The 112908-nt window shown below is 62.8% G+C and carries 107 protein-coding genes and 1 tRNA gene (1 of these 108 only partly in view); 65 read left to right on the top strand and 43 right to left on the bottom strand.

The window, feature by feature from the left end:
* The 13 genes from MSKU9_RS05485 to MSKU9_RS05425 all read left to right on the top strand — a co-directional run.
* Nucleotides 1-1766: the 3' portion of a peptidylprolyl isomerase gene (locus tag MSKU9_RS05485; RefSeq protein ID WP_141260328.1), read on the top strand. Its footprint begins 226 nt before the window's first position; 1766 of the gene's 1992 nt are visible here — the last part of the coding sequence; its start codon lies beyond the left edge, outside the window; the stop codon is at nt 1764-1766.
* Nucleotides 1767-1810: 44 nt separating this feature from the next.
* Nucleotides 1811-3331, top strand: coding sequence for an anthranilate synthase component I (trpE, locus tag MSKU9_RS05480; RefSeq protein ID WP_193557644.1), 1521 nt, complete (start codon nt 1811-1813; stop codon nt 3329-3331).
* 101 nt (nt 3332-3432) lie between these two features.
* Nucleotides 3433-4029 (top strand): anthranilate synthase component II, encoded by a 597-nt coding sequence (locus MSKU9_RS05475; RefSeq protein ID WP_141260326.1) that lies wholly within the window; start codon nt 3433-3435, stop codon nt 4027-4029.
* Nucleotides 4030-4035: 6 nt separating this feature from the next.
* Nucleotides 4036-5415, top strand: coding sequence for an anthranilate phosphoribosyltransferase (gene trpD / locus MSKU9_RS05470; protein ID WP_141260325.1), 1380 nt, complete (start codon nt 4036-4038; stop codon nt 5413-5415).
* Between the two features lie 3 nt (nt 5416-5418).
* The gene (trpC, locus tag MSKU9_RS05465; RefSeq protein ID WP_193557642.1) at nt 5419-6300 is read left to right on the top strand and encodes an indole-3-glycerol phosphate synthase TrpC; all 882 of its coding nucleotides are present in this window, start codon (nt 5419-5421) and stop codon (nt 6298-6300) included.
* Complete coding sequence (moaC, locus tag MSKU9_RS05460; protein WP_141260324.1) at nt 6297-6788, top strand: cyclic pyranopterin monophosphate synthase MoaC; 492 nt, start codon at nt 6297-6299, stop codon at nt 6786-6788. Before trpC ends, moaC begins: the two co-directional genes overlap by 4 nt.
* 133 nt (nt 6789-6921) lie before the next feature.
* The gene (gene pdhA, locus MSKU9_RS05455) at nt 6922-7881 is read left to right on the top strand and encodes a pyruvate dehydrogenase (acetyl-transferring) E1 component subunit alpha (protein ID WP_227000871.1); all 960 of its coding nucleotides are present in this window, start codon (nt 6922-6924) and stop codon (nt 7879-7881) included.
* A gap of 7 nt (nt 7882-7888) precedes the next feature.
* The gene (locus MSKU9_RS05450; protein ID WP_141260322.1) at nt 7889-9250 is read left to right on the top strand and encodes a pyruvate dehydrogenase complex E1 component subunit beta; all 1362 of its coding nucleotides are present in this window, start codon (nt 7889-7891) and stop codon (nt 9248-9250) included.
* A 15-nt stretch (nt 9251-9265) separates the two neighbouring features.
* A complete protein-coding gene (locus MSKU9_RS05445; RefSeq protein WP_141260321.1) occupies nt 9266-10528 on the top strand; it encodes a pyruvate dehydrogenase complex dihydrolipoamide acetyltransferase in 1263 nt (420 codons plus the stop codon).
* Nucleotides 10529-10540: 12 nt separating this feature from the next.
* Nucleotides 10541-11950, top strand: a complete 1410-nt coding sequence (gene lpdA, locus MSKU9_RS05440; protein ID WP_141260320.1) for a dihydrolipoyl dehydrogenase — start codon at nt 10541-10543, stop codon at nt 11948-11950.
* Nucleotides 11951-12185: 235 nt separating this feature from the next.
* Nucleotides 12186-13178, top strand: coding sequence for a lipoyl synthase (lipA, locus tag MSKU9_RS05435; RefSeq protein WP_141260319.1), 993 nt, complete (start codon nt 12186-12188; stop codon nt 13176-13178).
* Nucleotides 13178-13666: a type II toxin-antitoxin system RatA family toxin gene (locus MSKU9_RS05430; RefSeq protein ID WP_141260318.1), complete on the top strand. Its 489-nt coding sequence runs from the start codon at nt 13178-13180 to the stop codon at nt 13664-13666. The genes lipA and MSKU9_RS05430 overlap by 1 nt, the downstream gene beginning before the upstream one ends.
* A gap of 39 nt (nt 13667-13705) precedes the next feature.
* On the top strand, nt 13706-13996 hold the full coding sequence (locus MSKU9_RS05425) for a hypothetical protein (RefSeq protein ID WP_193557641.1): 291 nt from the start codon (nt 13706-13708) through the stop codon (nt 13994-13996).
* Nucleotides 13997-14132: 136 nt separating this feature from the next.
* On the opposite strand, the gene MSKU9_RS05420 is transcribed toward MSKU9_RS05425, so the two are convergent.
* Genes MSKU9_RS05420 through MSKU9_RS05405 form a run of 4 tightly spaced genes read right to left on the bottom strand, consistent with a single transcriptional unit; the run spans nt 14133 to nt 17719 of the window.
* Nucleotides 14133-14636 (bottom strand): CinA family protein, encoded by a 504-nt coding sequence (locus MSKU9_RS05420; RefSeq protein ID WP_141260317.1) that lies wholly within the window; start codon nt 14634-14636, stop codon nt 14133-14135.
* Between the two features lie 31 nt (nt 14637-14667).
* A complete protein-coding gene (locus MSKU9_RS05415) occupies nt 14668-15132 on the bottom strand; it encodes a phosphatidylglycerophosphatase A family protein (protein WP_141260316.1) in 465 nt (154 codons plus the stop codon).
* Nucleotides 15132-17114, bottom strand: a complete 1983-nt coding sequence (locus MSKU9_RS18835) for a lytic transglycosylase domain-containing protein (RefSeq protein WP_141260315.1) — start codon at nt 17112-17114, stop codon at nt 15132-15134. Before MSKU9_RS18835 ends, MSKU9_RS05415 begins: the two co-directional genes overlap by 1 nt.
* On the bottom strand, nt 17114-17719 hold the full coding sequence (locus MSKU9_RS05405) for a YjbE family putative metal transport protein (RefSeq protein ID WP_141260314.1): 606 nt from the start codon (nt 17717-17719) through the stop codon (nt 17114-17116). Before MSKU9_RS05405 ends, MSKU9_RS18835 begins: the two co-directional genes overlap by 1 nt.
* 226 nt (nt 17720-17945) lie before the next feature.
* Between MSKU9_RS05405 and purB the strand changes: the two genes are divergently transcribed.
* The 10 genes from purB (at nt 17946) to MSKU9_RS05355 (ending at nt 25609) form a co-directional block, all read left to right on the top strand.
* Entirely contained in the window at nt 17946-19298 is a 1353-nt protein-coding gene (gene purB / locus MSKU9_RS05400) for an adenylosuccinate lyase (RefSeq protein ID WP_141260313.1), read from the top strand.
* A 42-nt stretch (nt 19299-19340) separates the two neighbouring features.
* On the top strand, nt 19341-20084 hold the full coding sequence (locus tag MSKU9_RS05395) for an NRDE family protein (protein ID WP_141260312.1): 744 nt from the start codon (nt 19341-19343) through the stop codon (nt 20082-20084).
* A 131-nt stretch (nt 20085-20215) separates the two neighbouring features.
* Complete coding sequence (purC, locus tag MSKU9_RS05390) at nt 20216-20980, top strand: phosphoribosylaminoimidazolesuccinocarboxamide synthase (protein ID WP_061274201.1); 765 nt, start codon at nt 20216-20218, stop codon at nt 20978-20980.
* The gene (purS, locus tag MSKU9_RS05385) at nt 20977-21219 is read left to right on the top strand and encodes a phosphoribosylformylglycinamidine synthase subunit PurS (protein WP_141260311.1); all 243 of its coding nucleotides are present in this window, start codon (nt 20977-20979) and stop codon (nt 21217-21219) included. The genes purC and purS overlap by 4 nt, the downstream gene beginning before the upstream one ends.
* A complete protein-coding gene (locus MSKU9_RS05380; protein ID WP_141260310.1) occupies nt 21216-21599 on the top strand; it encodes a Rap1a/Tai family immunity protein in 384 nt (127 codons plus the stop codon). Before purS ends, MSKU9_RS05380 begins: the two co-directional genes overlap by 4 nt.
* A complete protein-coding gene (gene purQ, locus MSKU9_RS05375; RefSeq protein WP_141260309.1) occupies nt 21596-22300 on the top strand; it encodes a phosphoribosylformylglycinamidine synthase subunit PurQ in 705 nt (234 codons plus the stop codon). The genes MSKU9_RS05380 and purQ overlap by 4 nt, the downstream gene beginning before the upstream one ends.
* The gene (gene purL / locus MSKU9_RS05370; protein ID WP_141260308.1) at nt 22297-24507 is read left to right on the top strand and encodes a phosphoribosylformylglycinamidine synthase subunit PurL; all 2211 of its coding nucleotides are present in this window, start codon (nt 22297-22299) and stop codon (nt 24505-24507) included. Before purQ ends, purL begins: the two co-directional genes overlap by 4 nt.
* 19 nt (nt 24508-24526) lie before the next feature.
* Nucleotides 24527-24760: a BolA family protein gene (locus MSKU9_RS05365; RefSeq protein WP_141260307.1), complete on the top strand. Its 234-nt coding sequence runs from the start codon at nt 24527-24529 to the stop codon at nt 24758-24760.
* Nucleotides 24761-24797: 37 nt separating this feature from the next.
* Nucleotides 24798-25133 (top strand): Grx4 family monothiol glutaredoxin, encoded by a 336-nt coding sequence (gene grxD / locus MSKU9_RS05360; protein WP_141260306.1) that lies wholly within the window; start codon nt 24798-24800, stop codon nt 25131-25133.
* Between the two features lie 143 nt (nt 25134-25276).
* Entirely contained in the window at nt 25277-25609 is a 333-nt protein-coding gene (locus MSKU9_RS05355) for a hypothetical protein (protein WP_193557640.1), read from the top strand.
* A 15-nt stretch (nt 25610-25624) separates the two neighbouring features.
* On the opposite strand, the gene MSKU9_RS05350 is transcribed toward MSKU9_RS05355, so the two are convergent.
* Nucleotides 25625-26023, bottom strand: coding sequence for a YraN family protein (locus MSKU9_RS05350; RefSeq protein ID WP_227002383.1), 399 nt, complete (start codon nt 26021-26023; stop codon nt 25625-25627).
* Nucleotides 26024-26143: 120 nt separating this feature from the next.
* Here MSKU9_RS05350 and cls point away from each other — a divergent pair, with 120 nt between their 5' ends.
* From cls to MSKU9_RS05335, 3 genes are all read left to right on the top strand, one after another.
* A complete protein-coding gene (gene cls, locus MSKU9_RS05345; RefSeq protein WP_141260305.1) occupies nt 26144-27562 on the top strand; it encodes a cardiolipin synthase in 1419 nt (472 codons plus the stop codon).
* Nucleotides 27563-27757: 195 nt separating this feature from the next.
* Nucleotides 27758-28462, top strand: a complete 705-nt coding sequence (locus tag MSKU9_RS05340; RefSeq protein WP_141260304.1) for a ferric reductase-like transmembrane domain-containing protein — start codon at nt 27758-27760, stop codon at nt 28460-28462.
* Nucleotides 28450-28851, top strand: coding sequence for a cytochrome c3 family protein (locus MSKU9_RS05335; RefSeq protein WP_227002382.1), 402 nt, complete (start codon nt 28450-28452; stop codon nt 28849-28851). Before MSKU9_RS05340 ends, MSKU9_RS05335 begins: the two co-directional genes overlap by 13 nt.
* 15 nt (nt 28852-28866) lie before the next feature.
* On the opposite strand, the gene MSKU9_RS05330 is transcribed toward MSKU9_RS05335, so the two are convergent.
* Together MSKU9_RS05330 and MSKU9_RS05325 are read right to left on the bottom strand one after the other, a co-directional pair.
* The gene (locus MSKU9_RS05330; protein ID WP_141260303.1) at nt 28867-29565 is read right to left on the bottom strand and encodes an endonuclease/exonuclease/phosphatase family protein; all 699 of its coding nucleotides are present in this window, start codon (nt 29563-29565) and stop codon (nt 28867-28869) included.
* Complete coding sequence (locus MSKU9_RS05325) at nt 29562-30638, bottom strand: AI-2E family transporter (RefSeq protein ID WP_141260302.1); 1077 nt, start codon at nt 30636-30638, stop codon at nt 29562-29564. The genes MSKU9_RS05330 and MSKU9_RS05325 overlap by 4 nt, the downstream gene beginning before the upstream one ends.
* A gap of 118 nt (nt 30639-30756) precedes the next feature.
* On the opposite strand from MSKU9_RS05325, the gene MSKU9_RS05320 reads away from it, so the two are divergent.
* The 4 genes from MSKU9_RS05320 to MSKU9_RS05305 all read left to right on the top strand — a co-directional run bounded on the left by MSKU9_RS05320 (nt 30757) and on the right by MSKU9_RS05305 (nt 34450).
* The gene (locus MSKU9_RS05320; RefSeq protein WP_141260301.1) at nt 30757-31605 is read left to right on the top strand and encodes a sulfurtransferase; all 849 of its coding nucleotides are present in this window, start codon (nt 30757-30759) and stop codon (nt 31603-31605) included.
* 11 nt (nt 31606-31616) lie between these two features.
* Nucleotides 31617-32876 (top strand): cystathionine beta-lyase, encoded by a 1260-nt coding sequence (gene metC, locus MSKU9_RS05315; protein ID WP_141260300.1) that lies wholly within the window; start codon nt 31617-31619, stop codon nt 32874-32876.
* Nucleotides 32877-33015: 139 nt separating this feature from the next.
* Nucleotides 33016-34050, top strand: coding sequence for an alcohol dehydrogenase AdhP (gene adhP, locus MSKU9_RS05310; RefSeq protein ID WP_141260299.1), 1035 nt, complete (start codon nt 33016-33018; stop codon nt 34048-34050).
* A gap of 103 nt (nt 34051-34153) precedes the next feature.
* Nucleotides 34154-34450 (top strand): hypothetical protein, encoded by a 297-nt coding sequence (locus MSKU9_RS05305; protein WP_141260349.1) that lies wholly within the window; start codon nt 34154-34156, stop codon nt 34448-34450.
* 235 nt (nt 34451-34685) lie between these two features.
* On the opposite strand, the gene MSKU9_RS05300 is transcribed toward MSKU9_RS05305, so the two are convergent.
* Nucleotides 34686-34874: a hypothetical protein gene (locus MSKU9_RS05300; RefSeq protein ID WP_141260298.1), complete on the bottom strand. Its 189-nt coding sequence runs from the start codon at nt 34872-34874 to the stop codon at nt 34686-34688.
* Nucleotides 34875-35059: 185 nt separating this feature from the next.
* Between MSKU9_RS05300 and MSKU9_RS05295 the strand changes: the two genes are divergently transcribed.
* Nucleotides 35060-35356, top strand: a complete 297-nt coding sequence (locus MSKU9_RS05295; protein ID WP_141260297.1) for a hypothetical protein — start codon at nt 35060-35062, stop codon at nt 35354-35356.
* 136 nt (nt 35357-35492) lie between these two features.
* Here the strand turns inward: MSKU9_RS05295 and MSKU9_RS05290 are convergent, their stop codons facing one another.
* A complete protein-coding gene (locus tag MSKU9_RS05290; protein WP_141260296.1) occupies nt 35493-36821 on the bottom strand; it encodes a DUF6056 family protein in 1329 nt (442 codons plus the stop codon).
* Between the two features lie 205 nt (nt 36822-37026).
* On the opposite strand from MSKU9_RS05290, the gene MSKU9_RS05280 reads away from it, so the two are divergent.
* The gene (locus MSKU9_RS05280) at nt 37027-38481 is read left to right on the top strand and encodes a sugar porter family MFS transporter (RefSeq protein WP_141260295.1); all 1455 of its coding nucleotides are present in this window, start codon (nt 37027-37029) and stop codon (nt 38479-38481) included.
* A 510-nt stretch (nt 38482-38991) separates the two neighbouring features.
* On the opposite strand, the gene trhA is transcribed toward MSKU9_RS05280, so the two are convergent.
* Nucleotides 38992-39663: a PAQR family membrane homeostasis protein TrhA gene (trhA, locus tag MSKU9_RS05275; protein ID WP_141260294.1), complete on the bottom strand. Its 672-nt coding sequence runs from the start codon at nt 39661-39663 to the stop codon at nt 38992-38994.
* Nucleotides 39664-40135: 472 nt separating this feature from the next.
* On the bottom strand, nt 40136-40387 hold the full coding sequence (locus MSKU9_RS05270) for a hypothetical protein (RefSeq protein ID WP_141260293.1): 252 nt from the start codon (nt 40385-40387) through the stop codon (nt 40136-40138).
* A gap of 163 nt (nt 40388-40550) precedes the next feature.
* Here MSKU9_RS05270 and MSKU9_RS05265 point away from each other — a divergent pair, with 163 nt between their 5' ends.
* Nucleotides 40551-41822 (top strand): DUF2075 domain-containing protein, encoded by a 1272-nt coding sequence (locus MSKU9_RS05265; protein ID WP_141260292.1) that lies wholly within the window; start codon nt 40551-40553, stop codon nt 41820-41822.
* A gap of 42 nt (nt 41823-41864) precedes the next feature.
* Nucleotides 41865-42068, top strand: a complete 204-nt coding sequence (locus MSKU9_RS05260) for a hypothetical protein (protein WP_141260291.1) — start codon at nt 41865-41867, stop codon at nt 42066-42068.
* A gap of 9 nt (nt 42069-42077) precedes the next feature.
* On the opposite strand, the gene MSKU9_RS05255 is transcribed toward MSKU9_RS05260, so the two are convergent.
* Both MSKU9_RS05255 and MSKU9_RS05250 read right to left on the bottom strand, forming a co-directional pair.
* Nucleotides 42078-42317 carry a hypothetical protein gene (locus tag MSKU9_RS05255; protein ID WP_025438756.1) on the bottom strand — a complete coding sequence of 80 codons (240 nt, stop codon included), beginning with the start codon at nt 42315-42317 and terminating at the stop codon, nt 42078-42080.
* Nucleotides 42318-42436: 119 nt separating this feature from the next.
* Complete coding sequence (locus MSKU9_RS05250; protein WP_193557639.1) at nt 42437-42625, bottom strand: CsbD family protein; 189 nt, start codon at nt 42623-42625, stop codon at nt 42437-42439.
* Nucleotides 42626-42909: 284 nt separating this feature from the next.
* Here MSKU9_RS05250 and MSKU9_RS05245 point away from each other — a divergent pair, with 284 nt between their 5' ends.
* Nucleotides 42910-44313 carry a M20/M25/M40 family metallo-hydrolase gene (locus MSKU9_RS05245; RefSeq protein ID WP_141260289.1) on the top strand — a complete coding sequence of 468 codons (1404 nt, stop codon included), beginning with the start codon at nt 42910-42912 and terminating at the stop codon, nt 44311-44313.
* 171 nt (nt 44314-44484) lie between these two features.
* Nucleotides 44485-45393 carry a sulfurtransferase gene (locus MSKU9_RS05240; protein ID WP_141260288.1) on the top strand — a complete coding sequence of 303 codons (909 nt, stop codon included), beginning with the start codon at nt 44485-44487 and terminating at the stop codon, nt 45391-45393.
* 143 nt (nt 45394-45536) lie between these two features.
* Here MSKU9_RS05240 and MSKU9_RS05235 read toward each other — a convergent pair whose 3' ends face one another.
* Entirely contained in the window at nt 45537-46460 is a 924-nt protein-coding gene (locus MSKU9_RS05235) for a DMT family transporter (protein WP_227000832.1), read from the bottom strand.
* 280 nt (nt 46461-46740) lie between these two features.
* Here MSKU9_RS05235 and MSKU9_RS05230 point away from each other — a divergent pair, with 280 nt between their 5' ends.
* Nucleotides 46741-47532 (top strand): class I SAM-dependent methyltransferase, encoded by a 792-nt coding sequence (locus MSKU9_RS05230; RefSeq protein WP_227002381.1) that lies wholly within the window; start codon nt 46741-46743, stop codon nt 47530-47532.
* A 487-nt stretch (nt 47533-48019) separates the two neighbouring features.
* Here the strand turns inward: MSKU9_RS05230 and MSKU9_RS05225 are convergent.
* A tRNA-Met gene (locus MSKU9_RS05225) sits at nt 48020-48094 on the bottom strand.
* A 178-nt stretch (nt 48095-48272) separates the two neighbouring features.
* On the opposite strand from MSKU9_RS05225, the gene MSKU9_RS05220 reads away from it, so the two are divergent.
* Entirely contained in the window at nt 48273-49502 is a 1230-nt protein-coding gene (locus MSKU9_RS05220; protein ID WP_141260287.1) for a mechanosensitive ion channel family protein, read from the top strand.
* Between the two features lie 113 nt (nt 49503-49615).
* Here the strand turns inward: MSKU9_RS05220 and MSKU9_RS05215 are convergent, their stop codons facing one another.
* Nucleotides 49616-50458: an undecaprenyl-diphosphate phosphatase gene (locus MSKU9_RS05215; RefSeq protein ID WP_141260286.1), complete on the bottom strand. Its 843-nt coding sequence runs from the start codon at nt 50456-50458 to the stop codon at nt 49616-49618.
* Between the two features lie 123 nt (nt 50459-50581).
* Here MSKU9_RS05215 and MSKU9_RS05210 point away from each other — a divergent pair, with 123 nt between their 5' ends.
* A complete protein-coding gene (locus tag MSKU9_RS05210; protein ID WP_141260285.1) occupies nt 50582-51040 on the top strand; it encodes an MlaD family protein in 459 nt (152 codons plus the stop codon).
* 18 nt (nt 51041-51058) lie between these two features.
* Here the strand turns inward: MSKU9_RS05210 and MSKU9_RS05205 are convergent, their stop codons facing one another.
* Together MSKU9_RS05205 and MSKU9_RS05200 are read right to left on the bottom strand one after the other, a co-directional pair.
* The gene (locus MSKU9_RS05205; RefSeq protein ID WP_141260284.1) at nt 51059-52153 is read right to left on the bottom strand and encodes an ATP-grasp domain-containing protein; all 1095 of its coding nucleotides are present in this window, start codon (nt 52151-52153) and stop codon (nt 51059-51061) included.
* Nucleotides 52150-52725, bottom strand: a complete 576-nt coding sequence (locus tag MSKU9_RS05200) for a DedA family protein (RefSeq protein WP_141260283.1) — start codon at nt 52723-52725, stop codon at nt 52150-52152. The genes MSKU9_RS05205 and MSKU9_RS05200 overlap by 4 nt, the downstream gene beginning before the upstream one ends.
* Nucleotides 52726-53014: 289 nt before the next feature.
* On the opposite strand from MSKU9_RS05200, the gene MSKU9_RS05195 reads away from it, so the two are divergent.
* From MSKU9_RS05195 to MSKU9_RS05150, 10 genes are all read left to right on the top strand, one after another.
* Nucleotides 53015-54034, top strand: a complete 1020-nt coding sequence (locus tag MSKU9_RS05195) for a lytic murein transglycosylase (RefSeq protein WP_193557638.1) — start codon at nt 53015-53017, stop codon at nt 54032-54034.
* Nucleotides 54031-55308, top strand: a complete 1278-nt coding sequence (locus tag MSKU9_RS05190) for a D-alanyl-D-alanine carboxypeptidase family protein (RefSeq protein ID WP_141260282.1) — start codon at nt 54031-54033, stop codon at nt 55306-55308. The genes MSKU9_RS05195 and MSKU9_RS05190 overlap by 4 nt, the downstream gene beginning before the upstream one ends.
* Before the next feature lie 3 nt (nt 55309-55311).
* Nucleotides 55312-55956, top strand: a complete 645-nt coding sequence (gene tmk / locus MSKU9_RS05185; RefSeq protein ID WP_141260281.1) for a dTMP kinase — start codon at nt 55312-55314, stop codon at nt 55954-55956.
* Nucleotides 55949-56911 (top strand): DNA polymerase III subunit delta', encoded by a 963-nt coding sequence (locus tag MSKU9_RS05180; RefSeq protein ID WP_141260280.1) that lies wholly within the window; start codon nt 55949-55951, stop codon nt 56909-56911. Before tmk ends, MSKU9_RS05180 begins: the two co-directional genes overlap by 8 nt.
* Nucleotides 56908-58446, top strand: a complete 1539-nt coding sequence (gene metG, locus MSKU9_RS05175) for a methionine--tRNA ligase (RefSeq protein ID WP_141260279.1) — start codon at nt 56908-56910, stop codon at nt 58444-58446. The genes MSKU9_RS05180 and metG overlap by 4 nt, the downstream gene beginning before the upstream one ends.
* A complete protein-coding gene (locus MSKU9_RS05170; protein WP_141260278.1) occupies nt 58443-59240 on the top strand; it encodes a TatD family hydrolase in 798 nt (265 codons plus the stop codon). Before metG ends, MSKU9_RS05170 begins: the two co-directional genes overlap by 4 nt.
* Before the next feature lie 3 nt (nt 59241-59243).
* Complete coding sequence (locus MSKU9_RS05165; protein ID WP_141260277.1) at nt 59244-60032, top strand: MBL fold metallo-hydrolase; 789 nt, start codon at nt 59244-59246, stop codon at nt 60030-60032.
* 244 nt (nt 60033-60276) lie between these two features.
* Entirely contained in the window at nt 60277-61779 is a 1503-nt protein-coding gene (gene guaB, locus MSKU9_RS05160; protein ID WP_141260276.1) for an IMP dehydrogenase, read from the top strand.
* Between the two features lie 37 nt (nt 61780-61816).
* Nucleotides 61817-63112, top strand: coding sequence for an RsmB/NOP family class I SAM-dependent RNA methyltransferase (locus MSKU9_RS05155; protein ID WP_141260275.1), 1296 nt, complete (start codon nt 61817-61819; stop codon nt 63110-63112).
* A 272-nt stretch (nt 63113-63384) separates the two neighbouring features.
* Nucleotides 63385-65238 carry a cation:proton antiporter gene (locus MSKU9_RS05150; protein ID WP_193557637.1) on the top strand — a complete coding sequence of 618 codons (1854 nt, stop codon included), beginning with the start codon at nt 63385-63387 and terminating at the stop codon, nt 65236-65238.
* Here the strand turns inward: MSKU9_RS05150 and MSKU9_RS05145 are convergent.
* Nucleotides 65225-65680, bottom strand: a complete 456-nt coding sequence (locus MSKU9_RS05145; RefSeq protein ID WP_141260346.1) for a L,D-transpeptidase family protein — start codon at nt 65678-65680, stop codon at nt 65225-65227. The genes MSKU9_RS05150 and MSKU9_RS05145 overlap by 14 nt on opposite strands.
* Before the next feature lie 221 nt (nt 65681-65901).
* On the opposite strand from MSKU9_RS05145, the gene MSKU9_RS05140 reads away from it, so the two are divergent.
* Nucleotides 65902-66621, top strand: coding sequence for a response regulator transcription factor (locus MSKU9_RS05140; protein ID WP_026018684.1), 720 nt, complete (start codon nt 65902-65904; stop codon nt 66619-66621).
* 79 nt (nt 66622-66700) lie between these two features.
* On the opposite strand, the gene MSKU9_RS05135 is transcribed toward MSKU9_RS05140, so the two are convergent.
* Nucleotides 66701-67495, bottom strand: coding sequence for an exodeoxyribonuclease III (locus MSKU9_RS05135; RefSeq protein WP_193557636.1), 795 nt, complete (start codon nt 67493-67495; stop codon nt 66701-66703).
* Nucleotides 67496-67874: 379 nt separating this feature from the next.
* On the opposite strand from MSKU9_RS05135, the gene uvrC reads away from it, so the two are divergent.
* The 7 genes from uvrC to MSKU9_RS05100 all read left to right on the top strand — a co-directional run bounded on the left by uvrC (nt 67875) and on the right by MSKU9_RS05100 (nt 75215).
* On the top strand, nt 67875-69773 hold the full coding sequence (uvrC, locus tag MSKU9_RS05130) for an excinuclease ABC subunit UvrC (protein ID WP_162853801.1): 1899 nt from the start codon (nt 67875-67877) through the stop codon (nt 69771-69773).
* Nucleotides 69774-69865: 92 nt separating this feature from the next.
* The gene (pgsA, locus tag MSKU9_RS05125; protein ID WP_141260268.1) at nt 69866-70465 is read left to right on the top strand and encodes a CDP-diacylglycerol--glycerol-3-phosphate 3-phosphatidyltransferase; all 600 of its coding nucleotides are present in this window, start codon (nt 69866-69868) and stop codon (nt 70463-70465) included.
* Nucleotides 70466-70557: 92 nt separating this feature from the next.
* Complete coding sequence (locus MSKU9_RS05120) at nt 70558-71055, top strand: hypothetical protein (protein WP_227002380.1); 498 nt, start codon at nt 70558-70560, stop codon at nt 71053-71055.
* A gap of 48 nt (nt 71056-71103) precedes the next feature.
* Nucleotides 71104-71358 carry a molybdopterin converting factor subunit 1 gene (gene moaD, locus MSKU9_RS05115; RefSeq protein WP_141260344.1) on the top strand — a complete coding sequence of 85 codons (255 nt, stop codon included), beginning with the start codon at nt 71104-71106 and terminating at the stop codon, nt 71356-71358.
* A 7-nt stretch (nt 71359-71365) separates the two neighbouring features.
* Nucleotides 71366-71830: a molybdenum cofactor biosynthesis protein MoaE gene (locus MSKU9_RS05110; protein WP_141260266.1), complete on the top strand. Its 465-nt coding sequence runs from the start codon at nt 71366-71368 to the stop codon at nt 71828-71830.
* 316 nt (nt 71831-72146) lie between these two features.
* Entirely contained in the window at nt 72147-73994 is a 1848-nt protein-coding gene (locus tag MSKU9_RS05105) for a ribonucleoside-diphosphate reductase subunit alpha (RefSeq protein ID WP_370685911.1), read from the top strand.
* 210 nt (nt 73995-74204) lie between these two features.
* The gene (locus tag MSKU9_RS05100) at nt 74205-75215 is read left to right on the top strand and encodes a ribonucleotide-diphosphate reductase subunit beta (RefSeq protein WP_193557635.1); all 1011 of its coding nucleotides are present in this window, start codon (nt 74205-74207) and stop codon (nt 75213-75215) included.
* A 283-nt stretch (nt 75216-75498) separates the two neighbouring features.
* On the opposite strand, the gene MSKU9_RS05095 is transcribed toward MSKU9_RS05100, so the two are convergent.
* Nucleotides 75499-76260: a tRNA1(Val) (adenine(37)-N6)-methyltransferase gene (locus MSKU9_RS05095; protein WP_141260343.1), complete on the bottom strand. Its 762-nt coding sequence runs from the start codon at nt 76258-76260 to the stop codon at nt 75499-75501.
* Nucleotides 76261-76459: 199 nt separating this feature from the next.
* On the opposite strand from MSKU9_RS05095, the gene MSKU9_RS05090 reads away from it, so the two are divergent.
* The gene (locus MSKU9_RS05090) at nt 76460-77464 is read left to right on the top strand and encodes a polyprenyl synthetase family protein (protein ID WP_141260260.1); all 1005 of its coding nucleotides are present in this window, start codon (nt 76460-76462) and stop codon (nt 77462-77464) included.
* Nucleotides 77465-77608: 144 nt separating this feature from the next.
* Here the strand turns inward: MSKU9_RS05090 and MSKU9_RS05085 are convergent, their stop codons facing one another.
* Nucleotides 77609-78436: a glutamate racemase gene (locus tag MSKU9_RS05085; RefSeq protein ID WP_141260259.1), complete on the bottom strand. Its 828-nt coding sequence runs from the start codon at nt 78434-78436 to the stop codon at nt 77609-77611.
* 14 nt (nt 78437-78450) lie between these two features.
* Nucleotides 78451-79212, bottom strand: a complete 762-nt coding sequence (locus MSKU9_RS05080) for an orotate phosphoribosyltransferase (RefSeq protein WP_141260257.1) — start codon at nt 79210-79212, stop codon at nt 78451-78453.
* A gap of 227 nt (nt 79213-79439) precedes the next feature.
* Between MSKU9_RS05080 and MSKU9_RS05075 the strand changes: the two genes are divergently transcribed.
* Nucleotides 79440-79694, top strand: a complete 255-nt coding sequence (locus tag MSKU9_RS05075; RefSeq protein ID WP_010508037.1) for a hypothetical protein — start codon at nt 79440-79442, stop codon at nt 79692-79694.
* Between the two features lie 170 nt (nt 79695-79864).
* On the opposite strand, the gene gltA is transcribed toward MSKU9_RS05075, so the two are convergent.
* The 4 genes from gltA to MSKU9_RS05055 form a co-directional block, all read right to left on the bottom strand.
* Nucleotides 79865-81163 carry a citrate synthase gene (gltA, locus tag MSKU9_RS05070; protein ID WP_141260255.1) on the bottom strand — a complete coding sequence of 433 codons (1299 nt, stop codon included), beginning with the start codon at nt 81161-81163 and terminating at the stop codon, nt 79865-79867.
* Nucleotides 81164-81382: 219 nt separating this feature from the next.
* Nucleotides 81383-81934, bottom strand: a complete 552-nt coding sequence (locus tag MSKU9_RS05065; protein WP_141260254.1) for a SixA phosphatase family protein — start codon at nt 81932-81934, stop codon at nt 81383-81385.
* Between the two features lie 6 nt (nt 81935-81940).
* Nucleotides 81941-82258: a chorismate mutase gene (locus tag MSKU9_RS05060; RefSeq protein WP_141260252.1), complete on the bottom strand. Its 318-nt coding sequence runs from the start codon at nt 82256-82258 to the stop codon at nt 81941-81943.
* Nucleotides 82259-82297: 39 nt separating this feature from the next.
* Nucleotides 82298-83005, bottom strand: a complete 708-nt coding sequence (locus MSKU9_RS05055) for a metallophosphoesterase (protein WP_193557643.1) — start codon at nt 83003-83005, stop codon at nt 82298-82300.
* A gap of 601 nt (nt 83006-83606) precedes the next feature.
* Here MSKU9_RS05055 and MSKU9_RS05050 point away from each other — a divergent pair.
* The gene (locus tag MSKU9_RS05050) at nt 83607-85124 is read left to right on the top strand and encodes an acetyl-CoA hydrolase/transferase family protein (RefSeq protein ID WP_141260249.1); all 1518 of its coding nucleotides are present in this window, start codon (nt 83607-83609) and stop codon (nt 85122-85124) included.
* Nucleotides 85125-85356: 232 nt separating this feature from the next.
* Here MSKU9_RS05050 and MSKU9_RS05045 read toward each other — a convergent pair whose 3' ends face one another.
* The 7 genes from MSKU9_RS05045 to MSKU9_RS18745 all read right to left on the bottom strand — a co-directional run bounded on the left by MSKU9_RS05045 (nt 85357) and on the right by MSKU9_RS18745 (nt 94832).
* Complete coding sequence (locus MSKU9_RS05045) at nt 85357-89895, bottom strand: AAA family ATPase (RefSeq protein ID WP_141260247.1); 4539 nt, start codon at nt 89893-89895, stop codon at nt 85357-85359.
* 16 nt (nt 89896-89911) lie between these two features.
* Nucleotides 89912-90535 (bottom strand): thioredoxin domain-containing protein, encoded by a 624-nt coding sequence (locus tag MSKU9_RS05040; RefSeq protein WP_141260342.1) that lies wholly within the window; start codon nt 90533-90535, stop codon nt 89912-89914.
* Between the two features lie 134 nt (nt 90536-90669).
* Nucleotides 90670-91584: a hemolysin family protein gene (locus tag MSKU9_RS05035; protein WP_141260245.1), complete on the bottom strand. Its 915-nt coding sequence runs from the start codon at nt 91582-91584 to the stop codon at nt 90670-90672.
* Nucleotides 91581-92162 carry an rRNA maturation RNase YbeY gene (ybeY, locus tag MSKU9_RS05030; RefSeq protein ID WP_227000814.1) on the bottom strand — a complete coding sequence of 194 codons (582 nt, stop codon included), beginning with the start codon at nt 92160-92162 and terminating at the stop codon, nt 91581-91583. The genes MSKU9_RS05035 and ybeY overlap by 4 nt, the downstream gene beginning before the upstream one ends.
* Nucleotides 92146-93201, bottom strand: coding sequence for a PhoH family protein (locus MSKU9_RS05025; protein ID WP_141260340.1), 1056 nt, complete (start codon nt 93199-93201; stop codon nt 92146-92148). Before MSKU9_RS05025 ends, ybeY begins: the two co-directional genes overlap by 17 nt.
* Before the next feature lie 92 nt (nt 93202-93293).
* Nucleotides 93294-94694 carry a tRNA (N6-isopentenyl adenosine(37)-C2)-methylthiotransferase MiaB gene (miaB, locus tag MSKU9_RS05020; RefSeq protein ID WP_227000869.1) on the bottom strand — a complete coding sequence of 467 codons (1401 nt, stop codon included), beginning with the start codon at nt 94692-94694 and terminating at the stop codon, nt 93294-93296.
* A gap of 12 nt (nt 94695-94706) precedes the next feature.
* Nucleotides 94707-94832: a hypothetical protein gene (locus MSKU9_RS18745; RefSeq protein ID WP_264371838.1), complete on the bottom strand. Its 126-nt coding sequence runs from the start codon at nt 94830-94832 to the stop codon at nt 94707-94709.
* A 287-nt stretch (nt 94833-95119) separates the two neighbouring features.
* On the opposite strand from MSKU9_RS18745, the gene MSKU9_RS05015 reads away from it, so the two are divergent.
* Genes MSKU9_RS05015 through MSKU9_RS05005 form a run of 3 tightly spaced genes read left to right on the top strand, consistent with a single transcriptional unit; the run spans nt 95120 to nt 102522 of the window.
* A complete protein-coding gene (locus MSKU9_RS05015) occupies nt 95120-97078 on the top strand; it encodes an autotransporter assembly complex protein TamA (RefSeq protein WP_141260339.1) in 1959 nt (652 codons plus the stop codon).
* Nucleotides 97078-101280, top strand: a complete 4203-nt coding sequence (locus MSKU9_RS05010; RefSeq protein ID WP_141260242.1) for a translocation/assembly module TamB domain-containing protein — start codon at nt 97078-97080, stop codon at nt 101278-101280. The genes MSKU9_RS05015 and MSKU9_RS05010 overlap by 1 nt, the downstream gene beginning before the upstream one ends.
* A 48-nt stretch (nt 101281-101328) precedes the next feature.
* On the top strand, nt 101329-102522 hold the full coding sequence (locus MSKU9_RS05005) for an MFS transporter (protein ID WP_227002379.1): 1194 nt from the start codon (nt 101329-101331) through the stop codon (nt 102520-102522).
* A 156-nt stretch (nt 102523-102678) separates the two neighbouring features.
* Here the strand turns inward: MSKU9_RS05005 and MSKU9_RS05000 are convergent, their stop codons facing one another.
* Together MSKU9_RS05000 and MSKU9_RS04995 are read right to left on the bottom strand one after the other, a co-directional pair.
* Nucleotides 102679-103275 (bottom strand): CarD family transcriptional regulator, encoded by a 597-nt coding sequence (locus tag MSKU9_RS05000; RefSeq protein WP_026018640.1) that lies wholly within the window; start codon nt 103273-103275, stop codon nt 102679-102681.
* An 83-nt stretch (nt 103276-103358) separates the two neighbouring features.
* Nucleotides 103359-104234: a bestrophin family protein gene (locus tag MSKU9_RS04995; protein ID WP_162851923.1), complete on the bottom strand. Its 876-nt coding sequence runs from the start codon at nt 104232-104234 to the stop codon at nt 103359-103361.
* Nucleotides 104235-104478: 244 nt separating this feature from the next.
* On the opposite strand from MSKU9_RS04995, the gene MSKU9_RS04990 reads away from it, so the two are divergent.
* Both MSKU9_RS04990 and fghA read left to right on the top strand, forming a co-directional pair.
* On the top strand, nt 104479-105594 hold the full coding sequence (locus MSKU9_RS04990) for an S-(hydroxymethyl)glutathione dehydrogenase/class III alcohol dehydrogenase (RefSeq protein ID WP_141260238.1): 1116 nt from the start codon (nt 104479-104481) through the stop codon (nt 105592-105594).
* A gap of 3 nt (nt 105595-105597) precedes the next feature.
* A complete protein-coding gene (fghA, locus tag MSKU9_RS04985; protein WP_141260236.1) occupies nt 105598-106452 on the top strand; it encodes an S-formylglutathione hydrolase in 855 nt (284 codons plus the stop codon).
* A gap of 262 nt (nt 106453-106714) precedes the next feature.
* Here the strand turns inward: fghA and MSKU9_RS04980 are convergent, their stop codons facing one another.
* The 7 genes from MSKU9_RS04980 to MSKU9_RS04950 form a co-directional block, all read right to left on the bottom strand.
* Nucleotides 106715-107134 carry a secondary thiamine-phosphate synthase enzyme YjbQ gene (locus MSKU9_RS04980; RefSeq protein ID WP_141260235.1) on the bottom strand — a complete coding sequence of 140 codons (420 nt, stop codon included), beginning with the start codon at nt 107132-107134 and terminating at the stop codon, nt 106715-106717.
* A 17-nt stretch (nt 107135-107151) separates the two neighbouring features.
* Nucleotides 107152-108147: a tryptophan--tRNA ligase gene (gene trpS, locus MSKU9_RS04975; protein ID WP_141260233.1), complete on the bottom strand. Its 996-nt coding sequence runs from the start codon at nt 108145-108147 to the stop codon at nt 107152-107154.
* A 48-nt stretch (nt 108148-108195) separates the two neighbouring features.
* Nucleotides 108196-108684 carry a c-type cytochrome gene (locus MSKU9_RS04970; protein WP_141260231.1) on the bottom strand — a complete coding sequence of 163 codons (489 nt, stop codon included), beginning with the start codon at nt 108682-108684 and terminating at the stop codon, nt 108196-108198.
* Between the two features lie 79 nt (nt 108685-108763).
* Nucleotides 108764-109258: an FKBP-type peptidyl-prolyl cis-trans isomerase gene (locus MSKU9_RS04965; RefSeq protein WP_141260230.1), complete on the bottom strand. Its 495-nt coding sequence runs from the start codon at nt 109256-109258 to the stop codon at nt 108764-108766.
* A 48-nt stretch (nt 109259-109306) separates the two neighbouring features.
* A complete protein-coding gene (locus tag MSKU9_RS04960) occupies nt 109307-110536 on the bottom strand; it encodes an argininosuccinate synthase (protein WP_007400432.1) in 1230 nt (409 codons plus the stop codon).
* Between the two features lie 110 nt (nt 110537-110646).
* Complete coding sequence (gene rlmN / locus MSKU9_RS04955) at nt 110647-111891, bottom strand: 23S rRNA (adenine(2503)-C(2))-methyltransferase RlmN (protein ID WP_141260228.1); 1245 nt, start codon at nt 111889-111891, stop codon at nt 110647-110649.
* Nucleotides 111892-111996: 105 nt separating this feature from the next.
* Entirely contained in the window at nt 111997-112740 is a 744-nt protein-coding gene (locus MSKU9_RS04950) for a TlyA family RNA methyltransferase (RefSeq protein ID WP_141260227.1), read from the bottom strand.
* Between the last annotated feature and the right edge of the window lie 168 nt (nt 112741-112908).

The raw sequence follows: 112908 nt of genomic DNA, 5'->3' as shown, positions 1-112908 counted from the left end.
AGTCGTACCAGAACGCGCTGCAGTCCGAGATGCCGCAGGTCGCGCAGTCCATGCACCTGTCCGACCCGTCACAGATCCCGGCCGCCACGCGCGAACAGATCGCCCAACAGGTGCTGACCCGCCTTGTGCTGCAGGCCGAAATTGCCGAAGCGGCCGACCGCCACGGCCTGATCGTGCCCGATTCCGTGGTGCGTGACGAAATCTTCTCCATCCCCGCGTTCAGGGGGCGTGATGGTCAGTTCGACCGCGCGCTGTTCAATGACCGCCTGCGACGTACCGGCATGTCCGAAGGGCGGCTGGTTGAGCTGGTGCGGCAGGAACAGGCGTCGCGCGTGCTGCTGCAGCCGATTCGCGACGGCGCCACCGTGTCCGACGTCATGACCCGCCGCCTGTTCGATTTTGAAGCCCAGACCCGTACCATCGACCTCGTGCGCGTGCCGTTTGACAGCCAGCCGGTCACGGCCACCCCCACGTCAGCCCAGCTTGCGCGCTACCACGCCAACCACCCGTGGGAATTCGTGGCCCCCGAATTCCGCCATGCCCGCATTGTCGTGCTGTCGGCGGATACGATCGGCCGCCAGATCGATATTTCGGATGAGGACCTGCGCAAGGCCTATGACGCGCAGGCCCAGACCTTCAACGCGCCCGAACGCCGCGACGTGCAGATCGTGACCGTGCCGACCGAAGCGCGCGCCGCAGCATTGCGTGCGCAGTGGACAGACGGCAGCGCATGGGCGCAGGTGCAGAAAAGTGCAGGCAAGGACGCGGCTGCGGTTGAACTGCCGGGCATGAAGGTGAGTGACGTGCCGTCAGCCGACCTTGGCAAGCAGATCTTCGCCGCACCCGCTGATGCGACACAGGGACCGATCAGGAGTGAGGGCGGCTGGGTCGTCTTTCGCGTGACCGGCATTACGCCTGCCCACACAACCCCGTTCGGGGACGTGCGCCAGGCCCTGCATGACCAGATCGCCCATTCCCGCGCGCAGGCGCTTCTGGCCGACCGGGTGCAGAAGCTGCAGGACACCATTGCCGGTGGCGGGCTGGATTCCATCCCCACCGACCTTGGCGCCACCGCCGTATCGGGCGACGTGGATGCGTCGGGCCTGACACATGATGGCAATCCTGCCCCCATTCCGGGCAGCGACGCGGTACGGCAGGCGATCGTGGCCCGCATCTTCGCGCAGGCGAAGGGTGCGAACCCCGAACTGCTGCAGGGGCCGGACGGTGTGTGGTACGCGGTATCGGTTGATGGCGTGACCCCGGGTCATACCCTGACGCTGGATGAGGCAGGCCCGCGCGTGAATGCCGCATGGCTGGCCGATGCCCGCCGCCACATGGCCGACCAGCAGGCCACCGCGTATTACACGCAGGCACAGGGGCAGGGCGGTCTGGGGCATGTCAGCCCCGCCATTGCCGGGCTGGAGCACAGCCAGCCGATTTCGCCCATGCAGCCCGCGCCGGAAATCCCGCGTGAAATCGCGGCCCTGATCTTCCGCCTGTCCCAGACGGGGCAGAGCGTGATGACGGAGGCGGGGGATGCGTATGTGGTCGCGACGCTGACGGCCATCAACCACCCCGATCCGGCCACGCAGAAGAACCTGTATGACCGCGTGCGTGCGGGTCTGACCCAGTCCATGGGCGATGATATCGAAATGGGTTACGGCAACGCGCTGGAAGGCGTGGTTAAGCCCAGGCCGAACAATGCCGCCATCCGCGCGGTCATGTCGGAAGTAACCGGCAGCCAGAATACGGGAACAGCACAGTGACAGCAGACGCCCAACGCCCCTCCTTACGGCCCGCTGATGCCGCCATGCGTGAGGCGGCTCTTGCCGACCTGCGCGCGGACAGGGGTACTGTGGCATGGCGGGTGGAGCCTGCAGACCTGCTGACGCCGGTTGCGGCCTTCCTGCGCCTGTCACGGCTTGCGCGCAGCCATGGCGGCGGCAATGGCGGGCATAACGCTTTCCTGCTGGAAAGTGTCGAAGGCGGCACGTCGCGTGGGCGGTATTCGGTCATCGGCCTGCTGCCCGACCTGATCTGGCGCTGCCATGACGGGCAGGCCAGCGTGTGTACCGACCCGTCGGCCCCCATTCATACCTTCACACCCGAAGCCGATGCCCCGCTGGTGTCCCTGCGCCGCATCCTGCACGAAAGCCGGATGGACCTGCCTGAGGGCCTGCCGCCCATGACCGGCGGCGTGTTCGGCTACCTTGGCTATGACATGATCCGGCAGGTCGAGCACCTGCCCGACATGCCGGTTGATGACCTCGACCTGCCCGAAGGCATCCTGATCCGCCCCAGTCTGTTCGCGATATTCGACACGGTGCGCGACGAACTGCTGCTGGCAGCCCCCCTGCGTCCCACGCCGGGCCAGACGCCGGAGGCCGTGTGGGATGCGGCGCAGGGGCGTCTGCAACAGGCCCGCGCGGCCCTGTCCACCCCGGTCGAACTGCCCGACGGGGTGGAGGGGGAGATTGCTGCCCCCGTGCCGCAATCCACCATGACGCGGGAGGAATTCTGCAATGTGGTCCGCAGGCTGCAGGATTACATCGCGGCAGGCGATGCTTTCCAGATCGTGCCCAGCCAGCGTTTCAGCGCGGCGTTCAGCCTGCCGCCATTCGCGCTGTACCGCGCGTTGCGGCGGATCAACCCGGCCCCCTTTCTGTTCTACCTTGACCTTGACGGGTTCAGCCTGGTGGGGTCATCGCCCGAAATCCTGGTGCGCCTGCGCGAAGGCACCATGACCGTGCGTCCGCTGGCGGGCACCCGCCCGCGTGGCCGCACGACGGAGGAAGACCTGGCGCTGGAGGCCGAACTGCTGGCCGACCCCAAGGAACGCGCCGAACATCTGATGCTGATCGACCTTGGCCGCAACGATGTGGGAAGGGTGTGCGAACTGGGTTCGGTCAGGGTGACGGAGCAGTTCGTGATCGAACGCTTCAGCCATGTCATGCACATTTCGTCGAACGTGGAGGGCAGGCTGCGTCCCGACCTTGAGGCACTGGACGCGCTGATGTCGGGCTTCCCTGCAGGCACGCTGACCGGTGCACCCAAGATCCGCGCAATGGAGATCATTGACGAGGTCGAACCCACCCGTCGCGCCACCTATGCCGGATGCATCGGCTATTTCGGTCCCGATGGGGACATGGATACCTGCATCGGCCTGCGCATGGCGGTGGTCAAGGACGGGCGGATGTACGTGCAGGCAGGCTGTGGCGTCGTGGCCGACAGCGTGCCCGACGCGGAATATGAGGAAACCCGCCAGAAGGCCCGCGCCCTGTTCCGCGCGGCGGAGGAAGCGGTGCGTTTCGCCAGCGGCGACGACGCATAAGGCGTTTTGATGGCGGGCGCGTACATGATAAGGAAGAGGGAGACATGCCGGGCCGGACCTGAAGGTTTGACCCGGCCCAGCGGAAAAGCCATGATACGCCCATGATCCTCCTGATCGACAATTATGACAGCTTCACCTTCAACCTCGTCCACTATCTGGGGGATCTGGGGGAAGAATGTGCGGTCTATCGCAACGATGCGATCAGTGTTGCGGATGCGCTGGCGCTGAAGCCGGAGGCGATTGTCATCTCACCGGGGCCCTGTTCGCCTAACGAGGCCGGGATCTGCTGCGACCTGATTGCGGCTGCGGCGGGAAAGGTGCCGGTCTTTGGCGTCTGCCTCGGCCATCAGGCGATCGGTCAGGTCTTTGGTGGCAGGGTGGTGCGTTCGCCCGTGCCGATGCATGGCAAGGTCTCGCCGGTGTATCATGACGGGACCGATATCTTTGCGGGCCTGCCCGACCCGTTCAGCGCCACCCGTTACCACAGCCTGACGGTTGCGCCCGACAGCCTGCCGGACACGCTCGTGGCGACCGCGCATACGTCCGATGGTGTCATCATGGGACTGCGGCACGCCAGCCTGCCGATATTTGGCGTGCAGTTCCATCCCGAAAGCATCGCATCGGAATATGGCCACGAAATCATGGCCAATTTCCTGTCCATTGCACGCGGATCCAACACACCGCGCAAGGCCGCCTGAACGGCGATGGCCAGCAGCAGGGACAGCGCCTCGGTCGCCAGCACCACGTTCCGCGATATTCTGGGACGTGTTGCGGGCGGCGAAGTCGTGGCGCCTGAACAGGTCAAGGTCGCGCTGGACGCCATCAGGAGTGGCGGCGTGGACGAAATTCCTGCCATTGCCTTCCTGACCGGGCTTTACATGCATGGTCGCATACTGGCTGATCCGGTGGAACTGGAAGCCGAACTGCGTAACCGCGCCCCTGCGGGTGAGACGTCGGATGCCCAACCGGGCAACACTGTGCCCGCAACCCCTGCCATGACGCCGGAATTCCGCGAGATACTGGACTGGACTCTGGCTGGTCACGCGCTGAATGCGGACATGGCGCAGGTCGCTTTTGACCAGATCATGGATGGGCAGATCGGTGCCGGTGGGCTGGCCGCCTTCCTGACCGCGCTGCACATGCGCGGCGAAACCGTGACCGAGCTGGAAGCCGCCGTGCGCGCCATGCGTGCTCGCATGCTTGCGGTGCCCGGCATGCCGGAAAATGCGATTGACGTATGCGGCACCGGCGGCGACGGGCTGGGCACGCTGAATGTGTCCACCGCCGTGGCGTTCGTGCTGGCGGCGCTTGGGGTGCCGGTGGTCAAGCATGGCAACCGCGCGCTGTCCTCGCGCTCGGGGGCGACGGACGTGCTGCTGGAACTGGGCGTGCCGCTGCCGGTGGACCATGGACATATCGGTGGCATGGTGGCGGAGCATAAACTGGCTTTCCTTTCCGCCACAAATCACCATCCCGCCATGCGGCACGTGGGGGCGGTGCGCCGGGCGCTGGGTTTTCGCACCATTTTCAACCTGCTTGGCCCGCTGTGTAACCCCGCGGGTGTGACGCGGCAGATGGTGGGCGTGTTTTCCCCCGACTGGCTGGACCCCATGGTCCGGACATTGCAGGCGACCGGATCGGCACGTGTATGGGCCGTATGCGGAGATTGTGGCGAAGGGCGGTTCATTGATGAACTGACCCTTGCCGGTCCCAACCATGCCACTGTTCTTGAAGACGGGCAGGTCGGGTCCTTGATCGTTGAGGCAGGGAAGGCGGGACTTGAACCCAGGCCCATATCGGCCATTGCCGGTGGGTCGCCCGTGCATAACGCGCGCGCGCTGCATGATCTGGCGCATGGCGCGCGTGGCGCCTATCGCGACACCGTGCTGCTGAACGCGGCGGTTGCGTTGCATGTGGCGGACAGGAAGCACAATATTATCCGGGGCGGCGCGATCGACTATACCGCCCTGCGTGAGAACATCCGCCTTGCGGCGGGTGTACTTGTTGAAAATGGCAGGGTCGCGGCCGTGCTGGATGCTGTCCGGAGTTTCCGGACGGACATGTCAAACAGAGTAACAGGGTAGAAAATGAACGACACGCCAATGACCTCCCCCCAGACAGGTAGTGTCCAGCCCGCGGATGTGGACAGCATTCCCGATGTTCTGGAACGTATCTGTGCACGGACCCGGGTGGACGTGGCGCAGCGTGCCAAGGTCACCCCGCTGAAGGAAATCACGGCGCGCGCGCGCGAAGTGACCACGCCGCCGCGCGGCTTCGGGCAGGCGCTGAAGCAGAAGACCGCCGACCACCAGATCGGGCTGATCGCGGAAATCAAGAAGGCGTCGCCGTCCGCCGGTATCCTGCGCCCCGATTATGAGCCGACCGTGATCGCGCAGGAATATGAAAAGGCGGGTGCGGCCTGCATTTCGGTCCTGACGGAAGGATCGTGCTTCCACGGCAGTGCCGAGGACCTGACGCGCGTGCGTGAGGCGTGCAAGCTGCCGCTGTTGCGCAAGGATTTTATCATCGACCCGTGGCAGGTGCATGAAAGCCGCCTGATCGGGGCGGACTGCATCCTGCTTATCATGGCCATCCTGACTGATGCGGAAGCGGCCGAACTGCTGGATATCGCGCGCGGGCTGGACATGGACGTGCTGGTGGAAGTGCATGACGAGGGCGAACTGAACCGCGCCCTTGCGCTTGATACCTCGCTGATCGGCATCAATAATCGCAATCTCAAAACGCTACAGACCGATATCGAGACCACATGTCGCCTGGCGCCGCTGGTGCCGCCCGACCGGATCATCGTGTCCGAAAGCGGCATCCGCACCCATGCAGACGGGGTGAAGCTGAACGCCATAGGTGCTTCGGGCTTCCTGGTGGGGGAAAGCCTGCTGCGGCATGAAGATGTGGGGCCCGCTGTCCATGAACTGCTGGGCACCGCGCCGGCGGATAACGCCACGCCATGACGGACGCACGCCTGTCACACCTTGATGCGGCGGGGCATGCGGTCATGGTTGATGTCTCGGCCAAGCCCGATACGCGACGCGAAGCCGTGGCGCACGGGCATATCAGGATGCGGCCCGCGACACTGGCCATGATCCTGTCGGGGGAAATGCCCAAGGGCGACGTGCTGGCCACCGCGCGCATTGCAGGCATCATGGCGGCAAAGAAAACGTCGGACCTGATCCCGCTATGCCATCCGCTGGCCATATCGTCGGTGAAGGTGGACCTGACGCCTGATGCGGCGGGCGAGGGGATCGAGATCACCGCCCGGGTGCGCACCACCGGGCCGACAGGGGTGGAGATGGAGGCCCTGACCGCCGCCTCCGTCGCGGCGCTGACGCTGTATGACATGTGCAAGGCCGTGGAGCGGGACATGGAAATCGGTCAGATACACGTGATCCATAAATCCGGTGGGGCGTCGGGCACTTATAATCGTGCCGCCACACCGTGACGGCATTGCCGGCCACGGCACCGGCCCCGATTGCCATATCCGCGCAGGCATGGCGCAGGAAACATGAACCTGAGGACGTTTGATGAGTAACGAGACAGATCCCGGCCTGTCCGGTGGCCATAACAGCCGGACCATGACCGAGTCCGACCTGAAGGAAGCCTATTACCAGATGGTGCTGATCCGCCGGTTCGAGGAACGCGCGGGCCAGTTGTATGGCATGGGGCTGATCGGCGGTTTCTGCCATCTGTATATCGGGCAGGAAGCCGTCGTGGTCGGGATCCAGATGGAGCTGAAGCAGGGGGACAAGATCATCACCTCCTACCGTGACCACGGGCAGATGCTGGCGGCTGGCATGGACCCGCGCGGGGTGATGGCGGAACTGACCGGGCGTGAGGGCGGCTATTCCCACGGCAAGGGCGGGTCCATGCACATGTTCTCCAGCGAAAAGCATTTCTATGGCGGGCACGGCATTGTCGGCGCGCAGGTCTCGCTGGGTATCGGGCTGGCGTTCGCCAACAAGTACCGGGGCACGGACGAAGTCTCGGTCACGTATTATGGCGAAGGCGCATCCAACCAGGGGCAGGTTTACGAAAGCTTCAACCTCGCCGCCCTGCACAGGCTGCCCTGCCTGTTCGTGCTGGAAAACAACCGCTACGGCATGGGCACCAGTGTCGAACGCGCCTCCGCATCCAAGGCATTGTGGCGCAATGGGGAACCGTGGGGCATCCCGGGCATGTATGTCGATGGCATGGATGTCGAGGCCGTGCGGGCCGCGGCAGCCGAAGCCGTGGCTCATTGCCGCGCGGGCAAGGGGCCGGTGCTGATGGAGGTCGATACCTACCGCTACCGTGGCCATTCAATGTCCGACCCTGCGAAATACCGCCAGCGTTCGGAAGTCGAGGAAATTCGCAAGAACCATGATCCCATCGACCGCGTGCGCCGCGAACTGCTGGAACGTGGCGTTGCCGAAAGCGACCTGAAGGCGCTGGACGACAAGGTCAGGACGGTCGTGCTTGACGCGGCGGAGTTTGCCCAGACCAGTCCCGAGCCTGATCCCTCGGAACTGTGGACGGACATACTGGTGGAAAGCTGAATTAGAGATGGCAACAGAAATACTCATGCCCGCCCTGTCCCCCACAATGAAGGAGGGCAAGGTCGCACGCTGGCTGCGCAGGCCGGGCGAGGCCATTGCGGCAGGCGATGTGATCGCGGAAATCGAAACCGACAAGGCCACGATGGAAGTCGAGGCCGTGGATGAAGGTATCATGGGCCGTATCCTGATCCCCGAAGGGACGGAAAACGTGGCGGTCAACACGCCCATCGCCATCCTGCTGGCCGAAGGCGAGGATGCGGACGCGCAGCCTGCCGCCGCAGCCGCCACCGATGCCGCTGCGGCAGAACCGGCCGCCCCGCCGTCCTGCGGTCCGGCATCCGCCGCCCCCAGCACGCCGAAAGCAGTGGCCGAGCCGGAAAAGGACTGGGGCGAGAGTGCCGAGATTACCGTGCGTGAAGCCCTGCGCGACGCCATGGCAGCCGAGCTTGCGCGGGATGAGGACGTGTTCCTGATCGGTGAGGAAGTGGCGCAGTATCAGGGCGCGTACAAGGTCTCGCAGGGGTTGCTGGACCAGTTTGGTGAAAAGCGGGTGATCGACACCCCCATTACCGAACAGGGCTTTACCGGCATGGCCATCGGGGCCGCCCTGACGGGGCTGAAGCCGATTGTCGAGTTCATGACCATGAACTTCGCCATGCAGGCCATTGACCAGATCATCAATTCCGCTGCCAAGACGCGTTACATGTCGGGCGGGCAGATGTCGTGCCCCATCGTGTTCCGTGGCCCCAATGGGGCCGCCGCCCGCGTGGGCGCGCAGCATTCGCAGTGCTATGCCAGCTGGTATGGTCATGTGCCAGGGCTGAAGGTTGTGGCCCCGTGGTCGGCGGCGGATGCCAAGGGCCTGCTACGTGCCGCCATCCGCGATCCCAACCCGGTCATCTTCCTTGAAAACGAAATCCTGTACGGACAGCGTTTTCCCTGCCCGGTGGATGAGGACTTCATCCTGCCGATCGGTAAGGCGAAGATCGAACGCGCGGGCACGGACGTCACCATCGTCGCCTTTTCCATCATGGTTGGCACGGCGCTGGAAGCGGCGGCGAAGCTGGCGGAGCAGGGGATCGAGGCCGAGGTCATCAACCTGCGCACCATCCGCCCGCTGGATACCCGGACCATCGTGGACAGCGTGAAAAAGACCAGCCGCCTTGTCACGGTGGAAGAGGGCTGGCCGTTCGCGGGCATTGGCGCTGAAATCGCCATGCAGGTGATCGAACACGCATTCGACTACCTTGACGCCCCGCCTGTGCGCGTAGCCGGGGCCGATGTGCCCATGCCGTTCGCCGCCAACCTTGAAAAACTTGCGCTGCCCGACCCGGACTGGATCATCAATGCCGTCCGGCAGGTTGTGTGAAGGGGGAACCGCACGATGTCCATCAACATCCTGATGCCCGCCCTGTCGCCGACCATGACGGAAGGCAAGCTGGCCCGCTGGGTCAAGGCGGAAGGCGAGGCGATTGCCGCAGGCGACGTGATCGCGGAAATCGAAACCGACAAGGCCACGATGGAAGTCGAGGCCGTGGATGAAGGCGTGCTGGGCCGTATCCTGATCCCGGAAGGGACAGAAGGCATCGCCGTCAATACCCCCATCGGCATACTGGTGGCCGAAGGGGAAAGCGTGCCGGATGCCCCCGTCCCCGCAACCCCGGCGGCGGCACCGGCTTCCGTCGCGCCCGCCACTGCCAGCGCCAGCGCAGCCCCTGCGCCGCAGGCCGCTCCTGCTGCGGCCCCGACGGCCAAGGGCAGGCGTGTCTTTGCCTCGCCGCTGGCACGCCGGATCGCGGCAGGCAAGGGCATCGACCTGTCCACGCTGAAGGGCAGCGGCCCCAACGGGCGGATCGTGCGTCGGGACGTGGAACAGGCAGCCAGCGCAGCCCCTCCCACGCCGAAACCCGCCGCCGCTGCGCCTGTGGCAGCCCCCGTGACCGCCGGTGCGGGGTATGAACGCGTGCCGCATTCCACCATGCGCAAGGTGATCGCGCGCAGGCTGACGGAAGCCAAGACCACCGTCCCGCATTTCTATGTGGAAATGGACGTGCAGCTTGACGCGCTTCTGGCGCTGCGCAAGCAGTTGAACGCCGCGTCCCCCGCCGAGGGACCGGATGCGTACAAGATTTCGGTCAATGACATGCTGGTGAAGGCAGCCGCCCTTACGCTGCGCCGCGTGCCGAAGGTCAACGTGGCGTACAGCGATGACGCGACGCTGGTGTATGACGACGTGGATATTTCTGTTGCCGTCTCCATCCCTGACGGGCTGATCACGCCCATCGTCCGCCGTGCCGATACCAAGGGCCTGCGTCAGATCAGTAACGAAGTCCGCGACCTTGCCACCCGTGCGCGGGCGGGCAGGCTGAAGCCGGAGGAATTTCAGGGCGGCACGTTCTCCATTTCCAATATGGGAATGTATGGGGTGAAGGCGTTTTCCGCCATCCTCAACCCGCCACAGGCCGGGATCCTCGCCATCGCGGCGGGGGAACGCAGGCCGGTGGTGAAGGGGGATGAAATCACCATCGCTACCGTCATGACCGTCACCCTGTCGGTCGATCATCGCGTGGTGGACGGGGCGCTGGCGGCGGAATGGGTATCGGCTTTCCGCAACGTGGTTGAAAATCCCATGAGCCTTGTGGTCTGAGGAAACGGTCTGATGAACACCACGCAATTTGATGTCATTGTCATTGGTGGCGGACCGGGCGGTTATGTCGCGGCCATCCGCGCGGGCCAGCTTGGGCTGAAGGTCGCGGTGGTCGAGGCAGCCCAGCTTGGGGGCATCTGTCTCAACTGGGGCTGTATCCCGACCAAGGCGCTGCTGCGCGCATCCGAAATCAACCACCTGCTGCACAATCTGGGTGAATTCGGGTTTGCTGCCGACAACGTGCGTTTTGACTTCGCCAGGGTGGTCAAGCGGTCGCGCAATGTCTCGGCCCAGCTTTCGGCGGGTGTTGCCCATCTTCTGAAAAAGCACAAGGTCACCGTCATCAACGGGTTCGGCAAACTGGCGGGCATGGCAGGCGGGCAGCGCAAGGTGTCGGTCAGTGTGGACGGGAAGGAAACCGTTACCCTGACCGCGCCCAACGTGATCGTGGCCACGGGGGCACGTGCCCGCGTGCTGCCGGGTCTGGAACCGGATGGCAAGCTGGTCTGGTCCTATCGTGAAGCCATGGTGCCAAAAGAACTGCCGCGCAGCCTGCTGGTGATCGGGTCGGGCGCAATCGGGATCGAATTTGCCTCGTTCTACCGCAACATGGGTGCCGAGGTGACGATTGTGGAAGTCGCCGACCGCATCCTGCCGGTGGAAGATGCGGAAATCAGCGCCTTTGCCTGCAAGGCGCTGGAAAAGCAGGGAATGAAAATCCTGACCGGGGCAAAGCTGGGCGCGATCAGAAAGGGCGACAACTCCGTCACCATTGACGTGACCATGGGGGGCAAGACCCGGCAGGTTATGGTGGAGCGCGTGATCTCGGCGGTTGGTATTGTTGGCAATGTCGAGAATATCGGCCTTGAGGGCACTGCGATCGAAGTGGACCGCACCCATATCAGGGTTGATCCCTACTGCCGCACGGGGGAGAAGGGGGTATACGCCATTGGCGACATCGCCGGTGCGCCGTGGCTTGCGCACAAGGCCAGCCATGAAGGCGTGATGGTGGCCGAACAGATCGCGGGCCGCACCGTCCACCCGATCAACCCGCTGAACATTCCCGGCTGCACCTACTGTCGCCCGCAGGTTGCATCCGTCGGCATGACGGAAGAAAAGGCGAAGGCGGCGGGCCATAAGCTGCGTGTCGGGCGTTTCCCTTTCATCGGCAATGGAAAGGCGATCGCGATGGGTGAGCCGGAGGGCATGGTCAAGACCATATTTGACGACGCAACGGGCGAATTGCTGGGCGCGCATATGATCGGCCCCGAAGTGACCGAAATGATCCAGGGTTACGTCATTGCCCGCACCGGGGAACTGACGGACGCGGAACTGAAGGAAACCATCTTCCCGCATCCCACCATATCGGAAACCATGCACGAAGCGGTGCTGGCGGCCTATGACGGAGCGCTGCATATCTGATTGATAAAAAGGGAAAAATTTGGGCACGCCGCCTTTTTTCAAATAAGGCGGCGTTCTTTGAAGCGTTTTGAAAAAAGCTTTACCAGAAACTTCCGGTCGTCTGGCAGGCAGGGGATGACCGCCCTGATCGTGCGGTTGTGATCCCCTGCCGGGACGAAGGCGGCAAGAATGCTTGACGTGGTGGGGCAGGCGTTACACTTCTGGATATCTGCCTGTTTACGGGAATTTTTGCGTTATGTCCGTGCGTTTGATGATCGATCACCGGAAGAAAGGGGAGGCCGCGCCTCGGCACCCTGAAAAGGCACACCGGCCCGACAACCCCATCGCGCGCAAGCCCGAATGGATCCGCGTGCGCGCGCCCAACCACCCGACCTATCACGAGACGCGCAAGCTCATGCGTGACAACAGGCTGGTGACCGTGTGCGAGGAAGCAGCCTGCCCCAATATTGGTGAATGCTGGTCCCAGCGCCACGCCACCATGATGATCATGGGCGAAATCTGTACCCGTGCCTGCGCGTTCTGCAATGTCACTACGGGCCTGCCGCATGCGCTGGATGCGGATGAACCGCAGCGCGTGGCCGACGCGGTGGCGAAGCTGGGCCTGCGGCATGTTGTCATAACATCGGTGGACCGTGATGACCTGCCCGATGGTGGCGCGCATCACTTCGCGCGCGTGATTGCGGCCATACGCGCCGCAGCCCCCGATACCACCATCGAGATCCTGACGCCCGACTTCCTGCGCAAGCCCGGCAGTCTGGAGATCGTGGTGGCCGCGCGGCCTGATGTATTCAACCACAACCTGGAAACCGTGCCCCGGCTGTATCCCGCCATCCGGCCCGGCGCACGGTATTACCAGTCGATGCGCCTGCTGGATGACGTGAAACGGATGGACCCGTCCATCTTCACAAAATCGGGACTGATGCTGGGGCTGGGGGAAGAACGGCCCGAAATACTTCAGGTCATGGATGACCTGCGGATTGCGGACGTTGATTTCATCACAATGGGGCAATATCTCCAACCAACAGTGAAGCATGCTGCGGTGGCCCGGTTTGTAACGCCCGAGGAATTCGCCGACTATGCGGGCATGGCCCGTGTGAAGGGATTCCTGCAGGTCAGTTCCTCGCCGCTGACACGGTCGTCGTACCATGCGGATTCTGATTTTGCGGAATTGCGCGCCGCACGTGAACAACGCCTGCGGACAGAACGTGGCGCAACGGAGATGAAGTAATGCCCACCCATGCCGAACGTCGGCTTATTGCCTATTCCCCCAGCCAGCTTTTTGACCTGGTGGCCGACGTCGGGAAATACCCCCAGTTCCTGCCGTGGTGCACCAGTGCGCGCGTGCGCACCCGCACGGCGGACGAACTGGTGGCTGATCTGACCATCGGTTTTGGCCCGTTCCGGGAAACGTTCACCAGCCGCGTTCTGCTGGAAGCGCCCAATACCATTCGGGTCAGTTATGAAAAGGGGCCATTCCGTTACCTGAACAATGTATGGACCTTCACGCCGGAGCCGCGTGGCTGCCTGGTCGATTTCTTCGTGGATTTCGAATTCCGCTCGCGCCTGTTGCAGGCGGCGATTGGCGTGGTATTCAACGAAGCGGTGCGGCTTATGGTCTCGGCCTTCATCCGCCGGGCCCGTGACATCTACGGACCACCGCCTGCGGTTCCCGTACCGCAACAACCCGTCGGCCCGGCCAAGGCCGGTAACGCCTGACGTCCCCTTACGTAAAACCGGACAGGGAAATACCCCATCATGAAAACCATTATCACCGCCATGGCAGGGGGCGTCCTGCTGTGTATGGCGCAGCCTGCATCTGCGGCCCCCGCGTCATCCCACCATGCAAACAGGGAATCCATTGCCGCCAGCGACGCGGAAACCGCCGACCTGAATAACCAGAGCCTGCAGAAGGCCCGGGCCTCACTCCAGCCTGCCGCCACGCCAACCGCAGCCAGCCCGGACCACCCGGTGCAGGCCGAGGGCACGGGCCAGACCGCGCCTGCCATCCGCGTGCCCGAAACGGGCAGCACGGTTGCCGGATACTAAGAAGCTGTCTGAAAACAACCATCTGATAAAAAATGAAAGTTTTTGAGTGCCGCCTTTTTTCAGAAAGGCGGCGTTCTTTGAAGCTTTTTTACAAAAAGCATTACCAAAAACTTTTATTACTTAATGAAATAACGGCTTATTCTGCCGACAGTCGTCCCGCATGGTCCAGCAGCAGGGCCAGCGCGGTGCGGACCGCCTGCGTGCGTACGTCCCACCGTTCGCCTGCGAAAAGATGGGACACCGTATCCACCGTGCCGCTGGTGGCCACGGCAAACCAGACCAGGCCGACCGGCTTGTCCGGTATGGCTCCGCCGGGACCGGCAATGCCGGTAATGGCGATCGACAGGTTGGCGTCAGGCGCATGTGCCAGCGCCCCCTGCGCCATGGCGGCAGCGACTTCGCGGCTGACAGCACCGTACTGCTCCAGCAGCTTCGCGGGCACGCCCAGCGCATGGGCCTTCATGCTGTTGGAATAGGTGACAAATCCGCCGCACACCACGTCCGATGATCCGGCAGATTCGGTCAGGGCAGCTGCCAGCAGGCCACCGGTGCAGCTTTCCGCCGTGACGACCCGGCATCCCGCCGAACGGAAGCGGGCCAGCGCGTCGGGCATATGGGCAAGGAATGTATCAGGTAACATCCGGTATGGTCTCCTTTGCCATCCTAACGCATCAGGCCAGGAAACGGATGCCTGTCAGGATGATGCCCGCCATGATGCCTGCCACGATGTCATCGCCCATGATGCCCATGGCGTCATGTCTGCGGTCGAACCAGCCCACCGGGCCGGGCTTGGTAATGTCAAACAGGCGGAACAGGGCAAACGCCAGCAGCAGCCACAGCACATCCGCCCAGCGCAGGGTGGACAGGCGCAGGGGGGCCAGCGGGAACATGGCCAGCCACATGCCAGCGACCTCATCAATCACGATCCAGCCGTGATCCTCCCCGTTGGAGGCAAGCTGTGTGGCGCGGTAGCCCACCGCCGTGCACACCAGCACCGCCAGCGCCATCCAGATCCAGTGGCCCAGCAGCGGCACCCCAACGATCAGGGCCGCCAGCGACCCCACGGTGCCCGGTGCGCGCGGGGCGAACCCCGTGCCGCCAAAACTTGCGATCAGGTGGGACAGGGGACGCGCCATCAGCCGTGGTCCAGAGCCGGATCGGTTGCCTGGTAAATCGCCATGTTCTCCTCCACCCGTTCAACGTAATTGCGCGTCTCCCCAAACGGGATGCTTTCGATCCAGTCCAGCATGGCGTCCGGCTGTGGTGTGTCACGCGCGGGGTTGCCCAATGTCGTAAGCCAGGTATCCGTGCGGTGCGGCCCCGCATTGTAGGCGGCGGCCACATACGGTACGGCGCCGCCCATGCGCTGTGCGATATCCGCCAGGAACGCTGCCCCCAGCCGCATGTTAAGCTGCGGGTCGGTCAGGCTGGCTGCGCTGACATTCACGTTCAGACCGGCCTTGCGCGCAATCTCGCGCGCGGTGGGGACCAGCAGCTGCATCAATCCCACCGCATGGGCGGGGCTGACCACGCCCGCGTCAAACCCGCTTTCCTGCCGCGCCACCGCCAGTTCCACATCGGCGGGCAGGGTGGATGTTGGCGGAGTATAGGCACGTGGCCAGCCTTCACGGACCAGCGTCAGCCCGTCCTTGCCCGCCAGGCGCGCCACCATCACGGCGGCGTCGGGAATGCCAAGGCGGGTGGCCATGCGCGCGGCCAGCACGTGCTTCGCGATACCGGTGTCCTGTGCATCAAGGGCAAGGATGAAGTCACGCGCATGGTGCCGGTCGCCCCACGCCACCAGTATTTCAGCGGCACGGGCAAGGTCGCTTGTGTCGAAATGTACGGAATCGGCCACACCGGGCGTGGGTTCGCGTTCACGCAGCAGGTAGCTGCGGATCTGGCGGCCTGCCTGATCGGGCACGATCAGCTGGTTCATGCTGTCGCCCGCCAGCCGTTCAATGGCCATCTGCCCATAAAACGTGTTGGCCAGCGCCGCCGCCTGCTGCCACTGGGTCCTGGCCGGTCCATGCCGCCCCTGCGCCCATAGTGCGCGCCCGGCCCAGTACAGTCCGCGACTGCGGGTAATGACGGGTACCGCCTGCGCCAGTGGCGTGAAATCAGCCAGTGCGTGGTCAGCATCATGCAGGTATTCCAGCCGGATCCATCCGGTCAGGAACAGGGCATCGTACCGCGTGGCCGACCCGGTATCGGTACGGTCATTGGCCATGAACAGCGCGTCATCCGTGCGGTGGGCCAGCAGCAGGTCACGCGCCATGGCGTCGCGTTCGCGCCAGAAAACCGCAGCGACCGCCGGGGTCTGCTGCTTTTCGGTTTCCACCCCGCGTTCGTGCCACAGGGACAGTGCCTCATCCAGGCGCTGCGCATGGTGCAGCCAGCGCAGGCGGTCCAGCACCAGCGCGCCATCGGCCTGCTGTTCGGGCGGCAGGGTGGCCAGCGTGCCTTCGGCATCGGGGTCATTGCGGCGGAAGGCCAGGCGCGCGCGCGCGACAGGCTGCTGGATGGTGTCAAGCATGGGAACCTGCCGTGTCGCCGCATCAATCCTGCCCGCGCGTTCCTGCCGGTCGAATCGCAGCCAGTGGTCCTGTGGCGTCAGCACGGGGCCGAAAGCGGACAGCATGGCCTGCGCTTCCGCTTGCGTATCGGCACGGTTGACCCATGCGACGCGCGCCCAGCTGTCCAGTGCGGCAGGCCGCGGCATCGCGTGTGCGCAGCGCACCAGCGCATGCACGTCCGTCAGCTGCTGGCGGTCGCATAATGTACCCGCGACCGCGTCATCGGGTTCGGCCGCCAGTTTCTGCTGGAAACGCGCAAGCAGTAGCGGGCGCTGCGGCCATGAAGGGTTTTCGGTCAGGAAGGTCGCGTATTCCCCCGCCGTGCCGTCCGCTGACAGCAGGCGCAGGTAAACCAGCACCTTGGCCGCGACAGGATCATCATCGGCATTGCCGGTCGCGGCCTGTCCCGGTGTGGGCCAGCCACCCTGTGGCGTGGCGGGGGCAGGGGCCGCATGCAGCGGGGGGACAGACAGCAGCGCCAGTCCCGCGGCAAGGCCCCATGTCGCAACGGGACCGGGGCGGGGACCAGCCCTGCGCGGCATTACGCGGCTCCTCCCACATGGGTCCAGACCTCGCCTCCGCCCTTGACGATCAGTTCGATCGCCACAGCCAGCACAACCAGCAGCCCGACCCACGAAATCCAGCGATAGCGTTCCAGCAGCCGTGCGATCAGCGACGCCGCCACCGCCATCAGCACCACCGATATCACCAGCCCCGCCACCAGCACGCCCATGTGCTCGCCCGCCGCACCCGCCACCGCCAGCACGTTATCAAGGCTCATGGACAGATCGGCCACGATGATGCGGATGATGGCGTTGCGCAGCGATGCGGGGGCGGGGGTGTCACCTTCCGCATGGGCGTCGCCGGCCATTTCACGGTACATGCGCCAGCACACCCATAAAAGCAGCAGCCCGCCCGCCAGCGTCAGCCCGATGATGGCCAGCAGCCTGACCGCCACAAGGGCAAGGCATATCCGGATTGCCGCCGCCCCCAGCACGCCGCACAGAATGGCGATTCGGCGTGAACTGTGCGGCAGGTTGCGCACCGCCATGCCCACCACGATGGCGTTATCCCCCGCCAGCGTCACGTCAATCAGGACAACCTGCGCCAGTGCGTAAAGGGATGAGGCGGAAAAAATGGCAGACATGGGCAAGGTCAGTTCCTGGGCAGATGGCCGCGACAGGCGGGCGCGCGGTTTTCACAATCGCTTTATGCCGTTCGCTGCCCGCATCATGCAAACATGTCCGTTCCGGCGCATGATATATGCCACGTTATGAATCGCGCGTGAATATAAGGGAGACGCAAGCGGCAGAATTGGTTAGGAAGGCCGCCTGATCCTGTATCGTCCGTTGCAGCAAAGGAAGCCCGAGAACATGGTACCGCGCTATACCCGTCCCGTCATGGCCGCCATCTGGTCGCCCGAGAACCGTTACCGCATCTGGTTCGAAATCGAGGCCCTGGCCTGTGAAGCCATGGCGGAATATGGCGTGATCCCGGCCGAGGCCGCAAAGACCATCCGCACGAAGGGCGACGCCGCCATGGCCGCCTTTTCACAGGCGGACCTTGACCGCATTGATGAAATCGAGGCCGAAACCCGCCACGACGTGATTGCGTTCCTGACGTGGCTTGCGGAAAAGGTCGGCCCCGACAGCCGCTTCGTGCATCTGGGTATGACATCGTCCGACGTGCTGGATACCTGCCTGTCGGTGCAGATGGTGCAGGCCACCGACCTGCTGCTGCAGGATCTCGATGCGGTGCTGGTGGCGCTGAAACGCCGGGCGTTTGAGCACAAATACACCCTGACCATCGGCCGCAGCCATGGCATCCATGCCGAGCCGACGTCATTCGGCCTGAAGATCGCGGGCCATTATGCCGAATTTGCCCGCAACCGCGAACGTCTGGTCCGCGCACGCGATGAAATCGCCGTCTGCGCCATTTCCGGCGCGGTGGGCACCTATGCCCATATCGACCCGCGTGTTGAGGAATACGTGGCGGACAAGCTGGGCCTGAAGCCCGAAGGCGTGTCCACGCAGGTTATCCCGCGCGACCGGCATGCAGCGTATTTCTGCGCGCTGGCCGTGATCGCCTGCGGCATCGAACGTCTGGCTACCGAAGTGCGCCACCTGCAGCGTTCGGAAGTGCGTGAGGCGGAAGAGTTCTTCCACAAGGGGCAGAAGGGTTCGTCCGCCATGCCGCACAAGCGCAATCCGGTGCTGTCGGAAAACCTGACGGGTCTGGCCCGCCTTGTGCGTTCGCACGTCATACCGGCGCTGGAAAACGTGGCGCTGTGGCATGAACGTGACATCAGCCATTCCTCGGTCGAGCGTAACATCTGTCCCGATGGCACGATCGGGCTGGACTTCGCGCTCATGCGGCTTGCGGGGATGATGGAAAAGCTGGTGGTCTATCCCGAACAGATGCAGGCCAATATCGACAGCCTGGGTGGCGTGGTGCATTCGGGGGAGGTGCTGCTGGCGCTGGCGCGCGCGGGCATCCTGCGCGAAGATGCGTACCGCATCGTCCAGCGCAACGCCATGGAGACATGGACGAAGCTGGGGCACAAGGACGCAAAGACTTTCCGCGAAAATCTGGACGCCGACCCCGAAGTCGCGGGCCGGGTGCCGTCCGAAGTGCTGGATGCAGCAATGGACAGCAATGCCCACCTGCGCCAGATCGACCATACCTACAGCCGCGTGTTTGGTGAGTCCGGCCCCGCGCGGACCTGACCACACCATGGCCTGACGCAAACAACAGCAGGATATCAAGGCGTGTGCACAGTCGTCATTTCCCACGACCCGGCCCTGGAATGGCCGCTGCTGATGGCGGCCAACCGTGATGAACGCCTTGACCGGCCATGGCTGCCACCGGGGCGGCACTGGCCGGAGCAGCCTGATGTCGTGGGCGGCCAGGACCAGATCGCGGGCGGGTCGTGGCTGACACTGAATGACGCGGGCGTGGTGGCAGGCATCATGAACCGCGTGGGCAGTCTTGGGCCGATGCCGGGCAAGAACTCTCGCGGGGCGCTGCCGCTGCTGGCCGGACGTTTCCCCACCGCGCGTGAAGCGGCAGGCCATATCGCCACGATCGATGCAGGCGAATGGCGGTCGTTCAACATGATCGTGGCGGACGGGAACGACGCCTTCTTCATCCGTGGCCCTGGCTACGGCCAGCCACAGGTCGAGCCACTGGCGCCTGGCGTGCACATGGTCGCCACCACCGACCCCGATGACATGGCCATGCCGCGCATCGCCCGCCACCTGCCGCGTTTCCGCGCAACCCCTCGCCCGGTGCCGCTGCAATGGACGGGATGGACCACGCTGCTGGCCGACCGTTCGCTGCCTGCGGGCAGTGAACTGAACATCCCGCCGCGTTCGGGCTTTGGTACGTGCAGTTCATCCGCCATCGGGGTGGCGCGCGACGGGCGGCATTCATGGTTTTTTGCCGCTGGCGCGCCAGACCGTGTGGGCTACCAGCCAATCAATCTGTCGGCCCCGGGCGCGCAGGCGGGGTAAATATGGTATCTTCCCGCCCGGATCGCTGCTATGGCATGCGGACCATTTGGGATCATGCCAGCAACAGATCCTGCAGATCAGGGGAGGGGCCGCTCCCGGCCCGTCCCCGCAGCGTTATGTGAAGGACGAGTATGGGCCGCCGTCGCCAGCTTTACGAAGGAAAAGCCAAGATCCTTTTCGAGGGGCCCGAACCGGGCACCCTCGTGCAGTATTTCAAGGATGACGCCAGCGCCGGGAACGGCGCGAAAAAGGGCATCATCACCGGCAAGGGGGTGCTGAACAACCGTATCAGCGAACACCTCATGCTGAGGCTGCACGATATCGGGATCCCCACCCATTTCATCCGCCGCCTGAACATGCGCGAGCAGCTGATCCGGGAAGTGGAGATCATTCCGCTGGAGGTCGTGGTGCGCAATGTCGCCGCGGGCTCCCTGTCCAAGCGGCTGGGCATTCAGGAAGGCACGCGCCTGCCGCGCCCGATCATCGAATTCTATTACAAGAACGACGCCCTGAACGACCCGATGGTGAGCGAGGAACACATCACCGCCTTCGGCTGGGCCTGCCCGCATGACATGGAAGACATCGTGGCGCTGAGCATGCGCGTGAACGACTTCCTGTGCGGCCTGTTCATGGGCATCGGCATCATCCTTGTCGATTTCAAGCTGGAATTCGGCCGCCTGTTCGAAGGCGACAACATGCGTATCGTGCTGGCGGATGAAATCTCGCCCGATAACTGCCGCCTGTGGGACGCCAAGACCAGCGAGAAGCTGGACAAGGACCGTTTCCGCAAGGACATGGGCAAGGTTGAAGAAGCATATCAGGAAGTCGCGATGCGCCTGGGCATCCTGCCCGAGGCCACGAATTCCGACATGAAGGGACCGGAGGTAATGCAATGAAGGTGCGTGTGACCGTCATGCTGAAGGAAGGCGTGCTTGACCCGCAGGGCAAGGCCGTGGAACACGCGCTGCACGTGCTGGATTTCAAGAACGTGGGTGAAGTCCGCATCGGTCGCGTGATCGAGCTGGAAATTGACGAGACCGACTGCGAACGTGCCCGCGCGCAGGCTGACGCCATGGCGCGCGCGCTGCTGGCCAACCTTGTGATCGAGGACTTCACGACGGAGGTCGTTGGATGAAGATCGCCCGCCTTCTTGCCCTTGGCTGCATCATGGCCGTGGGCCTGCCCGCGGCCCATGCGTCAGCACAGCGTGTCTCGCGCCTGACGGGCGAACAGCTTGGTTCGCTGTGCACCAAGCCCACGGGTACGGGTATCTGTGATGCCTATATCTCCGGTATCGCTGATTCCGCGGCCCTTGACCACCTGTTCGAGCGCAATGCCGAAAAGGACACCAAGGATGTCGCGGCCTTCTGCGTGGCCCCCGCCACATCCACGGCGGACATGCGTGGCAAGGTCGTAAGCTGGATGAAGGACCACCGCGACGGGCTGTCCCGCCCGGCGGGCGAGGTCGTGTTCACCGCACTGCGTGAAACCTATCCCTGCGGCGGCGGCAAATGAAGGCGGCGATTGTAGTTTTTCCCGGCACCAACCGCGAACGTGACATGGCCATTGCCCTGCGCGGGGTTGCCGGACAGGCGCCCACCATGGTGTGGCACCGCGAAACGGCGCTGCCCGCAGGCACCGACCTTGTCGTGCTGCCCGGTGGTTTCAGCTATGGCGATTACCTGCGCTGTGGCGCGATGGCGGCGCATGCGCCGATCATGGCGGCAATCCGTGAATTTGCGCAAAAAGGCGGTCATATCCTTGGCGTGTGCAACGGGTTCCAGATCCTGACCGAAGCGCAGCTTCTGCCCGGCGCATTGCTGCGTAACGCGGCGCTGCGTTTCCTGTCGCAGGACTGTTTCCTGCGCGTTGAACGCAATGACACGCCGTTCACCCGCCACTGGGCAAAGGGCGATGTGTTCCGCACCCCCATGGCGCATGGTGATGGCAACTATATCGCCAGTGCCGACACCATCCGCATGCTGGAGGACACGAACCGCGTGGCCTTCCGTTACGTGGCCGAAGATGGCCGCGTGGATGCAGGCGACCCGCAGTTGAACCCCAATGGTTCCATGAACGCCATTGCCGGTGTGTTCAGCGAAAACCTGCGGATCTGCGGCATGATGCCCCATCCGGAGGATCTGGTTGATCCGCTGATGGGTGGCGAGGACGGAAAACCCCTGTTTACGGGACTTGTGGAGGCACTGGTCGGATGAGTGCAAAGTCACCGCGCCCCGTTGATGCGGCACTGGCGCGCGAATTCGGCCTGACGGCGGAAGAATACGGCAATGTCCTGTCGATCATGGGCCGTACGCCCACGTTCACGGAACTGGGCATTTTCTCGGTCATGTGGTCGGAACACTGCTCGTACAAATCGTCGCGTGCGTTCCTGAAAACCCTGCCGACGACGGCCCCGTGGGTGATCCATGGCCCCGGTGAAAACGCGGGCGTGGTTGATATCGGCCACGGTCTCGCCGCCATCTTCAAGATGGAAAGCCATAACCACCCCTCCTTCATTGAACCCTATCAGGGGGCGGCGACGGGGGTTGGCGGCATCCTGCGCGATGTGTTCACCATGGGCGCGCGACCCATAGCCAACCTCAACGCCCTGCGTTTTGGCGCCCCCGGCAATCCGCAGACCCGCCGCATCGTGGACGGCGTGGTGCGTGGCGTGGGTGGCTACGGCAACTGCGTGGGCGTGCCCACCGTGGGCGGCGAGATCAATTTCCATCCTGCTTATGACGGCAATCCGCTGGTCAACGCCATGACGGTTGGTGTGGCGCGGCAGGACCGTATCTTCCTGTCGGCTGCCGCTGGTGTGGGCAACCCGGTGATCTATGTCGGGTCCAAGACCGGGCGCGACGGCATCCACGGGGCCACCATGTCATCGTCCGAGTTTGACGAGGACGCGCTGGCCAAGCGCCCGACCGTGCAGGTAGGTGACCCGTTTGTCGAAAAGCTGCTGATCGAGGCCTGTCTGGAACTGATGGCGACCGACGCCATCGTGGCCATTCAGGACATGGGGGCGGCTGGCCTGACCTCGTCTTCCGTTGAAATGGCGGGCAAGGGCGGGGTTGGCATCGACCTTGACCTTGATAACGTGCCCCAGCGCGAACGTGGCATGACGGCGTATGAAATGATGCTGTCCGAAAGTCAGGAGCGCATGCTGATCGTGCTGCGTCCCGACCGCACGGAACAGGCGCGCGCCATCTTTGACAAATGGGAACTGGATTTTGCCGTCATCGGCCACCTGACCGATACCGGCAACATCGTGATCCGCCACAAGGGCGAAGTGGAAGCCGACATTCCGCTGGCCCCGCTGGCCGACCAGGCCCCGGTCTACCATCGCCCGACGGCACCGGCGCTCAGGCCGCAGCCGATGGAGCCGATCATTGACCCGGTGGGCGTGGAACAGGCGCTGATCCGGCTGATCGGCTGTCCCGACCTTGCATCGCGCGCATGGGTCTACAACCAGTACGACAGCACGGTGGGCGGCCAGACGGTGCGCAGGCCGGGCGCGGCGGATGCCGCGATCGTAAAGGTCGAGGACACGGAAATCGGCCTGGCGCTGACCACCGACTGCACGCCGCGTTACTGCCGCGCCAATGCGAAGCTGGGTGGCGCGCAGGCCGTGGCCGAAGCCTGGCGTAACATTACCGCGACCGGCGCGCGCCCGCTGGCGGTGACGGACAACCTCAACTTCGGCTCGCCTGAAAAGCCGGAGGTGATGGGCCAGTTCGTCGATGCCATCGCGGGCATGGGGGAAGCCTGCCGCGCGCTGGACTTCCCGGTCGTCAGCGGCAATGTCTCGCTGTACAACGAAACCCGCGCGCCCGATGGCACGTCACAGTCCATCCTGCCCACACCGGCCATTGGCGGTCTTGGCGTGCTGGAGGACGTGCGCACGGCGGTCGGGCTGGAAATGCCCGATGGCTGTGATGTCATGCTGCTGGGGGAAACGAAGGGCCAGCTTGGCCAGTCGATCTGGTTGCGTGAAATCCTTGGCGCGCAGGATGGGGAACCACCCGAACTCGATCTGGCCGCCGAACGGCGCAATGGTGATTTCGTGCGTGGCCTGATCCAGAACGGCACCATCATCGCCTGCCATGACGTGGCCGATGGCGGCGTGCTGGTGGCCGTGACCGAAATGGTCATGGCAGGACAGGCGGGCTGCGTGCTGGATGCGCCGCAGTCGGGCATGCGCCCCGAGGCCTTCTGGTTTGGTGAGGACCAGTCGCGCTATGTCATCGCCGTGCGCGACGGGCAGGCGCTGGCCACACTTGCGGCGCAGGCAGGTGTGCCATGCCGCAGGCTGGGCCGTTCGGGGGGGCAGGGTTTGACATTGCCCAGCGGGTCCACAATATCCAAGGCACGTCTGCTCGCGGTGCATTCCGAATTTTTTCCGCGACTGATGGACCGATAGGGCAGGAGTTTTAAGCCAGATGGCAATGACGGCACAGGAAATCGAAACCTATATCCGCGAAGCCCTGCCTGACGCGAAGATTACGATCGATGATCTGGCAGGCGACGGGGACCACTATGCCTGCCGTGTCGTGAGCGAGGTCTTTCGCGGCCTGCCACGCGTGCGGCAGCACCAGCTGGTCTATAATGCGCTGCAGGGGCACATGGGCGGCAAGCTGCATGCGCTGGCCCTGCAGACGCAGACCCCGGACTGATTACGGATACTTACCCCCAACGCAGGAAACGAAAACAATGGCTGAAACAATCGCACAGCGCATCCAGGCGCAGATCGACGCCAACCCCGTCATGCTGTATATGAAGGGCGACGCCACCTTCCCGCAGTGCGGCTTCTCCGCGCGCGTGGTGCAGGTGCTCAAGCACCTTGGCGTGCCGTTCAAGACCGAGAACGTGCTGGCAGATCCCGAACTGCGCCAGGGCATCAAGGATTTTTCCAACTGGCCGACAGTGCCGCAGCTTTACATCAAGGGTGAGTTCATTGGTGGCTGCGATATCGTGACGGAAATGTACCAGACCGGCGAACTGGAGAAGCTGCTGGCGGAAAAGGGCATCGCCTCCGCCGCGGCCTGATCGCACGGTGCGTCATATCGTGATCGATCGGGACGGGCGGGACAGAAATGTTCCGCCCGTTTCCTGTTTTGTGGACAACATCCCTTGCATCCGGTCCACGCTTTCGCCTAGCTTCGTGCAGGTTTGAAAAACAAGGGGGCCTGATGCGCTATAGCGACTTGCGTTTTGCTACAATGTTACTGCTTGGCGCAGGTCTTGTTGGCAGCATCGTAACCCCCGCCCATGCCCGTACCCACGCCGTGACGGACATGGAAGCCGACCGTCTGACGCTGGGTGCGCTGACAGCCCCCCCGCCGCCGGTCCGGCATGTGACCTATGTCCGTCGCGCAGGTGGCCATCGCGTCCCGGTGGTGATGGCAGCAAACCACAGCACGGCGGCCCATACGCGGCGCACCATGGTCCACACCATTGCCTATCATCCCCATGGCGCGGTGGTTCACCATATTCACCCGATTGCGGTCCGCCACCGCACCTGATTGCGGGTGGCCCACTCAGTATTGCCTGAAGGCGTCCGGAATCCATTCCACGACATTGCCTGGCAGCACCGCGCATACATCGAAGCGGATGCTGTCATAAGCCCAGTGCGGGTTGGCCGCGCATAAAAACTGCGCGGCGTTCATGATACGCGCCACCTGTGCCGGGCGGATGGATTCTCCCGCTGCCAGCAGGGATGGGCGGGCCTTGACCTCGGCAAAGATCAGGCAGCCTGCCTGCAGTGCCACGATATCCACTTCCCCCCATCGCGTACGCGCACGGTGCAGCAGGACGTGTCCGCCACGGGCCTGAATGTCCGCGATCGCCAGCCGTTCCGCTGCCATGCCATCGGCGCAGGCCCGCCTGCCGCGCTGCTGGCGGTGAAGGGGGGCGGGTGGGGCATTACGCATTGTCATGCTTTGTTTTTCCTGCGACTGGCATGGGTGTGTAAACCCGGCTTGTAGGATATAGCAGGCAGCACGACCGGGCTCTGGCGGCCATGGACGGACGCCGTGGGCTGCGACAGGATGTGCGATATGTTTCTTCATTTCCTGACCATATGGGATCTTTGCCTGCTGCTGGCGCGCGTGTCCATTATCGCGGCGGTGGTGGTGCATGTGCTGCTGACCAAGCGTGATGTCGGGGCATCCATCGGCTGGATTGGCGTGACCGTGCTCATGCCGCTGACGGGTGGGATGCTGTACCTGATGTTCGGCATCAACCGCGTGCACAGGCGCGCACGGCGCATGGCGGGACAGCACCCCTGGCGCAGCCGCACCATGTCATCGCAATGGCGGCGTGACGAAGCCGGAACCTTCGCGCCGCTGGCCTCCATGGTGGGCAAGCTGACTGGCCGGCCGCTTCTGGGCGGCAATGCGATCGTGCCCATGCATGACGGGGACATTGTCTATCCGCGTATGCTCGATGCCATAAACGGCGCGCGGCATAGCGTGCTGATGTGTTCGTACATTTTCCGTGATGACGGGGTCGGGCGGCAGTTCTGTGACGCGCTGATCGCGGCCCACAGGCGTGGCGCGCAGGTGCGCGTGCTGGTTGATGGCGTGGGGTCGGGATATTTCAACTGTGGCGTGGGTCGCATCCTGCGTGATGCGGGCGTGCCGGTGGGGCGGTTCATGCATTCCATGCTGCCGTGGCGCATGCCGTTCATCAACATGCGCGACCACAAGAAGATACTGGTGGTGGATGGACTGACCGGCTTCATGGGTGGCCTGAACATTGGCGAAGAAAATGTCGCGGCAGCCCATCCCCGCCATCCGGTATCGGACACGCATTTTGAAGTGAAAGGCCCGGTCGTCCATCAGTTAAGCGAGGCTTTTGCCCGCGACTGGGCCTTTACCCGTGGTGAGGAACTGACGGCGGACATCTACTTTCCGCGTCAGGACAGTCACGGCCCCAGCCTGAGCCGCGTCGTGACCGCAGGCCCGGACATGGATCTGGAAAAGATCGAATATACCATGCTGCAGGCCTTCACCCTGGCGCGGCGCAGCATCCGGATCATGACGCCCTATTTCCTGCCCGATGACCGGTTCCTGACCGCACTGGCCCTTGCATCCATGCGCGGGATCGAGGTGGATATCATCGTGCCATGGCACAGCAACCATACCCTGCTGGACTGGGCGCGGTCGGCCAACCTGCCGCGATTCCTTGATTCGGGGTGCCGGATCTGGCTGGCGCGGCCGCCGTTCAACCATTCCAAGCTGATGGTGGTGGACCGGCACTGGTCATTCGTGGGCAGTTCCAACCTGGACGTGCGCAGTCTGCGACTGAATTTTGAAATCAACCTTGAAGCCTATGACGCGGCACTGGCGACCAGGATTGATGATTTCATCGTCACCCACCGGCATGTGCGCATGACGCATCATGACCTGGATCGCCGGTCCTTTCCGCGCAAGATGCGTGACGCGGCGGCGCGGCTGTTCCTGCCTTACCTGTAGGGGGGTAAATTGACAGGGACGGGCATGCATACTATTTCATGTAAGTAATAAAATTTTTTGGATGTCGCCTTTTTTTAAGGTGGTGTCTTTCGAAGCTTTTCTGAAGAAAAGCTTCACCAAAAACCTTTATTCTTTTCATCAACAGCCTGTCTCGAAATGATCTTTTATGGCCATGCCGCATATATTGAGTGTCGCATGTTCCTGACCCTGCCACTGTTTGCGGCCTATAGCGTCTTCCTGCTGTGTTTCTGGCCGCAAGGCGTCATGCACCTGTCCATCGGGTGGGACGTCAGCATGCTGTGCGGGTTTTCGGCGCTGTTTTTGCTACTCACGCTGTTTGCCCTGACGGGGCGTCCGCTGCCCGAACCCTTTTTCGATGGTCGGTTTTTCCTGACCCTGCATCGCTGGCTGGCGTGGCTGTTTGTCGGGTTTGTAACCCTGCATGCCGGGGGGATCATATGGCTCGATCCGCAGACGCTGTATGACCTGTGGCCATCGGGCACGCCCGGCATGCAGTTTGGCGCTGCGGCGGCGCTGCTGGCGGTGGTGACGCCATGCCTTGCGCTGCAGCGCGTGCGGCGCGGGCTTTATGCAACGGCGGCCATGTTCCGCCGCTCACACGCATTGCTGGCCATGGCGGTGCTGGGGGCTTCTGTTTTCCATGTCGTGGCGACACGGGTGCATGTGGCCGTGTGGTGGCAGGTCTGGATGTGTATCGGGGTTGCCTTGGTGGCCTGCATGCTGCCGGTGGGGGAACGCTGGATGCTGGCGCGCATGCCCATGCGTCGTGACGGGCGCAGGCGGCGGCTGCATACGGCGTATCTGGCCCGCAGGCTGGCGGGTGTCATGCTGTGCGCGGTCGTGTCCGAAACGGTGGTGTTCGTGTTATGGCGGCACTAGGCCTGCGGCGCGCCATGGCACCTTTGCTGACGGTGATCGGGCTTGCGGGCCTGTTCGCCCTGCTGGTGGTGGGGCACCGCATGACGGTTGCGACGGGGCAGGACATACCCCTTGTGTTCCACCATCGCGCGCATGGGGGCTATAACTGCGTCACCTGTCACCATGATTTCCTCAAGCCGGTGATGACGCCTGCGACACATCGCACCTGCATTGCCTGTCACAGGGAAACGCCGGAACTTGTCCCCATCATCCGCGACCAGTTTCATGAACTGTGCGAAGGCTGCCACCTGAACCTGCAGCAGCAGGGACGGCAGGCGGGGCCGGTGCATGAATGTCGCGACTGCCATGTTCGCAGGCCCGACATGCAGGCGCATGGCCGGCTGCTCTGACCCGGTGCGACGGGGTCAGCGCGTGGGTTTGAGCAGGACGGAAATGGGGCGGTGGTCGGATGCGTAATTCTCGATCACGTGGCGCTCGACACAGGTCAGGCCGCGCACAAGGCAGCGGTCCAGCCGGATGGGCAGCATGTCGGCCATGCGGTGCGTGGGCTCGCGTGGCCCCACGTCACGGAAATGCCGGATCAGGGCGGGACCGACCTGGTTGAAATCCCCCAGGATGGCAGCCTGATGCGGCAGGATCTGCACGACGCGGCGCAACTGCCGGCGGTTGAGCAGCTGCCCGTGCGACAGGTGGACATTGGCCACCGTAACCGGCCCGCAATCCACGATCTGCGCCACCCGGCGGATCAGCGTGCCCGCGGGCAGGGTGCAGGTCAGCGGCTGGCGGCGGTAGGGCCACGGGCTCCAGCATGCCAGCCCGTGTATGCGGCCGGGCAGGGGGGAACGTGCGTAATGCCCGCCGATCAGGGTGGGCAGGGTGTCGATTTCCACCGTCGCTTCCTGCATCAGCATAAGGTCAGGCCGTTCGGTGCGGATCAGGTCGATCACGTCGCGCACCGTCGCCCCGATGCGGCGCAGCAGGTTCCAGCTGACGATCTTGATCGCCTCGCCCTCACGATCGGGCGGGGTCAGGTCCATCTGCGGCGGCGTGCCATGGCGGGGCTGGATGGACGGCAGGCGAAGGTAGGGGCGCGCTAGGGTCATGGTTCGATAAACGGCTCGCGTATCTCATCAGGAATGGGGTCTTTGGACCGGGGGTCACCGGCAGCGAATTCGGCAGTCAGGGTATAGCCCACGCCAATCAGGACAGGACCAAGGAAAATGCCCAGTCCCCCGAATGTCAGCACGCCACCCAGTACGCCCAGCACGGTCAGCAGGTAGGGCATCTGCGCCCCGCGTGCGATGAACATGGGCCTGATGATGTGGTCCGCTCCCGATACGATGATCGTGCCATACAGCAGCAGGAAAATGCCCCAGCCCGGATGGTGGGTCAGCAGCAGGAACACGGCGGCGGGGATCCAGATCAGCGGCGCGCCGATGGGCAGCACCGCGACAAAGGCGGTGACCGCCCCCAGCAGCACGGGGCTGGAAATACCCGCGATGGCAAAGCCGATGCTGGTCAGGATGCCCTGTATGATGGCGGTGCCAAGGATGCCGTACACCGTGCCGCGTATGGTCCGTCCCACGATGCGCAGGATCCGGTCGGCATAAACGCCTGCGATCCGCCGTACCACGGCAACGAAGGTATCGCCCAGCGCGTCGCCACCCAGCCAGAAGAAGAAGGAAATGAACAGCGCCATGGCCAGGTGCGCCAGCCCGCTGGCCAGCTGCATCATGGCGCTGAGAATGGATTGCCCGATACGCCCGGCATAGGGCCGCACGACCTGGTCTATGCTGCCGATATCAACCGACCATTTCTGCCATTTTTCAACTATTTCAGGACCGAAATGCGGAATATGTGCAATACGTGCGGGCAGTGGCGGCAGGTGCAGCGTGCCCACCGTGTCAACGATGTACTGCAGTGTCGCCGGGACATCGGCAATGCTGCTGGACACCACGGCGGCCAGTGGCACCACCAGCACCAGCGCGCACAGTACCGTCATGATCAGGGCCGCGGGCAGCAGCGACATGTGCCGCCGCAGCCGCATGAACACCGGCCATGTGGAAAAGGTCAGGATCGCAGCCCACAGCAGTGCGGTCATGAACGGATACAGGATCAGGACGCAGCCGAATGCGATCCCCCCCAGCATCAGTCCCATCATGATACGTTCGACCATAGCGGTGGCGTATCCCCTCCTGCCATTAAACGAAAGACAAATGTTCAGGACTTTCGTTCCCATGCCGTATGCTGCACCTTATTGTGCGACACGCAATTCCTAAACACCGGGAGAAGGTATGCATCCGCTGATTTCAGCCAGTGATCTGGCACAGGCCATCCAACACGGCGATATCCTTGTGCTTGATGCCTCCATGGCGTTGCCGGGGCAGACCTTTGATCCGCAGCAGCGTTTTGCCAACGCCCATATCGCCGGTGCAGTGCGCTTTGACATCGACACGTTCTCTGACCCGGATTCCCCGCTGCCGCACACCATCCCCGGTCAGGCGCGCTTTGCCCGGCTTGCGACCGAACGCGGCATGGCCAACACGAAACGCATCGTGTTCTATGATCAGGACGGCATGGCGTGTGCGGCGCGTGCATGGTGGCTGACCCGCCTGTTCGGCCATGAACAGGTGCAGGTGCTCGAAGGTGGACTGACCGCATGGAAAAGTGCCGGCCTGCCGCTGGAAAGCGGGCCGGACCTTGCCGCCCCCGCGCCCTTTGTCAGCCGCCCGCGCTATGACCGGCTGCACGGCACGGGTGACGTGCTGGATATCGTGCACGGCCGCCTGCCGGGGCTGATCCTGGATGCGCGCAGCCGGGGCCGGTTCGAAGGCCGGGACCCCGAACCCCGAGCCGGGATCGAATCAGGCCACATGCCTGGTGCCCGCAGCCTGCCCTATACCGAACTGCTGGATGATAATGGCCGCTTCCTGCCGGCTGATACGCTGAAGGGGAAATTCGCGGGTCTTGGTGTTGCTGACACCACCGCCGTCACCTGTTCATGCGGCAGCGGCATGACCGCGTGCATGATCGCTCTCGCGCTGGTCAGCATCGGGGCGGGCGCGGGGGAGCCTGCGGTTTATGACGGGTCATGGGCGGAATGGGCGTCCACGCCTGATTCGCCCATCGTGTGCGGCGCGTAAGGGCGGACGAGATGACCGATCCCATGATGCTGGTGCCGCCTGACCTGCTTGAACGTGTCGTGCGCGGCTGGCGCGACATGTCCACGCGGCTGGTCCAGCTTGGGCGCGATACGCCCGAAGGCGACAGGGGCGTATTCGTCAATCCCGCAGCCGAGCGCGGATCGACCGTGCTGTTTTCCAGCCTGGAGGCCATGGACCGCGCCGGTCACGGCCGCTACGGGCCGGAACTGATATACGGCGCCATGGGGACCCCCATCCAGCACCGGCTGGAAGCGGTCATTGCCGAAATCGAGGGCGGAACCCATGCGCAGATCGTGCCATCGGGGCTTGCGGCCTGCACGCTGCCGCTGCTGGCGTATCTGGCGGGGGGAGATCACTGCCTGCTGTCCGATTCCGTCTATGGTCCCACCCGGCGCTTTGCCGACAGGGTGCTGCGGCGTTTCGGTGTGGAGATCACCTATTTCCCCCCCATGGCGACCGAAGCGGACCTGCGGGCGCTGGTGCAGCCCGGTACCCGCCTGATCTTTGCCGAAAGTCCCGGCAGCCATTCGTTCGAGGTGCAGGATGTGCCAATGCTGGGCCGTCTTGCCGCCAGCATCGGCGCGCGGCTGGTGGTGGACAACACATGGGGCATCGGCCTGTTCAACCCGTTTGCGCACGGGGCGCATGTATCGGTGCAGGCGCTGACCAAATATGCGGCTGGTCATTCCGACACCATTATCGGCGCGGTCACGGTGGCGTCGGATGCGGACTGGCGGCCACTGCGCGACACCGCGATACAGGCAGGCCAGACGGCGGGGCCGGATGACTGCTGGCTGACCCTGCGTGGCCTGCGCACCATGGGGGCACGGCAGGAACGCCAGGCGGCCACGGCGCTGGCGGTGGCGCTGTGGCTGCAGTCCAGGCCCGAAGTGCGGCGCGTGCTGCATCCCGCGCTGCCGTCATGCCCGGGGCATGAATTCTGGGCGCGGGATTTCAACGGCGCGTCCTCGCTGTTCAGCGTGGTGTTTGATGCCGGTTTCACGTCCGCCGACATGACTGCCATGATCGACGGCCTGCAGCATTTCGGTATTGGCGCGTCATGGGGCGGGTACGAAAGCCTTGTGCTGCCGACCACGGGCGGGATTTCACGTTCATGCCGGTCGGTTACGGCTGAAGGACCGGCCTGCCGGCTGCATATCGGGCTGGAAGCGGGCGGGCTGCTGGTGGCTGATCTGGCGCGTGGTCTGGATGGCATGTCTGCCGCCCGCGCAGGGCGGGGGACAGGCTGACGTAGATCAAGGCTGCGACAGGGCGGGGGTGAAACACTGGCCCCATACATGCCCCCGTCCGGCCATGCTGGCCGGGCGGGTGGCGCAGGTAACGGTGGCTCCATGGCCGGGGCCATGACATCGGAACAGAAGGTGCAAGATGGCTGGAAAGATGAAGGCTGCGGTTGTACGGGAATTCGGCAAGCCGCTGACGATCGAGGAACTGGACATTCCGCAGATCAACTCCAACCAGATCCTGGTCAAGGTCGATGCCTGCGGCGTCTGCCATACCGACCTGCATGCCGCCCGTGGCGACTGGCCCACCAAGCCCAGACCCCCGTTCATTCCGGGGCATGAAGGCATCGGCCATGTGGTTGAGGTCGGCAGCAACGTCAACTGGATCAAGACCGGTGACGTGGTGGGCGTGCCGTGGCTGTATTCGGCCTGCGGGCATTGCGAACACTGTCTGGGCGGGTGGGAAACCCTGTGTGAAAAGCAGGAAGACACCGGCTATTCCGTCAATGGCTGCTTTGCCGAATACGTGGTGGCCGACCCCAATTACGTTGCCCACCTGCCGAAAGATATCGACCCGATCAAGACAGCACCCGTGCTGTGTGCGGGGCTGACGGTATACAAGGGCCTGAAGATGACGGATACCCGGGCCGGGGAATGGGTCGCCATTTCCGGCGCGGGTGGTCTGGGGCAGATGGCCATCCAGTACGCCGTGGCCATGGGCCTGAATGTGGCGGCGGTGGATATCAGCGATGAAAAGCTGGAAGAAGCGCGCAAGCTGGGCGCGCGCGTGACCGTCAACGCGCTGAAGCAGGATCCGGTCGCCTATATCCGTGAACAGACGGGTGGCACGCACGGCGTGCTGGTCACCGCCGTGTCGGACAAGGCGTTCAGTCAGGCCGTCGGTTATGCGCGTCGTGGCGGCACGGTGGTGCTGAATGGTCTGCCGCCCGGGGACTTCCCGCTGTCGATCTTTGACATGGTCATGAACGGCACGACCGTACGCGGGTCGATTGTGGGCACGCGGCTGGACATGATCGAAGCCATGTCCTTTTTCACCGATGGCAAGGTCACGACGGTGGTCAGCCCCGATAAGCTGGAAAACATCAACACCATTTTCGACAATCTGGAACATGGCCGCGTGGAAGGGCGCGTCGTTCTGGACTTCCGTAACGGAGCGTAAGGCAACTTCGCGTTGTCGGGTGCGTTTGGAATACAGACACGGCGTGGACGCACCGGTGCGTCCACGCCCGTATTCGAAAACATTTAGGACGGGTAGGATTATGATGAAAAAAACGCTGATTCTGGCAGGGCTGTGCGCAACCGGACTGAATGTCGCAACCCTGACCCCGGCACTGGCGGATGCCTGCGACGGTGTAACGGATCATGCGGAATGTGAGGTACGTCTCAAGTCACATGAAACCAGTGCGGAGACCCGTGAAAAGGCCCATGAAGCGCACGAAAAGGCCGCCGAGAAGACTGACAGCGCCAAGGACTGGGGCGACCGGACCGGCAAGAAGCTGGATAAGTGGGGCCACAAGACCAAGGGCGATATGAGCCAGTTCTTCACCGGGCATCGCTAAGCGGGTTATTTAAAGGAAAGTCATGGAAGTTTTTGGATGTCGTCTTTTTTAAAGGCGGCGTTCCTTCGGGCTTTTTGAAAAAAAGCTTTTCCCAAAACTTTCTTATATCTTGCCGGTCGGGCCGAAGGATATCTGGGCGTGCATGACTACCGTCCCATCCCGTCCGGGAAGGATATAAAAAAGGGGGGCGACGCCATTCGGCATCGCCCCCCTTTTTTTATATCACGCCAGGCGATCAGGAATGGTGGTGATCGCCCGCTTCATGTTCGCGCCAGCCTGCTTCCAGCGTGTGAAGGAAAGTCTTGAAATGCTTCTTCACCTCGTCAGGGGACGCCTTTTCCATCACTTCCTTCTTTGCGGCCGTCAGGGTTGCGGCGGCATGGATCAGGGCAGCATGGATGACGTCTGTCGGTTCTTTGGCCATGGTCGTATTCTCCCGTTGGGTTGATGGACAGAGGATGAAATACGGGACGGTAGCTGGCAACCGTTGCGCCTGCATGACTGCCGGTCCCTGCTGCCCCTTGAAACCGCACGGGAATGAAACGGGGTGGAACCCGCACCGTGCCATATCGTTGAACGGAGTGAACACTAACCTGTATGGGATAAGATATGTTTTTCAGGCGTACCGTTCTGGCCCTTGCCACCACGACAATCCTTGCCCTGCCACTTACGGCCGGGGCGGAACCGGGGGGCTGCGTCAAGGGGGCCGTCGCCGGTGGGGTGGCGGGCCATTTCGTTGGCAGTGGCCATGGCAAGGGCGGGGCGGCAGCCGGGTGTGCCGCTGGCATGGTGCGACGCCATCACGCGCGCAAGGAAGCGCGTGAAAACCAGCAGCAGCAGCCCGAGAATGGCCCGCCTGAAGGGGCATCGCAGTCTGCGCCGCCACCCAATAACAGTGGCCAGTAAAAGACCGGTTGAAAGAAGAAGTTTTTGGTAAAGCTTTTTTCAGAAAGCTTTAGGAGGCGCCGACTTTTTGAAGAAAGTCGGCTCCCAGAAACTTTTATTACTTTTTACTGTCCGGTTACTTTCAGAAAGCCTTCCGTCAGGGCACGGACCTGACGGAAGATGCCCCCATGGCGCGTGCGAAACACATGGTCAGCATGTTGTGCGGGTCGGGGTTTATACCTACGAAAATGATGTCCTTGCGCACATAAAGCAGCTTGTGCCGTGGCCCCATCGTGACCCGGGGCAGGATAACCGGCTGGTCACGGGCGACCTGTTCGCGCGTGCTGGCCACCTGGTCGCGGCTTATGCGGGCCAGTTGCGTAAGATCCGGCACCACGATTACCATATGCATGACAACCAGCCCGGCACAGCCCAGCGCCACGACCGCGCTGAAGCCGCGCCCGACAGGGCAGGTAAACAGCAGGCAGGTCAGGTAGCTCACCAGCAGCACGCTGGCGGGAAAGGACACCCGCGCGGCCAGTGCTTCGCGCGGGAACATGAGCAGCAGCGCCATGTAGGCCAGCGACAGTCCGACAAACCATATCCCGTGCCCCGCGCGCAGGCAGGCGGGAAAAGACAGATGCCGTCGGCCCAGAAACAGGCCAATGCCGATCATCATCACAAAAGGCACCCAGAACGGGTCAAACAGGCTGCCAAGATTGCCCAGCAGTCCATCCAGCCGGTCCATGACCGGGCTGGGAACCATGGTACGCATGCGCACATAGTTGCCCGGCGCGATTCCCAGTACCAGCGTGCCTGCGCCATGGCTGCACAGCAGCGCCCATGGCGCGCGCTGTCCGCGTTTCCATGCATGCAAGACATATCCGAGCAGTACCAGCGTCAGCAGCAGCGAAAGTGGTTCAAGGAACGTGGCGATCAGGAAAACGGTAACATGCTGCGCCATGTTCATGTCGGTGCGGCGTGATACGATGCGCGCCAGCAGCCACATCTCTCCCGCCACGGGCCACAGGTAGCCGATGGCCCCGGTTTTCCATAACGCGACCTCGCCAATGGTGCGGGGCAGCCACCACAGCATGAGGAACACCAGCAGGTACTGCACCATCCCGTCCCGCCAGTAGACAGGGGCGGCCTGGCCCGCCACCGCGCGGCACATATGCACCACCACATGCACCAGAAAGGTGAATATGGCCGCATTCACCACTGCGAAGGCCACGAGTGAGCCATAGGGCCGCAGGTCCAGCACGAAAAAGGTCACCAGCGTGGTGAACCACCGCCCCGTCCAGAAATTGTAATTGCCCCATACAATGCGCATGATGGTGGCGGGGTTGAAGGGCATGGTGCGGCAGTAATCATCCGCCCATAGCGGCGTGACCCAGTTGGCCCACAGCAGGAAGACAAGGCACAGCGCCAGCCCCACCCGTGCGCCGGGTTCGGGACGGGGGAAGATGCTTGCGGGTGGTTTCATTCGATACTGCGCCTCTGCCGGTCCGGGGTTCCGTCATGACGGTGGGGGTCTTACGGAAAAACGATATGCTCTGACCCCGGGCCGTTCGTGCAATTGATCCGTGACTGGGGTTGTATCATGGATCGGTGCTGCCGCATCGCCTATGAATCCAGCCTGACCGGCCCCGTCAATTACGATCATGCCGGAGATCAGGGGATAGAGCCACGTGTTACAGCCTGCCGATCAATCCGTCGCCTCCCCGCATGGCGCGGTACCCGTCACCCCGGCCACTGCCGGGTCTCCGCCACCATCCTCCGGTGCTGGCGGGGGGGCAGCACGCGCGGCCCTGACCACGGCATGTGCGGGGTTGCTGGTGGGACTGGATACCGGGCTGATCGCGGAAGCACTGGGCTTCATCGGTCGTGATTTCCATGCTTCTGCCCGGGCGCAGGAATGGGTGGTATCGGTTCTGATGGTGGGTGCGCTGCTGGGATCGGGTGGTGCGGGGGTGTTTTCCAGCCGCTTCGGCCGCAGGCTGGCGCTGGGTACGGCCACGCTGCTGATCGGGCTGGGCGCGCTGTTATGTGCCACGGCGGGCCTGATCGGGCAGATCCTGCTGGGGCGGTTCCTGATCGGGACGGCCATTGGCATCTGCACCTTTACTGCGCCGCTGTATATTTCCGAACTGACGACGGGACGCATGCGCGGCACCATGGTGACCACCTTTTCCATGCTGCAGTCGGCGGGAATCCTGCTGGGATACCTGGCTGGCGGCATTCTGTCGGGTGGGGGGCACTGGCGGCTGATGGTGGGGTTGCCGGTCATTCCGGCGGTACTGCTGTTCATGGGATGCGCGTTCCTGCCATCCAGTCCGTCATGGCTTGCGGCAAAAGGCAGGTTCGGGGAAGCCCGCAAGGTCCTGCGCAGCCTGCGTGGGGATGAAGCGACGGCGGACCGGGAACTGGACAACATCCGTCGCGAACTGGGCGCGGGCAAGCCGGTGGGCGGCTTTGCCCTGCTGCGCACCAAACCGTTTTTCCGCCGTTCCGTCGCCCTTGGCATCGGGTTGCAGATCATGCAGCAGCTGACCGGCATCAATGTGGTGATGTATTACGCGCCCAAGATACTGGAGGGCGCGCATTTCGGCACCTCCGCCGCCGCATGGGCTACGGTCATGGTCGGTGCTGTCAATGCGGTGGTGGGCGTGCTGGCCATCTTCATGGTCTCGCGCTGGGGGCGCAGGCCGCTGCTGGTGACAAGCTGTGTCATCATGGCGGTGGCGCTGGCTGCCGCTGGCGTGATCGAGGGGATGCACCTGCAGGGGCCTGGCGCGGTACTGGCGCTGATGGCGGCGTTACTGGTATTCGTGGCGGGGTTTGGCATGGGGGCCGGGCCGCTGGTGTGGACCCTGTGTTCGGAAATCCAGCCGATCGAGGGACGGGATTTTGGCGTTGCCTGCTCCACGCTGGCCAACTGGGGCATGGACTGGGCGGTCAGCAACACGTTTCTCAGTATTGTGTCAGTGGCCGGGGCAGGCTGGACCTTTGCCGGGTTCAGCGTGATGAACGTAGTGTTCGTGCTGTTTACGCTGGCACTGGTGCCCGAAACCCGTGATGTGCCGCTGGACGTGATCGAACAGCATCTGGAGGCCGGTCGACCACTGCGTGAAATCGGGCGTTAGGTCTGATTGGCAGGGGCGTAACCCGTTGCCGTGGCCTGGGGCATCCTGTTTCAATCATGATCTGGATGTAACGGCGTGCGGTATGGTTGTCGGGGCGATCCTGCCGTCATGTCAGTCGTATTATCATGTGAATACGCCTGTTCATTACATTCTGTTAGGATGGCATGAAGAACACAAGGCAGGAATTTTCTTTTTTCACTTGATGTGTATGAGTAAGGAAAATGTATTATTGTAATTTAATTTAGTATCTAAAGGTAATTGAATATTAAGGTCCCAGATCTGCCCGCATTTTTCCGTAATGGCGGTTCCTGTATTCGTGAATCGCTCTTCATCTTTCAGATTTTTGAAACCGGACCTTTTCGGATCATCCATATTCATGTGCCCGGTCAGACAGTCTTCTTTTCAGATCATCAGATGGAGGCAAGGGACCGGGATCCATGTCGTCTTATTCTCCCTGTGTCACATCCCATAATGGGAAGCGGTAATATTCCGCCATAATCCTGATTGCCTTCATTGCATCGGTCCCCGGCTGTAATGCAGCAGCATGGCCCCCACGGCGGCCATGTGCGTGCCAGCGCCCAGTACGACCATCACATGCCACAGCGCATTGGAAAACGGCATGTTTTCACGCATGTAGAATACAACGCCGATACAGAAGAACATCAGTCCCAGCACGATCAGGAAAAAGACAGGTGTCGGCAGCGTCCACACCAGCGGGTCGGGACACAGGAAGAAAACCCACGCAACACACAGATAGGGCACGACGTGAAAGCGGCGTGACCACGTGAAGAAACACATCTTGGCCAGTACGCCCGTTCCGGCCATGGCCCACAACAGGGCGCAGAACCACAGACTGCCCCGGCCATGCCCACCCAGAAGGATGAAAGGGGTGTAGGTTGCGGCAATGGCGACAAAGATTACGGATTGGTCAACACGTTGCAACCCGCCCTTGAGCCAGCATGACGGACAGAAATTATAGGCGGCCGAGGACAGGCACGTGCCCAGTATTGCCCCGCAGTACAGCAGCGTTACCCCGGACTCCAGCCCCGAGTGGGACATCATGGCGGTATGTACCAGCCACAGCACGCCATACCCCAATCCCACCACGCCAATGACATGCACCAGCAGGTCGGCCGCCCGTTCGGACAGGGAATAGATGGGAAAACGTGTGCGGGTATTCATGGCAGCGGAAAATACTCCTTATTTTTCCGCAGGTCCGGTCCCATATAATGAATAAGTCTGTTTCCATATATGCAAAAAAGATCATGCCTGCGTGAATTGTCCCGCAGGCTGGGTCCGTTACCTGTCCCATCCGGTTGTCTACGGATCATATAGTCCACGTCCCATGATGGAGTGGCCGATCCGTATCCTGCAAAAAGGTGGTGCAGGCAGGGCATATCTTTATGCTGCAAGGGAATAATGGAAACACTCGGCTGCTGTGTTTCTTTTAAAAGCCTGCCTGAAAAAATATAAGAAACTTCTTGGTAAAGCTTTTTTCAAAAAACTTGCGAAGACGCCGCCTTTGTAAAAAAGACAGCACTCCAAATTTTTGATTTATCAAAACACCATTTTAAACGGTTGCAGTAGAATGAACCGGGGAACACGGGGGCGTACATATGCCCGATCCGATGTTCCCCGGCCCCGGCCCCGGCCCTTAGCGGGCCGTGCGTTCGCCCTTGACGTGGTTGCACAGGGCCTTGATTTCGGTTGCCGTGATGCCTTCGGGGTTGTGCTGGGCCTTTTTGGCGATTTCATGATCGGCCTCGGTGGCGCGGCCATGTTCCTTGGCGACGTGCTGGCCCAGGGAAATCACCTCTTCCTTGGTCAGCAGCTTGGGTTCCTTCAGGCCCTTGTCCGCCAGCTTGTGCATGTGTTCGCGTGCAGCGGCGGTGGGTTTGTCAGTCATTATGGGCAATCCTGTCTGAATGATGCGCGGTATGCGCGTGGATGGATGATATAACGTATGGCAGGGCAGGAAAACCAATAGGGTACACATGCCCTTGCGTCATATTTCACATATCTGGTCAGCCGTCCCGCGGCATAAAAGGGGAGCACCAGAAGGGACAGACATGCCAGACCCCATTGACCACGCACCTGACAGTGCGCTTGCACGCCTTGCCCCCACCATGGCGCTGACGGGCCAGCAGCAGGCCCTGAAGGCGGAGGTGATGGCCTTCTGCCGCGCCCACCGGGCGGATGACCACGCGCTGTTCATTATCGAAGGGGATGCGGGAACGGGAAAGAGCCTGCTGCTCAACACCCTGTTTACCGCGATACAGGATGCGGCGCGGGGCAGGGACGCGCAGGACCCGCTGCATGACAGCCGCAACTGGCTGCTGGTCAACCATCCGGAAATGATCAAGCTGTACCGCAATATTTCCGAAACCCAGCCCTGCCTGCGCAAGAAGGATTTCGAACGCCCTACGACCTTCATCAACCAGATGTCGGTGCGTGACGGCCGGGCCGATATCGTGCTGGTGGATGAGGCGCACCTGCTGCTGACCCGCAGCGATCCCTACAACCGTTTCCGGCAGGATAACCAGCTGGCGGAAATCATCCGCCATGCCCATATCGTGGTCATCATATTCGACCCCTGTCAGGTGCTGAAGTTCAAGAGCCTGTGGAATGACGCCACATTGCGCCAGCTTGTGGCGGGCTACCCGGTCGTGACCCGCAGGCTGGACCAGCAGTTCCGCGTGCATGCCCATGCGGATGTCATGGCGTGGATCCACGCGCTGCGTGACGGCAGGCTGCTGGCCCTGCCGGCCCCGCAGCCCTTTGATTTCCGGATATTTGACGACGCGCAGACCATGTACGAAGCCATAAGGCAGCGCAACGACCGGTATGGTCTGTGCCGCATGCTGGCGACGTATGATTATCCCTATACCCTGAACGGACAGGATCATTTTATTACCGAGGGGCGTTTTCACCTGCGCTGGGACCGCGCCATGCCACAGGCGCGCCTGCCATGGGCGGAACGGCCCGATACGATTGATGAGGTCGGTTCGGTCTATACCATTCAGGGGTTCGACCTGAATTACGCGGGTGTGATCCTTGGCCCGTCCGTGACCTGTGACCCCGCCACCGACCGGATCGTGGTCGATCCGTCACGGTATGAGGACAGGGCGGCCTTTACCGGGCGGGATGGGGTGGACAACCCGCAGGCGGTGATGGAACGCATTATCCTCAATTCCATCAACGTACTTATGACGCGGGGGAGCAGGGGGCTGTATATCTACGCCAGTGATCCACGGCTGCATGCCCGCCTGGCGGCGTTGTGGAAAGCCCGCGCGGCCGCTCCGGTGGTGCAGGCATGCGCCGCTGACCAGACGGTAACATAGCTGCTGGCTGTGGCGACAGGCGATCAGGTAGAGAATGTCATAATGCCGGACAGGCCGCACCATGCCATTTTTCGGGCAGGAAAAGCGGCGGTCAGGGCGTTGCACCTGCGGTCGGTCTTTGATGCCTGCAAGCCCGTTCTGAAACGGCGCGCAGGTCAGGAAGACGTTTTTGGTAAAGTTTTTCCAAAAAACTTCAGGGAACACCGCCTTTTGGAAAAAGGCGGCACCCGGAAACGTTTATCCTGAAACAGCCAGTCAGCCGCGCTGGCCCAGACGCTGCAGGTAGGGCAGAATTTCAGAGCCGGATTCAATGGCATGGCCCAGCACGGTTTCAACCAGCGTGGCCAGCTTCGCGGCATCAAGACCTGCAAGGGTCACGCTGAGGTCATGCTTCTGGGAATCGGACAGGCCGGGCGCCTGGATGATGCGCCGTTCAATGGCCGCCTTCATGGCGTCCGTGGTGAAGGGCATGTCGATGATCTGGTCTTTGCTCATGGCCGTCATTCCTGAATGGATTGAGTGATGCGGCCATCGTACGGGCTGCCGGTTTCCCGGCAACCTCCATGCGCGCGATGCGGTTATGCGTTTGTCATCATGTATGGGGGAGGGGACGTTCAGCCCTGTTCGGACCGCTCCATGGCGGCCATGCGGTGCAGGCGGGCGGTCTGGGAAAACCCCCGCATTTCCTGTGCGATGCCCTGACGCTCCAGCCGCCGCAGGCCCGTGGCGTAGCCGATTTCCTGTTTCAGTTGGCCCAGCAGCATGTTGGTGCGACCGCTAAGCATCGTCTTGAAACGATCCATGTCAGACCTTTCATCCAATGGAAAGAATGCTGCGCCATGCGCATGTCAGACAACAGCATGATGCATATGTTCATGCAACAATTAATGCATATCTGACAGACAATTAATGCATAGGGTCTGCCGTTGCGCCTGCCACATGACCCGTCCGGCCACGCCCATGGCCGTATTTCGCCCCTGCGCCAGCCACCATCGTATGTCCGGTGCCCATTGCGGGACGACTGGCACGCGGGACGGTTCCATGTCATTATTTTATCGAAATAATAATTTTGGAAAGTACCCGATCAATGCGCAAAGTCGTGGCCCTGCTTGCCGTTACGGCCCTTCCGGTCCTGCTTCCCCCCATGGCGCTTGCCGATGTGATGCCGCACCCGCAGGCGGATGCACAGGCGCTGGACCTTGCGGAAAAGGCGATCGCGCTGCGCTCGGTCGCCGGGCCGGACAACAGGACGGCGGACGTGGCCAAACTGTTCAGCAAGGCACTGGTGGCCGGTGGTTTTTCCAAAAAGGACATTCAGATCGTCCCGGTGGGAAAAACCATGTACATGACCGCCACGTGGCATGGTACCGACCCGTCGCTCAAGCCGCTGGTGGTGCTGGGCCACATGGACGTGGTGGAGGCGAAACCCGCTGACTGGAAGCGTGATCCGTTCACTCCGGTGGTGGAGAACGGCTACCTGTTCGGTCGTGGGGCCACGGACATGAAGCTGGATGATACGCTGGCGATTGCCTCCCTCATCGAACTGCGGCGCGAGGGTTATAAGCCGAAGCGTACGATCATCCTTGCTTTCTCCGGGGATGAGGAAACGGACATGCACAGTGGTGCTGCTTTGGCGGACAAGCTGTCTGATGCGGGCATGGTGCTGAATGTCGATGGCGCTGACGGCGTGCTGAACGAACAGACCGGCAAGCCGGAATATTTTGCCTGGGCAGCGGCGGAAAAGACCTATGCCGATTACGAACTGACGGTGACCAACCCCGGTGGCCATTCGTCCGAACCCCGGGCCGACAACGCGATTGCCGAACTGTCGGCGGCTCTGTCGCGCATCCAGAAATACCAGTTCAGGCCGGAGGAAAATGACATTACCCGCGCCTATTTCGAAGGGGCGGCAAAGCTGGAGCCGGGCAGGCTGGGGACGGCGATGAAGGCGTTCGCCGCCAACCCGGCGGACCGGAAGGCAATCGCAACCCTGTCGGCCGACCCGTCCATGGTGGGCAAGATCGGGACGACCTGCGTCGCCACGATGGTGAACGGGGGCCATGCGCTGAACGCCCTGCCGCAGCGGGCGACGGCCAACATCAACTGTCGCATCTTCCCCGGCCATTCCAAGGCTGACATCATGGCCGAACTGCAGAAGGTGATTGCCGACCCGAACGTGCAGGTGCGTGACGTTTCGGTCGGGTCATCGGTCGCGACCGACGCCTCCCCGATGGATAAGGGCTTCGTTGACGCGGTGAACAAGGCGATCCACGGCGTGTATCCCGGCCTGCCGGTCATCCCGTCCATGGAGGCGGGGGCGTCGGACAACATGTGGTTCCGCGCCCATAACGTGCCCAGCTATGAAGCCAGCCCGCTGTTCATCAAGCCGTCGGAAAACTTCATGCATGGCCTGAACGAACGTACGCCGGTGGCCGCCATTGCGCCGGGCGTGGACTTCCTGCTGTCCATCATTCCCGACCTGTCCAACTGAGAGTATGTTCCAGACGCCGCCTTTGTTTCAAAAAGGCGGCGTTTCCCTACGCTTTCCCATACACCTGCAGCGGGTCATGCCCGGGAAAGGGATGCGCGCCTGCGCCCCGGTGATGGCTAACCTGCGTGGGGCAGGATGCAGGCCTGCCGTGTTTCTGATAGGGCAGGGACAATGTCCCGAACCATGCAGGAAGCCGTAATGCCGACAACTGTTCTTTATTCGCCTGATGATGTGCGCAGGCTGCTTGCCAGTGGCGACGCGGTCGTAATCGATGTGCGCGACCGCAAGGATTTTGACGCGGGTCATATCCCGGGTGCGGTCAACATGCCCGACATCTTTACCTATCTCGCGGAAACCACGCAGGACGGGCTGCATATGCTGCAGCAGACATTCGCCAGTCTGTTCGCGGATTACGGGCTGGATGGAAAAAAGACCGCCATCGTTTACGAAGATGCCCTGCACACCCGCTATGGCGCGTCATGCCGGGGTTACTGGATCCTCAGTTACCTCGGTTATCCCGCCGTCGGTATCCTGGATGGCGGACTGAGCGCATGGCGCAGAAGTGGCGGGGCACTGACCACCGAAACCGTCACGCCCGCGCGCACCACATTCCCGCTGCATATCAATGCCGGTCTCATGGCCACATATGAAGATGTGCGCGCGGCCCTGGGATCGCCCACGGTCAGGCTGCTGGATAATCGTGACCGGGTGGAATGGCTGGGTGAAAGCTCGTCGCCGTATGGCGTCGATTTCGCCCCGCGCAAGGGACGCATGCCCGGTGCGGTGTGGATCGAGTGGTATGACTTCATGAAAGTCACCGACAACCACGCTGCCTTCCGCAGCGCCGATGAAATCCGCGCCCTTGCCGCCAGCCGTGGCCTGCGGCCCGATGATGACATCATCATTTACTGCTTCAAGGGCGCGCGGGCGGCCAATACCTATGTCGCGCTGGCATCCGCCGGTTTCAGTCGCCTGCGGATTTACATGGGTTCGTGGAACGAATGGTCCCGCAATCCCGCCCTGCCGATCGAAGATGGTCTGCCCAAGGCTGCGGCCCCGTATCGGGAACGCCAGGCGTAACTAGAAGGTGTCCTGCTGGGCAAAAGACGCTTTTGGCGAATCTTTTTTCAACAAGCTTCAGGAAATGCCGTCCTTTTCTCCAAAGGCGGCGCCCTGAAACTTTTATCAATGTGTCATTTTAAGGCGTCGGAACACACCCACGATTACTGATGGGGGACGGTGGGGCTGTCGGACGCGGCCCATGTCGGGCTGGTGACGGTGCGGGCAGTGTCTGGCGCGCGGCTGGTCAGCAGGTACCATGCAACGGCCCCCAGCACGATGGCCCCACCACCCATGACCGCCCCGGTCGGGCGTTCGCCATAGAAAAACCAGACCCATAACGGGCCAAGGGGAACATCCAGCATCGAGACGAAGCCAGCCTCGCCCGAGGAAATCAGCTGTCCGCCCTTCAGCAGCAGCATATAGGCCACCCCCATCGTCAGGATACCGAACAGGGCACAGGCCAGCAGGGACTGGAACGACGGGATATCAGGCCGCATGAAAGGAACGGCCACCAGCATGCAGATCCCTGACATCAGGGTGATGATGATGGTCATGTCCAGCGATGGATACCGCTTCACCTGTACCAGCTGTGTTGCGAAACCAATTGTCATGATTACGGCCGCGCCAATCCCCAGCAGGTCGCGCGGGCCTGCCGCCGCCCGGCCCATGATGGCAATGCCCGCGATTGCGATACCGCCCGCCACAAGAAAACGCATGGTGACCCGTTCGCGCAGCCAGATGAAGGCAATGCCCGTGGTGATGAAGGGCAGGGCGGCATAGATGATCATGACATTCGCTACGGTCGTCATCCGCAGGGCCATGACATAACAGATGGCCGATACCACCGACACGGCTACGGCGCATGCTCCCGGCCATCCCTGCCGCAGGATGACGCGGCCAAGTTCGCCCCGGTAATGCACGACGGCAAAGCCACCGAGCGTCACGAAGGAAAAGAACGATCGCCATGCCACGATGGTCCACGTGTCCAGATGACTCATCCGCACAAACAGGCCCGCCGTACTCCACAGCACGGCGGACAGTGCAACAAGGAAAATGCCGACAGTGCGGCTGTGAAGGCGGTCCATGACGGCTCCGAAGGCGGCTGCGCGTCACATATATCCGATGATGATATGGGCAGCTATTGCGAAATCGGAACATTCTGGCATGCCAACCTTGTCCGGGTGGCATACATCGCGGGCCGGTGGCGCAGATCCGTGGGACGGCATGGCAATCTGCCGAACCGCTGCCCTGGAAAGAGACGCCGGGCGCAGGCGGATGGCGCTCATGATAAATTATGATATCGTAATGACTTCGATGCCAATATCGGAAGGACCGGGCAAAGTGTACATACGGAATTCGTTATACGTGATCGCCTGCCTTGCAACCGCGATGCCCGCAATGGCAGCACCCGCCGGCCAGCCCCTGCGCGCTGCGGTCACCGCATCCACCCGTACCCCCGATCTGGTGGCACGCGACGGGGCACGGCATCCTTACGAACTGCTTTCGTTCTATGGTGTCACGCCACGTGCCACAGTTGTGGAGATATGGCCGGGCGGTGGTTACTGGACTGAAATCCTCGCACCGCTGTTGCGGGACAAGGGCATCTATTACGCCGCGATGGGCGTGCCGGACGGGACGGAGGTCGAGCGTGAATATGCCGACTGGCCCGCGGCGATGAAGGCCCGTGTCGATGCGCATCCGGATCTTTATGACCGTATTCGTTATACGGAGTTCGGGCATGCCCACCCGGATCTGGCGCCAGCGGGCACCGCCGACGTGATCCTGACCTTCCGTAACCTCCATAACTGGATGCAGGACAAGGATACGCCCGAGTTGCTGGCGGCTGTTCACAGGGCACTCAAACCCGGCGGCATCTTCGGTGTGGAAGATCATCGCGCCCGCCCGACCCGGCCGCAGGATCCCGCAGCGGAAAGCGGATATGTCCGGCAGGATTACGCGATTGCCCAGATCGAACGTGCCGGATTCAAGCTTGTCGGCGCGTCGGAAGTCGCGGCCAATCCCAAGGATACGACGGACTGGCCAAAAGGTGTGTGGACACTACCGCCCACCTATGCGCTGGGGGCTGTCGATCATGCGAAATATCAGGCGATTGGCGAAGGCGACAACTTTGAGCTGAAGTTCCGCAAGGTCGATTAGGGACTGCAAGCAACAGACATGACGGCAGCCTGTACATGTATTTTCGGACAGGACTGTCATCCAATCTTTTGCCGGGGCCGTACTTTCGATCAATAAGACAGGCCAGCATACAGGCTGGTCGGTTACGGCCGGGGGCAGGGCGTCGGCTATGGCAAGCTGCCGGTTGTATCCGTCGTGACGGGGGTGGTCGGGAAAGGCAGATTCGCGCAGCGGGTCAGGCCGGTGCCGTCATGACCGGGCTGCCTGCCCTGGGTGGACAGTCATGGCGGCCAGCGAAAAGGCCAGCATACCCATGGGCGTCGTCATATATGCTGACCGCACCACAAACGGCAGGCACGAAGCGCCGCAACAAAGGTCACCTGTTATCGTTTAGAACAGGAGAGTGCTAAAAGCAGGGGAATATGGATTGCCAAAACAGCTTGCAACAGGGCCGGATGATGGTCCTGAAAAAGTCTAAAAATGTAATGAAAATCAATCCTAACGCAGATGGTAGCGGTGGACGGATTTGAACCGCCGACCAAGGGATTATGATTCCCCTGCTCTACCGCTGAGCTACACCGCCATCGCGTTAGGATGAGTGCGGAATACCCGTGCTGTTGGGGCAAGTCAACCCGTGTTTTGAAAACGGGGATGATAAAGGCCCGAAAACCCCATCGATTTGTCACGCACCCCCATCAGGGGGTACTACTGGTGGCCCCGCCCATAATCCGCGAATAACCCGAAAAGGCTGCGCACCCTTCGTGAAAACAGAATTCCTGGCACTCCTGACCAAGATCCGGCACCTCTTCGGGTGGCTGCCGGGGCTGCTGTCCTCCATACTCATGCTGTGCGTGGCGGGACTGGTCGCGGAGATGTTCAGCCGGTTCATCACGAAACTGATCCTGCGCATACCGGGGCAGAAGCGCGGGGCCTTCGTGCGTTCCTTCACCATGGCCATGCAGCGCCCCGTGCGCATCATGCTGGTGATCGTGTTTGTTGGCACGGCACTTCCGGTGTCGGGCCTGCCCTATGACATCATGCAGGCCACCATGCATACGCTGGTGGTGCTGTTCGTGCTGATGCTGGGTTATGCGGCCGTGGTCGCCACGCGCATCCTGTCCGATGCGTATCTCAAGCGGATCAATGGCAAGGATGACAAGGACGACATCCTGCTGCGCACCCACATGACCCAGGTGCGCGTGCTGCGGCGCACGACGGACCTGCTGATCGGGCTGCTGACCATAGGGGCTGCGCTGATGACGTTTGAGCCGGTGCGGCAGTACGGGCTGAGCCTGTTCGCGTCAGCCGGTGCGGCGTCACTGGTGGTCGGTCTTGCCGCGCGTCCGCTGCTGACCAACCTGTTCGCGGGCATGCAGATCGCCATGACACAGCCCATCCGCATGGAAGACCTGATCATCATCAATGGTGACTGGGCGTGGGTGGAAGAAATTACCTCCACCTATGTCGTACTGCGGGTATGGGACTGGCGGCGACATATCGTGCCGATTTCGTATTTCCTTGAAAACACGTTCCAGAACTGGACCCATAATTCGGCAGCCCTGATTGGCGTAGTGTTTCTGTATGTGGATTTCAACGCGCCCATGGACCGCATCCGTGAACGCCTGCGCGAAATCGTGCATTCCGCCCCGTTATGGGATGGCAAGGAATTTGCGGTGCAGGTTGCGGACTGCAATGCCCATGTCATGACGATCCGCGTGATCGCAAGTGCCCGTTCGGCCATGCAGAGCTGGGACCTGCGGTGTGAAATCCGTGAACAGATCCTGGCCTTCCTGCGCGATGAATGTCCCGAGGCCCTGCCGCGTGACCGCATATCGCATGTGGCATCTGTATCGGGGCTGGATGTGATGGGGGATCCGGGCATGCTGTCACCGCCCGTCAAGCGTCCGCCGCCGGGTGCCTATATGGGGCCACGCAGCGGCACGAGCGGCGGGGGCATGAGCATGACCGATGGTGGACAGGGTCACGGCTGACCGCGTCCGGAGCCTTGGGATATAAAGAAGTTTCTGAAGAAGCTTTCTTGAAAAAGATTCGGGAAATGCCGCCTTTCTGAAAAAAGGCGGCACCCGGAAACGTTTATCAGTCTTCAGAAGGACAGGTAAGCGAATGCGGCCCCACCGGCCACGATGCAGTACCAGCCAAACGGGCGCAGCGCCCAGTCTTCATGATCGCGGAAATAACGCATGAGGATACCGGTGCACACCAGAGCCACGACAGCGGCCACGATGGATGCGATGATCGCCATGTGCATCTGTTCGGGCTGGGGCGGGGCATGGCGCAGCTTCAGCGCCTCCAGCACGGTGGCGGCCAGTATGACCGGCTGCGCCATGAGAAAGGCGAACCGCGCCGAATTTTCATGCGACAGCCCACGCAGCAGGCCACCGACGATACACGCCCCCGAACGCGACAGGCCGGGAAAGAACGCCAGGCACTGGAACAGGCCGATCACCAGCGCCTCCCCAAACCCCAGCGAGGCTAGCGAGCGGTTGCTGGCGGGCAGCAGGCCTGCGCGCATCCGGTCCACCAGCAGCAGCATGATGCCGTTGAGTGTCAGGAAAACCGCTGCATACCGCGCCGTGCCGAACAGGCTGCGGATGGCATGTTCAAACAGCCCGCCAATCAGCACGGCGGGAATGGTGGCGACAATCAGCAGCGCAAGGATGCGTATGCTGTCCATCTGTATGGTAACGCCATGGCGGCCTGCGGCCCCGGTGAACAGCGCCACCCAGTCGCGCCAGAAAAAAACCAGAAGGGCCACGCACGTGCCCAGATGCAGCATGACGAGCAGGGGCAGGAACATTTCCCCATGCAGGTCAACGGGCCAGTGCAGGATGGCGGGCACGATGGCGGCGTGCCCCAGACTGCTTATGGGAAACTGTTCTGTGGAACCCTGAATGATTGCAATGATAATAGCTTGGATGAGTGTCATTGTCCGCCCGTCCATGACGCAGTAGGATGAAAAGATAAGGCAAGGCATAGCGCCGGTTTCCCATCGCCCGGCATTGCGGCGGATTTCGGGATGGCGTGTCGCCGTATCGGGCAGGGAGCCATCATGGCAAGGCAGAGAAGTGGCGCGATCATATCCAGCGGGCTTGTCCTTCTGGTTGCGGGAGGGTTCTGTCTGTACGCCCGCGCTTCACAAAGCGGCGGTACACGGGACCGCTACCCTGTCATGGCGCGCTTCGTTTCGGCAAACGGGCTGGCGGTCGGGGCCAGTGTGGACATGGACGGCGTGCCCGTGGGGCGCGTGACCTCCATCGCGCTGGACCCGACAACCTACATGGCCAATGTAGGCTTCACGCTGGACCGTACATTGTCGCTGCCGGACGATACAACCCTTTCAATCGGCAGTCCGACGCTTACGGCGGACACCGCCCTGCTGGTGCAGCCCGGGCAATCCGCGGACAGGCTGAAGCCCGGCGCGGTCATTACAAATACGCGTGAACCGCTCAGTCTGGAACAGCAGGTCAGCAATTACATCTTCGGCAATGGTGGCCTGCCCAGTGACTGAGGGGGCAGGCCGGTCCGCTCAGTCATTCAGCGGGTAGGACGCCATAAGCCTGCGCTGGCGCAGCCACGCGCGCAGCATCGCCATCGCCCCGCTGCTTTTCCATCCCTCACGCCGTTTCTTCGCGCCGATGCGGAAGGTCTCTCGGTAATGCATGAACTGCGTCATGTAAGCATCGCGCAGGGTGGTGCGGGCATCCCATATATGGGTGGCCTCGGACCCCACACCATTGATTTCGATGATCTGGAAATCCTTGCCCTTGCGCAGGGATGCAAGGCTGCGGGCCTTGGCGTCGATCCGGCCGAAATGGAAATCGGGAATGTCGCGCATGATGGTATTCACCCGCGCGCGCAGTTCGGGTGTTATGTCCACCGCGCGGTCATGGAAGATCGAGCCCTTGCAGTGATTGCCCGCGAACACCAGCGGCAGTGACTGTCCCGCCGGCGGGACTTCATGCAGGCGCGCCGCCAGCCGTGGCAGGTAGATGTGGGGGACAAGGCGGGTGCGGGGATCGGCGTGGATCAGTTCCTCCACCGTGGAAGTGCCATCGCCGGTCAGGCACGGGACTTCCTTGTAGGTCAGGGAGGTGATGCGGCCTTCCGCCTCGTCAGGGTGGCGGATGTAGAACAGCCCGACCTCATGCCCGTAGGGGATCAGATGCTGCAGCATGACCGGCACGTCGCGGCCAAAATCGGCCAGTCCCGCGCGCAGGCTGTCTTCGTCGCGCATGATGCGCACGCCGGTGCCATTGCACCCGATATCGGGTTTGAGCACGACGGGAAAGGACAGGCCCGCACCCTTCATCGCCGCCAGCGCGCGCGGCAGGTCGTCATGCCCCGTGGTCAGCACGGCATAGGGGGCGATCCATTCGCGCGCCACGTCGCCTGCCATGTCCAGGATCGAGCTTTTGCTTTCCCCGCACAGGCCACCGGTCTCGATACGCGGATTGGCCGCGGTGGGCAGGCTGAAATCGCGGTGCCACAGCCCCAGAATGATCCAGTACAGCACGATGGGGGTATAGAAGATCCATCCTGGCCAGAATTCAAACGCGGAAACCGTGGGGGTCCCGGCCTGCTTTGCTGGTCCGCTGTCAATGGCTGTGGTTACGTCGGTCATCGGGTCTCATTACTTTGCAAACGTGCGATCATGCGGCTGATCAGGAATATGGTCAGGATGAAACCGGCCATGCCGGCCCATTTCCATGTCCCCAGGTGATCGATCAGGAACTGTCCCACCTGCAGCGAGACAAGGAACAGCATGGAGGTCCATATCAGGGTCGCCAGCACCGCCGCGATACAGAACAGCCCGAACCGCGCGCGGAAGAAACCACACGCGGTGTAAAGCGGCAAGCGCGCGCCGGGTACGAAGCGACTGATGAACACGATGCGGAACACGTTGCGGTCGAACCACTGCCCTTCCTGCGCGCCGCCGGGCAGGGTGATCCATTTCCGCGCCGGGGGCCACAGGGCCGCCAGCCTGCCCATGCCGTACAGTCCCATGTCGCCTACGACAATGCCGATATACAGCGCCACCAGCGCCACCGTGACATCGACATGCCCGGTGCGTACCTGCATGGCGGTCATGATGGTTGCCGCGTCTTCCAGTATGAAGGTGCCGATGATGATCGCCAGCCCCTGCATGAAAGGCGACGCCCCGGCCGCCATGAGATAGGCGGTCAGCGTGGGCATGCGCGCAGTTCCAGCGTGTCCCGACCGTGCGGGATGGGAAAACCGTAACTACGCAAGCAAAAGCCCTTCAGTCGGCCCGGCATGCGGGCATGGGAAACATTGGCCATGAGAGGCCAACGGGAAATGACGACGGGCGTTCTTGTGACATGCTTCGCCTGCCGTCACAAACGCGAAATTGTGTCGCAGCGTGTACATGGTCATGCCTGTGCCATGCGCGGGCGGCCCAGACATTGACGTATACGCAAGTCAGACATTGAAACGGGCGCAAGGCCGTGGCACAGCATCTGGAATGCTTGTACGTCGCCGCCTTCTTCATGCCGCCGCCGCCTCTCTTGCCGGGGCTGGCGCCTCATGGCTCGTGCCCGCGCGCGCGGCGCACCATCCGGGCAGGGGCGCACCCGCCACGGCGGGCGGTGATTACGCCACGTTTCTGGCCACCGTGCGGCGCGATGCGATTCGCCAGGGGCTGACGGCCGATGCCGTGACCCGGGCGCTGGCGCTGTCCGCGCCGAACATGCAGGTCATACAGCGTGACCGCAACCAGCCCGAATTCCACCTGACATGGGCGCAGTACCGCGACCGCGTGCTGACCCAGCGCAAGATCGCGGATGGCCGTGCGGCCTTCGCACAGCAACGTGCGATTCTGGAACAGCAGGTGCTGACCCGGTACGACGTGGCCCCCGGCGCGGTGATGGGCATATGGGGGCTGGAATCGGGCTATGGCGCGATTACGGGCAAATTCGCGGTGGTGGACGCGCTGTGCACCCTGGCGTTCGAGGGACGGCGCGCGAAATTCTTCCATGACGAACTGTTCCACGCGCTGGCGATCCTTAATGCAGGCGACATTACCCCCGAACTCATGACCGGCAGTTATGCCGGCGCCATGGGGCAGCCGCAGTTCATGCCCTCGGCCTACGCGAAATACGCCGTTGATATCGATGGCGACGGGCGGCGTGACATCTGGCATTCCGTGGCGGACGTGTTCGGCTCCATCGCCAACTACCTTGCCGGGTCCGGCTGGGTGGGAGGCGAAAGCTGGGGGCAGCAGGTGATCGTGCCCGACACTGTGGCGCAGTCCACGCTGGGCCGCACCCAGACCCGCACACTGGCGGAATGGATGGCGATGGGCGTGCGGCAGATGGGTGGCGCGCCCTTTGACCGCCCGACCGATACCGGTGCCGTCCTGCGCCCCGACGGGCCGGGGGGCGAGGCCTTCATGGTCTATCGTAATTTCGCCGCGATCCGTCGCTACAATCCATCCGATTTCTATGCGCTGGCCGTTGGCCTGCTGGGGAACGAAATCGCGTGACGGACCCTGTCACGCCAGTCGTGGCCGCGCGCCCGGCTGGGACCTACCGGACCAAGGATGCAATGCACACCCGACGTTTTCTTCTGGCTGGGGCCACCAGCCTTCTTGTATCCACCCCGGCATGGGCTGCGGGCCGCCGTCGTCATCCCGCCACGGCAACGCCTGCCGCGGCCGAACCCGCGATACCGTCATCCCCGGCCAACAGCCTGATCGGCCCGATCGACACCATCGCGCGGTGGGCGTGCATTGTCGATTACACCACGGGGGCCGTGATACTGGAGAAGGCAGCGGATGAACGCATGCCGCCGTCCTCGCTGACCAAGATGATGACGGCCTATGTCGTGTTCAGCATGCTGCGCGCGGGCAGGCTTACGCTGGAACAGACGCTGCCGGTCAGTGAAAAGGCATGGCGGATGCAGGGGTCGAAAATGTTCGTGCCGCTGCGCGGGGCCGTCGCGGTGTCCGACCTGATACAGGGTATGGTGATCCAGTCGGGCAATGATGCATGCATCGTGCTGGCCGAAGGCATCGCGGGGTCGGAAGACCAGTTCGTCAGCATGATGAACGCGCAGGCGGCGCAGCTGGGCATGACCAACAGCCATTTCCTCAACGCCACAGGCTGGCCCATGGACGGGCACTACATGTCCGCGCGGGATGTCGCGACCATCGCCATGCACCTGATCCATGATTTTCCTGAATATTATCACTTCTTTTCGGAACGAAGCTTCACCTTCAACAAGATAACGCAGGAAAACCGCAACGCGCTGGTAGTCCGGGGTGTGGCCGACGGGCTGAAGACCGGCCATACCGACGCCGGTGGCTTCGGCCTGTGCGCCAGCGCCGAACGCGGCGGCAACCGCGTGGTCATGGCCATCAACGGCCTGCCCAGCAGCAACGCGCGCGCCAATGAGGGCGAGCGGCTGTTTGAATGGTCATTCGTCAATTTTGAAAATGCGACCCTGATCCATAACGGCGCGGTGGTGGACAACGCCCCGGTATGGCTGGGGCAGGCGCCCACCGTACCGCTGGTGGCAACCCGTGACGTGACGCTTACGCTGCCCCATGGCTGGCAGAACCGGGTGCATGTCGGCGTGGATTACCGCAGCCCCGTGCCCGCGCCGGTCGTGGCGGGGCAGCAACTGGGTGAAATGGTCATTACCAATACGGGGCTTGCGGAAATTCGCATTCCGCTGGTCGCGGGGGCCGCAGTGCCACGGCTTGGGCTTATGGGCCGTGCCTCGGCCGTGCTGGGTCGCAAGCTGGGACACGGCTAGGCCATGTCCGGGCTGTTCATTACGTTTGAAGGTGGCGAGGGAGTGGGTAAGTCCACGCAGGCCCGGCTGCTGGCCGATTACCTGCGTGGCCGCGGGCTGGATGTGGACCTGACGCGCGAACCGGGGGGCACGCCGGGGGCGGAGGCCCTGCGCGACTTCCTGCTGTTTGGCGGCCACGACCTGTCATCCCGGGCCGAGGTCATGGCCCATTTCGCCGCCCGCGCCGACCATGTCGACCGGCGCATCGCCCCGGCGCTGGCTGCGGGAAAGGTGGTGATATGTGACCGCTTTACCGATTCGACCGAAGCCTATCAGGGGCATGGGCTGGGCAATGGCGATCCGGTGCTGCTGGACATGATCGCCCGGTTGCGCGCGCTGGTGCCCGCCGTACCCGACCTGACCCTTGTACTGCAGGTGCCCCCGGCCATTGCCGCCGCCCGCATGGCGGAACGCGCCAATGGCCGCACCGACCGGTATGAAGCACTGGATACCGCGTTCCATGCCCGTGTCGCGGCAGGGTTTGATATGATTGCCCGGCGCGACGCCACGCGGTGCCGCCGCATTGACGCCAGTGCGGCAATGGATGCGGTGCAGGATGACATCCGCACGGTTGTGGCCCCGTACCTGAAACGGGCGGACAATGCCTGATCCACGCGCCAGCCGCCGCCTGCTGGGGCATGACGGGGCGTGGCAGGAATTCCTGTCGGTCATCCGCACCGGCAGGCTGCACCATGCCTGGCTGCTGACCGGGCCGGAGGGAATTGGCAAGGCCACCATGGCCTTCATGATGGCGCGTACCCTGCTGGGCGCGCAGGACCATGACAGCCCTGTGGGCCGCCGCGTCACTGCGGGCACGCATGCCGACCTGCTGGTGATCGCGCGCGGGGTGGATGAAAAACGCCACCGCCTGCGCCGTGAAATCGTGGGCGATGACATACGCCCCATATCCGCCTTCCTGCGCCGTACGGCGGCGGAAGGGGGCTGGCGCGTCGTGATCGTCGATGGCGCGGAATACATGAACCGCACGGCGGCCAACGCCATCCTGAAGATCCTTGAGGAACCGCCCGAACGCGCCATCCTGATCCTGACCACGTCGGTACCCGGACGGCTGCTGCCCACCATACGCAGCCGTTGCCGGGTGCTGACCCTGTCCCCACTGGATGACGCGGCCATGCGCGCGGTGCTGGCGGACATGCCATCCCCCCCCGCGCCGGACCAGATCGCGCGCATCCTGCCGCTGGCCCACGGCGCACCGGGACGGGCGCATGACCTGCTTGCGGGAAATGCCGCGGAACTGGCGGAAATCGTGGCGGGCGTGATGGATGGCACGGTAGGGGAAGGCGCCGGATATGACATTGCCGAACAGGTGACCCGGCGTGAAAATGGCTTTAGCGTCTTTTTCGATCTGCTGTGTGATGCCATATCAGACAGGACGCGTGCCCTTGCCCTCGGTGCGGAGCAGGGGCGTGAGGGGGATCCGCTCCCGGCCCGACTGGCCCTGCTGTGGCAGGACATGGTACGGCTGCGCGCGGAAACCGAACAATTCAATCTGGATAAACAGCAGGCGTTGCTTACGGCGCTTGCGCGGGTGAGTGGAATATGACACGGCGCTATTACGTCACAACACCAATCTATTACGTGAACGGGGCGCCGCATATTGGCCATGCCTATACATCGGTCGCGGCCGATGTGATCGCGCGTTTCAAGCGACTGGCAGGATTTGAGGTCTTTTTCCTGACCGGAACGGACGAACATGGGCAGAAGGTGGAACAGGCCGCACAGGCGGCGGGCATGACCCCCATTGCCTTTGCCGACCGCGTGGCCGCCGATTTCCGTGACATGTACGACAAAATGGCCATCTCGTACGACGACTTCATCCGCACCACCGAACCGCGTCACACGGACGGTGCGCAGGCGCTGTGGAAGAAGCTGGAGGAAAACGGCCACATCTACCTTGGCGCGTATGAAGGCTGGTACGCCACGCGCGACGAGTGCTTCTATGGCGAGGAAGAACTGATTGACGGCCCGGACGGGAAGAAGGTGGCCCCCACGGGGGCCGCCGTGGAATGGGTGAAGGAGCCGTCGTATTTTTTCGACCTGTCCAAATTCGGCGACAGGCTGCTGGAACTGTACGAAACCCGTCCCGGCTTCATCGAACCCGCCAGCCGCCGGAACGAGGTGGCGAGTTTCGTGAAACAGGGCCTGCGCGACCTGTCCATCAGCCGCACCAGCTTCAACTGGGGCATTCCCGTGCCGGGCGACCCGAAGCATGTGATGTATGTGTGGGTGGATGCGCTGGCCAACTACCTGTCCGCCGTGGGCTATCCGGACCAGACGGCCCCGCGTTGGGATTTCTGGCCTGCAAACCTGCATCTGGTGGGCAAGGACATCCTGCGTTTCCATGCCATCTACTGGCCCGCGCTGCTGATGGGGGCGGGGCTGGAACTGCCGGAGCGCGTGTTCTCGCACGGGTGGTGGACCATCGAAGGCCAGAAGATGAGCAAGTCGCTGGGCAACGTGGTGGACCCGCGCGACCTGGTGGCGGAATTCGGCCTGGACCCGATCCGCTTTTTCCTGATGCGCGAAATGCCTTTTGGCGGTGACAGCGATCTCAGCCGCCGCGCCATCATCTCGCGCATGAATGTCGAACTGGCCAATGACCTTGGCAACCTTGCCCAGCGCACGCTGTCGCAGATTGCGCGCAACTGTGACGGAAAGCTGCCGCCGCAGGGCACGCATACGCCCGAGGACACGAAGCTTCTGGCCGCCGCCAGCCTGCTGCCGCAGATCATGCATGAACAGATCGACCGGCAGGCCCTGACCGACGCGCTGGAGGAAGTGTGGAAGGTCATCCGTGCCTGCAACGCCTATATCGACCATCAGGCGCCGTGGAAGCTTAAGAAGACCGATGCCACGCGCATGGGGGACGTGCTGCGCGTGCTGGCCGATGCGCAGCGGACCATAGCGACCGTGCTGCAGCCCTACATGCCCGGCAGCATGGATAAAATGCTGACCCAGCTTGGCGTGCCGGAAAATGCGCGGGATTTCGCATCCCTTGATACACCGCTGCCAGCAGGGTGCGCGCTGCCCGCGCCGCAGGGCATCTTCCCCCGCCATGTCGAACCGGAGGCTTCATGACCCGTACGGGACTGACCGACTCCCACTGTCACCTCGACCATTTTTCTGATGAGGAAATGCCCGAAATCCTGGCCCGCACGCGGCAGGCCGGGGTGGATGGCATGGTGACCATCGGCACCCGCCTGTCCCGCGCCGACCAGCAGAAGAAGCTGGCGACGCTGGATACGCCCGACCTGCGGGTGTGGTGCACCATCGGCACCCATCCCGACCATGTGGATGAGGAAGTCCTGCCCGACGTTGCGGAACTGGTGGCAATGGCCGATGACCCGCGCGTTGTGGGTATCGGGGAAAGCGGGCTGGACTATTTCCATGGGCAGCCCGACATCCGGCCAAGGCAGCATGAAAGCTTTCGCGTGCATATCGATGCGGCGCGGCGCACCGGCCTGCCGCTGGTGATCCACACGCGTGAAGCCGATGACGACACGCTGGGCATCCTGCGTGACGAGACCACGCGGAACGGGGCATTCCCGTTCCTGATTCACTGCTTTTCATCCGGGCCGGACCTTGCGCGCGGTGCGCTGGAACTGGGGGGGTATATCAGTTTCTCCGGCATTGCGACGTTCAATCGTGCGCAGTCGGTGCGTGACGTGGCCAGGGACGTGCCGGACGACCGGTTACTGGTGGAAACCGATTCGCCCTACCTTGCCCCGGTACCGCGTCGTGGCAAGCGGAACGAGCCGGGATACGTGGCCTATACCGCCCGCGTCCTGGCGGAACTGCGCGGGATGGAAGACGCCGCATTCGCGCAAATGACCACCCGCAATTTCAGCCGCCTGTTCAGCCGGGCGGTCTGACGTATGGAAATGATCATCCTTGGCTGCGCCGGTTCCGCTGGCGTGCCCATGCTGGGTGGGCCGGACGGGGCAGGGGACTGGGGCGAATGCGACCCGAATGAGCCGCGTAACCGCCGCTCGCGCTCATCCGTCATCATCAGTGACGGGCCGGGGCGGGTGCTGCTGGTCGATACGGGGCCGGACCTGCGTGACCAGTTGCTGGCGCAGCGTGTCAGCGTGGTGGATGCGGTGCTGTACACCCATGCCCATGCCGACCATATCGCGGGACTGGACGAACTGCGCACCATCAACCGCATCATTGGCGGTGCGCTGCCGGTTTACGGTACGCGGCAGGTGATGGATGAAATCAGCCTCCGCTTCGATTATGCGTTTCGGCCATGGACGCCGCCGCATATCTTCCGCCCCATACTGGATGTCAATCACGTGAGTCTGCCGTCCACCGTCGTGATGGCGGGGATGGACGTTCAGGTTTTCGGCCAGTGCCATGGCAAGACCGAAACGCTGGGCCTGCGGGTGGGGCCAATGGCCTACTGCACCGACGTGGCCGAAATGGATGACGCGGCGCTGGATACGCTGCGTGGTGTCGATACATGGGTGGTGGACTGTTTCCAGCGTGATGCCCATCCGTCCCACGGGTGGCTGGCACGGGTGCTGGAATGGCGCGACATCATCCGGCCGCGCCGCACGGTGCTGACCCATATGGGGCCAGACATGGACTGGGCGTGGATGCAGGCCAACCTGCCTGATGGGGTCGAGGCCGCGTATGACGGGCTGCGCCTGTATGCTGGATGAAAGATAAAAGTTTTCGGGTGCCGCCTTTTTTCAAAAAGGCGGCGCTCTGTGACGTTCGCTGAAAAACGCTTCACCAGAAACGTCCTGATGATTGCAGGCCGTTTTGCCGCGTTTGCGCAATAAAAGCGCGCCGGACCCGCGCGTAATGCTTGCCAGCGCCCGATTAGCACCCTAAGAGGGTGCGCCAACGGTCGGTGACCCGAGGCGCGGGGTAGCCGCCATCTGCTGACGAGGCCCCTGCATCATGTCTTCCATCCCCAAAAACACATCCGCCCCCCGGCTTGAGGACCGCATCCGCGAAGCCCTCGCCTTTGATGACGTGCTGGTTGTTCCCGACGAATCGAATGTCCTGCCGTCGCAGACATCGACCAAAACCCGGCTGACCCGCAAGATCACGCTGAACATTCCGCTGATTTCATCCGCAATGGATACCGTGACCGAGGATAGCATGGCCATCGCCATGGCGCAGAACGGTGGTCTTGGCGTCATTCACAAGAACCTGACGATCGAACAGCAGGCCGAGCAGGTCCGCCGCGTCAAGCGTTTCGAATCGGGCATGGTGGTCAATCCCGTCACGGTCTATCCCGACCAGACGCTGGCGGAAGTGAATGCCACCATGTCCCGCCACGGGATCAGCGGCCTGCCGGTGGTTGAACGCGAAACCAACCGTCTGGTCGGTATCCTGACCAACCGTGATGTCCGTTTCGCCACCGATCCGGCACAGCGCGTGTATGAACTGATGACACGCGAAAACCTGGTGACCGTGCGCAACAACGTGGACCGTGACGAAGCCCGCCAGCTGCTGCATCGCCACCGGATTGAAAAGCTGCTGGTCATTGATGATGAAGATCGCTGCATCGGCCTGATTACCGTCAAGGACATGGACCGCGCGGTGCAGTACCCGCAGGCCAACAAGGACAGCCTTGGCCGACTGCTGTGTGCGGCGGCGACCGGCGTGGGGGACGACGGTGTGGCGCGTGCGCGCGAACTGATCGCGGCGGGCGTGGACGTGGTGGTGATCGACACCGCGCATGGCCATTCGTCAGGCGTGCTGAAAAGCATCGAGCGCATCCGCGCCATTGAAAACGATATCCAGATCATTGCCGGTAACGTCGCAACACCCGAAGCGGCGCGTGCGCTGATTTCCGCTGGCGCTGACTGCGTGAAGGTGGGCATCGGCCCGGGGTCGATCTGCACCACGCGTGTTGTCGCTGGTGTGGGCGTGCCGCAGTTTTCCGCCGTTATGGAAACCTCTGCCGCGTGCCACGAACTCGATGTGCCCGCAATCGCCGATGGCGGGGTGCGGACCTCGGGCGATATCGTCAAGGCGATTGGTGCGGGCGCCGACGTGGTAATGGTCGGCTCGCTGCTGGCCGGCACGGAAGAAGCACCGGGCGAGGTGTTCCTGTATCAGGGCCGGACCTACAAATCCTATCGCGGCATGGGCAGCCTTGGCGCCATGTCCCGTGGCTCGGCCGATCGCTATTTCCAGCAGGATATCAAGGACACGCACAAGATGGTCCCCGAAGGGATCGAGGGGCGCGTGGCCTACAAGGGCGCGATGGGTGCCGTCATCCACCAGCTGGTTGGGGGGCTGCGCGCGGGCATGGGTTATACCGGGTCCGCCACCATTGCCGATCTGCAGCAGCGCGCGCGCTTCCGCCGCATTACGGGTGCGGGCCTGCGTGAAAGCCACGTGCATGACGTGTCGATCACGCGTGAAGCCCCCAACTACCGGCAGGACTGATCCTGCCGGTTCCATGACAGTAACGGTTCCATAATCCATGACACCCAGCGCACGGCTTTCCGCCGCCATTGACCTGCTTACCGCGATGGAGGCGACGCCGCAGCGGCCTGCCGATGCGCTGGCCAATGCCTTTTTCCGTGAACGGCGGTATATTGGCGGCGGCGACCGCCGGGCCATTTCGGCCCGCGTGTGGTGTATCCTGCGACACTGGCGCAGGCTGCACTGGTGGATCGAACGCGCCGGCATGCAGCCAACGCCCCGTCTGCTGGCGCTGGCCATGATGGCGCTGGACCAGCAGGGGCGTGAAAATCCCGATGACCTGTTTACGGGTGAACGCTATGCCCCGCTGGGCCTGACCGGGCCGGAACGGCGGCTGTTTGACCAGATTCGGGGGCAGGCGCTGACCCATCCCGACATGCCGCGCGCCGTCAGGCTGGAGGTGCCGGACTGGCTGCTGCCCCGTCTGGAACGCACCTTTGGTGATGGGCTGGAAACGGAACTGGCTGCGATGGAAGGTGAGGCGACGCTGGACCTGCGCGTCAACCTGCTGAAATCCGACCGTCCCACCGCGCGTGCCGCGCTGGAAGCGGACGGCATCCGGGCCGAAGACACGATCCTGTCACCATGGGGCCTGCGGGTCGCGGGCCGTCAGCCCGTGACGTCATGCGCCGCCTTCCGCAGTGGCATGGTGGAAATACAGGACGAAGGCAGCCAGCTGGTTGTCGCCGCCGTGGGCGCGCGGCCGGGCATGCGCGTGCTGGATTACTGCGCGGGTGCTGCGGGCAAGACGCTGGGCATGGCCATGACCATGGAAAATCGCGGTCATATCGTGGCATGCGACGTATCCGAACCCCGGCTGGAAGGAGCGGTGCGCCGCCTGCGCCGCGCGGGCGTTCACAATGCCGAGCGTCATCTGCTGGTCGCGGGCGACCGCTGGGCACGTCGTCGCAGCGGCAGTTTCGACCGCGTGCTGGTTGATGCGCCGTGCACCGGCACCGGCACGTGGCGGCGCAACCCCGATGCGCGCCTGCGGCTGCGTGAACAGGATCTGCTGGAACTGACCGCCAAGCAGGCCGACATCATTGACCGCGCGGCCAGCCTTGTCCGTCCCGGCGGGCGCATGGTCTATGCCACGTGCTCCGTCCTGCGCGAGGAGAACGGAGACCAGATCGCGGCCTTCCTTGTGCGTAATCCCGCCTTTTCCATGGTGACGCCCGATGGGGTGGACGATGACCTGCCGCCGGGACTGGCGGTGGAAGGCCAGGTGCGCCTGACACCGCGCCAGCATCATACGGACGGTTTTTTTGCGGCCATCGTGCAGCGCGATTCCTGACATGACATGCCTGTTGCGGCGTATTTCGAAATGCCCCGTGACAGGCGTTTTGGTGGCGTCTTTTCAGGAAACGGCGGCCTGCCCTGATGCTTTCTGAAAAAAGCTTTACCAAAAACCTCTTTGTAATTTGCGCGGCGTCTCATAGGCAGGTTTTTTGAGACAGTCTCTTGGATAATTAAGAAAAACCACACGCCAGAACCGCATTCCAGGCCCATGACACGAATCTGGCGGCGGCAGGGGCGTTTGCGTTTGCAACAACGCGGGACATGGGCATGCAGGCAACGAACCTGGCGATAGGAATTCTGTTCGTACTGGGCGGCGGGATCGCGGCCCAGTGGGTGGCGTGGCGGTTCAGGTTACCGGCCATCGTGCTGCTGTTTTCTCTCGGGCTGATTCTGGGGCCGGGTCTGGGCATCCTGCACCCGGGGGCTGCGATCGGGCCGTATTTCCATCCGCTTGTGTCCATGGCCGTGGCCTTTATCGTGTTCGAGGGCGGACTTGCGCTCGACCTGCGTCAGTGGCGTGAATCGGGGGAAGGGGTGCTGCGTCTTACGGCTGCCGCCCTGCCCATCAACTGGATACTCGGCTCACTTGCCGCGCATTATGTCGGGCACCTGCCATGGGGGACGTCGTGGCTGTTTGGCGCGATCGTGGTGGTGACGGGGCCGACGGTCGTGCTGCCGCTGCTGCGTCATACCAAACTGCGGCCCCGGGTCGCGGCGTTCCTGCGGTGGGAAGCCATCGTCAATGACCCCATTGCCGCCATCCTTGCAACGCTGGTGCTGGAATGCCTGCTGATCCGCCCGTCCCATACCGGCGGCATTTCGCTGGCGACGGTGGAAATCGGGCCGCATCTGCTGTTTGCCACGATGTTCTCGATCGCGTGCGGCATTTTTCCCGCAATCCTGATCAAGTTCCTGTCCGCGCGCGACATGCTGCCCGAAATCCTGCGTATTCCCATGATCCTGGCCTTTGTCATGACGGTGGCCGCACTGTGCAACCTGATCATGCAGGGGGCGGGACTGATGGCGGCCACGGTGTTCGGCATGGCGCTGGCGAACCTGCATGTAACCGGCATGTCGGAACTGCAGCGGATCAAGGAATCCCTTGGGGTAATTGTGGTGTCGTGCCTGTTCGTGCTGCTGACGGCGGACCTGCCGCGCACGCTGCTGACCGAACTGTCGCTGCCCATCATGGCGCTGACGTTTACCGTCATGTTCGTGGTCCGGCCGCTGGGTATTTTCCTGTCCACCATCGGGGCCAGCATGTCATGGCAGGAACGGCTGTTCGTGGGCTGGATCGCGCCGCGCGGTATCGTGGCGGCGGCGGTGGCGGGGGTGGTCGGCCTGCAACTGCATGAAGCGGGATATCCGGGCGGCGACCTGATTACGCCCGCCGTATTCGCGCTGATCGCATCCACCATGATCCTGCACGGGTTTTCATTGCGGCCGCTGGCGCGTGCGCTGCGGCTGACCCTGTCGGATGAACCCGCCCTGGCCATCATGGGGGCCAACGCATGGTCCACCAGCCTGGCCCGCGTGGTGCATGACCGGGGCGTGCCGGTGCTGCTGGTCGATACCTATGCCCCGGCGCTGAACAAGGCGGCGGGGTTTGGCATCCCGATCCTGCGTGCGGAGCTGCTGTCGGTCGAGGGGATGGAAAGCCTGGAGGAACGCCCGGCAGACTACCTGATCGCGGCGACGCCGGATGCGATCTATAACGGCCTTGTCTGCGCGCGCATGGCGCCCGACCTTGGCCGCCAGCGCGTGTTCCAGGTCAGCCCCGGCATAGCAAGGCTGGACCTGTATCACGGGCTGAGCCGGGATTCGCGCGGCAAGGTGCTGGGGGAACCGGGGTGGAATTTCTCCTATATCGATTCCCTGTATGCCAGAGGCTGGCGCTTTGGCAGCCACGTTATGGAAGAACACGTGGAGGAAGCCGACCTGCTGTCCGGTCCGGGCATGCTGTTCATGATCATCCGCAAGGGCAGTGCGATATGGATCTTTTCTGCCGAGGACGCGATTCCGGCTGAACCGGCGCAGGGTGACATCATCGTCATGCTGCTGCCGCCCGCCACAGCCCCGGTAAACGCGGCGACGACACCAGCACCGCCTACACCGGCCTGACGTCGATTTCCCCCAGCCCGGCGGCCAGCAGGTGGCGCAGCACGGGTTCGGGCAGGGCGATGCAGCCTTCCGTCGGGCGACCGCCCGCTGGCGGCAGGTGAAGGAAGATGGCCGACCCTGCGCCAGAATGAACCGGGTCGTCGTTATAACCAAGAACCACCAGAATGTCGTAAACGTGATCCTCCCGCCACAGCCGTTCGTGCCGGGCGGGGTGGGGCAGGGCTACATACCGGTTATAATCAGTGTGGCGGGGGTCATCACACCATCCATCAAGCGGGGAGAGCGGTTCTACAGGCAGATGACAAACAGGTGATGCCACCCGGTCGGCGCGATAGAACACGCGTCGCAGTGGCAGAATACCGCTGGGTGTTGCGTGATCTCCCTCCATTTTGCGGTTTTTGATGCCGCCTGCGCCGATAATGGCGGGGAAAATTTCGCGCATGCAATGCAGTTGTGCATCCAGCCCTGTATTCGTTTGCAAAATAGCGCGTATCATGAATTCCTCTGGATCGGGTCGTATTTATGTTATCTCCGGCCTAATCCGGCAGCATACGGCATGATGGCCGTCGGGTCGCGGGCCTGTCGGTGGTGTGGCCGGAAATGAACAGCAAGACAGAGACCGCCCTGCTGACGGGGCGGGACTAAAGTGATAAAGAGGGTTCGATGGCAGGAGCACGTCCCATACTGATAGCGGACGACGATCAGACTTTACGTCAAATGCTCGTTGAACAGCTGCAGATTGATGGTGAATTTGAAGCGATCGAGGCCGGCTCCGTCGCCGAGGCCTGGGAAAAGCTGCAGAAGCCGGGGGCGCGTTTCGATGCGATCATCCTCGATGTTTCCCTGCCCGACGGGGACGGACGCGATTTCTGCGCCGATCTGCGGCGCAAGGGCAAGCGTATTCCCATCATCATCCTGACCGGTTCCGATGACGAGACGGACGTCGTGCGCGGCCTGGATGCCGGTGCGAATGACTACGTCGCGAAACCGTTCCGCATTGCCGAGCTTCTGGCCCGGCTGCGCGCGCAGATGCGCATTTTTGAAAACAGCGAGGACGCGGTCTTCGCGATCGGGCCGTACATCTTCCGCCCGTCCGCCAAGCTGTTGCAGGAAACGGCCAAGAACCGCCGGATCCGCCTGACGGAGAAAGAGGCCGCAATCCTGAAATTCCTGTACCGTGCGGGCACGCGTCCCGTGCCGCGGCAGGTGCTGCTGAACGAGGTCTGGGGCTACAACGCCGCCGTGACCACGCATACGCTGGAAACGCACATCTACCGTCTGCGCCAGAAAATCGAACCCGATCCCACCAATGCCACCCTGCTGGTGACGGAAGGAGGCGGCTACCGTCTTGACCCCGAAGGGGGCAAGACTGCCATCGCCTGACCGGGTGATGGCCCGCATTGCAGGCTGATCTGACGGGCCGCCCGGTTTCGGGCGGCCCGGTCGCGTTCCGGGGGAAGTTTCAGGCGTCCAGGTCGATCATGACCGGCACATGGTCCGATGGCTTGTCCCAGTCGCGGGCCGTCCGCAGCACTTCCATGCCGCGCAGGGCGGACTGCAGGTCTGGCGTAACCCAGACATGGTCCAGCCGGCGGCCACGGTTGGATTTGCTCCAGTCCCGGTTGCGATAGGACCACCACGTATAAAGCTTCTCGGTCGCGGGGACGAAATGGCGCATGGCGTCGACAAAGCCGGTATGCTGCCATGCCAGCAGGCGTTCGGTTTCCGCAGGTGTATGGCTGACGATCTTCAGCAGTTGCCTGTGGCTCCATACATCCTGTTCCAGCGGGGCGATGTTCAGGTCGCCCACCAGCACCGTGCGCCGCATGTCACGGCCGGAAAACCATTCCCGCGCTTCCTCCACAAACGCCAGCTTGTGCGCGAATTTGGGATTTTCCACCGGATCGGGAATGTCGCCGCCCGCGGGCACATAGAAATCATGCACGTCAATCGCGTCAGCGCCCGTGCCATGGCGTATGGCGATGTGGCGGCAGTCCCCGCGCCGGCACCAGTCGGGCGCGTCCTCCAGCACGGTTACGGGCTGGCGTGACAGGATCGCGACGCCATTATACCCCTTCATGCCCCGGAACACGACGTGGTCGAATCCCAGCGCGCGCACTGCATCAAGCGGGAACAGGCTGTCGGGCACCTTGGTTTCCTGCAGGCAGACGATATCGGGGGATGTGTCCTGGCACAGCCGCGCCAGAAGCGGCATCCGCAGGCGGAGGGAATTGATATTCCATGTCACAATACGCATATCGGGTGCATTGCCGATCGGGCGCGGGCTGACAAGAATATTTTTGTGTGCCCGCGGTACGGCGCGAGACAAAAACAGGAACGAATTACAAAAGGCGGCTGATATTCCGCGCAAAATGGAAACCGGGTTTTCCACCACGGAGATGCCACAATTTGTCCACCTGTGGGGTTGACAGGCATGTTTTGGGTTCATGTGAGGCGGGATTTTTTTTCCGGTCCATAAGTGGCCTGATATAGTTATTTAAAAACAATAGGTTATTGTTAGTGATGTTTTTTTGGGCAATCCAAGTTCAGGAAAGGAAAACCGCCATCCGCACGTTTTTTTCTGCTGCTGCTCCACAGACTTATCCACATCATCGGTGGATGAACGGCTGCCATCCATGACAACAGCCATTTCAACCGCCCCGGTCCGGCCCCCCGCCCAGCCGGTCGGGGTGGATGCGATAAGCCACGCCCTGCAGACCATGCCACAGTCGCCTGGCGTGTACCGCATGCTGGGGCCGAAGGGGGACGTGTTGTATGTCGGCAAGGCGCTGAATCTGAAAAAGCGCGTCACGTCCTATACCCATGTGAGCCGCCTGACCGAACGTCTGCGCCGCATGGTGTCCGAAACCCGCAGCATGGAAATTGTCACGACCCATACCGAGGCCGAGGCCCTGCTGCTGGAAGCCAACTATATCAAGCGCATGCAGCCCCGGTACAACATCCTGCTGCGTGATGATAAAAGTTATCCATGGATCATGCTGACGGACAAGCATGATTTTCCCCAGATCAGCAAACATCGCGGCAGGCCGGTGAAGGGGGCGTCATACTGGGGGCCGTTCGCATCCGCGTGGTCGGTCAACCAGACGCTCAACCTGCTGCAGCGTACGTTCCTGCTGCGCTCGTGCTCTGACAGTGAAATGCAGGGCCGCACGCGCCCGTGCCTGCTGCACCAGATCCACCGCTGCTCCGCCCCGTGCGTGGACCGTATCAGCCGCGAGGACTACGCCGCACTGGCGGGGCAGGCGCGTGACTTCCTTGCCGGGCGGAACCCGCATATGCGCGAGCAGCTGGGACGCGAGATGGAGGAGGCAGCCGATGCGCTGGAGTTCGAGCGCGCGGCCGCCATCCGTGACCGCATACGTGGCCTGTCAGCGCTGCAGCAGGATTCCAGCGTCATCAATCCCTCTACCGTTACGGATGCGGACATCATCGCGATCTGGCAGATCGCGGGGCAGTCGTGCATTCAGGTGTTCTTCATCCGTGCCGGTCGCAACAACGGCAACCGCGCGTTTTTCCCTGCCCACGCGCGCGATGAGAACGCGCCCGACGTGCTGGCCGCCTTCATCGGTCAGTTCTATGACGACAAGCCGCCGCCCGCCCACGTGCTGGTCAATCAGGATCTGCCGGAACTGGGCGTGCTGACATCCGCCCTGACCCTGCGCCGGGGGCGCAAGGTAGAGATCACGCATCCGCAGCGCGGGGAAAAGCGTGGCGTGATTGAACATGCCGAAATCAACGCGCGTGAGGCGCTGGAACGCAGGATGGCGGAAAGCGCCGGTCAGGCGCGGCTTTTGCAGGGGGTGGCTGACCTGTTCGGGCTGGATGCGCCGCCACGCCGGATCGAGACCTATGACAACAGCCATATCCAGGGAGCGAACGCCTATGGTGTGATGGTGGTGGGCGGCCCGGAGGGCTTCGACAGGCGCGCCTACCGCAAGTTCTCCATCAAGGGACCGATCACGCCGGGCGATGACTTCGCCATGATGCGCGAGGTGCTGGAACGCCGCTTCCGCCGCGCGCTGAAAGACCGCGAGGACGGCAACCGGCCGGAAGACTGGCCCGACATCCTGCTGATCGATGGCGGTGCGGGACAGTACACCGCCGTGCGCGGCGTGTTGGACGAACTGGGGGTGACCGGGGTTACGCTGGTGGGTATCGCCAAGGGGCCGGACAGGGATGCGGGGCGCGAATGGTTCCATACCGAAGGCCGCGCGCCGTTCCAGCTGCCGCCGCGCGACCCGGTGCTGTATTACCTGCAGCGCCTGCGGGACGAGGCGCACCGCTTCGCCATCACCACCCACCGCGCCGGGCGGTCCAAGACGCTGGTGCGATCGGAACTGGACGACATTCCCGGCGTTGGACCTGCACGCAAGCGCGCGCTGCTCAAGCATTTCGGCTCGGCGCGCAGCGTGCGGCAGGCTGGCCTGGGAGAACTGGAAAATGCACCGGGCATCAATCGTGACATGGCCCGCGCCATATACGGATATTTCCATCCCGACTGGACAGGAGAGTGATCGGCTGTCATGCAGATGTGAGCATATGGCCTGCCTGACAGGCGTTATCAGTATTTCGGTTTTTCCTCATTCTTGGCTATAGCAGTACCAGCATGCTTACCGACCTGCCCAACCTCCTGACCCTGTCCCGTATTGTAGTGGTCCCCATTGTTGTCGGGCTGGTCGTCCTCCATACGGCGCAGACCGACTGCGCGGCATGTATCCTGTTCATACTGGCGGGCATCACCGATTACCTTGATGGCAAGCTGGCACGGGCGTGGAACCAGAATTCCGATCTTGGCCGCATGCTTGACCCCATTGCCGACAAGCTGCTGGTGGGTGCGTCACTGATGGTCATGGCGGGGCTTGGGCGGTTGCCGTATGGCTGCCTGTATCCGGCCATCATCATCCTTTCGCGTGAAATCCTGGTCAGCGGACTGCGGGAATACCTTGCGGCGACCCGTGTCGGCCTGCCGGTGACACGGCTGGCGAAATGGAAAACCGGGTTCCAGATGACCGCCATCGGCTTCCTGCTGGCAGGTGACAGCACGGCGGTCCTGCTGCATATCGGCTGGCTGCCGGTGGATGCGATGGGGGCGATCATGATGTGGACCGCTGCCGTCCTGACCCTGATTACGGGGTGGGACTATCTGTCCACCGGGCTGCGGCATGTCAGCCGCGGCACGGCGGGGGCTACGAAATTATCTTCCTGACCTACATGAAAAATTAACGTGCGCCGTGGTTGCTCTCTCCTGTGCGGGTCGTCTGGCCCGCCTTGTGCCGGACAGGTCAGGGGGAGAAAGCGGTGCGTAATGCAATGGTCATGTCATTGCTGGTGGGGCTGACCGGATGTGGTGGTTTTGGCCACATCCTGTCCGACAATACCGAACTGCCCGGCAGCCTGCCCAACACCCCACGCTCCGAGGTCGAAAACATGCGCCGCGTGGCGGGGCAGGCGCCACAGGTGCTGCCCATACTGCCGCAGGAACGCAACGTCTGGCCGGTTGTGAAATCAGGCCAGTCGGTGCTGGCCGCGATCGGGGCGGACCGCACCACCGCTGGCGCGCGTTCGCAACTGGTGGAACGCGAGGTGGATCTGCCTGCGGGTGGCGAGATGCAGATCGGCAACGATGCAGGGCCCGATGGCGACCCGGCGGCGCGCGCGCGCGTTTCCGCATTGTCTTCCGGGCCATCGGCAACGCATAAGGGCGTATCGGATTCGGCCATTGTCGTCCCGAACGGCGATGGCACCAATACCGTGGTCGCGTCCGACGGCACGGTTCAGGAACAGCAGGCACCATGACCGGCACGGGCCGCATGGGAAGCCGTGGCACAGGGAGATGAAACCGGAATGCTGCGCATTCTCTATTTCGCATGGTTGCGGGACCGCCTCGGCACCCCCGGTGAGACACTGCCCCTGCAGGTAGGCGCGCATTCCGTGCAGGACCTGATCGACCAGCTGCGCGCGCGTGGCGGGGCGTATGGGGAAATATTCGCGAAGCCCGAACTGATCCGTGTCGCGGTGAACCAGAGTTTCGCCACGATTGACGCCCCTATTGCCGCCAATGACGAAATTGCCTTTTTCCCGCCGGTCACGGGGGGCTGACACCATCATGCCCTGCGTTACGGTCCGTGTTCAGGCGGAAACATTCGATGCCACCCACGAAACCGCCCTGCTGCTGCGCGGGCAGGACGAAGTGGGGGGGATTGGCGCGTTTACCGGCATTGTCCGCGGGGGCGACGGACTGGTGGCGCTGGAACTGGAACACTATCCCGGCATGACCGAATCCATGATGCGGCAGATTGCCGATTCGGCCTGTGCGCGATTCGGCCTGACCGGCTGTACCGTCATCCACCGTGTGGGCAGGCTGGAAGTGGGCATGCCCATCGTGCTGGTGCTGTGTGCGGCAGCCCACCGCAAGGCGGCGCTGGCGGGGACGGAGTTCATGATGGACTGGCTCAAGACCGGCGCACCCTTCTGGAAACGCGAGGAATTCGCAAATGGACGCAGTGAATGGGTCCAGCCGCGCGCGCAGGATGACGCCGCGACGGCACGGTGGGGGGTGCTGGATCAATGAAGGGGGAGGGGAGAAAATTTAAAAAATATTCTCTCCATTCCGTACTTGACCCAAGCTTGCCCGCTGATTCGGAAGATCAGTCCACAATTTGTCCCCACACATTATATGGTGCATTCCGGTACCGTTTGCTCCATATATAGGGGGCAAAATCAAAAAACCTCACCAAGCCGCACAGGATCGAAAGGCCCTGCGCGTCGGCGTGAGCCGATTACGGAGAATGTAAATGGTCCTGGATGACGTATCCGGAGGCATGCCTGATCGTTCGGCTGGTGAGGACGGGACCATCCGGGGAAAGGACAGTACGACGATGTCTGATATGTCTGACATGCTGGACAGCGTGGTTCAGCTGCCTGGCCACCATCCCGTGCGCGTGGACCATTCGCGTGATGCGCTGCTGACGGCATTCGGCAAGGCGACGCTGAACAACCGCTACCTGCTGCCCGATGAAAGCTATCAGGATCTGTTTGGCCGGGTTGCGTCCTATTACGGGGCGAATCCCGCGCATGCGCAGCGGCTGTATGACTATATCTCGCGTCACTGGTTCATGCCGGCGACGCCGGTGCTGTCCAATGGCGGCACCACGCGTGGCCTGCCGATTTCGTGTTTCCTGAACGAAGCCAATGACAGCCTGCGTGGCATCGTGGACCTGTGGAACGAGAACGTATGGCTGGCGTCCAAGGGCGGCGGCATCGGGTCGTACTGGGGCAACCTGCGTTCGATCGGTGAAAATGTCGGCCGCAACGGCAAGACATCGGGTGTCATTCCCTTCATCCGCGTGATGGACAGCCTGACGCTGGCGATCAGCCAGGGGTCGCTGCGGCGCGGGTCGGCTGCGGTGTATCTGCCGGTCTGGCATCCCGAAATCGAGGAATTCATCGAACTGCGCCGCCCCACCGGCGGCGATCCCAACCGCAAGGCGCTGAACCTGCACCATGGCGTGCTCGTGTCTGACGCCTTCATGCGTGCTGTGGCGGATGATGATGAATGGGCGCTGCTGTCGCCCAAGGACAATTCGGTCATCCGCAAGATTTCGGCCCGCTCGCTGTGGATACGCATCCTGACCGCGCGGATGGAGCAGGGCGAGCCGTACATCATCTTCTCCGACCATGTGAACAATGCGCGGCCCGAACACCACAAGCTGGCGGGGCTGGAAGTCAAGACATCCAACCTGTGCGCGGAAATCACCCTGCCTACCGGCATGGACCAGCACGGACGCGAACGTACGGCGGTGTGCTGCCTGTCCTCGCTCAACCTTGAGACGTGGGATGAGTGGAAAGACAACCCGCAGTTCATCGAGGACGTGATGCTGTTCCTTGATAACGTGCTGCAGGATTTCATCGACCGCGCGCCCGATGACATGGAACGCGCGCGTTACGCCGCCATGCGCGAGCGTTCGGTCGGCCTGGGGGTCATGGGCTTCCATTCCTTCCTGCAGGCCCGCAACGTGCCATTTGAAAGCGTGGTGGCCAAAAGCTGGAACCGCCGCATATTCAAGCATATCCGCACGCAGGCGGATGCCGCGTCGCGCAAGCTGGCGGAAGAACGCGGACCGTGCCCCGACGCCGCCGATTATGGCGTGATGGAGCGTTTTTCCAACAAGATGGCGATTGCGCCGACTGCGTCGATTTCCATCATCGCGGGCAACGCCAGCCCGGGGATCGAGCCGATCGCTGCCAACGTATTCCTGCAGAAGACGCTGTCGGGGTCGTTTACGGTGCGTAACCGCCACCTTGACCGCCTGCTGACGGAAAAGGGGCAGAACACGAATGAAGTCTGGTCCTCCATTACCCTGAACAAGGGCAGCGTGCAGCACCTCGACTTCCTGACCCAGCAGGAAAAGGACGTGTTCAAGACCGCGTTCGAACTGGACCAGCGCTGGGTGATCGAACATGCGGCCGACCGTGCGCCCTTCATCTGTCAGGCGCAGTCAATCAACATCTTCCTGCCTGCCAACGTGCACAAGCGTGACCTGCACCAGATCCATTACATGGCGTGGAAGCGGGGGGTGAAATCATTGTATTACTGCCGTTCGCTGTCCATCCAGCGCGCTGATGCCGTAAGTGACGGGCAGGAAAAGCGCGACATGACGAAAAAGGAAGGCGACACCCCTGTGACGCCGACCACCACGACCACGGATTATGAGGAATGCCTTGCCTGTCAGTGAAGGTGGGGTATTTCCATGTATTGTTTCGATTTTATTTATGGAATTTCCTGTATGGGAATGGAAATAAAATTTTAAAAAGGACTACATCCTAAGTGTAGGGTAGTTTTTTGTTGTGTCGTTATTTTGAGTGGACGCTGACTTGTTCTGCTGTTTATTGTTCAGGGTGTCGGGTTTGTGCCCGACGCTCCCGATTCATGTAACAGGACAGGCATGGCCATGACCGATCAAGCCCCCGGCGCAGGTGCCCCGACGCAGCACGAACCCAGCCTGCTGACCGCCAATCCCGTTTACAAGCCATTCCGTTACCCATGGGCCTATGATGCATGGCTGACGCAGCAGCGTGTCCACTGGTTGCCTGAAGAGGTGCCACTGGCTGATGATGTGAAGGACTGGCACCGCACGCTGACGGAAAGCGAACGGCATCTGGTCACCCAGATCTTCCGTTTCTTCACACAGTCGGATGTGGAGGTGAACAACTGTTACATGAAGCACTACAGCCAGGTGTTCAAACCGACTGAAGTGCTGATGATGCTCTCGGCATTTTCGAATATCGAGACGATCCATATTGCCGCCTACAGTCATCTGCTCGATACCATCGGCATGCCTGAGACCGAGTATTCCGCTTTCCTTAAATATAAGGAAATGAAGGATAAATATGACTACATGCAGCAGTTTTCGGTCAGCGATAACTACCAGATCGCCCGGACGCTGGCGGCGTTCGGCGCATTTACCGAAGGGCTGCAGCTGTTCGCGTCGTTTGCCATCCTGCTGAATTTCCCCCGGCATAACAAGCTGAAGGGCATGGGGCAGATCGTGTCATGGTCAGTGCGTGACGAATCGCTGCACTGTGATTCGATGGCGCGGCTGTTCCGGGTGTTCGTCCATGAAAACCCGGAAATCTGGACTGATACCCTGCGTGATGACATTCGCCAGATCTGCCGTGATATTGTCGAACACGAGGACGCATTCATCGACCTTGCGTTCGAGATGGGCGCGGTCGAGGGGCTGGATGCGGGGCAGGTGAAGCAGTACATACGCTTCGTTGCCAACCGCCGTCTGGGTCAGCTTGGGCTGGACGGGATTTATGATATCGCCATCAACCCGCTACCATGGGTGGATGAAATGGTGAACGCGGTCGAACACACCAATTTCTTTGAAAATCGCGCTACGGAATACAGTCGCGCCTCGACCACGGGGTCGTGGGATGAAGCGTTTGCCTGAAGATAATGTTTCAGTGCATCATACTGATAAATAAAGACAAAAGTTTTTGGGTGCCGCCTTTTTTCAAAAAGGTGGCGTTCTTTTGAATCGTTTTGAAAAAAGCTTCACCAAAAATTTTTACAATCTGCAGGCTGCTTCAGGAGCAGGCTTCCAAGCCATCTTCGGGGACTGGTGATGCTTTTTTGCACAAAGCCGCCGGTCATGCCGTCTTTTTGAAAACAGGTGGTGTCTGGATTTTTTTTGGCGCTTTCCTGTCAACAGGCTGTTTTGGAAAGGGTCTGATTTATGCATGGGGCATCAGTGGCGCGCCGTCTTCCAGCACCGCACGGGCGGCGGGGGTGAATTCGCCACTGGTTTCATGCAGCGTCAGTCCGGGCAGCATTTCGCTGCCAGCGCGGGAATTCGCGCGGCCCTGCACCAGCACGATCCGCGCGGCATGCCCCTGACGGGGCCAGAACGGAAAGATCCGGATACGGCCAAGCCGCGTGTCCTCCATCGCGGCAATGCTGGCGGATAGCAGGCTGGCGGGCAGGGCAAGCGTCAGGGTGCCATGGTGGCGCAACTGGGCCGCCAGCGTGCGCACCCACGCCACCAGCGTGCCTGCGGGCAGGCGGCGGGCAAGATCGCGCTGCATGTGGGCGGACGCGGACGAATCATGTCCATGCCATGGCGGATTGGCGAAAGCGTGGTCAATGCGGCGCACCCCCGGCCCCGACAGCAGCGGGTCATCGGGCAGGGCGGGGATGCTGGCCACGTGCATGCGCAGGCCGTGGCGTCCGTTCAGTGCAAGGTTGTGGCGGGCCAGCGTTGCGGTGGCAGGGTCCTGTTCCAGCCCGACTCCCGTAAGGCGGGGCACCCGATTCGTCAGGCACAGCAGTCCTGCGCCCGCGCCGCATCCGCCTTCCAGCACGACCTCTCCGGCGCGTGCGGGCACAAAAGCAGCCATCAGAACCGGTTCCAATCCAGTCCTGTTTCCGGTCGGAAACTGGCGATAGACCACCTTTCCACCCAGCAAAGTGCCCGTCGTGACCGGGGCATCGCCCATGGGGGAAAGGGATTGCGTATCATCAGCCCCATGCCGTGTGTGTGCGTGGTCTGGCTTGACCGTTATTCCAGCGCCGCCCATATACTCATATCTATGTTCATACATTCGGAACCGGGAGAGTAACCTTTTGGCCCTAGCAGTTAGTCTGCCGGAATCCGACGAAACGGCAAGTCAGAAAGACGAAGGGGCTCGCCGCCCGATGGCAGATGGATCAGAAGTCGCCCTGCGTGACCTGGCGGAATATCTTGCAGATGACATGGCCGCGTGTAACCGCGCCATTGTCGAGCGGATGGACAGCCCGGTCGCGCTCATTCCCCAGCTTGCGGCCCATCTGGTTGCCGCAGGCGGCAAGCGGTTGCGCCCGCTGCTGACGCTGGCGTCCGCCCGGCTGTGTGGTTACCAGCCCGATGCCACGCACCAGCGGCATGTGGCGCTGGCGGCCTGTGTGGAATTCATTCACACCGCAACCCTGCTGCATGATGACGTGGTGGACGAAAGTTCCCTGCGTCGTGGCATGGCCAGCGCGAATGCGGTGTTCGGCAACAAGGCATCGGTGCTGGTGGGCGACTTCCTGTTCGCCCGGTCTTTCCAGCTCATGACGGATGATGGCTCACTCAAGGTCATGAATATCCTCTCATCCGCTTCCGCCACGATCGCGGAAGGGGAAGTGCTGCAGATGTCCACCCAGAACGATCTTTCCACACGGATTGACCAGTATCTGGAAGTCATTCATGGCAAAACTGCGGCACTGTTCGCCGCCGCCTGTCGTGTGGGCGCGGTCGTGGCCGACCGGGACGGGGCGGAAGAACATGCCCTCGAATCCTACGGCACCAATCTGGGCATGGCGTTCCAGCTGGTGGATGACGCACTGGATTACGCCGCGGATCAGGCCCGTCTGGGCAAGACGGTGGGCGATGACTTCCGCGAAGGCAAGATTACCCTGCCGGTGCTGGCGGCCTATGCCGCCGGGTCAGAAAAAGATCGTGCCTTCTGGCATCGTGTGATCGAGGAAAGCGAGCAGACGCCCGAAGACCTTGACCATGCACTCAGGCTGATTGAACAGACCGGGGCCATCCGCACCACGCTGGACCGGGCGACGGAATATGCCACGACCGCGCGTGAAGCCCTGTCCATTTTCCCCCCTGGCCGCCTGCGCCAGTTATTGCAGGATACGGCCAGCTATACGGTCAACCGCCTGCGTTAAGCGGGCGGTCCAGGGCAATCTGACGATGAAAGTTTATGGGTGCCGCCTTTTTTCAGGAGGGCGGTATTCTTTTGATGCTTTTTGAAAAATCTTTTCCCAAGGACTTTTTGCAGGGATCGGAATTCCGGACTGGGCCACGCCTGCTCAGGAATGGGTCGTCACGTCTTTGCTGAACAGACAGGGTGCATCTATCGCGTAACCCAGCCTGCGCAGACCGGGCAGCAGGGCGGCAAGATCAGGCGGCATGGCGGTAAAGCAGACCCGTTCGGCCCGGGGCCGTCGGGGATCGGCGGTCGTATCGCACCCGGTCAGAATGCGTGCGGCCTGCCTGGCGACGGCAGGGGCCGGGTCCAGCCACGTGACATGCGCGGGTCCGGTTTCGCGCATTGCGTCCAGCAGGAAGGTGTAGTGCGTGCAGCCAATCCCGACTACGTCAATCCGATCCCCACCCATCTGGTCAAACAGGCCATCAAGCTCGGTTTTCAGTTGCTGTCGGTCGGGGGGGCTGCCCCGGAACGCGGCTTCCGCCATGTCGGCCAGTCCCCGCGCGCCATAGGCCAGCAGGGTGCAGTCAGGGGCAAAACGTGTGCTGAGATCACGCAGATAGGGACGACGTACCGTGGCGCGGGTAGCCAGCAGGCCGATCGTGCCGGTGCGGGTATGGTCCGCCGCCCATTTTATGGGGGGTACGCAGCCCACGAACGGCACGTCATACGCTGCACGCAGGCTGTCCAGCGCCAGCGTGCTGGCGGTATTGCACGCAACCACCACCACATCGGGCCGAAGGCGGTCAATGGCCTGACCCAGCAGGGTAACGATTCGCCGACGCAGGGTTGCGTCGGGCTGTTCGCCATAGGGAAAGATGGCAGTATCGGCCAGGTAATCGACCGCTACTCCCGGCAGGAGGTCGCGGATACGGGCTACGATCCCCAATCCCCCGATGCCGGAATCAAAAGCAAGGATACGCGCCATCGACCCGTCCGGGATCAGGCCCCGGCGTCGCGCTTGGCCTTCAGCGCCAGCGCTTCTTCCGCACTGCCCACGCCGCCATGCTTGGCTGACCACGCGCAGGGGTCTTCAAGGAAGCGACGGACTTCGGCGGCATCCTTTTCAGAGAAATAGGGCTTGCCCGCGCAGGCTTCCAGCACATCCCACCACGTGCACAGCGCATGCAGGCTGATATCCATGTCGGCCAGCGTGCGGTAGGCGCCGGGGAACACGCCGTAGAAGAACACGACAAAGGTATGGTCCACGATGGCGCCTGCCTTGCGCAGCGCGTTGGCAAACTGCACCTTGGACGACCCATCGGTGGTCAGGTCTTCCACCAGCAGGGTACGCATGCCCTCGGGCACATCGCCTTCGATCTGGGCATTGCGGCCAAAGCCCTTGGGCTTTTTGCGTACATAGGCCATCGGCGCCATCATGCGGTCGGCAATCCATGCGGCGAAGGGAATGCCCGCTGTCTCGCCCCCCACCACGGCGTCAATGCTTTCGTAACCTACATGGCGGCCGATCTTTTCCACTGCCAGCTCCATGATCTTCTGGCGTGCGCGCGGGAAGAAGATGATGCGGCGGCAGTCGATATAGACCGGGGATTTCCAGCCGGATGTCAGGGTATAAGGTTCGTCGGGGCGGAAATTGACAGCCTTGATTTCCAGCAGCAGGCGCGCCGTCATAAGTGCTGCGTCGCGGTCCCATGCCGTGGAGCCTGTTGAAAGTCCAGCCCCGTTCCCCGTGGCGTCGTGCATACCCTATCTCCGGCCAAATGATATGTGGTGTCTTCAATGACAGCACAGACGATTAACCGCAACAGATGTGAAAATCCATCTGTCTGCGTGGGCTGCGGGCATAATTGCCGAAAAAAGGCTACATCGGAAACATAACGTGACCTGATCAGCGGAGTGTGAGGCCATGCGTACCTTGCCCCATGGGGGTATTCGATCTAATATCTCAATACTGATAATCATTCTCACCAATGGGTCATCGCATCGTGTCTGTTGAAAACAGCCGCATCTCTCGCAAGTGCGAGCGTGCCGTAATCACCGCCTATCAGGAACTGCGTGGCGTAGGGACCAGCGATGTGTCGGCTTTCCATGCCTGCACCACCCTGTACCGTATCCACCATCCGGAATCCTCGCTGAACGAGGCACGGCGTCTGGTGTCGGAATGGATCGACCACCACGTGATCCAGAAACGCCCCGGTCCCACGAATGGCTGTGAGTGTGACTGACCCATCCGGGATAAGGGATCATTCCATCATGTAAAAAGGGCGGGCCATGCAGTGGCCCGCCCTTTTTGCATGATGCACGCAATGCGACAGCGCGGCAGGTAAAACCGCCACGATCCGTTTCCCTGTTCCCACGCCGGGCGGATGGTGCATCCGTCCGGCGTGGGATTCAGTCAGCCCCGCTTGGCAAACGGCACGAAGTCGCGTTCCGGTGACCCGGTGTAAAGCTGGCGGGGACGGCCGATACGCTGGCCCGGTTCCTCGATCATTTCCTTCCACTGGCTGATCCAGCCGGTGGTGCGGGCGACCGCGAACAGAACGGTGAACATGCTGGTGGGGATGCCCATGGCCTTGAGGATGATGCCGGAATAGAAATCGACATTCGGGTACAGGCTGCGCTTGACGAAATATTCGTCGTGGATGGCGATCTTTTCCAGTTCGATCGCAAGGTCCAGCAGCGGGTCGTCCTTGATCCCCAGTTCGCCCAGCACTTCATGGCAGGTGGCCTGCATGATCTTCGCACGCGGGTCAAAGTTTTTGTACACCCGATGGCCAAAGCCCATCAGGCGCACGCCGCTGTTCTTGTCCTTCACCTTGGCGATGAATTCGGGAATGTTGTCCTTGTGCCCGATTTCAGCCAGCATTTTCAGTACGGCTTCGTTGGCGCCACCATGGGCAGGCCCCCACAGGGCGGCGATACCGGCAGAAATGCACGCAAACGGGTTGGCCCCGGTGGACCCTGCCAGACGCACGGTAGACGTGGACGCATTCTGTTCATGGTCCGCGTGCAGGATCAGGATACGGTCCATGGCGCGCGCCAGGACGGGATTGATCTTGTACGGCTCGCTGGGCACGGCGAACATCATGGACAGGAAGTTTTCCGCATATGACAGGTCATTGCGCGGATAGATGAAGGTCTCGCCCTGCGTGTATTTGTACGCCCATGCCGCAATGGTCGGGATCTTGGCGATAATGCGCATGGCCGACTGGTAACGCGTCGTCGCATTCGAGACATCCAGCCCTTCATGATAGAAGGAGGACAGCGCCCCTACCGTGCCACACAGGATGGCCATGGGGTGGGCGTCACGACGGAAACCGTTGAAGAAATTGCGGATCTGTTCGTGCAGCAGGGTGTGATGCTTGATGGAGTTTACAAACCCGTCATACTCCGCCTTGTCCGGCAGTTCCCCGTTCAGCAGCAGGTAGGCCACTTCCATGAAGGTCGCCTGTTCAGCCAGCTGCGCGATGGGATAGCCCCGATGCAGCAGGATACCCTTTTCACCATCGATGAACGTGATCTTGCTGGAGCATGAAGCGGTTTCGCCATAACCGGGATCATAGGTGAATACCCCGGCCTGCGCCGGCAGCTTGCGGATGTCGATGACATCCGGCCCCAGCGTGCCTGACAGTACCGGCAGGGCAACATCCTTGCCGTTCAGCGAGATTGTGGCGCTTTTTCCGGACTCGCTCATCTACAACACTCATCTTGGGTGCCGACCCGGCGCACATTGGGGCAGGGCGGCACATGTCTCCAACCTCCGGGCATCCTGTCGTTCGTGCGACAGTTGGTAAGTGTGCCCAAATTTATATACCCGTGCGCCGCATGGGCGGCGGTCAGCGGGCCTCGGGTCTGACGATAGGAACGAAAGCCCCATCGTGGCAATCCGTCCCCCCCGCCTGCGGTAATGACATTATTGGCAAGACAGGTCGGTCAGGCGGATATCCCCGTCAGCCGCCTGATTCCATGCCTGCGTGGCGGTAAAGCAGGCCATCGAGGCCGGTGGGAAGCCCTGATGCAGCGCATTTTCCAGTTCTGGCGGGCAATGACGCGCAGCCCAGTGCGCAACCAGCGCCTGCAGGCCGGGATTGTGAGCTAATATCATGATATTATTGACGTTATCCGGCACTTCATACAGCAGGTCACGGATGGTTTCCGGCATGGCGTCATACAGGGCGTTCACATATCGGATATCGGGTTGCCGATCGCCATAAAATGATCCGATCGCAGCCAGCGTCTGGCGTGTACGCACTGCCGGGCTGACCATCACCAGCTCCGGCGCGAAGTGACGTGCCCGCAGCAGCGCGCCACAGCTGGCGGCGGTCTGGCGGCCATAAGCGGTCAGTGGACGCCCAAGGTCCGCCTGCATCCCCATCGCCCCGAACGGGGCGGGGGCGGCCTGCGCATGGCGCATCAGCACCATCTGCCGGACAGGGGCGTGACTGGCTGCCGGTGTGTCGGGCATCGGGGATTACTGCCCTTCGCTGGCGGCAATGGCCTCATGGTGGCGGATGACCTCGCGGATGATAAAGGCGAGGAATTTTTCGGCAAAATCCGGATCAAGCTGCGCTGCCGTGGCCAGCTGGCGCAGACGTGCGACCTGACGGGCCTCACGCGCGGGGTCGGCGGGGGGCATGTGGTTGGTCGCCTTCAGCTTTCCCACCGCCTGCGTATGGCGGAAACGTTCGGCCAGCATATAGATCAGGGCCGCATCGATGTTGTCGATGCTGCGGCGCAGTTCTTCCAGCTTCGCCTGCGCGGCATCCTGTGTGGCCTGGGTGGTGTTCATGTGGGAAGGCTCTCCTGAAGTATGAATGCGTATGGTCTGCTAAAGGATGGGCGGCAGGTCGATCCATGCCAGGTGGCCACCCTTGCCCGCGCCGGTATCGGTAAAGATGGCCCGTCCCCCCATCCGGCCATGCCTGACCCATGGTCGCCCGTCGGTCGAGCGGCGGTCATGCCCGCAATAGACCGTGTAGCCCGCGGGGATGTGATCAACCCAGTTCAGCCGCCGTTCAGGGTAGCCGTCCTTCTGCATCCGGCCCGTCGTCTCGCCAAACAGCGCGCGTGACAGCAGGGGGGTCACGGTGCCCAGCCCCGGCGGCGGCAGTTCGCCCAGCATGCGGACATGGAAGCCGCCATGCACGAATATCGACTGCCCCAGCACGATCCACGCGGGTGCGTGCGACAGGTCCGCCAGCGCACGCTGGGACACGTCGCTGTTTTCCTCAGCCATGAACTGGGTCAGGGTTTCCATCAGGGGCGGATCGCGCCGCATCTTGCGGCCCTGCAGCGCGCGGGCCAGCTTACGGTCGTGGTTGCCCAGTATGAACAGCCCGCGCCGTTCATCGATCAGCCGCTGCATCAGGCGGAAGGCCCCGGCGCTGTCGGGACCGTAATCCACCAGGTCACCCAGCTGTATGACAAACCGGTCCGTCGCCGCGGCATGGCGGAAGGCATGCAGGTCGCCATGCACGTCGCCCACGACGCGCAGCGGCCGCCCGGCCAGCAGGTCCGCCAGCGGGTGCGCCGGCATCGTGACCGGGGGTAGCGGGTAATCCCTCGCCGGGGCGGGCGGGGACGTGCCTTCCCGTGCCATGACAGGCCTGTGAGAGGGAAATCGACGTCTCAAGCGAAAATCCTCTCCTGTCTCTCTTATGACGGTGCCGTGTGCCGGGATCCCCTGATTGGGTCTTGTTGCCTATTATTCACAAGATTGGCCGCCTTTGCACTAGGGGTATGGCCAAGAATGTATCTTTAATGACACAAAACGGTTGCATGCGGGTAACGACATTCCAGCTGCCTGATGGAGTATATTGCCAAAAATACACCCTGCGCATATCCCGCCCGGTGATGGAGCAAACGTGAAACCTGTCACCGGAGTCCGGGCGCGGTGTCACACTCTTTTGTTGTGACGCCGACTGCCGGAGGGAGAACAGATGATGGCGTCATGCTGAAGTGAAACGCGGTGTCGGCGCATGGGGTGCAAAGGGAATACCCACACCCATGCAATGGCCAGGCAGATCGGACAGGCGCCAGCACGATGGGGACAACACAGGCCCCGCCAGACCGTGGCTGAGGCATACGACACATCCGGCGCAGGCCGGACATAACGATAAGAGTTTGAGGGAAAGTTCATGATCGACCACACCCGAATCCGGAATGCGGCGCTCCGGGCCAAGATCACCACCGCCGAGCAGGCGGCCTCCCTTGTCCGCCCGGGCAGCACGGTTGGCACCAGCGGCTTTACCGGCGCGGGTTACCCCAAGGCCGTGCCGCAGGCGCTTGCTGCCCTGATGGAGCGCGAGCACGCCAAGGGTAACGAATACCGCATCCGGCTGCTGACCGGGGCCTCTACCGGTCCGGAGCTTGATGGTGCGCTGGCCAAGGTCAACGGCATCTCCTTCCGCATGCCCTACAATTCCGATCCCGGCCTGCGCGCGCGCATCAACAAGGGCGAGACGGAATACCTCGACATGCATCTCAGCCACGTGGCCCCCATGGCATGGGCGGGCTTCTTTGGTGAGATCGATACCGCCATCATCGAGGCCACGGCCATCCGCGAAGACGGCAGCATTGTCCCGTCGTCTTCCGTCGGTAACTCCAAGACATGGCTCGACACCGCCAGACAGGTGATCATCGAGGTCAATAGCTGGCAGGACGCGGCACTCGAGGGGATGCATGACATCTGGTATGGCGCAGCGCTTCCCCCGCACCGCCAGCCCATTCCGCTGCTGCGCCCCGATGACCGGATCGGTGGCACGTCGCTGAAGGTCGACCCCGACAAGATCGTGGCGATTGTCGAAACCAATGCGCCCGACCGTAATGCCCCGTTCTCCCCGCCGGACGAGACCGCGCGCGGCATCGCGGGCCATCTTATGGAATTCTTCCGCCACGAAGTGAAAATGGGCCGCCTGCCGCCCTCGCTCCTGCCGCTGCAGTCCGGTGTGGGCAACGTGGCCAATGCGGTGATGGGCGGACTGGAAGAAGGGCCGTTCAATGACCTGACCGCCTATACGGAAGTCATTCAGGACGGCATGCTGGGCATGCTGGAAACGGGCAAGATGCGGGTTGCGTCGGCCACGGCGTTCTCTCTCAGCCCCGAAGCCGCGGAATCGCTCAATTCCCGCATGCGGGAATTCCAGAAGAAGATTATCCTGCGCCCGCAGGACATCAGCAACCATCCCGGCCTGATCCGCCGCCTTGGCTGTATCGCCATGAACGGCCTGATCGAATCGGATATCTATGGCAACGTGAACTCGACCCAGATCATGGGGTCGAAAATCCAGAACGGCATCGGTGGTTCGGGTGACTTTGCCCGCAACGCCTACATTTCCGTGTTCATGACGCCGTCCACCGCCAAGGGGGGTAAGATTTCCGCCATCGTGCCCATGGCGTCGCATGTTGACCACATCACGCAGGATTCGCAGGTTCTGGTGACCGAGCAGGGCCTGGCCGACCTGCGTGGCCTGTCGCCCAAGCAGCGCGCGGAAGTCATCATCGCCAACTGTGCGCATCCCGACTACCGCCCGATGCTGCAGGATTATTTCAAACGCGCCCGTGCGGGTTCGTTCGGCCAGCAGTCGCCGCACCTGCTGAATGAAGCCCTGTCGTGGCATCAGCGCTTCATCGAGACCGGCAGCATGATGCCGTAATCACTGACCTCGTTTCCGCATGGAAACGCAGTGCCTGCGGGGATGGTGGCGGATGGTGACCGCCCTTTTCCCACACGGGCATGCCATGACTGTAAAACAGGCCTGTGAGGGCATGGTTCCCACAGGCCTGTTCTATTTCGCACCGGATGCTTGTTTAAAAATCAGAAGTTTTTGGCGAAGCTTTTTTCAAAAAGGCGGCACCCAAAAACTTTTATTTTTTAATAACAGTGTTTTATGGGATGGGCGTGTCCACCATCTCGGTCGCGCGTTCCAGGTCGACCGACAGCACGCGACTGACCCCACGTTCCTGCATTGTCACGCCATACAGCCGGTCCATATGCGCCATGGTCAGCTGGTGATGGGTCACGACAAGGAAGCGCGTGCCCGCTTCGGCCACCATGTCGCCCAGCAGGGCGCAGAAACGGCCCACATTGGCGTCATCCAGCGGGGCATCAACCTCATCCAGCACGCAGATGGGGGCAGGATTGCACCGGAAGACCGCGAAAATCAGCGACAGCGCCGTCAGCGCCTGTTCTCCGCCCGACAGCAGCGACAGAGTTGCCAGCTTCTTGCCCGGCGGCTGGGCATAGATTTCCAGCCCCGCCTGCAGCGGGTCATCATTGCCCACCATGCCCAGATGCGCGCGTCCGCCATTGAACATGCGCGCGAACAGGGATTGGAAATGCTGGTCGATCTGGGAAAACACGGCCATCAGCCGCTCGCGTCCCTCGCGGTTCAGCTGGCCGATCATGCCGCGCAGGCGGGCGATGGCGGATTGCAGTTCGTCGCGTTCGTGCAGGATGGTGTCGATCTTGCCCGATGCGTCCTGTGCCTCGATTTCGGCACGCAGGTTGACGGGACCAAGTTCGTCGCGCTGGCGGGTCAGACGGGCGACCTTGCGGCGCAGGCCGGTTTCGGCACTCACGCTCAGGTCTGCCGGAACCACACCCGCTGGCGGCTGCGATTCCGTCTGCAACTGCGCCAGCAGCACCTGCGCCTGTTCCCGCCTGCCTTCGGCGCGGACCAGTTCCTCACGTGCGGCGGTCAGGACCTCTTCCGCCGTGCGGCGACCGTCCTGCAGTTCACTCTGACGGGTCTGGGCCTGCTGCAATGCCGTGACCGCCACGTCGTGGCTGGCCGCATACTGTTCCAGTTCGGTCGTGACCGCGTCACGTCGCGCACGCACTGCCACAGGCTGCGGGGCAAGGCGTTCGTGTTCGGCCCGTGCGTTGTTCAGCCGGGCCTGGGCTGCTTCAGCCTCCAGCGTGGCGGCTTCGACGCGGGCGGTCCATTGCGCCAGTTCCTGTGCCGATGTGTCGAAACGCTGGCGCAGGCTGGCATCTTCCGCCTGCAGGCGTGCGACCGTATCGCGGCGCTCATGCTCCTGCGTGCGCAGGACCTCATCCTGCGCGCGCAGTTCGCCCAGCGCATGTTCCAGCCCGGCAATGTCCGGCAGCGCCGCCAGCCGTGCCCGTGCCGCTTCCACTGCTTCATCCGCCTGTTCCACCGCAAGGGACAGGTCCGCCATCCGTGCGCGGCGGGCATCCAGCCGTGCGCCGGTTTCACGCATTTTCTGTTCCAGTGCCGCGCGGGTCGTGCGGGCGTGTTCCAGTTGCGCGGTCGTGGTCTCCACCGCATCACGTGCCTGCTTCAGGGCCTGTTCTGCGTCACTGGCGGTGGTTGTGGCCTGCCGTGCGGCCGCTTCGGCAATGTCGGGGGCGGGCAGGGCGGCCAGATGTTCGCGTCGCGTGACCAGTTCAGCCGCCAGCGCGTCGCGGTCGGTTTCCAGTCGCGCCAGTTCGGGCTGCATGGCCTGCAGGCGCGTTTCGGCCTCGCTATGACTGGACATGGTGGCCTGCATGGCCTGACGGGCCTGTTCCACCTTCGCCTCGGCCTGCTGGCGGGTGGTGCGTAACCCGCTTTCATGGGCCTGCGCCTGTGCCGCCTGCGTGCTGGCAGCTTTCTGAGCCTGTTCCAGTTGGGCCAGATCGGGCAGGCTGTCTGCCTGCGTCTGCGCGCGGGCACAGGTGGCTTCGGTTTCCTTCAGGGCGGCGGCGGCCGTGTCCTGCTGCATGGCCAGCGTGTCGATCTGGGCGGCGATGGTGGCGTGCCGCCGTGACAGGTCGGCTTCCTGCGTGCGGCAGGTTCCCAGCGTATTTTCGGCACTGGTGCGCGATGCGCGCGCGGCCACCAGTTCGCGTGCCGTCTGTTCGCGGAGCTGTCCAGCGGCGGTGGCGGCCTGTTCCAGCGCCGGGATTTCGGTGCGGGCGTGTTCCAGTTCCGTGCGCAGTTCCCGCAGGCGTCCAAGCTGCTTCAGCCGCAGGGCCGCGCGTCCCGGCAGGTTGGGGGCCTGTGCATAGCCATCCCACCGCCACAGCGCGCCATCGCGCGTGACAAGACATTGCCCCGGCGCAAGGGCTGCCTGCAATGCCGTCCCATCCATGCCATCGGGCAGCAGCCCCGCAGCCCCCAGCGCGCGTGACAGGGCAGGGGGCGCATCCAGCAGGGCGGATAGCGGCTGGATGTCGGCAGCAGGGAAAGGGGCTGGCGTGGTGGCGGGCAGGTCGTGCCATTCCCGCGCGGCCTTGCCCTTCAGCGTGGCGTTCAGCCCGTCCGACAGGACAACGGCCAGTGCGGTTTCCAGCCCGGTCGGTACATGCAGGCTTTCCGCCAGCGTTACCCCAGATTCCGGGGCGTGTTCGGTATCGCTGTCGCTCTGCAATGCGCGGGCAAGGCCGTCGGCTTCCGCTTCCAGTCCCGACAGGGTGGCGCGGGCCTGTGACAGATGGCCTGTGCTGGTTTCTTCCGCACGGGTGGCGGCGACAGCGGCGTTTTCGGTTGCCGCCATGTGCTGGTGTGCAGCTTCCAGCGCGGATTCGGCGGCCGCACGTTTGCTGACAAGGGCCTGCAGGTCCGCATCCGGCACCGCCTGCGCGCGCAGGCGGTCCATGCTTGCGGCCAGCGTATCCACCTCGCCCTGTGCACGCTGCCGTGCCGCCCGTGCCGCCCGCAGGGCTTCTTCTGTGGTGTGGCGGGTGGAACGGGCGTCCTTCAGGCGGGCATTGGCCTGTATTTCGGCCTGCGTTGCCTGTGCGCGGGATTCTTCCGCACTGCCCAGTTCCGCGCGGATGGCGCCCAGTGCGACTTCCGCCTCGGCAACCGCCTGTGTGAGGCGGAGGCGTTCGGTTTCGGGCACAAGGCTGGCGCGGGCCTTTTCCACATGCGCACGCACGCTTGCGATATTGCGTTCCAGTGTATCCAGCCTGTCACGCACCGCATTGGCGTCATGCGTCGCCTGTTCATGCACGCGGCGGCTTTCGGTGGCGGCATTGCGGGCAAGGCCAGCCTGCAGCACGGCTTCCGAATGGGTGTGGGTTGCGGCTTCGCGCGTGGTCAGTGCATCGGCGGCAGACTGTTCGGATTCGGTGATCCGCGCATCATGTTCGGCAATCGCGGCCTCGGTTGGCATGGCGGCTTCAAGGTTCGCGATCTCGGTGGCCAGTTCCTTATGCTGGCTCACAAGGCGTTCATGCGTGGCGATGGCTGTGTCCAGCACCTCACGCGCCTGCGTGGTCTGGAGCTGGGCTTCGCGCAGGGTGGTAGTGGCCTGTTCCACACGCTCGGCCATGTCCGTCATGGCCTGTGCCAGTGCTGTGCGTTCGGCCTGTGCTGTTTCACGCAGTCCGGGCAGGGCGGACAGGCGCTCTTCCACGTGCGCGCGTTCGGCTACAAGCCGGTCGCGCATGACGATGGCGTCATCGCGTCGGGCGAGGGCCGCCGTATGCACGGTTTCGCATTCGGTCAGCCGCGTGCGGGCGGCATCCAGTGCGGCTTCGGCGCGGGCCAGTTCATCGGCAATGGTTTCAGCGCGTACCTTGAAACGTTCCAGTTCGGTGCGGCGTGTATCCAGTTCCTCCCGCAATGCGGGCAGGGTCCGGGTGACTTCGTAATCCGCGATCACAGCGCTTTCGGCCACGTCTTCCGCAGCTTTCAGGGCGCGTTTTGCCGCGTGAAGGGCGGTTTCGCTATCGGCCACGGCCTTGTGTGCGCGGGCATGCAGCAGTGCGAGCAGGGCGATTTCCGATTCCCGCAGCCCCTGCGACAGTTCGCGGTACTGACCCGCCTGCTCGGACTGTTCCTGCAGGTCGCCCAGCCGCGCCTCAAGCTGGATGCGCAGGTCTTCGGCGCGGGCAAGGTTGGCTTCGGTCGCGCGCAGCTTCAGCTCGGCTTCGTGCCTGCGGCCATGCAGGCCGGTGATGCCGGCGGCTTCTTCCAGGATGGTGCGGCGTTCCTCGGGCCGTGCGTTGACCAGCGCGGACACGCGGCCCTGGCTGACCATGGCGGATGACCGCGCGCCCGACCCCAGGTCGGCAAACAGCGTCTGTACGTCGCGCCCGCGCGTTGTGCGGCCATTGATGCGGTAGCCACTGCCCGCACCCCGGTCCGCGCGCCTGCAGACCTGCAGTTCGTCCTGCCCCTGAAAGGGGGCGGGGGCCACTTCGGCAGCACCTTCCAGCGTCAGGGTGACTTCCGCCATGTTGCGCGCGGCACGCGCGGTGGTCCCGGCGAAGATCAGGTCGTCCATTTCTCCGCCACGCAGCGAACGGGCATTGGTTTCCCCCATGACCCAGCGCAGGGCCTCGACCACGTTGGACTTGCCACAGCCATTCGGCCCGACAATTCCCGTAAGCCCCGGCAGGATGTCGACGGAAACCGGATCGGCGAAGCTTTTGAACCCTGCGATGCGCAGCCGGACGAAACGGGCGGTCATGACGGGCAGGCTCCGGTCACTGTGCCGCCGCTTCGACCTTCTTGGCGAACTCCTCGTAATTCAGTTCCTGTGCCACCTGTTCCCTGTCGTTGAAGCGGAAGGTGGGGGTGCCATCGATCTTGTACTGCGCCTGCGCGCGGTCTTCCTCGTCCATGATGGCGTGGCGCAGCTTGTCGTCATGGATGGTCTGCTGGAACGTGTCGGCCGACATGCCGGCCAGGGCAGCCATCTTCTGGATCTGTTCCTCGGGGTTCACGTCCTTGCCAAAAGCCCAGCGGTCCTGGCTGGACAGCAGGGCCAGCACGAAGGGTTCATAGCGTTCGGGCGGCAGGGCGCGGGCGACCATGGATGCGGTCAGCGCCACCTGATCCAGCGGGAAATCACGGAAAATGTAGTATACGCGCCCCGTATCGACCAGCTTGGTGCGGATTTCGGGAAAGACCTCGGCGGCGAAGCGCGCGCAGTGCGTGCAGGTCAGGGAAAACCATTCCTCCACATGCACCTTGGCCTGCGGGTTGCCCACCGCACGGATGGACAGGCGCGGGTCGGCGTCCTGCGCCATGGCCCTGCCGGACAGCAGGCCGCCGCCGGTAATCAGCGCGGGGGCAAGGGCAAGCAGGGTGCGGCGTTTGATGGGCATCACGGGTCACTCTCCGGTATGGGACTGGGTGGGGGATAAAACCCCGGCGCGGCGAGTGTAAAGAGGCGACGCGCGTGCGTAAATCCATTCCACGCGGTATGGCACGCCCGCACGGCGCGGGCGTGCCGTCATGATTAGGTGGTGGGCGGTGCTTCACGCGGGGGCAGGCGCACGCGTACGTGGCGGATATGGCGGGCATCCGCATCAAGGATGCGGAAAACCATGCCGCTTTCGTGGGTTACAACTTCACCCCGCGTCGGCACGTGACCGGCCAGGCGGAAGACCAGGCCGCCCACCGTCTCGATCTCGGCCTCGCGTTCCTCCCGCGTCAGGATCGGACCGACCTTTTCCTCGAATGCCGCGACCGGTGTGCGGGCGTCCACTTCCAGCGTGCCGTCCGGCCTTTCGCGTATCATGTTGGCTGCGGGTTCGTCATGTTCGTCCGATATGTCGCCCACGATTGTCTCGATCAGGTCCTCAATGGTGACCAGACCGTCAATGCCGCCATATTCGTCGATCACCAGGGCAAGGTGGACATGTCGGACGCGCATCTGCAGCAGCAGGTCCAGCACCGGAAGCTGTGGCGCGACCATAAGCGGCTGGCGCAGCAGGGGTTCCATGCGGAAGGCTTCGGACGTGCCGACATAGGCGATCAGGTCCTTCACATGGATCATGCCCACGATGTCATCCAGCTGGTCACGATAGACCGGCATGCGGGAATGGTTTTCCCGTCGCATCATGGCCAGTGCCTCATCCAGGCTGATATCAACGGGCATGGCCACGATATCGGCGCGCGGGATCATTACGTCATCCGCCGTGATCCCGCGCAGGCGCAGTACGTTGGCCAGCAGGGCACGTTCCTGCCGGTCCAGTTCGGATGACCGGGGATCGGCTTCGTCCCCCGCCGCGTCGTCGGCTTCCTTGACCAGCGCGGCAATGGAATGGCGCAGCCCCTGTTCACCGCGTTTGCGGCTGAACAGCGACAGGAATCCCTTGCCGCGCGACCCGGACGGAGGTTCCGCGCCCGCGTCATTGCCATTACGGCTCATGACCGCATCCCCCGCGTGGTGGCCGTGCGGCCCGGTTTCCATGGATTGGCAACACCAAGCCCGGACAGGGTGCGGGCTTCGAGCATCTCCATCTCCCGCGCTTCACCGGGGTGGTGATGGTCATACCCGGCCAGGTGCAGGACACCATGTATGACAAGATGGGCAAGGTGGGCAGCCATCGTGCGGCCTGCGGCATGGGCTTCGCGTGCCACCGTCTCGAACGCGATGATGATGTCACCGCCCCATATGCCACCGCCCGCATGGGCCGGGGCATATTCGAATGTCAGGACATTGGTGGGTTTGTTACGACCGCGATGACGCCAGTTCATCCGTGCCACCGTGCGGTCATCGGCCAGTACGACCGTTACCGGCCCGTGGCATCCTGTGGCCTGCAGCGCCACGTCCACGGCGCGCGCCACCAGCCGGGCCGGGCAGGGGACGGCGCGATTCCAGCGCCGGTCCGCCACGGTTATGTCAGGACCGTCCAATCCGGCCGGGAGGACGGGCGTGCTGGCCCGTCGCGCTGCATCTGCGACCCCGCCGGAATGGGCGGGGCCTGTGCTACTTCGAGGTTTCATCGTTCTCCTGCTGCGACCGGGCGCGGTGGGGGCGGTGCTGTGCCCCGGCGCGCTGGTCGTATGCCTCCACTATACGCGCCACCAGCGGGTGGCGCACCACGTCACGCGATTCAAATCGCATCATGCCGATCCCGGGCAGGCCGTCGAGTGTTTCGACCGCCTCCCTCAGGCCGGATGTCACGCCACGCGGCAGGTCAACCTGGCTCAGGTCGCCGGTAATGACCATGCGCGTGCCTTCCCCCATGCGGGTCAGGAACATCTTCATCTGGGCGGGGGTCGTGTTCTGCGCCTCGTCCAGAATCACAAAACAGTGCGCCAGCGTTCGCCCGCGCATGAATGCAAGCGGCGCCACCTCAATCTCCCCCGTGCCCATGCGCCGGATGACCTGATCGCCCGGCATCATGTCATGCAGGGCATCATAGAGTGGACGCAGGTAGGGATCGATCTTTTCCTTCAGGTCGCCGGGCAGGAAGCCCAGCCTTTCGCCCGCTTCGACCGCAGGCCGCGACAGGACAATCCGGTCCACCTGTCCCGCCTGCAGCATGGCTACCGCCTGCGCCACCGCAAGATAGGTCTTGCCCGTGCCGGCGGGGCCAAGGCCAAACACCATTTCCTGCCGCGCCAGCATGTCCATGTACTGCCCCTGGCCCACGGAACGCGGCGCGATGGGGCCACGCCGGGTCATGATGGTGGGCAGATCCGCAAGTGACGGACGGGCAGGAACAACGGGGGTGCTGGCATTGGTCATGGCGGGCATATCCGTTGGTGCGGCGGATGGGGCGGACAGGGCATGGGCCGCGATGCGGATGGCGGTGTCCACGGTGGCGGTATCGACAACCTGCCCCGCGCGGGCACGGCGGTAGAGTTCGGTCAGCGTGCCCTGCGCAAGGCCGACCCGTGCGGCGGCACCCGTAATGGCGATGCGATTGCCACGGCAGGCCAGCCGGACATCAAATCCACGTTCAAGATGCAGGAGATGACGGTCGTGATCCCCCACAAGCTGCGCCAGAAGCGCGTTATCCTCAAACTGCAGGGTCACGGTGCGGTCATTTGCCGCAGCCGCGCCGTGGGGGGGAGGACGCCGCCCGCCGCCGCGACGGGGGACGTGGAGCGTGGATTGTGTCTGTTCTCTCAAGCCCTGTCTGTCTCCTCTGTCAGGACACCGCCGAGCGAGTTGGTGTAACGGTGGCGGATATCCACGTTTGCGATACGTCCGATCAGGCTGTCCGGCCCATCCACGTTCACGGCCTGCAGCCACGGGCTTTTCCCCGAAAGCTGTCCCGGCTTGCGCCCGCGTCCGGTAAACAGGACGGGTGCGGTCAGGCCGATGGTCGCGTCATTGAATGCATCCTGCTGTACGCGCAGCATGGCCTGAAGTTCCTGCAGGCGGGCATCCTTCACATCCTCGGGCACGTGCATGGCCGCACCGGCCGCAGGCGTGCCGGGACGCGAGGAGTATTTGAAGGAATAGGCCTGCGCGAAGCCGATATCGTTGATCAGGCGCATCGTGTCGGCAAAGTCGGCATCCGTCTCGCCGGGGTGACCGACGATAAAGTCGGATGACAGCGCAAGGTCGGGCCGTGCGTCGCGCAGGCGGCCAGCCAGTGCGCGGTATTCATCCGCCGTGTGTCCCCGGTTCATGGCGGCCAGCACCCGGTCGGAGCCGGACTGCACCGGCAGGTGCAGGAACGGCATGAGCTGCGGCAGGTCGCGATGGGCGGCAATCAGGTCGTCTTCCATGTCGCGCGGGTGCGACGTGGTGTAGCGGATGCGTTCGACCCCCACATCATCGGCCAGCACGCGGGCAAGGCGCGCCAGCCCCCATGTGCGCCCATCAGGGCCATCGCCATGGTAGGCGTTGACGTTCTGGCCCAGCAGGGTGATCTCGCGCACGCCTGCGGCGACCAGCCGCCGGGCTTCCGCGATCACGGCCTGTGCGGGGCGGCTGCTTTCGGCCCCGCGCGTATATGGTACGACGCAGAAGGAACAGAATTTGTCACACCCTTCCTGAATGGTCAGGAAGGCAGCCCCCCCGGCCGGGGCTTCGCGGTCGGCGGGCAGGAAGTCGAATTTCTGCTCGACGGGGAAATCCGTCTCGATCACCGCGCCCGCCGCACGGGCCGCGCGGGCAACCATTTCGGGCAGGCGGTGATAGGTCTGCGGTCCCAGTACGATATCGACATACGGCGCGCGGGCCAGTATTTCGCCGCCTTCCGCCTGCGCCACACACCCCGCCACGGCCAGCACCGTGCCTTCGCCCCGTTCGGCGCGGGCTTCCTTGACCTTGCGCAGGCGGCCCAGTTCGGAAAAAACCTTTTCGGCCGCGCGGTCACGGATATGACAGGTGTTGAGAATGATCATGTCCGCATCATCCGGTGCCCCCACGGCGCGATAGCCCAGCGGGCGCAGCACGTCCGACATCCGTTCGCTGTCATACACGTTCATCTGGCAGCCCCATGTTATGACATGAAGCCCCCTTGTCGTGGACGATGTGCTGGTTTGCGGCTGGGCCACACCGGAAGGGGGAGACAGGCTGTTCACAGGTCAGGTATCCTCGGGCATCATCGCGGGCGGGTGCCCGCATAACGGGCGCAACACATCGGTGTACAGTTGCGTGCGGTCAAGTGCCTTGCCGTCGATAATAAGCCAAGGAACAAATGGTCTGCCCATCAACGCTCCCGGTTTGCATCATGGCAGGGTGCCGGATGCGGCAACCCCTTCCTGCCCATGTCGATCATGCCCGCTGGAATCGGGGGTATGTCAAGAAAGGATTGGGGGGGTGGAGACAGTTTGCAACATGACCCGCGTCTTTTGGGCACCTATATGACATATTCGGAACTTATTAAGGCAACGACGTTAATATCGGTTTGATCATGCATGCCGGGAATGGCAGTTATCACACAGTGGGAAACTGAATACACGCAAGACAGGAACAGGGGCGGCACCGTTTGACAGGATTGCGTCATTCCCGTCTGGCACGCGGCCTTAATGCGCGTGCCCGGCGCAGTGCCGGTTATGTAAGCCTGTTTGCAGCCATGACAGTCTTCGGGTCATGGGTTCCGGCCGCCATGGCGGCCGACCCGCAGGAATACACCACCACCCTGCGCCCGACCGGCAATGCAGACCTTGATGACGCGCTGCGTGCGTCATCGGACCTGCTGTCGCTGCAGAAGACGCAGGCCGTCAGCCCCTTCGCGCTGACGGGGCGTATCCATAACGATTATTCCCGCCTGATCAGCGCGCTGGAAAGCTTTGGTTTTTATGCGGGCGGCATCACCATTACCGTGGCCGATGCCGGCGGCAAGTCCGGTGCGCCCATTGCAGGCAGCCATGACGGGCGCGATCCGGACCTGCCCGAATGGATGCAGTCCATTCCCGAGGGGCACAGGGCACAGGTCACCATCAGCGCCCAGCCCGGCGTGCAGTTCCGTATCGGGGTCGTGACGCTGAATCCCGACAGGGGCGACCCGCCCGTCAAGCTGAATGCGGATGAGGTAAAGGCCTTCGCCATGAAGCCCGGCATGCCCGCGCAGGCCGAAAACGTGCTGGCCGCCGGCGTCACGCTCCAGACCGCCCTGACGGAGGAGGGATACGCACTGGCCAGTGTCAGCAAGCCGCAGGCCTGGCTGCGGCCCGACACGCATACGCTCGACATCGCTTATACCGTCCATCGCGGGCCGGTGGTCAATCTGGGGGCGTTCGACTTCGCGGGGCTGCAGCGCACGCACCCGGCCTATATCGCGCGCAGGCTGACCATCGCACCGGGGGAGCTGTACCAGCCTTCGCGCATTGAACGCGCCCGGCAGGACATTGCCGCCACCGGGCTGTTTGCTGATGTGCAGGTCAACCATGGCGATACGCTTGCCCCCGATGGCTCCATGCCACTTGATTTTGCGTTCCGTGAGGGCAAGCGCCACAGCGTGGGCGCGGAAGGTGGCTATTCCACCGACCTTGGTGGCCGCGCGGGTGTGACATGGACGCATAACAACCTGTTCGGCAATGCCGAGAGGCTGCGGCTGACGGCGCTGATTACCGGGCTTGGCGGCTCGGCGGAGCAGGGGCTGGGCTATGACTTCTATGCCGACCTGCTGAAGCCCGATTTCGGGTCGCGCAACCAGAACATGAGCGCGCGCCTGGAGGGGATCAAACAGGAACTCTATTCCTACCGTCAGACCGCGCTGCTGGCGCGTATCGGCATCATCCGCCGCGTCAACCGTCACTGGAACGTGTCCTTTGGCGGCCAGATCGAGCAGGAACAGATCCAGCAGATGCGTACCAACAACAGCTATTTCATCGCATCCCTGCCGCTTTCGGCCAATTATGACGGCACGGGGGTGGACAACCCCATCACTCCTGCAACCCACGGAGTGCGGCTGGGCGCCAGCATCACGCCATCGGCTTCGCTGACGGACGGTACGTCGTTCTTCGCGATCATGCAGGCGACGGTCTCGACCTATTTCGACCTGAAGGCCCTGGGCCTGTCGCGCCCGGGCCGCAGCGTGCTGGCGTGGCGCGGCACCATTGGCAATGTGGAAGGGGCATCGACCTTCGCCATCCCGCCTGACCAGCGGCTGTATGCCGGTGGCTCCGCCACGGTGCGCGGCTTCCGCTATCAGGGCGTGGGGCCACAGTTCGCCAATACGCGCTATGCCATTGGTGGCACGTCCATGGATGCGGGGTCGTTTGAATACCGTCAGCGCATCATGCAGAAATTCGGCGCTGTCGGCTTTATCGACGCAGGTCAGGTCACGGCGGACCGGACGCCGTTCCAGGGCACGGTGCGCGTGGGTGCTGGTGCCGGGGCACGCTATTATACGCCCATCGGCCCGGTGCGCCTGGATGTGGCCGTGCCGATCAACCGCCCCGCGCGGGGTGACAAGTGGGAACTGTATGTGGGGCTGGGGGAAACGTTCTGATGCCTGAGACGACCATCCCCTCCACACCGCCGCGTGGCACGGCCCGGCGCGTCCTGCGCGCGACCGCCTTTGCAGTGGGCATTCCGGTGGGACTGGTGGTGGCGGCGCTGGGCATGGTGCTGGTGGCGGCCAATACCGGTGCGGGCCAGCATGAAATCGAACGGCGCCTGCCGGGGTTGACCGGTGGCAGCGTGCACCTGTCGGGGCTGGGAGGGCGTTTTCCCGATGCGCTGCATGTCCGGCATCTGGAACTGGATGATTATAAAGGCGCGTGGCTGTCGATTGATGACCTGCAACTGGACTGGTCGCCGCTGCGACTGCTGACGCGGCGCGCCGTGATCGGCAACCTGTCCATGGCGCGCCTGTCCATTCCCCGACTGAGCGAGGATGATCCCGCCCATCCGTCAAAGCCGGAAAAGGACACGTCAGGCAGCATCCACATGGCTGTCGATATCCGCGCGGTGCATGTGGCGCGGATTGACGTGGGCGCTGCCATTGCCCGCGTGCCCGCGTCCTTCAGCCTCAATGGTCATGCCAGCCTTGATGACATCGCTCCGGTGCTGGACCATTTTTCCATAGCGACCCTGCCGCCCGCCGATATCGCGCTGGACCTGAAGCGGCTGGACCGGCCCGGGGCGCTTTCGCTGACCACGCGGCTGGATCGCGCCAATGTCGCGCTGGACCTGCGTGCGCATGAGGACGCGCAGGGCTTTGTCGCCACCCTGAGTGGCCTGTCCGCCCTGGCGCCCATGGACCTGTCACTGGGCCTGCACGGCCCGCGTGATGCCAGTCGCCTTGCCCTGTCCGCCACGGCCGGGGCCATTCACCTTCAGGCGGGTGGCCAGGTCGGGCTGGTCACGCACCACATGGCGCTGGATGTATCGGGCAAAAGCGATCCGGTGACGATCAGCGGCGCAAACTGGCAGGGCATAAGCCTTGCCGCCCATATGGGGGGCACGGTGGACCGGCCCACCGGCAATGGCACGCTGGATATTGATCGCCTGACCTATAACGACGCCGGTTTCACCTCCCTGCACATGGTGGCCGAAGGGTTGAGCGCGCAGGCAGGCGGACAGGAGGAGCACGCCGCCCTCCATACCACCGTGACCGGCCTGCGCATTCCGGGCAGCCAGCCCACGCTGTTTGCTTCTGATCCGCTGCGGCTGGATGTGCTGTGGCGTCCCGATGCAACAGGGGGGCCGGTGGACCTGACACTGTCGCATCCGCTGGCGCGGCTGACCGGACGGGTCACGACGGCGCGGCCCATGGCGGCGACCTTCCATGCCGACCTGCCGGACCTTGGCCCGCTGGCGGCGGCGGGCGGCACGCAGATGCATGGCCATGCCGGGCTGGATGGCAGCATCACCCTGCCCACGGCGCGGCAGGCAGGGCCGTTCGCGCTGGACAGCCATATCGTGCTGGATGGCGGCCTGCCCATGGCGGTCGGCCTGATCGGGGACAGGGGACACCTGAATATCGCGGGCACCATCGGCAGCGGGCCGGGTAAGGGGAATACCGTCACATTTACCTCGCTGCTGGCGGAGGGGCGGACCCTGCACCTTGATGCGACACCTGCCCGGCTGGTGACGGGGGACCCGATGGAGGTTGATGCCACGGCGCATCTTGCCCTGTCGGACCTGCATGTGCTGGCCCCCACGCTGAAAGGGCAGGCGCAGGCGGACCTGCATGCCACAGGCCCGGTCAATGACCTTGCCGCCAGCCTGAAGATGCAGGCCAGCATGGCGGCCAGCAACACGGCGGCGGGCAACGTGCAGGCCAGCCTGAGCATGCAGCACCTGCCGCAGGTCAGGGAGGGGGCGCTGGATGTATCGGGCACGGTGGACCGCGCGCCCATCCAGATCGCCGCCCGGCTGGACAGCAATGCCGATGAAAGCCGTCATATCCAGCTTTCGCACCTGAACTGGAAAAGCCTGACCGGGCTTGCGGACATGATGCTGCCCAAGGGGCATGTGGTGCCTTCGGGCACGCTGGACCTGCACATGACGCGGCTTGCGGACCTGCGCGATCTTACGGGACAGGACATAAGCGGCCACCTGTCAGCCAGCCTGCACAGCACCAGTGCCACTGCGGACAGTCCTGCCGCCATGAGCGTGAACGTGGACAGCGCGCTGAGTGCCGCCATGGCGCGGGTGGACCGTCTGGTGCTGAAGGGCAGGGTGCAGGACCCGACGGGGGATGCGCCGGTGACCGACCTCGACCTTGTGGTGGATAACGCGCATTTCCGCGATATGGGGGGGCATGCGCATGTCACCGCAAAGGGGCCGTTTGCCGCGTTGAACGTGGTGGCGCAGTCGGGGCTGGATACGCCATGGACGGGGCCTGCCACCATTGACGCAGCGGTGCTGTCCAACATTCCCGCAAGTTCCGTGAACATACGCCGGCTGGAAGCACAGGCCCGGCGCGAGGTCATCCGGCTGGATGCCCCGGCCACCGTGACCTATGGCAAGGAAACCGCGATTGACCACCTGAGGGTCAGCCTGACGCCCCCACGCGGGCAGTCGGGCAGCGTGGAGGTCAGTGGCAGGGTCAGGCCCACGCTGGACCTGCATGCGGTTGTCAGCCGCCTGTCACCCGACCTGCTTGCGCCCTTCGTCCCCACGCTGCATGCGCAGGGAACGCTGTCGGCCGAAGCGCGGCTGACCGGGACACTCGATCGTCCCTCCGGCCGGGTTACGGTGCAGGGGCAGGATCTGAAATACCATACCGACTATACGTCCTCCCTGGCGCCTGCATCAGTGGAGGCCACGGCCAACCTGACAGCGGGCATGGCGCGGGTCGATGCGCAGGTGCGTGCGGGCACGCAGGTCAATCTGGGGCTGCATGGCACGGCCCCGGTCAACAAGGCGGGCCAGATCACGCTGCAGGCGGATGGCAATGTGGACCTTGCGGTGGCCAATGCCTATCTGGGGGCGCAGGGCATGCAGGCGGGTGGCGCGCTGCAGATCGGCTTGGGCGTGCGCGGCACCCCACAGCAGCCACGTCTGAATGGCACGCTGAACCTGACCAATGGCGTATTTCATGATTATGGACAGGGCATACAGCTGTCCGCAATGCGTGGCACGGTCAATGCAATGGGGGACCGGCTGGTCATCGCTGACCTGAATGCGCAGGCGGGCAAGGGGACGATCAGTGTCACCGGCAGTTATGGGGTGCTGGAACCCGGTCAGCCGATCGACCTGCATATCCATGCCGACAACGCCCGGCCGCTGGCCAGTGACCTTGTGACCGCGACCATAAACGGTGATCTGGGCATAAAGGGCCAGCTTGCCAGCAGGATCGACGCGACAGGGGGCATCACGCTCAAGCGCGTGGATGTCAATATTCCGGACTCGCTACCGACCTCGGTCGCGCATCTGGATGTAATCCGCCCCGAGGATGCGGCGGTGCAGGAAAAGGTGGTCCATTCCTCCCCGCTGGTGATCGGGCTGGGACTGGACGTGCGATCGCCAGGGCAGTTCTATGTGCGCGGGCACGGGCTGAACACGGAAATGCACGGTAGCATCCATACCGGCGGTACCACTGTCGCACCAGTGGTGACGGGTGGGTTTTCGCTGGTCAAGGGCGGGTTCTCGCTGGGTGGCATCTCGCTTGATTTCAGCAAGGGGCAGGTGGGCTTCAATGGTGTGGGTGTGACCCATGCAATCGACCCTACGCTGGATTTCGTGGCCGAGCGCAGCACGAATGACGGCACGGCCCGGCTGAATGTAGGCGGCTATGCCAGCGCGCCGAAAATTTCGTTTTCCTCCACGCCGCCGCTGTCGCAGGACCAGATCCTGGCCATCCTTCTGTTCGGGTCGGATACGCAGTCGCTTTCGCCCACGCAGATGGCGTCGATCGCGGCCGCCGTTGCGACGCTGAGTGGTGGTTCCGCCTTTGACCCGCTGGGCATGGTGCGCAAGACGCTGCATCTGGACCGGTTGCAGATGAGCAGTTCATCCAACGGATCGGGCAGTAATGACACCGGATCGATCGAGGCGGGGAAATACGTTATGCGCCGTGTCTATGTGGGGGCCAAGCAGGCGACATCGGGTTCGGGTACGCAGGCGCAGGTGCAGGTTGACCTGACCAGGCGGCTGAAGCTGAACACCACGGTGGGCACGGGCGGCAACGTGACCGGTTTCACTACGCCGGAAAATGATCCGGGTAGCAGTATCGGGTTGCTGTACCAGTTCAAGTACTGAATACGCGCTGACCTGTTCGGTGCGGGGAAAATGCATTACGGTCCCGTCATGAATTCTCATGTTACGACCCGTGGTGGCCTGCTGCCCATCATGCTGGCCATTGGCAGCGGCATGCTGGCGATGGGGGTAGCGATGTCGGCCCTGCCGCTGGAACTCCAGTCACGTTTTGCGTCCGGGACTACCATGATCGGTGTGATCATGGGCATCCAGTCCGTCGCCACCGTGCTGTCGCGCCCGAGGGCCGGGCGGATGGCGGACCGGCTTGGTGGACGCAACACGCTGCTATGTGGCCTGCTATGCACGGCTTGTTCCGCGCTTGCCTACAGCTTTGTGCTGGTACCCGTCCTGCCACTGAGCATGCAGCAGGTGATGATCATGGCGGGACGGCTGGCCATGGGACTGGGCGAAGGGCTGATGGTCACGGGCGGGGGCGTCTGGGCCGTGACGACGGTGGGCAGCGCGCGTGCGGGGGCCGCGATGTCATGGGTCGGGCTGGCCATATTTGCCGGTCTGGGCATTGGCACCGCACTGGGGGACGTGATCGAGGCCCATGCCGGTTTTGGCCGCGTGTGCCTTGTCGCCATCGCCCTGCCGACGGCGGGTATGGGGCTGACCCTGTTGCTGCCCGCACCCGTGCGGCCACGTGCGGGCGATCCGGGCAGTGGCATGCGTTGGAAATACCTGATCGGGCATACATGGGCATGGGGGCTGACCCTGGGCCTGTCGGCGGTGGGGTTTGCCGCGATTTCGTCCTTTCTGGTCATTTTTTATGCAGATCGTGGCTGGCATGGCGGGGGCTGGGCGCTAGGGGCGTTTGGCGCGGGGCATGTCATTGCCCGTCTGGTTGGCAGCCGCCATGTGGATCGTGACGATGTCAGGCCGATGGTGGCCGCGATCATGCTGGTGGAGGCATTGGGCCTGTCCCTGATCTGGCTGGCGCCGGGACCGGCATGGGCAGCTGCGGGCAGTTTCCTGACCGGGCTTGGATTTTCGCTGACCTATCCGCTGCTGGCACTACCGGTGCTGCGGCAGGCGCCAGCCGCAGCGGCAGGGTCGGCAATCGGGCTGTTTGATGTCTTCTTTGATATCGCAGCAGGGACAGGCGCGGTGCTGTCCGGTGTACTGGCTGGCGTGGCAGGGCCACGCAGTCCCTTTGCCATGGCCATGCTGGCGGCGGTGGCGGGGTGCGTCGTCATGTTTGTCATCCGCACCCCTGATTCCCGCCAGATTATTGATAAATAATGAAAGTTTCTGGGTTCTGCCTTTTTTTCAAAAAGGCGGCGTCCTTTGCAGCTTTTTGAAAAAAGCTGTACCAAAAACGTTTGTGTCCTGAATCAGAACCGCCGGCACAGGGGCCGGCGGCATCGGGTTGGGGGTTCAGGGGAAAAGACGGAGCAATCAGGCCGCCTTCATGACCTCGGTCAGCTTTTCGAGGACTTCGGTCGGTTCCTTGCCTTCCAGTACGGCGACTTCGGCCACGAAGCGTTCCTGTGCCGCCTCGAACAGCTTGCGTTCGCTGAAGCTGCCATCAAGGCTGTCCACATTGCGGCGCAGGTCACGCAGCACCTCGGCAATCTGCACCAGATCGCCGGAATTGATCTTTTCCTGATAGGCGACCGCGCGGCGCGCCCACATGCCACGGCTGACATGCGGCTTGCCCTTGATGATGGCCATCGCCTTGTCCACGATTTCCCTTGATACGATCTTGCGCAGGCCCGACTTGCGCGCCTTGGACAGCGGGATGCGCAGCGTCATCTGGTTGCCGGGAAAGGAGATCTGGATCATTTCCAGCTTGGTGCCCGCGATTTCGTCAACGCCAATCCGGTCAACACGGCCAACGCCATGCGCTGCATAGACGATGGCGTCGCCCTCACGGAATGGATCCTCGTCTTTTACGGCCTTGCTGGACTTTGCTTCGGCTGCCGTGGCAGCTGCGGCCGTCCGTGCCATTGCATCGGTCACAGTGCCCTTCTGGGTGGTTCTGAACATGCTCATGCCATGCATATAGCATAAATCTGGCGTTCTGTCCTGATTCCTTCATATGGCATCGGGCAGGGTGGGCCATCAGGTGCCGCGCGTCACGCCTGTATGCCGCGCACGGGCGTCAGCGGTGGTGGCGCGGGCAGGCCGCAGGACTGCATCAGGTCGATTTCGATCGTGCGTGAAATGGCCAGCATCGGCATGCCATGCGGTGTCGCGCTGAAGGGGTCCTGCAGGTCGTTTCCGATTTTGTCCAGTGCGACGAACAGCAGCCCCACCAGCGATGACCCCAGTGGCGTGATCCATCCCAGCGTCTGAACCATGGACAGCGGCAGGATGATGCAGAACACCACCGCCACCACCTTTGGCAGGACCGAAAACTGGATGGCAAGCGGTGTATTGCGGATACGCTCCAGGCCGCCCTGCGCGTTGCTCATATCCGACAGGATACGGTCGATCTGTCCCTGCAGCGCGCCGTCTATGCCCAGCCTGCGTGATTCCGCATCCACCCGCAGCCCGATTTCGAACAGGATAGCGGCAGGGATGTTCACCTTCCCCGCGATGCCCGGTTTCATGGAATCGGGCAGCAGGCGCATGATGTCGTCCGTTGCGTCCAGCCGCCCCAGCGCGCCGCGCAGGGCATAGGGATAGGCCGCCATGGCACGGGCCAGATCGGGGCACCCGCGCAGGATCGTGCCCGCCTGCCGGGCGAAGGACCGGCTGTTGTTGGTGACCGCCCCCCACAGGGTGCGCCCTTCCCACCAGCGGTTGTAAGCGGTGTTGTTGCGGAAGCTCATGAACAGCACCAGCGCCGAGCCGATCAGCGATATGGGCAGGGTCGGCTGTTCCATCCATTCCTGATGGAAGATCTGGAACATCACCACGACCACCACGTCCCACGCGCACAGGAAAACCAGTGACAGCGCGCTTTCGCGAAGCAGGATCCACAAACCAATTCTGCGATCAATGACCATGCAAGCATCCCGGTATGTCTGGAGAAAATCCGGGGATCCGTCACCGGGTCCCCCCTGCCGCTTATCACATTGGAGCGTGGTTGCGGGACCATGCATGGGCGGGTGGCATGTTTTGTCACTGAAAATATCGTCAGGTTCCGCATGGCTGCATGACATTGACGCCGGTGCCGATGATGCTCTTAATCGTTACGTAACAGGGGCGCGCCCATGGGGACGCCCGCGCATTGAAGGAAAGACCGGGTTCATGGACGTAAGGGCAGCCGTTGCTTTCGAGGCAGGCAAACCACTTGAAATCGAGACCGTGCAGCTTGAAGGCCCGCGCGCGGGTGAGGTACTGGTCGAGATCAAGGCCACCGGGCTGTGCCATACTGACAAGTTCACCCTGTCGGGTGCAGACCCGGAGGGGCTGTTTCCCGCCATCCTCGGCCATGAAGGGGCCGGTGTGGTGGTGGAAGTTGGCGCGGGTGTGAAACATCTTAGGCCCGGCGACCATGTCATCCCGCTCTACACCCCCGAATGCCGGGAATGTAAGTCCTGCCTGTCGCGCAAGACCAACCTGTGCACGGCCATCCGATCGACACAGGGCAAGGGGCTGATGCCCGATGGCACGTCGCGCTTTTCATTCAGGGGACAGCCGATCCATCATTACATGGGCTGTTCCACTTTCGCCAACTATACCGTGCTGCCCGAAATCGCGCTGGCCAGGATCCGCTCAGATGCCCCGTTTGACAAGGTATTCTATATCGGCTGCGGGGTAACCACCGGAATCGGTGCCGTGCTGTTCACCGCCAAGGTCGAGACCGGCAGCACGGTTGCCGTGTTCGGCCTGGGCGGGATCGGGCTGAATGTCATTCAGGGGGCGAAAATGGTGGGTGCCGAACGGATCATCGGCATTGACATCAACCCTGAACGTGAGGCCATTGCCCGCAAATTCGGCATGACCGATTTCATCAACCCCAGGGACCTTGGTCCCAACGGCGATCTGGTTGGCCATATTGTGGAACTGACCGGCGGCGGCGTGGACTATTCCTTTGAATGCGTCGGCAACCCCACACTCATGCGGCAGGCGCTGGAATGCGCGCATCGTGGGTGGGGTGTTTCCACCATCATCGGGGTCGCGGGTGCCGGTCAGGAAATCAGCACGCGGCCGTTCCAGCTTGTGACCGGGCGGCGGTGGATCGGATCCGCCTTTGGTGGCGCGCGCGGACGCACTGACGTGCCGCGCATCGTGGACTGGTTCATGGAAAACCGCATCGATATCGACAGCCTGATCACCCACAAGCTGCCGCTGGAGCGCATCAACGAAGGGTTCGATATGATGGCGAAGGGTGAAAGCATCCGCACGGTTGTCGAGTTCTGACGCATGGGCGCGATCACGACGCTTGAGGAACATGCAAGCTGTGGCGGGCGGGTCGGGTTTTATAGCCATCCGTCTGAAAGCCTTGGGCTGGAGGCGCGTTTTGGCGTGTTCCTGCCCGAACGTGCGCTGGCGGGTGAACGCGTGCCCGTCATCCATGTGCTGGCCGGCCTGACCTGCACGCAGGAAACCTTTCTGATCAAGTCCAATGCCGTGCGTTTCGCAGCCCGGCACGGCATCGCTCTGGTAGCTCCCGATACCTCGCCACGGGGTGCGGGTGTTGCGGGGGAGGATGATGCCTATGATCTTGGCACGGGGGCGGGCTTCTACCTTGATGCCACGACGTCCGCATGGCGGCAGCATTACCGCATGGGCACCTATGTCAGCCATGAACTGCCCGAACTGACGCAGGGCGTGTTTGCTATTGATGGCACGCGGCGTGGCATCATGGGGCATTCCATGGGCGGGCATGGCGCGCTGGTCCATGCCTTGCGTGCGCCGGACGCATGGAAATCGGTTTCGGCTTTTGCCCCGATCTGCCATCCTGCCATCGTGCCATGGGGGGAAAAGGCGTTCGCCACCTATCTCGGTCCCGATCGCGCCACATGGGCGCGGCATGATGCGACCCTGCTGCTGGAAGCGGGGCATACCCATCCCACCGAAATTCTGGTGGACCAGGGGGAAGCCGATCAGTTCCTGCATGACCAGCTCAAACCCGAACTGCTGGCGGCGGCAGCCGGTGCGGCAGGACAGGGGTTACGCCTGCGCGTGCATCCGCGCTACGACCATTCCTACTGGTTCGTCCAGTCGTTCATTGCCGATCATATCGACCATCACGCTGCCATCCTGAACGCGGCGTGATCCCCTGTCCGGGGAGCAGCGGACCCGGTGTGCCGGTGCATGGGTATATGCACCGGTCGCCCTGTTTTCGTGCGGGTCGGGCATGGCCGCGCATGTTGAAAACAACGTGCTGATAAACAATAAAAGTTTTTGGTAAAGCGTTTCTCAGGAAGCTTCAGAAAACGCCGTATTCCTGAAAAAAGCACCCTTTGCCGAATATGTCGCGGGCAGAAAATGATCGCCCTCATGCCGTTCACGGGGCATCATGATTGCCAGTGTGCCGTCAGTCACCAATCAGGTGCAGCGCGATTTCCCGCCGGTGTGGGCGTGCACGGTGTTCAAACAGGTACAGTCCCTGCCACATGCCCAGAACCGGTCGTCCATCCGCCACGGGGATGGAAAGCTGGGTATTGGTCAGCATGGCGCGCAAATGGGCTGGCATGTCGTCCGGCCCTTCATCATCATGGATGTAACGTCCCGGCTGTTCGGGCACGAGGGTTTCGAAATACCGTTCGATATCCGTGCGCACCGTAGGGTCAGCATTTTCCTGCACCACCAGCGATGCGGAGGTATGGCGGCACCATAGCGTCAGCAGGCCGGTTTCGATCCCGCTCTGCTCCACCCAGTCCAGAACCGGCCGGTCGATCGGAACCAGTCCCTTGCCCCGGGTCATAATTTGCAGGCTGTGCAGTTCCTGCCGCATGGTACCACCTTTCGTGCTTACTTCAGGAAGCCGATCAGGGATTCTGCTTCCGATACAATCGGCTCGGCAATGGCGCGCGCCCGGTCCGCACCATCGCGCAGCGTGTCACACAAAAAGCCGGGTTCCTTCAGCAGGCGTCCGGTTTCCGTCGCAATGGGGTCGATCGCGGCTACCACCACGTCACTCAGCGCAGTCTTGAATGGACCGAAACCCTGACCGCCAAACTGCGTCAGCACGTCGGCGACCGTCCGGCCGGACAGCGTGGCGTAGATGGTGACAAGGTTGCGGGCCTCGGGCCGGTTTTCAAGACCTGCTTCCTCGGACGGCAGGGGTTCGGAATCGGTCTTGGCGCGCTTGATCTTGTTGGCAATGGCGTCAGCATTATCCGTCATCTCGATCCGGCTCTGGGCGGAGGGATCGGATTTGGACATTTTCTTGGTGCCGTCACGCAGGCTCATGACGCGCGCACCCTGCGGCGGGATCAGGGCCTCGACCTGCGGGAAAAATTCGGTCCCGTAATCATGGTTGAATTTCTGGGCAATGTCGTTGGTCAGTTCAAGATGCTGCTTCTGGTCATCACCCACCGGCACGACCGTGGCTTTGTACGCCATGATGTCGGCGGCCATGAGGTCAGGATAGACATACAGGCCGGCGGAATGCTTTTCACGGTCCTTGCCGGCCTTGTCCTTGAACTGCGTCATGCGGTTGAGCCAGCCGATACGCGCGACACAGTTGAAAATCCATCCCAGCCGCGCATGGGCGCTGACGGCGGACTGGTTGAACAGGATATGTTTCTGCACATCGACGCCCGACGCCAGCAGGACCGCTGTCTGCGCCAGGGTCTGCTGGCGCAGCACCGCAGGGTCCTGCCATGTGGTGATGGCGTGCATGTCCACCAGGCAGAAGATACATTCATGATCACGCTGCAGCGCAACCCAGTTGCGTATTGCACCAAGGTAATTGCCAAGCTGCGGGATACCGGTCGGCTGGATGCCGGAAAATAGGCGTTGCATGAAGGTATTTTCCGTTTTTTTGCCCGTGCAGGTCAAGGTGCCGGGTTGTCAGGGCAGGGGGTGAATGGCGTCAAGGCGGCGGCGTTCTTCCGCCACCATGGTGGTGGTCAGGGGGCGGGCGCGTTCGGCTGCCACTTCTTCAGGCGTGAATACCGGGATGGGGCGGGTGTCGCCGCGTGTGGCCAGATAACTGAGGATGGAGGCGATTTCCACATCCGACAGGTGGGCGCGGAACGGCGGCATGGAGAAGTTGTAGCGCACGCCATCAATCTGCAGCGGGCCATTCAGCCCGTTCAGCAGCACGTGCATGAGGTACTGCTTGCCTTCCGGCGTTGCGGCGATCCTGTCCACCCGGCCGGATACGGGCGGGATCTCGCCCTTCATCCCTTCGCCGCCATGGTGGCAGATGCCGCAATTGGTGCGGTAACGTGCATAGCCTTCCTGCCCATGGCGCGTGCAGGCCGTCAGCAGCATCATGGTGGCCACCATGCAGCCCCCACGCAGTACGGACGCCATGCGCCCGGTCCCAATACCCATGTCGGTTGTCCGGTTTCCTGTCCCGCTATGTCATGAAAAAAGGGCCATTCCCCCAACCGGGAGAATGGCCCTGCATGCCTTAATGGCCGCCGGGGGAGACGCCCAGAAGCTGTATCTTGAAGATCAGCGGGCTGTCAGGCTGGATGATGCCCATGGATTTGTGCCCGTAACCCAGCTCTGGCGGCACGTACAGCATCCATGTATCACCCACATGCATCATGGGCACGGCTTCCTGCCAGCCCTTGATGACCATTTCCAGCGGCATCTGCATATACGCGCCATGCCCGTGCTGGTCGGAACTGTCGAAAATGCCGCCATCAGGCAGGCGGCCTTCGTATATGACCATCACGCTGTCATTGATGGTGGGCTGCGCGCCATCCTTCGGCCCGGATTTCAGGACCTTGTAGGCCAGTCCGTCCGGCAGGGTCTTGACGCCGGGCTGCTTGCGCACGTTGTCCATGAACTGTGCCGGGGTCAGTTCTGGCTGGTCATCCTGCTTGCCCCCGCATGCCGCAAGCGGCAGCGCCACCGCTGTGGCAAGGAGAAGGGGAATGACACGGGAAAAGCGTTTCATGACACCTCGGCAGGTTGTTGGAATGAACACGAAGGATCGGGTGGATGCTTACAGCGCGCCACCACGGCGGCCAATCTTGGCCCCCAGGCGCAGGCGCAGCGCGTTCAGGTTGATGAAGCCCTGCGCGTCGGCCTGGTTGTATGCGCCCTCGTCATCCTCGAAGGTGACGACACGGGTGTCATACAGGCTGTTGGGGCTTTCACGGCCCACGCAGATCACGTTGCCCTTGTACAGCTTCAGCCGCACGCGACCGGTCACGGAATGCTGGCTCTGGTCAATCAGGGCCTGCAGCATGCGACGCTCGGGGGAAAACCACAGCCCGTTATAGATGATTTCGGCATAGCGCGGCATCAGGCTGTCCTTAAGGTGCATGGCCTCGCGGTCAAGCGTGATGCTTTCGATGCTGCGGTGCGCGGTCAGCAGGATCGTGCCGCCCGGGGTTTCGTAAATGCCGCGCGACTTCATGCCGACAAAGCGGTTTTCCACCAGGTCCAGACGACCGATGCCGTTGTCACGGCCCAGTTCGTTCAGGCGCGTCAGCAGCGTAGCGGGCGACATGGCCACGCCATTGATCGCCACCGGGTCGCCCGAGACGAAATCGATGGTGATTTCGGTGGCCTTGTCGGGGGCCGCTTCGGGGGAAATGGTGCGCTGGAACACGATTTCCTCAGGGCCGACCGCAGGATCTTCCAGCAGCTTGCCTTCGGAAGATGAGTGCAGCAGGTTCGCATCCACCGAGAACGGTGCTTCCCCGCGCTTGTCCTTCGCGATGGGGATCTGGTGTTCCTCGGCAAAGGCCAGCAGGCGCGTGCGCGATGTCAGATCCCACTCACGCCACGGCGCGATTACGGTGATGTCGGGCTTGAGTGCATAATAGGCCAGTTCGAAACGGACCTGATCGTTGCCCTTGCCGGTCGCGCCATGGGCGACAGCGTCGGCGCCGACCTGTTCAGCGATCTCGATCTGGCGCTGGGCGATCAGCGGACGCGCGATGGACGTGCCCAGCAGGTACTGTCCCTCATACAGCGCGTTGGCGCGGAACATGGGGAATACGAAATCCTTGACGAAGGTTTCGCGCAGGTCCTCGACAAAGATTTCCTTCACGCCAAACATTTCGGCCTTGCGGCGGGCAGGTTCCAGTTCCTCGCCCTGGCCAAGGTCGGCCGTGAACGTCACGACTTCGCAGTTGTAGGTGGTCTGCAACCAGCGCAGAATCACGGAAGTATCAAGACCGCCCGAATATGCGAGAACGACCTTTTTGACATCCCTGGCGGCCATGGGAGAACGCTCCTGTCGAGAAAACTTTGGACAACATTTTGCCGGGTGAACCGGCGGCATGTCCTCCTAGCATCCCACGGCGCGGGCGACCAGAAGATAAGGCCGGATTTTTACGCCCCGGCAGCGCCCGGCGTGGTGTCCGGCCGTCCCGCGCGGCGCAGGCGCTGGCTTTCGGTGCGCAACTGGCCGCACGCAGCCAGAATGTCGCGCCCGCGTGGCATGCGGATGGGCGAGGCGAAGCCCGCATCCATCACGATGTTTGCAAAGCGTTCCAGCTGCTCACGCGTTGATGGCCTGTAGCTGCTGCCCGGCCACGGGTTGAACGGGATCAGGTTGACCTTGGCCGGAATGCCCGAAATCAGACGCACCAGTTCGCGGGCATCGGCCTCGCTGTCATTGATGCCACGCAGCATGATGTATTCGAACGTGATGCGCCGGGCATTGCTGGCAGCGGGATAACGGCGGCAGGCGGCGATGACCTCCCTGATCGGGTATTTACGGTTCAGCGGCACGATTTCGTCGCGCAGGTCATCGCGCACGGCGTGCAGCGATACGGCCAGATTGATGCCCAGTTCCGCACCACACTGGTCCATCATCGGCACCACGCCAGACGTGGACAGCGTGATGCGCCGGCGCGACAGGCCAATGCCCTCGCCGTCCATGATGATGCGCATGGCCTTGGCCACGTTGTCGTAATTGTACAGCGGCTCGCCCATGCCCATCAGCACGATGGTGGACAGCAGGCGCGGCGTATCACCTTTCGGACTGGGCCATTCGCCATAGCTGTCGCGGGCAGCCATGAACTGCCCCACGATTTCCGCAGCCCCCAGATTGCGTACCAGCGCCTGCGTGCCGGTATGGCAGAAAGTGCATGACAGCGTGCAGCCCACCTGCGATGAAATGCATACCGCCCCGCGATCTTCCTGCCGGTCGGGGATATACACGGTCTCGGCTTCCTGCCCGTCGCGGAAACGGAACAGGAATTTACGCGTGGAATCCTGTGATGTCTGCTCTGTCACCACGCCGGGACGACCGACAATGAAGCGTTCGGCCAGCTTTTCCTGCAACGGGCGGGCAATGGAACTCATGCGCGAAAAATCGGTGGCGCCCTGATGATAGATCCAGTGCCACAACTGCTTGGTGCGGAATGGCTTTTCGCCAATTTCCACCATGATGTCCGTCAGTTCCTCACGCGACAGGCCCACAAGGTCGCGCCTGCCATCGGGCAGGGCGGCGGCAGGTGGCGCGAACTGCGCGGATTTCGCACGGATGCGCGTGCGTTCCTCGTCATTCAGAAGCGAGGCCGCCGTCCCGTCGCGTGACCGGGAAGGTGAGATTACGGGGGCTGCGGACATACCGGTGCTGCCTATGTTCGTCGTGTCATTTGTGAAGGGAATGGGCGTTTCTGCCGCTCTTTTCCGTCTGTGTAGCACAGGCGGGGCAGGGGATGCGACTGCCGATCAGCCGTCCCTGCGGGCTGCGATCAGGAATTCCCGGTTGCCTTCCGGCCCGGTGATCGGGCTGGGGTCGATGCCCAGCACGGTCCAGCCCGGCAGGCCCGACCACCATTCATGGATCATCTGGCACACGGATTCATGCACGGCCGGGTCGCGCACGACGCCCTTGGCTCCCACGGCGTCACGTCCCGCCTCGAACTGCGGTTTTATCAGCGCAATGGCCCATGCACCCGGCACGCACAGATCCAGCCCCGCGGGCAGGACTGTGCGCAGGCCGATGAAGCTGGCGTCACATACCAGCGCCTGTATGGGATCAGGGATGATGGAGGTGTCCAGCGCGCGGGCATTACACTTTTCCAGCACGACAACCTGTTCGGTATTGCTGCGCAGTTTCCATGCCAGTTGTCCATGGCCGACATCAACGGCATAGACCTTTGCCGCACCTTCATGCAGCAGAACATCGGTAAAGCCGCCGGTTGACGCGCCAACATCCAGACAGGTCAGGCCCGCGGGCGACAGGTCGAAATGCGCCAGCCCGTGCGCCAGCTTGATCCCGCCGCGTGATACCCACGGATGGTCCTGCCCCTTAAGGGTCAGGGGCGTGTCCTCGGCAATCTGTTCCCCGGCCTTGTCAATGCGGCGGTCGGGCGTGTGGACCAGACCGGCCATGATAAGCGCCTGCGCACGGGTACGGCTTTCCACCAGTCCCCGGTCCACCAGCATCTGATCGACGCGACGTTTTGCCATGCGCAGGTGCCCGTTTTTCGTGGTTGCGTCAGGCCATCTGGCGCGAATGCGGCACGCCAAGGGCGGACAGCGCGGTGGCGACAATGGCGGGCGCATCCAGCCCGGCCTCATGATACTGTGCGGCCTGGGTGTTGTGATCGATGAAGCGGTCGGGCAGGGTCATGGGGC

It is taken from the genome of Komagataeibacter diospyri (assembly GCF_006538165.1).
In the GTDB taxonomy this organism is placed as follows: Bacteria; Pseudomonadota; Alphaproteobacteria; order Acetobacterales; family Acetobacteraceae; genus Komagataeibacter; species Komagataeibacter diospyri.
This window is presented reverse-complemented; position numbering and strand designations above follow the sequence as displayed.

What these genes read in the sequence shown, in the direction of transcription:
- trpE (WP_193557644.1), top strand. Translation starts at nt 1,811, where the DNA reads ATGCGTGAGGCGGCTCTTGCCGACCTGCGCGCGGACAGGGGTACTGTG.
- MSKU9_RS05475 (WP_141260326.1), top strand. Translation starts at nt 3,433, where the DNA reads ATGATCCTCCTGATCGACAATTATGACAGCTTCACCTTCAACCTCGTC.
- trpD (WP_141260325.1), top strand. Translation starts at nt 4,036, where the DNA reads ATGGCCAGCAGCAGGGACAGCGCCTCGGTCGCCAGCACCACGTTCCGC.
- trpC (WP_193557642.1), top strand. Translation starts at nt 5,419, where the DNA reads ATGAACGACACGCCAATGACCTCCCCCCAGACAGGTAGTGTCCAGCCC.
- moaC (WP_141260324.1), top strand. Translation starts at nt 6,297, where the DNA reads ATGACGGACGCACGCCTGTCACACCTTGATGCGGCGGGGCATGCGGTC.
- pdhA (WP_227000871.1), top strand. Translation starts at nt 6,922, where the DNA reads ATGACCGAGTCCGACCTGAAGGAAGCCTATTACCAGATGGTGCTGATC.
- MSKU9_RS05450 (WP_141260322.1), top strand. Translation starts at nt 7,889, where the DNA reads ATGGCAACAGAAATACTCATGCCCGCCCTGTCCCCCACAATGAAGGAG.
- MSKU9_RS05445 (WP_141260321.1), top strand. Translation starts at nt 9,266, where the DNA reads ATGTCCATCAACATCCTGATGCCCGCCCTGTCGCCGACCATGACGGAA.
- lpdA (WP_141260320.1), top strand. Translation starts at nt 10,541, where the DNA reads ATGAACACCACGCAATTTGATGTCATTGTCATTGGTGGCGGACCGGGC.
- lipA (WP_141260319.1), top strand. Translation starts at nt 12,186, where the DNA reads ATGTCCGTGCGTTTGATGATCGATCACCGGAAGAAAGGGGAGGCCGCG.
- MSKU9_RS05430 (WP_141260318.1), top strand. Translation starts at nt 13,178, where the DNA reads ATGCCCACCCATGCCGAACGTCGGCTTATTGCCTATTCCCCCAGCCAG.
- MSKU9_RS05425 (WP_193557641.1), top strand. Translation starts at nt 13,706, where the DNA reads ATGAAAACCATTATCACCGCCATGGCAGGGGGCGTCCTGCTGTGTATG.
- MSKU9_RS05420 (WP_141260317.1), bottom strand. Translation starts at nt 14,636, where the DNA reads ATGTTACCTGATACATTCCTTGCCCATATGCCCGACGCGCTGGCCCGC.
- MSKU9_RS05415 (WP_141260316.1), bottom strand. Translation starts at nt 15,132, where the DNA reads ATGGCGCGTCCCCTGTCCCACCTGATCGCAAGTTTTGGCGGCACGGGG.
- MSKU9_RS18835 (WP_141260315.1), bottom strand. Translation starts at nt 17,114, where the DNA reads ATGCCGCGCAGGGCTGGTCCCCGCCCCGGTCCCGTTGCGACATGGGGC.
- MSKU9_RS05405 (WP_141260314.1), bottom strand. Translation starts at nt 17,719, where the DNA reads ATGTCTGCCATTTTTTCCGCCTCATCCCTTTACGCACTGGCGCAGGTT.
- purB (WP_141260313.1), top strand. Translation starts at nt 17,946, where the DNA reads ATGGTACCGCGCTATACCCGTCCCGTCATGGCCGCCATCTGGTCGCCC.
- purC (WP_061274201.1), top strand. Translation starts at nt 20,216, where the DNA reads ATGGGCCGCCGTCGCCAGCTTTACGAAGGAAAAGCCAAGATCCTTTTC.
- purS (WP_141260311.1), top strand. Translation starts at nt 20,977, where the DNA reads ATGAAGGTGCGTGTGACCGTCATGCTGAAGGAAGGCGTGCTTGACCCG.
- MSKU9_RS05380 (WP_141260310.1), top strand. Translation starts at nt 21,216, where the DNA reads ATGAAGATCGCCCGCCTTCTTGCCCTTGGCTGCATCATGGCCGTGGGC.
- purQ (WP_141260309.1), top strand. Translation starts at nt 21,596, where the DNA reads ATGAAGGCGGCGATTGTAGTTTTTCCCGGCACCAACCGCGAACGTGAC.
- purL (WP_141260308.1), top strand. Translation starts at nt 22,297, where the DNA reads ATGAGTGCAAAGTCACCGCGCCCCGTTGATGCGGCACTGGCGCGCGAA.
- MSKU9_RS05365 (WP_141260307.1), top strand. Translation starts at nt 24,527, where the DNA reads ATGGCAATGACGGCACAGGAAATCGAAACCTATATCCGCGAAGCCCTG.
- grxD (WP_141260306.1), top strand. Translation starts at nt 24,798, where the DNA reads ATGGCTGAAACAATCGCACAGCGCATCCAGGCGCAGATCGACGCCAAC.
- MSKU9_RS05355 (WP_193557640.1), top strand. Translation starts at nt 25,277, where the DNA reads ATGCGCTATAGCGACTTGCGTTTTGCTACAATGTTACTGCTTGGCGCA.
- MSKU9_RS05350 (WP_227002383.1), bottom strand. Translation starts at nt 26,023, where the DNA reads ATGACAATGCGTAATGCCCCACCCGCCCCCCTTCACCGCCAGCAGCGC.
- cls (WP_141260305.1), top strand. Translation starts at nt 26,144, where the DNA reads ATGTTTCTTCATTTCCTGACCATATGGGATCTTTGCCTGCTGCTGGCG.
- MSKU9_RS05340 (WP_141260304.1), top strand. Translation starts at nt 27,758, where the DNA reads ATGTTCCTGACCCTGCCACTGTTTGCGGCCTATAGCGTCTTCCTGCTG.
- MSKU9_RS05335 (WP_227002382.1), top strand. Translation starts at nt 28,450, where the DNA reads ATGGCGGCACTAGGCCTGCGGCGCGCCATGGCACCTTTGCTGACGGTG.
- MSKU9_RS05330 (WP_141260303.1), bottom strand. Translation starts at nt 29,565, where the DNA reads ATGACCCTAGCGCGCCCCTACCTTCGCCTGCCGTCCATCCAGCCCCGC.
- MSKU9_RS05325 (WP_141260302.1), bottom strand. Translation starts at nt 30,638, where the DNA reads ATGGTCGAACGTATCATGATGGGACTGATGCTGGGGGGGATCGCATTC.
- MSKU9_RS05320 (WP_141260301.1), top strand. Translation starts at nt 30,757, where the DNA reads ATGCATCCGCTGATTTCAGCCAGTGATCTGGCACAGGCCATCCAACAC.
- metC (WP_141260300.1), top strand. Translation starts at nt 31,617, where the DNA reads ATGACCGATCCCATGATGCTGGTGCCGCCTGACCTGCTTGAACGTGTC.
- adhP (WP_141260299.1), top strand. Translation starts at nt 33,016, where the DNA reads ATGGCTGGAAAGATGAAGGCTGCGGTTGTACGGGAATTCGGCAAGCCG.
- MSKU9_RS05305 (WP_141260349.1), top strand. Translation starts at nt 34,154, where the DNA reads ATGAAAAAAACGCTGATTCTGGCAGGGCTGTGCGCAACCGGACTGAAT.
- MSKU9_RS05300 (WP_141260298.1), bottom strand. Translation starts at nt 34,874, where the DNA reads ATGGCCAAAGAACCGACAGACGTCATCCATGCTGCCCTGATCCATGCC.
- MSKU9_RS05295 (WP_141260297.1), top strand. Translation starts at nt 35,060, where the DNA reads ATGTTTTTCAGGCGTACCGTTCTGGCCCTTGCCACCACGACAATCCTT.
- MSKU9_RS05290 (WP_141260296.1), bottom strand. Translation starts at nt 36,821, where the DNA reads ATGAAACCACCCGCAAGCATCTTCCCCCGTCCCGAACCCGGCGCACGG.
- trhA (WP_141260294.1), bottom strand. Translation starts at nt 39,663, where the DNA reads ATGAATACCCGCACACGTTTTCCCATCTATTCCCTGTCCGAACGGGCG.
- MSKU9_RS05270 (WP_141260293.1), bottom strand. Translation starts at nt 40,387, where the DNA reads ATGACTGACAAACCCACCGCCGCTGCACGCGAACACATGCACAAGCTG.
- MSKU9_RS05265 (WP_141260292.1), top strand. Translation starts at nt 40,551, where the DNA reads ATGCCAGACCCCATTGACCACGCACCTGACAGTGCGCTTGCACGCCTT.
- MSKU9_RS05260 (WP_141260291.1), top strand. Translation starts at nt 41,865, where the DNA reads ATGCCGGACAGGCCGCACCATGCCATTTTTCGGGCAGGAAAAGCGGCG.
- MSKU9_RS05255 (WP_025438756.1), bottom strand. Translation starts at nt 42,317, where the DNA reads ATGAGCAAAGACCAGATCATCGACATGCCCTTCACCACGGACGCCATG.
- MSKU9_RS05250 (WP_193557639.1), bottom strand. Translation starts at nt 42,625, where the DNA reads ATGGATCGTTTCAAGACGATGCTTAGCGGTCGCACCAACATGCTGCTG.
- MSKU9_RS05245 (WP_141260289.1), top strand. Translation starts at nt 42,910, where the DNA reads ATGCGCAAAGTCGTGGCCCTGCTTGCCGTTACGGCCCTTCCGGTCCTG.
- MSKU9_RS05240 (WP_141260288.1), top strand. Translation starts at nt 44,485, where the DNA reads ATGTCCCGAACCATGCAGGAAGCCGTAATGCCGACAACTGTTCTTTAT.
- MSKU9_RS05235 (WP_227000832.1), bottom strand. Translation starts at nt 46,460, where the DNA reads ATGGACCGCCTTCACAGCCGCACTGTCGGCATTTTCCTTGTTGCACTG.
- MSKU9_RS05215 (WP_141260286.1), bottom strand. Translation starts at nt 50,458, where the DNA reads ATGACACTCATCCAAGCTATTATCATTGCAATCATTCAGGGTTCCACA.
- MSKU9_RS05210 (WP_141260285.1), top strand. Translation starts at nt 50,582, where the DNA reads ATGGCAAGGCAGAGAAGTGGCGCGATCATATCCAGCGGGCTTGTCCTT.
- MSKU9_RS05205 (WP_141260284.1), bottom strand. Translation starts at nt 52,153, where the DNA reads ATGACCGACGTAACCACAGCCATTGACAGCGGACCAGCAAAGCAGGCC.
- MSKU9_RS05200 (WP_141260283.1), bottom strand. Translation starts at nt 52,725, where the DNA reads ATGCCCACGCTGACCGCCTATCTCATGGCGGCCGGGGCGTCGCCTTTC.
- MSKU9_RS05195 (WP_193557638.1), top strand. Translation starts at nt 53,015, where the DNA reads ATGCTTGTACGTCGCCGCCTTCTTCATGCCGCCGCCGCCTCTCTTGCC.
- tmk (WP_141260281.1), top strand. Translation starts at nt 55,312, where the DNA reads ATGTCCGGGCTGTTCATTACGTTTGAAGGTGGCGAGGGAGTGGGTAAG.
- MSKU9_RS05180 (WP_141260280.1), top strand. Translation starts at nt 55,949, where the DNA reads ATGCCTGATCCACGCGCCAGCCGCCGCCTGCTGGGGCATGACGGGGCG.
- metG (WP_141260279.1), top strand. Translation starts at nt 56,908, where the DNA reads ATGACACGGCGCTATTACGTCACAACACCAATCTATTACGTGAACGGG.
- MSKU9_RS05170 (WP_141260278.1), top strand. Translation starts at nt 58,443, where the DNA reads ATGACCCGTACGGGACTGACCGACTCCCACTGTCACCTCGACCATTTT.
- MSKU9_RS05165 (WP_141260277.1), top strand. Translation starts at nt 59,244, where the DNA reads ATGGAAATGATCATCCTTGGCTGCGCCGGTTCCGCTGGCGTGCCCATG.
- guaB (WP_141260276.1), top strand. Translation starts at nt 60,277, where the DNA reads ATGTCTTCCATCCCCAAAAACACATCCGCCCCCCGGCTTGAGGACCGC.
- MSKU9_RS05155 (WP_141260275.1), top strand. Translation starts at nt 61,817, where the DNA reads ATGACACCCAGCGCACGGCTTTCCGCCGCCATTGACCTGCTTACCGCG.
- MSKU9_RS05150 (WP_193557637.1), top strand. Translation starts at nt 63,385, where the DNA reads ATGCAGGCAACGAACCTGGCGATAGGAATTCTGTTCGTACTGGGCGGC.
- MSKU9_RS05145 (WP_141260346.1), bottom strand. Translation starts at nt 65,680, where the DNA reads ATGCGCGAAATTTTCCCCGCCATTATCGGCGCAGGCGGCATCAAAAAC.
- MSKU9_RS05140 (WP_026018684.1), top strand. Translation starts at nt 65,902, where the DNA reads ATGGCAGGAGCACGTCCCATACTGATAGCGGACGACGATCAGACTTTA.
- MSKU9_RS05135 (WP_193557636.1), bottom strand. Translation starts at nt 67,495, where the DNA reads ATGCGTATTGTGACATGGAATATCAATTCCCTCCGCCTGCGGATGCCG.
- uvrC (WP_162853801.1), top strand. Translation starts at nt 67,875, where the DNA reads ATGACAACAGCCATTTCAACCGCCCCGGTCCGGCCCCCCGCCCAGCCG.
- pgsA (WP_141260268.1), top strand. Translation starts at nt 69,866, where the DNA reads ATGCTTACCGACCTGCCCAACCTCCTGACCCTGTCCCGTATTGTAGTG.
- moaD (WP_141260344.1), top strand. Translation starts at nt 71,104, where the DNA reads ATGCTGCGCATTCTCTATTTCGCATGGTTGCGGGACCGCCTCGGCACC.
- MSKU9_RS05110 (WP_141260266.1), top strand. Translation starts at nt 71,366, where the DNA reads ATGCCCTGCGTTACGGTCCGTGTTCAGGCGGAAACATTCGATGCCACC.
- MSKU9_RS05105 (WP_370685911.1), top strand. Translation starts at nt 72,147, where the DNA reads ATGTCTGACATGCTGGACAGCGTGGTTCAGCTGCCTGGCCACCATCCC.
- MSKU9_RS05100 (WP_193557635.1), top strand. Translation starts at nt 74,205, where the DNA reads ATGGCCATGACCGATCAAGCCCCCGGCGCAGGTGCCCCGACGCAGCAC.
- MSKU9_RS05095 (WP_141260343.1), bottom strand. Translation starts at nt 76,260, where the DNA reads ATGGGCGATGCCCCGGTCACGACGGGCACTTTGCTGGGTGGAAAGGTG.
- MSKU9_RS05090 (WP_141260260.1), top strand. Translation starts at nt 76,460, where the DNA reads ATGGCAGATGGATCAGAAGTCGCCCTGCGTGACCTGGCGGAATATCTT.
- MSKU9_RS05085 (WP_141260259.1), bottom strand. Translation starts at nt 78,436, where the DNA reads ATGGCGCGTATCCTTGCTTTTGATTCCGGCATCGGGGGATTGGGGATC.
- MSKU9_RS05080 (WP_141260257.1), bottom strand. Translation starts at nt 79,212, where the DNA reads ATGCACGACGCCACGGGGAACGGGGCTGGACTTTCAACAGGCTCCACG.
- MSKU9_RS05075 (WP_010508037.1), top strand. Translation starts at nt 79,440, where the DNA reads ATGGGTCATCGCATCGTGTCTGTTGAAAACAGCCGCATCTCTCGCAAG.
- gltA (WP_141260255.1), bottom strand. Translation starts at nt 81,163, where the DNA reads ATGAGCGAGTCCGGAAAAAGCGCCACAATCTCGCTGAACGGCAAGGAT.
- MSKU9_RS05065 (WP_141260254.1), bottom strand. Translation starts at nt 81,934, where the DNA reads ATGCCCGACACACCGGCAGCCAGTCACGCCCCTGTCCGGCAGATGGTG.
- MSKU9_RS05060 (WP_141260252.1), bottom strand. Translation starts at nt 82,258, where the DNA reads ATGAACACCACCCAGGCCACACAGGATGCCGCGCAGGCGAAGCTGGAA.
- MSKU9_RS05055 (WP_193557643.1), bottom strand. Translation starts at nt 83,005, where the DNA reads ATGCCGGCGCACCCGCTGGCGGACCTGCTGGCCGGGCGGCCGCTGCGC.
- MSKU9_RS05050 (WP_141260249.1), top strand. Translation starts at nt 83,607, where the DNA reads ATGATCGACCACACCCGAATCCGGAATGCGGCGCTCCGGGCCAAGATC.
- MSKU9_RS05045 (WP_141260247.1), bottom strand. Translation starts at nt 89,895, where the DNA reads ATGACCGCCCGTTTCGTCCGGCTGCGCATCGCAGGGTTCAAAAGCTTC.
- MSKU9_RS05040 (WP_141260342.1), bottom strand. Translation starts at nt 90,535, where the DNA reads ATGCCCATCAAACGCCGCACCCTGCTTGCCCTTGCCCCCGCGCTGATT.
- MSKU9_RS05035 (WP_141260245.1), bottom strand. Translation starts at nt 91,584, where the DNA reads ATGAGCCGTAATGGCAATGACGCGGGCGCGGAACCTCCGTCCGGGTCG.
- ybeY (WP_227000814.1), bottom strand. Translation starts at nt 92,162, where the DNA reads ATGAAACCTCGAAGTAGCACAGGCCCCGCCCATTCCGGCGGGGTCGCA.
- MSKU9_RS18745 (WP_264371838.1), bottom strand. Translation starts at nt 94,832, where the DNA reads ATGGGCAGACCATTTGTTCCTTGGCTTATTATCGACGGCAAGGCACTT.
- MSKU9_RS05010 (WP_141260242.1), top strand. Translation starts at nt 97,078, where the DNA reads ATGCCTGAGACGACCATCCCCTCCACACCGCCGCGTGGCACGGCCCGG.
- MSKU9_RS05005 (WP_227002379.1), top strand. Translation starts at nt 101,329, where the DNA reads ATGAATTCTCATGTTACGACCCGTGGTGGCCTGCTGCCCATCATGCTG.
- MSKU9_RS05000 (WP_026018640.1), bottom strand. Translation starts at nt 103,275, where the DNA reads ATGAGCATGTTCAGAACCACCCAGAAGGGCACTGTGACCGATGCAATG.
- MSKU9_RS04995 (WP_162851923.1), bottom strand. Translation starts at nt 104,234, where the DNA reads ATGGTCATTGATCGCAGAATTGGTTTGTGGATCCTGCTTCGCGAAAGC.
- MSKU9_RS04990 (WP_141260238.1), top strand. Translation starts at nt 104,479, where the DNA reads ATGGACGTAAGGGCAGCCGTTGCTTTCGAGGCAGGCAAACCACTTGAA.
- fghA (WP_141260236.1), top strand. Translation starts at nt 105,598, where the DNA reads ATGGGCGCGATCACGACGCTTGAGGAACATGCAAGCTGTGGCGGGCGG.
- MSKU9_RS04980 (WP_141260235.1), bottom strand. Translation starts at nt 107,134, where the DNA reads ATGCGGCAGGAACTGCACAGCCTGCAAATTATGACCCGGGGCAAGGGA.
- trpS (WP_141260233.1), bottom strand. Translation starts at nt 108,147, where the DNA reads ATGCAACGCCTATTTTCCGGCATCCAGCCGACCGGTATCCCGCAGCTT.
- MSKU9_RS04970 (WP_141260231.1), bottom strand. Translation starts at nt 108,684, where the DNA reads ATGGGTATTGGGACCGGGCGCATGGCGTCCGTACTGCGTGGGGGCTGC.
- MSKU9_RS04965 (WP_141260230.1), bottom strand. Translation starts at nt 109,258, where the DNA reads ATGAAACGCTTTTCCCGTGTCATTCCCCTTCTCCTTGCCACAGCGGTG.
- MSKU9_RS04960 (WP_007400432.1), bottom strand. Translation starts at nt 110,536, where the DNA reads ATGGCCGCCAGGGATGTCAAAAAGGTCGTTCTCGCATATTCGGGCGGT.
- rlmN (WP_141260228.1), bottom strand. Translation starts at nt 111,891, where the DNA reads ATGTCCGCAGCCCCCGTAATCTCACCTTCCCGGTCACGCGACGGGACG.
- MSKU9_RS04950 (WP_141260227.1), bottom strand. Translation starts at nt 112,740, where the DNA reads ATGGCAAAACGTCGCGTCGATCAGATGCTGGTGGACCGGGGACTGGTG.